Below are 113,877 nucleotides of genomic sequence, written 5' to 3'. Positions count from 1 at the left end.
GTCAGCGCATCCGCGCGGCTGCCCGCCGTCAGTTCGGCGGCGGCGCTGCCGTGATGCAGGCGGACATGGCCGAGCGACAGTCCCAGCGTTCCCTCGGCGGCATTGCGCATCGCTGCAGGCAGCGACTGGCCGGATACCGTTGATGCCTGTGCCGCGGCGGCCTCGAGCCCGTCATCCGGCCGGGCCGCGCTGGCTGCGGGGATGGCGGTCGCGCTGACGGTGGCGCTGACTGGCGGCGGGGCCAGCAAGTGTTGCACTGCCTGGTTGCCGAGCACCGCCAGCGGGGCCGGGCCGTGATGGCCTGCACCCTTGCCCGCACCTGCGCTACCGTCCGGCTGCCTGGTCCGGCTGGCGTCGGGATGCGGCGCGGCCTTGCGGCTGTCGCGTGTCTTCATGGCTACCGCCGTCAGGCACGCCTGTGTTCGGCGGCGTCCTGGTGCGCGCGAAAACGCGCTGCCGTGCCCGCGTCGCCATGCTTGGTCTGCCGCCGCGACAGCGCCCGCATCAGCTGCGCCATGCCCACCGCACTGCCTTCGCCGGCCGCCAGGAACGCGGCTTCCAGCGCAATGGCCTGGATGTCCCCGCCGGTCAGCTCGAACTGCTCGGCGATAAAGGCATAGTCAATATCGCCCGCCAGCGGCACCTCGGCCGGGAACATGCCGCGCCAGAGCTGCTCGCGCAACACTGCGTTGGGGCGGCCGAACTCCACCGTGTAGTGCATGCGCCGCGCAAAGGCAGGGTCGAGGTTCTTGGGCAGGTTGCTGGCCAGGATCACCACGCCGTCGTGCGTTTCCATGCGCTGCAGCAGGTAGGCCACCTCGATATTGGCGTAGCGGTCGTGCGCGTCCCTGACCTCGGCGCGCTTGCCGAGCAGGGCGTCGGCCTCGTCGAACAGCAGGATCGCGTCGGCATCCTGCGCCGCGCTGAAGATGCGCTCCAGGTTTTTCTCGGTCTCGCCGATGTACTTCGACACCACGCTGGCCAGGTCGACGCGGAACAGGTCCAGCCCGGCGTGGTTGGCCAGCACCGAGGCGGCCATGGTCTTGCCGGTGCCGGAGGCGCCGGCGAACAGCAGCATCAGTCCCGCGCTGCGGCCGGTGCGGCCCTGCATGTTCCAGTCGCGGAACACCTGCTCGCGGCAGGCGATGGCGGCGCCGATTTCATGCAGCAGCTGCAGCGTGGTGGCGGGCAGCACCAGTTGCGGCCAGCGGTGCGGGCGCGTGGCCAGCTCGGCCACCTGTGCCAGCCCCTGCGCGGCGAGCTGGCGCGCGGCGCGGTCGAGGGCCTCGTGGCCGCTGGCGATGGCCGGGTCGGCCGCCCACAATGCCTGCGCGGCGCGCACCGCCTGCCGGATGCGGGTGCCGGACAGCGAGAAGCGGGCGGCGAGCGTGTCGGCCAGGCTCGCGGCCGGCTGTCCCGCATCGGCCAGCCGGGCGTCGCGGATGGCATCGGCCCATTCCCGTGCGCGCTCGGCGCCGGTGGCGGCCGGCAGCGTGAAGGTGGTCAGCGGCAGGCGCGACAGCGCGGGCAGGGGGCGCCAGTTCGGCGGCACCAGCCACAGCACGTCGAGGCCGCCGTCGAGCGTGCGCCGCAGCGCGGCGGCCAGGCGTTCGTCCGCGGCGGCGTCGCGGCTGGTGCCGGCGGCATCATGCAGCACCAGCGCGGCGTGCGCGAGCCGGGCGGCCAGCAGCGGCGATGTGCCGGCCAGCAGGGCGTGCGGCGCCAGGTGCAGCGCGTGGCGGCCGCGGCGGGCCAGCAGGCGGCGCGCCCAGCCGGCCTGGCGTTCGGGGTCGTCGCTGCGGCAGGCGATCAACTCGCTGCAGGCGGTTGGCGCGCCGACGGCGTCGGCTACGGCTTCCAGCCAGGGTTCGTCCGCGTCTGCCGTCTCCTGCGCGGCGGGCGGGATGCCGAGCAGGAATTGCGCGACCGGCGGCGCCAGCGCCAGGCTTTGCCCGAGCGTGCTGCGTTGTTCGTCACTGTCGGCCAGCACCAGGATGCCGGCCGCGGCCAGCGCGCGGACGCGGCCGCGCAGCGCGGCGGCGTCATGCGGGACCACGTCGGCGCCGAGCAGCCGGCACACCATGTCGACGGTGGCGACCTTGCGCGCGATGTCGTTGTTCAGGTAGGCGTAGAGCGTTTCGTAGCGCAGGTCGAGTTCAGGCGCGAGCACCACGAACAGCAACTCCAGATCGTCCGGCGCCAGCGCCAGCCGCTCGCCCAGCAGCGCCAGCGGCGAGCCCGCGTTGAAATGCTCGCGCCACTGCGCGGCCTGGCGCGTCAGCGCGCCGGCGGGATCGGCATCGGGTTGGCCGAGCTGCCCGGCCTGCTGGCGCAGCAGCGCATCGACCTGGCGGTCGGAGATGTAGAGGCCGCGCAGTTCGTCGAGCGACAGTTCGTAGCGTGCGCGCAGGCGCAGGATCTCGCGCTCGACCAGGCAGTCCAGCCACAGCCGTTCGTTGCCGAAGGGATGCGCCTGCGGCCATGGCGCCGGCATCGGTGCTTGCCGGCCACCGGCGATGAGCGGGTCGAGATCGCGGCGCATGCGTTCACTCCGTGCAGTGCAGGCTCAGCTCGCGCCGGCCCGGCCAGGCCACGCGCAGCCGCGCCATGCCGTTCAGGCTCAGCAGCACGTGCAGCGGCGGGCGCCGCAGCGAGAGGGTCCAGGCGGTCCCGGTTGCGGCGCCGGCACCGCCGCGGTGGGCCTCGCCGCGTGTATCGAGCACGTTGGCGAACAGGTACGGCAAGGTGCAACAGGCCGCGCCCGGAATGCGGAAGGCGATGCGCCGCAGCGCGGCCTGCGCCAGCGTGGCGAAGATGTCCCGCCAGGCCGGCGGCAGCGCCGCCAGCACCGGGCTGGCACCCAGCAGCGCAAGATCCTGGCGCAGCAACCGTGTCAGGCGCAGCCGCATGGCGAGCGGCAGCGGCGCGGACTCGGCCAGGCCAGCCGGTGGCGTCGTGGCATGCAGGCGGCAGGCGCTGCCGGGTTCGATCCATACCTCGGTGCGGATCGCGCCGGCTGGCACCCGCAGCCGCGCGACGCCGGTGAAGGCACAGCGGCGCAACGAGGCGGCGAGTGCCAGGGCCGGCGCTTCGGCGTCCGTGGCGGCCAGCCAGTCGTGCAGCGCTGGCAGTGAAAAGGCTGGCGCCACCTGCAGGAAGGTGCGCCAGAACGGGTCGCGCCACGCCCGTTCGCCACGATGGCCGGCGGCGATCGCCAGCGCCAGCAGCGCGGCAACGTCGCGCGCGCTGCCGGCCCCGGCCGGCGGCGCGGGCAGTGCGCTGGCCCAGCCGCCGTCGAACAGGTCATGCAGGGCAGGCAGCAGCCACGCGAGGCCGCCGAATGGCGCGTCAAGCGGTTCCGCAGCGGCATCGGGTGTGGATGGCGCGCGCTCTTGCTGCACCTGCCTGGCCTGTGCCGCCAGCGATGCCATTGCCGCACGCACAGGCTGCGGCGTGGTGGCGAGCAGCACCAGCCAGTCGGGATCCGTGGCGCAGGCAGGTTTGCCATCGATGACGCCGTGCGCGGCAAGACGCGCCAGCACGGTGGCAGGCATGTCCTCAGGCATCGACAGCAACGCCGCCAGCCAGCACAGCGCGCCGATGCCAGCCGGCTGCGCCGCGCCGCCATGCGCGAGCAGCCACAGTGCCAGCAGCGCGGGCGCGACGCGGCCGGGCGACGCCTGCCGCCATGCGCTGGCGGCAGGCTCCAACGGGCCCACGTCGGTGGCCTCGCTCTCCTGTTCGTGCCAGCGGGACAGGATGCGCACCGCCTCGCGCTCGCCCAGCGCCGCCAGCAGCATGGGCCAGCTTGCCCTGTCCAGCAGCGCCAGCGTGGCGCGTCCCGTGGCGGCGTCTTCCGTCAGCAGGGTGCGGATGGCCGCGCCCGCCGGCAGCATGCGCAGGCCGGCGAAGCGGTGGAAGAGCCAGCTGTCCCAGCCGTCGCCGCGCAGCAGCCGTTCGATAAAGCGCGCATGGTAAGCCGCGCGCGAGGGCATCCTGATGGCGTCGCCGGCTGGATCCGCCAGCGCGCGCGCAAAGGCCAGCGCCAGCTGGCGCGACCAGTGCCGCACGATCTGCCCGGCGGGGCACGCGGTATCGATCTCGCAGGCGATCTCCAGCCGCGGCAGCAGCACCACGGCGTCGTCATCCAGCCCGAGTGCGTCGAGCTGATCCGCCAGCGCCTGCGCCAGCTGCGGCGCCAGCGCGTCGAGCTGGTGGCCGAGCGCGGCCGGCGCGGGGTGCGCGGCAGGCACCGCATATGCGTTGTGCCACTGGCGGATGCGCAGGTGGGCCATGGCTAAGCCTGCGCAGTGACGGCCGCTGCAGGCGGATGCGCATCGACGGCCAGCAGTTCTTCCAGCACCTGCGCGGCGCCGCCGATGCGCAGCAGCTGCTCGCGCAACGTGGCGGCGCGCGCCTCGGCCTCGGCCAGCAGGCGCTGGCCCGCGCTGTATTCGCCGCGCAGCGTGGCCAGGCGCGCCTGCAGCAGGCTGCGTTCGATGGGCGCGGCGGATGCCGCGGGCGCATTGGCGGTGGGGTGGTCCATGGCGGCTCCTTTCAGGTGCGGGGCCCGTAGGCGACGAAGTGGAAGGCGTTGTCGACGAAGCTGCCTTCCGACGGCGGCGTGACGTCGCGGGCGATCAGCGTGAAGCCGCCGGGGCCGACGTTGCGCACGGTGCAGACCTGGTCGTCGTTGGCCGAGTCGACCAGGCTGGCGACGATGACCGGCGTCGCGGTGAAGGCCGGCGCGAAGCTCACGGTGTACTGGCCTGTGCCGGTGCGCGTCGCGCTCCACCCTGTGCCGGCGGAGCCGCCACCCGCGCTGGCCTGCCCGGCTACAATGCGCATCTCGGCCAGGCCGCCTACCGCGAAGTAGTCGCCGTTGTCGCCGAGCCGGATCGCGCCGCGCACTTCCAGCGTGCTGGCGGGCGCAGCGGTGCCCAGGCCCATGCGCCCGGCCGGGGTCACGGTCAGCTTGTCGCCGTTGCTCCACAGCCGCGCATTGCCGCCGCTGGCGTACCAGACCCAGCGCTCGCCGTTGCCGGGGTTGCCGATAAAGGCGCCGGTCTCGCGGTTCTCGAACGAAAACCCGGCGCCGCCGCCGCCGCTGTGGATCTCGCTGCCGAGCACGTGCAGCGTGCGCGACGGCGTCAGCGTGCCGATGCCGACGCTGCCGCCGAACAATGCCAGGTCGGACGAGTTGCCACGGGCCTGGCCGATCCAGCTGGAGAATTGCGCGGCCGCCTCGTTACCGTTGCCGACCTGCTGGAACTGCACCCGGGGCGGATCGTCGAAGTCGCTCAGCACCAGCAGCGGCGCCAGTTGCGGGCCGTACTGGAACCAGGCCTGGCCGGCATCGGGGGCGGTGCTGCTGCCCATCTGCAGCCACTTGCCGTTGCCCACCGCATTGCCCTGCGGCGACGGCACGCCCTGGATGTCGAGCCGTGCGCCCGGCGTCAGCGTGCCGATGCCGACGTTGCCGCTGGCCGCCTCGATAAACAGGTTGCTCAGCGTCGGATCCGACTGGGTCACGTTCAGGCCGTTCTTTGCCGGGCCCATGTTGATCTGCCACGCCAGCGCGCCGCCGGTGCCTTCCAGCCCGACCAGGCCGCCATTGGCCGCGAGCGCGCGTATTGTCAGCGGCAAGGCCAGCGCCTTGTCGGTGCTGCCGATGCCGACACGGCCGTCGTGCTGGATCGCCACGCCGGCGGTATAGCTGAATCCGATCGCGCAGGGATCGGTGCCGGTCGGGGTGGCGGCGCCGAGGGTGAGCCGGGTCGGGCCGGCGCTGCCTTGCGGCTGGCCCAGCAGCACCCGCAGGTCGACCCCGTCGACGGCACTGGGCGCGGCGCGCTGGAGCGCGGTGACGGTGCCCTGTGCCAGGTAGTCGGTGCCGCCGGCATCGACCCACTCGGCGCGCGTGCCGTAGTAGCGCAGGTGGCCGCGCGCGCGCGTGTCGGCGTCGAGCCAGACCGGTTCGCGGAAGTGCGGCGTGTCGGGGTCGCTGGCGCAGAACACCAGGTCGGCGGCGGCGGGCTGGTCGGCCTCGCACAGTTGCTCGACCGGCGTGGCGCCCGCGCGCGGGATCCAGCGGCCGCGCAGCCGCAGCAGGCCGCCGGTGCCGTGCAGCGCCTCGCCGATCCAGCCGGAATGCCGGCGGAACAGGCGCGACTGGGTGGCGCTGGCGGGCGTCGGTTTCTGTAGCGTGCCGCCTTGCCACAGCACGCGCCCGACCGGGATCAGCCACAGGCTGGGATCGTCGTCGCCGGGAAAGCGCTGCGCCGGCACCGAACCATCCGGGGCGAGCGGCTGCAGCGGCAGCAGCGCACCCGGCGCCTCGCGCGCGTCGCCGTAGCTGTCGTCGCCCAGCGCCACGCCGCCCTGGCGGGTTTCGATGGTCTTGCGCTCGCCGACCTCGACCAGGAAGGACTCCACCACGCGGGCATAGGCATCGGTGGCGCCGCATACCTCGAAGCCGGGGCGCACGCCCTGGCCGGCGGCCTCGTCATAGCGGATCCATACGTTGACCAGCCCGGCCGGCTGCCCCGCGAACAGGCCGGCGTCGAGCGGGAAGGGCTCGGCCACCACGATGGCGCGGCCATAGCCGTCGGTGGCCAGCCCCGGCGTCAGGTAAGCCTCGACCGCGCCCTGCGGCGAATCCTGGTAGACCAGCTCGATGCCGGAGGCGATGCCCCAGCTGTGGCTGCCCAGGTGGTGGCGCGCCAGCTGTGTGCTGAAGTAGCGCAGCAGCGCCTGCAGGTCCTCGGCGCCGAGATACTGGCCCTCGAAGAAGCGCGGACGCTCGGCAAATTCGGTGGTCATGGCGCACTCCTCCTAGCCGGGTTTGCGGCCGCCGCGCTTGGTGGCAGGCGCGGGCTTGGGCGCAGGTCTGGCCGCTGCCTTGAGCCGTTCGATCTCGGCGGCCTGCGCCTTGACGCTGTCGCGCAACGCGTCCATGTCGGCGCGCAGGATGGCCATGGCATCGGGGGCGGCCGTCTCCGACGCTGCCCCGGCAAAGGCCGTGGCGCGCAGCGACAGGCCCAGCGCGGCGTCGAGCAGCGGTGCGATCGCGGCCGCGACGCTCGGACGCATCAGTTGGTTGGCGATCACGAACTGGGGCAGGTTGGCCGTCTCCGCGGGGGACAGCCGGTCCCGGCCATTGCCGGGGCTGCCGGGCCCCATCATGCTCTCGGCCAGCGTGCTGAACTCCAGCGTCTTGCCGGTGCGCGCCAGCGCGGCGCGCAGCAGCCCGGTGGCGCCGGCGATGCGTTCGGGTTCGGCCACGGCCGGGTTCAGCAGGTCGTTGGCGCGCTGGTAGGCCGCATCGGCCAGCTTGATGTCGGCGCTGCCGCTGCCGTTGCCATTGCCGTTGCCATTCCCGGCCGCGTTGTCAGGCGCCATGTTCGGGGCTATATCGGGCACCACCTCCGCGCGCATCGCGAAGAGCCCGGGCTGCGCGCCCGCCGCGCTGTCCTGCAGGCGGTTGTCGGGCAGGATGCCGCCGATATCGAAGCAGCACAGGTTCTCCAGCAACTGCCGCAACTGCTTCCCGAATGGCAGGATGCCGAGCCAGTACTGCAGCGACGGGAAGGTGGTGGCGAACTTGCGGTGCACGGTCCAGTTGCACACGCGCAGCACGCGGCAGGACTGGGCCCCGCAGCCGCCGGCGACATGCAGCGACGCCAGCGGCACGCGCACCTCGCGCGTCGGCGCCGGGCACGGCGGCAGCAGCGCCGAGCAGAAGCAGGCGAGCATGGCGTCCAGCCACACGATCATCAGCAGCACCACCGCCAGGTAGATGGCGCCCGCATTGGCGAGCGTGCCCGCGGCGGGGTAGGAGATGGCATTGAACTGTGCCATCAGGTCGCAGTTGTAGCTGCCGTGGCTGCCGAAATAGCGCCGCAGCTGCATGCGCGCCGCGCCGAGCCACTGGTACCACGCCAGCGCTTCGGCAGCGGTGGCGGGGACCTTGAGCGCGCCGGGCAGCTTGGGCATCTGCGTGACCAGCAGCTCGACGCAGCAGCGGAAGCGCTGCATCAGTTCGGAGTCCGGGTTGAAGGCCTGGTTGTTGCCAGCCGCGCCCCCGACGGTGCTGTCGCTGGTCCCGACCGGGTCCGGGGCCTTGTCGGGCGGCTTGCGGTAGACCTCGAAGGCAAAGCCCTCGCAGATCACGGTGGGCTCGCACTGCACCGGCGCGCCGCGCGGCCTGGCCAGCGTGGCGCCGTTGCAGCCGCACTTCATGCCGCCGCAGGCACCGCCACAGCCGCACTTGCCGCCATTGCCGCCGCAGGCACAGCTGTTGGCGGTGCAGTCCGGCGCCGGGCGCAGCGGCTTGACCCCGCGCGCCGGCGCCTCGGCGTAGCGGATCGCCAGGATCCACTCCTCCTCGCCGGCATCGCACTGCTGCGGCGGCGGATGCTTCATCGGCTCGCACTGCTGCCAGCGGTGCTCCGCGTCCTTGCAGCGGCGGATCAGCTCGCACACATCGACGCTGACCGCCTCGCACACCACGATGTCGTCGCCGCAGGGGGTGAGCGCATAGCCGCAGCCGACCGCGACGCCGTCGCCGCACGGGTTGCAGGTGACTTCCAGCCCGTTGACCACGCCCCAGCCGTGCAGCTGCCGGTTGTGCAGCCGGTGCTTGCCGCGGATATAGCCGTCGAGCCGGTTGAGGTCGTCGGCGGTCAGCACCTGGCCGGCGAAGAAGCGCGGCCGGCACAGGCATTCCAGCATGCCGCAAGTGCCGCAGACGCAGGGTTCGGGCGGGCAGGCGGTGGGGCTCTGCCCCTGCCGTTTGCGATAGAGGTCGTTCACGGTGTTCATGGCCTGGTGCTCCCTATCGTTGCTCTATGGTGAACCAGCTTTCGAAGGTGCCGCCCTCGATGCCGTCGCCGCTGACGCGCTCGTCCTGAGGCTGCAGCCACTCCGGCACTGCGCCGGGCTGCGGCGGATTGGGCGGCGACGGCGGGACCAGCTTGGGGATGTGGTCGGCGTCGAGCGCGCGCAGCTGCTTGGTGTCATGGTGCAGCCCGCGGATAAAGTCTCCGTTGACCAGCAGCCGCAGCTTGACCGGCTTGCCCTGCATGGCCCCAAACAGCTTTGGCAGGACCTGCTGGCCGATGCGCACCGCGGTGGCCATGCCGTTGGCGTCGACGCCGGGGTCGAACTGGGTCTGCGCATCGCAGTCGCGTTCCAGCCGGCCGGGTTCCAGGTCTTCGCGCGACAGTGGCAGGTCGCACCAGCATTGCAGTGGCAGTTCGACCAGGCGGCCCTCGTGCTGCACCTGCAGGTGAATCGAGTCGGCATGCAGGTCCCCGGCCATCACCGGCGTGTCGAACGCCACCACCAGTCCCCTGGCGATGGCGTCGAAGGGGATTCGCTCGGCATGCTTCCAGTTGATGTCGCAGATGTGGGGCAGGGCCCAGTCCAGGCCGTCGCCGGGCTTGCCTGGCTCGCCCTGATCGCCGGGGTCGCCCTTGTCGCCCTTGTCGCCCTTGTCGCCCTTATCCCCCTTTTCGCCTTTCTCACCCTGTTGTCCGGGCAGGCCAGGGTCGCCCTGCTCGCCCTTGGCGCTGGTGCCGCCGCAGCAGTGCTCCAGCATGCAGCGCACCGCCAGCGCCAGGTCGGCCACGCTGGGCACGTCCGCGCGCCACGTCAGCATGTCGAGGCGGGCGATATTGGCCGCCGTGTCGGCGAGCGGGTCGCTGGGCGGCACGGTCGGGTCTTCGAGCTTGCGCGACGGGCGGTATCGGGCGATCGTGGCCAGCGTCACGCAGTCCGGCGCGGGGCAGGCCGGGCAGGGATGCGGATCCAGGAAGTCCTCGCAATGGGTAGCTTCGATGGCGGCGATCGCGGCGCCGTCGTCATACACTGCCCACAGCCGCTCGCCGGCGAGCGCCAGCGCGTCGCCGCCCGGGCCGATTTCCAGTGCGTTGGACAGCAGCGCCGGCTGGCCCTGCTGCATGCGGCGCAGGTCTACCGCGACGATGCGGCTGTTGCCGGTGGCGGGCTGCATCAGCACATAGCCGAAGCGGCCGGCCGCTTCGGCGACCAGCGCCACGGGAGGCGCGGGCAGCGGATCCTGGTGCAGCAGCGTGCCGTCCGGCTTGGACAATGCGATGCGCTGGCCGGCCTGGTCGGTCCAGGCGAGCAGGTCGAGGGCATCGGTCTTGACCGTGGCCAGCGCACTGACGCTGGTGCCGGACAGGCCAAGCGCGGCCGGCGTCAGTGCTGCCGCGGCCAGGTCGACCGATTGCATCGCGCCATTGGCCTGCGCCAGGTACAGCGTCTTGCCGTCGCTGCCAAGCGCCCAGGCGGTGGCGGCAAAGCCGCTCAGCGTGGCGTCGAGCACGGCCGTCAGCGTGCCCGGCGCGAGATCGACCGTGAATAGCAGGCTGTCGCCGCCGCCGACCACGAGCGCGGCCACGCGGTTGGGACCGATCGCCGTTACCCAGGCCTGCGTGGCACCAGCCGTGCCCGGCAGGTCGAGCGTTGCGTCTTCGGCACCGGCGAAATCGCCGGCGGATGTGGTATCCAGCAGCGCCAGCCGTGCCGGGTCCGCCGCGGTGGCGCCGGCGACCAGCGCCACCAGCAGCGTGCCGTCGCCGCTCACGGCGATGCCGGACACGGCGGTGGTGAAATTGTGGGTGGCGATATACGCCTGGTTCGACAGCCACAACTGCTGCACCGTGCCACCGCCGCCCGACAAGTCCGCCGCAAGATAGGCGCGCTGGCTCGCCTCATGCAGCGCCACCGCGCGCGCGCCGGCCAGCGTGACGCTGGCCTGCCACGTCAGCCTGGGCGGCTGCGGCTGCGCGGGCGGTACCGCCGGCAGCTCCGGGTCAACCAGCACGTCAAACTCGTAGCTTTCCAGGATGCGATTCGGCGCGCAGCGGGAGTCGTCGCAGCCGCATTCGTCGTACAGCACAGGCACTTCCTCGGTGGGGCATTCGCGGTAGCGGATGCATAGCAGCAACAGGTGGTCCGCGTTGTCGGGCTGCTCGATCAGCGCACGGACCGCCGGGAAGCAGGTGATGTCCAGCGTTTCCTCGTCGATCACCAGGATCTCGTTGCCGCAGCAGTCGAGCGCCGCGCCGGGCCTGACCACCACGTAGCGGTCGCGGCAGGCAGGGTTCGGGTGTGCTGCCACTTCCAGTCCGCAGATCACGCCGGTGCCGTGCAACCGTGCATGGTGGCGGCGGAATTTCTCCACCACGTAGGCCTGTTCCACGTCGAAGTCCGGCACGTCCATCAGCTTGCCGAAGAAGTAGTGGTTGCGCAGCGGGGTCTGCACCTCGCAGCCGGGGCAGGGTGCGTCGCAGCAGCCAGTCGGGGTATGCATTGCGTTGCCCATAATTCAGACCTCTCGTCGTTTGGCAGCTGTCGTTGATCCGCTCTGGTGGCCAGCTACAGCCATTACTGCATGGTGGTGTCCATCCCCACGCGCCGCGTGCCCACACGCAAGGCGCGCGCGCCGCCGTCGCGGTCGGCGCCGCCCAGCACGGTGCCGCGTCCCAGCCGCATCGCATCCAGCGCGGCCGGCGCGGCGCGGTAGCCGATCACGGCATCCAGCCCCAGCATGGCCTGCACGCCGATGCGGAAGCGCGGCTCCACCGGCACCAGCGTGGCTTGCACGTGGGCCGGCACCTCGGCCTTGAGCAGTTGTGCCAGCGCGCGTGCCAGCGCCGGATCGCGCACGCACGCCGCGGGCACAAACACCGACAGCTTGTGCGCATAGACATGGAAGGGATCGCGCCACGGGTCCTGCGCGGTCTTGAGCTGGGTGACGCCGAGACGCGCGCTTTCGTCCGGGCTGGCGGCGCCGTGCCGGCCGGCATGGACGGCACCGACGCACGGCTCGCAGTCATCGCCGCCTTCGCTGCCGGCACGGCCCGGCAGCGGGCAGCCTGGCATCGCCGCCGGCGGCGCGCCCGCGCCCAGCCGGCTGCGGTTGACGATGCGCTCGCCCCACAGGCGCGCGTTGTCGGACAGCCGGCCGAATCCCAGGAACAGCCAGCGCCGCAGGATGTAGTGCTCCAGCAGCAGCCGCGGTGGGCGCCAGCGGAAGCGTTCGGGAATGTCGCTGGCGCACGGTACGCAGGGCGCCGCGCCGGCGCTGTATCCGCACCAGCGCTGCAGGCCGAGAAAGAGGTAGAGCGTGTGCGTCAGCCCGCGCGGCGTGCCGCGCCAGGCAAATGCCCGCGCCGCATGCTTGATGAACGCGCGCTGCCGGGTCAGCGGCAGCGCCGACAGGCCACTGCCCAGGCCGAGCCAGCCGGCCAGGAAGCCGAGGAAATCCTGGCGCCCGCCGGCAGGCGCCGAATTCGGGTCGAACAAGCGCGCCTGTGTGTCGATCTGCCGTTCGATGTCGCGGAACTGGCGGTCGAACAGCGCCAGCCAGCGGTCCGTGAATTCGGCGCTGACCGGCTCGGCGCCGAAGATCGCCGGCAGGTAGCGGCGCCAGCTGATGCGCGGGAAATCGATCGCCACGCAGGCCAGCGACGGCGTCGCCGCGCCGTTGCCGTCCAGCCGCAAACGCAGCCACAGGAAGCGGCCGGGGCGGGCCCGCAGCATGTAGTCGATGCCGTCGAAGGCGGTGGCGCCTTCAGGCTCGGGATGCAGCGCCAGCGCGGGCTGCCAGTCGCCGCTCTCGAACAGGTCTGACGCTTGCAGCGCGGTTTCGGCGGTGAGCACGTCGATGGCAAGCCGGGTATGCGCGGGCAGCGTGGCGCCAAGGACGATGCGGTCCCACATGCACTCCGAGATGCCGCTGTCGAGCGCCTGCGAGTGCCACGTGCCGGTGGAGGGCCAGGCATCGGGTGGATCGTCGGGCGGCGCGTCCAGCAGCGTGCCGGACGGGTCGAACACGCACGGCGCGGCGCATGGCGGGCTGCATAGCGCGGACAGGTCGACCGAGCCGTCGGCATGCACCGTCAGCGGCAGCGGCGCGAAGGCGCCGGCGAGGTCGGCCGGGCGCAGCGGCGGATCGAGACGCCTGCGCGTGGCGGGATCGTAGAACACCACCGCCTCGGCGCCATCCGTGGCGACCAGCAGGCTGCCGTCGCAGGTGGCGGCCAGCGCGGCGACGGCGCCGAAGCCGTCATGGCGCTCCAGTACGCAGCCGGACGCGGCAAAGCGCAGCAGCAGGCCGTGCATGCGGTCGCCGACCCAGATATCGCCGTTGGGCGCCACCGCCAGCGCCGCGGGCTGCCAGTCGTCGAGCCGGCTGCCGGCATCGCACGGTGGCGTGGCCAGCGGTGCGCGCCACACGCCGCGTGCCGCGCCGGTGGCTGCGTTGAGCACGACCACGCGGCGCGTGGCAGGATCGGCCAGGTAGAGACGCCCGCAGCTCGCGGCCAGAGTGGCCGGGCCCGAGGGCAGCCGAGGATCCTGCGGGCGCAGGCAGAAGGCGTCGGTGAACACGCAGGCGCATGGGTCGAAGCGCAGCAGGCGCCGGCCCGTGGCATCGAACAGCAACAGCGCCTGCTGGCAAGGCCCGAGCGTGGCCAGCGCCATATGCCGTGGCAGCACCAGCCCGCCAAAGCTGCCGCTGGCTTCCGGCAGCGTGCGGCCGGAACCCGGCAGCGGCAGCAGCGTCAGCGCGCCGCATTGACCCAGCGGGCCGATGGTGGCGGCCGGCACGGCCGGCGGCTTGCCGGGCAGCGCCTGCCAGCCGAGTTGTCCGTTGAGCACCAGCGTCAGGGGATCGTGCGGCGGGCGCGGTACCGGTGGCAGGTAGGGCGCGTGCGAGGCTGGCCCCGCCGGTGCCGTGGCGGCGGGCAAGGTGCAGGGCTGGGTCATGCATCCACCTCGCTGGCCTCGTAGCGGACGCTGAGCGCCAGGGAGTCGTCGGCCAGCCGCAACAGCGCGCCGCCGCCGACCGGGACATTGGTGCAGGCCGGGTAGTCGGTGTCGTCGAGCCGGAACAGCAGGTCGTCCACGCTGATCACGCCGGCCAGCAGCAGCCGCTGCACCACGCGCGAGTAGTTGATGTCGCCGCCGAACGGCCAGCCGCTGCCGTCGGCATCCGGCTTGCTGTCTTCGCCGCCGACCAGCGGATGGAAGTAGCGCCGCAGCGCCAGCAGCGCGGCCTGCTTGACCGCGGCCAGGTCGGCAGCGCCGGCCACGGTGAGCGTGGCGGAGAGCCGGAGCAGCCGGTAGGCCGGTGCCAGCACATAGAGTTCGGTGGTGGCCAGGCGGCGCTGGTCCAGCTGCGCGCAGACCTCGCGCAGCAGGCCTTCGGTGGGCTGCGGCGCGGGGTCGTCCAGCGGCTGCTGCGGGTTGCTGGCCTCGGGCACGACCACCACGCTGACCACGCCGGGCACTTCCACATTGGGGAAGGCCGGATGGAACAGCGGCAGCGCCCGCGCGCGCGCTACGCCGCCGACCTGCCGCGCATGCAGCTCGAAGTCGTCGCGGGTGACGGCGCGCTCGTGGCTCTTCAGCGTGGCCGCGGCACGTTCGCGCGCGGCCTCCAGCGTCTCTTCATCGGCACCGCCGAAGGCCGGGAACAGGTTGCCCACGCCCTCGGTGTCGATGCCCGGCAGGCTGCCGCGCAGCGTGGCGATCAACCCGGCACCGACATTGCCGTGCGCGCCGCCGCCCACGCGGTAGCGCCGCGCGACGATATTGGCGGGGCGGTTCGGATTGGCCACCGGGATGCGGCCGCCGATGCCGTGGAAGCGGATCTCGCCGGTGGTGCGGTTGAGCACGTAGTGCGCGTCGTCCGGCCCGGAAGCCAGGAAGTCCGCCACCTCCTGCCACGGCTGCAAGCCGTCGCCTTCATCGACTTCAAGCGCCAGGCTGCCGGCCAGCACCGGGTGCTGGGCGAGCTGGAACACCTGGTCGGGCATGCCGGTGCTGCGCCCGGCGATCTCGGCATCGACCGATTGCGCGGCGATCGCCGGGACCGTGTTGGTGCGCACCGCCAGCAGCCGCGGCGGGCGCTGGTAGGCGCCGCCGGCCAGCCGCGCGCGCAGCCAGTAGCGCGGCGCGGCCACCTTGCCCAGCACCGCGCGCTGCGGGCCGTTGCGGGGCGCGGCGCCGAGCAGCACATGGCCGCTGCGGGTGAAGGCGGCGGTGTCGTCGCGCAGCGTGTCGAGCGGGTACCAGTCCTTGCCGTTCCAGTATTCCCACGCGAGCGTCGCCGGCGGCGCGGTGGCCAGCGGGCTGTCGACATAGAAGGGCGCGCGCGCATCGCGCCGGGCGATCCACACCGCCAGGTCGATCGGCACGCTGGGGAAGTCCAGCGGGGAGTCGAATCCCAGCATCAGCGCATTGCCTGTCCGTACCGCCGGCCCGAAGGCGAGGAAGCCGGCCTGGACCTCCGCGTTGGCGGCGCTGACGTCGGTGGTCTGCAGGCCGAGGTCGACCTGCACCGCATCGAGCCGGGCGCTGAGCGCGACCAGTGCCTTCTCGGTCTCGAACACCACGGGCCGGTCTTCGCCCGGCACCTCGGCAGCGACCTGCGTGTGCAGCGGCACGATCAGCGTCGGCTCGGCGTAGGTCGCCTGCACCGGGAAGCTCAGCTCGGCGCGCGCCGGCCGCGCCGGCAGCAGCTCGATGCCGAGCAGCTCCAGGAACTTCAGGTAGTTCAGCTTGGGCACGCGTCCCAGCCGCGCCAGCAGCAGGTCGCTCATCCAGGCCATCAGCTGCACCACCGCCATGCCGGGCTCGTTGTCGTTGACGTCGTCCCACTCCGACGTGTAGCGCGGGATGCGCGCCCGCGCCTCGGCCACCAGGTCGGCGTAGCGCCTGTCGTCGATCACCGGGTATTCGTTCCTGAGCGGCATGATCCTGGCCCTAGACGTAGGATTCGTTGATGTAGAACGGGTACACCAGGTTGGCCAGCGCGTTGTTGGCGCGGATGCGGTAGTCGACGCGGATCAGCAGCAGGCTGGGCTGCGCGGGGTCGAAGTCGGCCGTCACGGCCAGCACGTCGATGCGCGCCTCCCACAGCGCCAGCGCCTCGCGCACCGCGTCGACCGCCTCGGTGCGCGTGGTGGGGTCGTTGGGCGCGAACAGCAGGTCGTGGATGGCGCAGCCGAACGCCGGCATCATCAGGCGCTCGCCCAGCCGCGTGCCCAGAATCAGGTAGATCGATTCTTCGATGCGCTGCCCGGCGCGCGCCAGCGCCAGCTTGCCGCGCGGCGTGACCGAGAGCGGGAAGGCAAAGCCGGTGCCGAGGAAGTCCTGTGCCATCTCAGCCTCCCAGCGCGTCGGCGACGAGCTGCAGCGCCTTGGTCAGCTCGTCGAGCGTGGTGACCACGTTCTGCAGGCTCTCGATGTCCTCGGCCGCGCCGATGGTCGGCGTCTTGATAGGATCGACCCCGGCAATGCCCATGAAGGGCTCGGCCAGCGACAGCAGCACCAGCACCGGGTCGATTGCCGACATCATGTGCTGGGCCGAGGCATTGGCGTTGGCCTGCGCGCATTCCAGCGCGGCCATCAGCTCGCTGTTGCCCTCGGCCTGCGCCGACGAGATCTGCAGCGCCAGACCGCCCATCAGCGCCAGGACGCTCTTGAGCTGGCCGATGATGCACCTGAGCAGCTTGATGATGAGCAGCAGCACGTCGCGCACGAACGGGATCATCACCACGGGCGTTGGCACCGCCAGGCAGGGCAGCACCGCCTCGGCCGCCTGCAGGAACTCCGGCACCACCTTGATCAGCGTGGGCGGGTCGGGCGGGCCCAGCGCCTTGACCACGTCGATCAGCGGCTTGATCAGCTTGAGCACCTTGACCAGGCATTCGATGCTCGCCATCACCGGCGCCAGTTGCAGCACCAGCGAGAAGTTGAGCGAGCAGTCGTCCGGAATGCCCTTGGTGATATCGACGATTCCCTTGAGCGTGCCGCCGGTGGGCAGCTGGATCTGCGCGCTGCCGGGCTTGGGCAGCGGGATGCAGACCGGCTTCTGCAGCGCCTTCTGCAGGGATTCGGGCAGCGGTACCTCGATCGGGACGTCCATGCTTGCCTCGCGGTGTGGTCTGCGTCGGTAGGGCCAGCCGGCAGGGCCAGTCTTCAGATCGGCCCGCCGGCGGGCCGCACCAGCCGGTCGTTGATGGTGATGCTGCCGACCGCGTTGATCGCCAGCGCGCCGCGCGTGTTGATGCTGATATGCGTGTTGGTCATCACCACGGTATTGCCGTGCGCGTCCTCGATGATCAGCGCGCCCTTGTTGCCGGCCACCGGCGTGGAGTCGACCATGCGCAGCGCATGCCCGTTGCGCGAGCGGATCATGCGCTGGCGCTCGTCGGAGGACGGCGGCCGCTGCCGCGGGTTCCACAGGAAGCCGATCACATAGGGGTGGTCCCACATGCCCTGGTCGAAGGCGAGGATCACCTCGTCGTCCACCTCAGGCATGAAGAACGCGCCGCGGTCGCCGCCGGCCATCGGCGCGGCCACCGGCACCCAGCGCTGCTCCGGTCCGGACAGCCACGGGTAGTTGACCTGGATGCGGCCCAGGCGCTCCGGGTCGCGTACCGCGATCACCTTGCCGATGACGATGCCTGCACTGCGTTCGCTGCGGTTCATGGTGTGCCTCCTCCGGGGGCGAGTTGCAACCCGGTGTCCGGGTCTTCCCGGCGCGCGGTGAAGCGGGTGACATAGCCGCTGGTGTTGATCGTGTGCGTGGTCTCGGTGACGAAGAACTCGCCCGAGAGCCGCGCGCCGATGCCCTGGATGCTGACGTGCGAGCCGGCGCGCAGCCGCGGCAGGCCGACCACGCTGGCCTGCACCTTCACCAGTTCCTGCGCGTGGCCGGTGAGGATGTCGAGCGCGAGCCGCCGGGCCTCGTTGCGGGTCGATACCGGGCGCGTGACCACGCGTTCCTCGCGCGGGTCGCACTGCCTGACGATCTCCAGCAGGCGCGGGTTGCGCCGCAGGAAGCGCGGGTCTTCCAGGTCGGCGGTTTCCTCGATGGCGCGCTGGCCGGCGCGGTCCCAGCCGCGCACAGTCACCTTCTTGACCTGGTTGGCGGTGGTCAGGGTGGCCTTCAGGTCCACCAGGCCGGCACCCCAGTCGAGCCGGTAGGGCCTGGGCCCGCCCTTGGTGGACGGGCCAAAGTAGAGCCTGTCGCTGCCGTCGGCAGGGTCCTGCTCGATCGTTACCACGTAGCCGCGCAGCCGCGCGCGCCGCCACAGGAAATCGATGTCGTATTCATTCTTCTGGCCGACGAAGACCAGCGGCGGTTCGTTGTCGGGGTCGGTGCGGATCGGCATCGGGATGCGGCGCGCGTCCTGGCCGCTGTTGCGCCAGTCGGGGTCCGTCAGGCCGTCGAAGCTGCGGGCGATGGCGCTGTCGGTGGTGTCGTGCCAGTTGCCGTCATAGCGCTTGCGCCGCAGCCGGTGCAGCCGGTTCAGGCCGCGCACCGCCAGCGTGTGCGGGCCGCCGGTGGAGAAGGTCGGCTCCATGGTGGTAAAGTTGCCGGTCAGCATCTCCACCAGTTCGCTGGCGTAGCCCATCCTGATGCGGACCACCTTGGAGCAGGGCTCGAACAGCGTCTCCAGCTCATGCAGCGTGGCATCGGCCGCGCTCTTGCTGTCTTCCGAGCCGATGTACTTGTAGCGGCGCCGCGCCGGATCCCAGTTGCCGACGGTCAGCTCGAAGCCGTCGATCTGGTCGATGTTGTCGCGGTAGGTGATGTCGACGATGTCGCGCAGCACGCTGTTCTCCGGCCGCACGCCGTCGATGGTCAGCTCGAAGCGCGGCACGCGCAGGCCACCCATTTCGCTGCGGGCGGATTCGCCGGCAAGGGTCAGGTATTCGCTCGCGCCCATGGCATCGCCCCTAGCGGATCGACGGCACCGTCAGCCGCAATCCCGCCGCCAGCCGGCGCGGATCCTCGATGCCGTTCTCGTCGGCAATGGCGCGCCACTCGCCGGCGCGCTCGTAGTAGTCGCCCGCGACCGCGCTGAGGGTGTCGCCACGGCGCAGCACGTGGGCGTGGCTGCGGTCGGGCGAGCTCGGGTTCTGCCTGCCGAGCTGCTGCTCGATCGGGCGCCACTCGCGCAACACCAGGTTGACCGTGGCGCGCAGCGGGATGCCTTCGGGGCTGAACAACGTGAAGCGGCTGCGCACGCTCTCGGCCACGCCGGTGAAGCTGGTGCGCCGCTGGCTGCCGCCCCAGGCCTTGCCGACCTCGTTGCCGGGAAACTGGTCGTTCCAGATGAAGGTGACCACCGGCGGCGCATGCAGCGCGGGGATTATCTTGACCAGCTGGTAGTACTTGTCGGCTTCTTTCGTCACCGACTGCGCGCCGATGCCCATGCCCTTGTCGGTGCTGTCGCAGAACAGCTCCAGCGTCAGCTTCTCGGCATTGCCGCGCACGAACTGCTGCAATGGCGCATCCAGCCCGGGAATGCCGATCTCCGCCATCTGCACCTGCTTGTCGAACTGCAGCTCGGTGGGGTTGAACTGCACCGGGTAGCTGATGGTGTCGGAAGGCTTGGGCCCCACCCGCACCTTGAACTTGCCCTTGGCCGGTATCGTCATGGCGTTGCTCCGTCAGGTCCGCCGGAGCCGGTCTCGCCTTCCATCCAGTCGAGGTATCCATTGCCGGTCGAAGTCTCGCTGGACACCTGGCGCTGATGCGCCAGCATCTGCTGTACCGCGGGCAGGATCGCCGCGACGATGCTGCGCACGGTCTGCTCGGACAACCCGCCGGCACCGTCGACGATGCGCACGCGGCTGACCACGCTTTCGATGATGACGTCGCTCAAAACAGGCTCCCGATGGCTCCGGCGGCCTCGCCGATGGCGCCGGCCAGCGCGGCCGCGCCGCCCAGCTGGTAGAGGCCTTCGTGGGTGATGGTGACGGCTTCGACCGCCACCGCGCTCTGCTGGGCATTGAGTTGCGGCCCGCTGTACCTGGTCGGCAGGCCGCGGCGGAAGCCCCATACCGTGTGCGGCTTGTGGCGCGCGTCGCACAGCGTGATCAGGCCGTCCTTGCGCTTGCCGGCGCCCGCCGTGAAGGCGTAGAACCAGTCGAACAGCTCGGTGCTCCTGGTCACGCCGTGGCGCAGCACGATCTCGGTGTTGCGGATGCGCTTGGGGAACTTGAGCACGGTGCCGTTGAGACCGCCCTCCATGTAGTCGTCGGTTTCCATCGTCATCTCCAGTCCGCTGCATTCGCTGAAGCCGGCCACCGGCGCGGGCATCAGCGGCGACAGGGCGATCCGTGTCACCGCCGAACCGGTGGAAGCGGTCGAGTCATACAGCGTGACCAGGAAGTTGAAGCCGAGCAGCGGGTCGCGGCGGGTGGCGAGGCTCATGCGAACTCCTTGCGTTCGAACAGCGAAAACACCGGCAGGTTGTCCTGCCTGCCCACGCGCAGCACGATGAACTCGGCCGGCGCCACCGGCGCGATGCCGACCAGCGCGATCAGCTGGCCGTGCTCGCGCGCGTCGGCGTTGGTGGTGTCTTCGGTGGGGTCCTCCTGGCAGCGCACGAAGAACGATTCCGCCGCGGTGGCGCCGGCAAAGGCGCCGCGCTGCCAGAACAGCGTCAGGATGGCGATCAGCGTGGTGGCCACGGCGGCGCGCGTGGGCGCGTCGTTGGGCTCGAACACGGCCCAGCGCAGCGCGATGTCGCAGGCCCGCCTGAGCGCGATCAGCATGCGCACGGTGCTGACATAGCGCCATTCCGGTTCGTCGCTGACGGTGCGCGCGCCCAGCAGCATCGGCGCGCGGCCGAATTCGGCGCGCAGCACGTTGACGCCGGCATCGTTGAGTTCGCCATGCTGGGCATCGTTGACGGCGCTGCGCACGTCGACCACGCGCTGCACCGGCACATTGGCCGGCGCGCGCATCACGCCGAGCGCCAGGTCGGTACTGGCGATGGCACCGGCAACGTGGCCGCAGGCAGGCACGATCCTGACGCCGGCGACGCTGCCGGCAACGGGTGGCGCGGCGCCGTCGTTCTCGGCCACCGCCAGCCACGGCGCGTACAGCGCGGCGGCGCGGGCGGGCTGCTGCTCGACCAGCATGCGGCGCCATTCGGCCAGCGCGCGGATGCCGCGGGCGCGGCTGGTGGCGCGCTCGAACGGCGCGGACAGCACGGCAAAGCGGTCGCCACGCGCATCGCAGTCGGCGATCAGCGCGGTCTGCACGCGCAGGATGTCGGCCTCGGCAAAGACCGGCGGCAGCTCGGCGACGGCGCGCGGCTGGTGCACGCGGCGCGGCGGCGCGGGCGGCGGGCAGGCGAGGCAGGGATTGGCGGCATCAGGCGGCAGCGGCTCGTAGTCGGGGTCCGGCTGCGGCCGGATCAGGATGTCGGGCGCGGCCACCAGCGAGATTTCGTCGATCTCCGCCAGCGCCTGCAGGCCGCGCGCCTTGCGTAGTCGGGCGAAGTCGCTGTCGCGCGGCGAGTACGGCTCTCCGAGGAAGTCGCTGGCGGTCAGCGCGGCCAGGCCGTCGGCGCCGGACGCAAGCGGCAGCCGCTCGCCGGACGCTGCCGCCAGGGGCAACGGCGGCAGCGCGGGGGCAAGGCCAGCGATCTCGACCAGTCCGGGCGGCACGGGCAGGGCGCCGGGATTCACCGGCGGCAGGCGCAGCCGTTCGGCCCCGCTGCCATATGCCGGCGCCAGCACGGTGCCGAAGTAGCGCGGGTGCCGCGGCGACGGGTGCAGGTCGGGGTATTGCGCGGCAAAGGCGTCGCGCCGCCAGACGTCGAGCGTGTAGGCGACACGCTCCACCATGAGCGGCTGGGCAGGGTCCAGCGCGCTCCAGGCGAGCTGGTCGGCGCCGCGCTGGCGCGGATCGGGATGGACCCAGTAGAGCTTGCCCGCCGCCGCGTCGACATGCACCAGCACGCGATGCGCGCTCGCCGCCGGCTGCGCCAGCCGCACCAGCTCACCGGGTGCAAAGCCGGCCACGGCGGCCAGCCGTGCACTGGTGCTGTCGGCCGACAAGGCGCGCTGCGTCAGCGGCCGCTCGCGGCGCCACGCTATGCTGAGTTCGTTGCCCCAGCTGCCGGGAGAGGTGGCCGACAGCCGCCAGCGCGGCACGCCCGCGGTGTCCGCCAGAAGCACGCCGGCGCTGCGTGCGCCGCCGCCCGGCGCGGCCTCGTTGCCGTCGTCGCCAAACTGCCGCGCGGCCACGCGCACGACCCAGCAGCGCAGGCCGTCGTTGTCGAAGAAGCCGCGCACCGCCCACGCCAGGTAGGCGCTGCCGAACGGGCGCCCGAAGTGCGCCTGGAACTGCCGCCACGATTCCACTGCCACCGGCGTATCGAGCGGGCCGCGCTCGGCCAGCCCGATAAACGCGGCGATGTCGGTGCGCAGCACCACCGGCCCGTCGCTGGCGGCGTCGGTCCGTTCGATGCTGACGGCGGGCATGCCGTGGCGCATGGCGGTCTCCGGTGCTGGGGTTGCGGTTCCGTTCAGGGCGCGGTGCTGATGATCTCGATGGTCAGGCCCTCGTGGTGCAGCTCCATGCTTTCCACGGCCACCTGGTTGCCGGTGGCGGTCAGGCTGGGCCCCTCGATCTTGTTGATCCACGCGTTGACGAAATTCCAGCTCAGCACGTCGCGGTGGGCCTCGTTCATCAGGATCACGCTGCCGTTGCGGCGCTCGTTGGCGCCGTCGGCGATATGGCGGTACCACTGCCACAGCGTGTCGTCCTGCACGTAGCCGCGCTTGAACATCAGCGGCGTGTACTTGCGCAGCCCCTGCAGCTTGCGCACGTTGTTGGTGGGGTCCTTGCCCTCGCGGTAGTCGATCGCGTCGCCGTCGGCGGTCAGGCCGCTGACCTCGCTGAACGAGGCCACGATCAGTCCGTCCAGCTCGACGCGGAAGTTGAAGACCGGGAAGGGATCGATGCGGATGTCGGTGGCAGCCATGGCCTTGCTCCTCGGCTTTCGCTCATTGTTCGCTTATTGCTCCGCGTCGGCCGTCCACAGGCCGATGCGGATGATCACGTACTCGGCCGGCTTGACCGGCGCCACCCCGATCACCACGATCAGGCGCCCGTTGTCGATGTCGTCGCGGGTCATGGTGGTGCGGTCGCACTTGACGAAGAAGCCTTGCTCGGGCGTGGTGCCTTCCAGCGCGCCGTTGCGCCACACCGTGGTCAGGAAGTTGGTGATGCTGCGCCGCACGCGCGCCCACAGCTCTTCGGCGTTGGGCTCGAACACCACCCACTGCATGCCGCGGTCGATCGAGTCTTCCAGGAAGATCAGCAGGCGGCGCACGTTCAGGTACTTGAACTCGCTCTCGGAGGTGATGCAGCGCGCGCCCCACACGCGCAGGCCGCGGTTGTTGGGCCGGAAGTCGCGCACCACGTTGATATTGGCCGGATACGGGTTGAGGATGTCCTGCTCGCCCTTGCTGAAGTAGCGCGTCAGCCCGCTGATGCCGCGCACGACTTCATTGGCCGGCGCCTTGTGCACCCCGCGCTCGTTGTCCACGCGGGCATAGATGCCGAGCATGTGTCCGGACGGGGGAATCGGCACCTGCCGCAGGTTGGCCAGGCTCTGCGGGAACGGGTCGGGAATGGTCAGCCACGGGTGGTAGACCGCGGCGTAGCGCGAGTCGTAGCGGCTGCGCAGGTCCTGCACGTCGGCCAGCGTGTCGTTGTCGGGCGGCGGGCCGTCGAGCACGGCGAAGCGGTAGCGCATCGCCTCGCACTGGTCGATCAGCGCCTGCTGCAGGGCCGCGGTGGTCTGGCCGGGAATCGCGACCAGCGAGATGTTCTGCGGGTTTTTCAGTGCCTGCAGGCCGGTGCGCAGGTCGGGCTCGTTGTTGTCGGTGCCGGCGTACATGGGATCACCCATCAGCGGCACGGCATCGCTGCCGCCGGACAGCGGCAGGCGCGCGGGGCGCACCAGGCCGGAAGGCAGCACGTCCAGCAAGGCCTCCGGCCCGAGCCGGATCGCGGTGCGGTTGGCGATCACCGGCTCCAGGTCCAGCACGCGAATATATTGCGACGCCCCTTCGGAGCGCCGGTCCCAGCGCCGCAGCGGGTTGCCGGCGTCGTCGGCGGGCGCTCCCGGCGTGAAGGTGGCGCCGATCACGCGCTCGAAATAGCGGCTGTGGCGCGGGTCCATCGACAGCTGGCGGAAGCTCTCCTGGTCCAGCAGGTTGTCGTTGCGCGTGGGTACGGCGGGGTCGGGGCGCTGGCGCAGTAGCACCGTCAGGCTCCACTCGCGCGAGCGCACACGGGCGTTGAGGCCGGCCATCAGCGCGTTGTTGACGGCGTTCATATGTGCTGCCTGCAGCCCGGGCGGGTCCAGCAGCACCAGCCGGCTGGCGCGGTCTACCGCGCGCGCCTTCAGCAGCGGGGCGCCGGCCACCGGCGCGCCGTCGGGTGCGAGCAGCTCCAGGATGGTGCCGGGCTCGATGCCGGTCAGCGTGGCCAGTTGCAGCGACGAGAACATGCCCGGCCCCGGCGGCGGGTTGGCGGCCAGCACATTGGCGTTGGCCGCGAGGCTGCTGGCCTCGTCCGCCGCGGCGACCATCAGCCGGTCGCCCCAGCCGCCGGCGTCCAGCGCCTGCACCGCGAACAGCCGGTTGCGCTCGGCCACCACCGCGCCCGCGGCGTGGCTGAAGTCGAGGCGGTCGTCCAGTTCGATCTCCAGCGGGCTGGCATTGGCCGCGGCGCCGTCGAGGCGGTGGAAGTAGGCAATGCCGTCCGCGGTGGTGAAGCGGACCACTTCCGGCAGCACCGCACCATAGGTGGTGCCGTCGCCAACCAGCAATTGATCGCTGCCGTCGGCGGGCGACAGCACCAGCGTGGCCGGCTGGCGCGTGGTGTCGACCACCACGTCCTGGCGCGCGACCTCGACGCCGCTGGCATGGCCCCCGCTCAGCGGGTGCGCCAGCTGGACCACGCCGGCGTCGGGCGAGACGCCGCGCTCGCCCAGCATGCGCGCGATGGTCACGTATTCCTCGTCCGGAGATGCACCGATGCGCAGCACGTCGCCGGCATCGAGGCCGAGGCGGTTGTCCAGCGCCAGCGTCGCGGCGCCGGCGCCGGCGGCCTGGGTGGTGTGGCGCAGCGCGAAGCTGGCGGTGGCGCCTGCGGCGGGCGCCGCGGGCAGCGGGGCCTGAAGCGCGACCGCGCCCACCGTGGTGTTGACGGCGCTGATGGTGCCGGTATCGGCGCCGATGGTGATCGACATGCCGGGCGCCAGGCCGTCGACATCGTCCAGCGGGATCACGTCGGGGCGCAGCAGGGACTGCGCCGTATTGGCATTGCCGCCGACCGTGACCGCGGTGCCGGCGGCAGGCGCTGCCGCCAGCGCGGTCGCCAGCACCACCGCGCGCAGGTCGGGCAGCACGGTCGCAACCAGCGCGGTATCGCCGGCATTGTCGAAGGTCATGCCGGTCTCGACGCCGTTGACGCTGTCGAGCGGCACCACGCGTTCGGTCGGATAGGCCACCACGCTGGCCGCTATCGCGCCCACCTGCACGGCATCGCCGGCGGCCAGCGCCGGGCCTGGCAGCGGCGCGGCCAGGCGCACCAGGCCGAGGGCCTGGTTGACCGCCGCCACCACCTGGTTGTTGGCGCCGAAGGTGAAGGTCATGCCGGCGCTCATGCCGGCCACGGTATCGAGCGGCACCACCACATTGGTCGGCAGGTCCACGACCGTGCGCGCGTCGTCGTCCAGCGTGACCAGCTGGCCGATGGTGCCGGCCGGGTAAGGCGCGTAGGCGGGCACGTCCAGCGGCAGCTGCGCCAGCGTGCCGACGCGCTGCACTTCTTCCTGCGCGCTGCCCACGCCGACCACCACCAGGTTGCCCGCGGTGCTGAAGCCGGGCCCGAACAGCAGCAGGCCGCCGGCGCTGGCCGCCACGTCCAGGTTGACGTTGGCGCCGGCCGGGATGTCGAGGCCGTCGACCTGCGCGCCGCGCGCATGCGGCAGCCGCAGCGGGGTTTCCAGCAGCACGCGGGCCTCGGTCGTACTTAGCCCGACCACCGCGGCGGCAAACACGTACTCGGCACCATCGACCTGCAGCAGCTGGTGCGTCAGCGGCAGCAGTGTGGTGATCAGTGCGGCGGTGCCGCTGAGCACCACTTCGGTGGCGCCGGCGCGGGTGTCGTCGCGCAGCGTGAAGGGGCTGAGCGTGGCGTTCACGGTGACGGCGATATCGCGCGTCGGCGCGCCGGCCGCGTGCGAGAAATACAGCGGCAGCGTCAGCGCGGTATGGGCCGGCGCCGCACCCAGCGCCTGCACCTGGCGGTAGTCGGCGCGGCTGCCGTCACCCACGCGCACCCAGTCGCCGACGCCGAAGTTGCCGGGATCGAGCACGTACAGGCGCGGCAGGTTGATGGCCGTGCCGGTGTCCTGCAGTGCCGGGCGCAGCAGTACGCTGCCGCCGATGGCCGCATTGGCCAGGTCGAGGTGGAACAGGTCGCGCCGCGCGCGCTCGGCCTGCTCCGGCAGCACGCGCGTGACCCAGGCGCGCTTGCCGCCGTTGAGGAAAAAGCCCTCGACCGCATGTGGCAGGTAGCTGTGCACGCGTGCGCCCGGCCCGGTGAACTCGTCCGCTGGCAGCATGCCGCCGAACAGCCGCTGGAACTCGCCGAAGCTGGTGACCAGCTGCGGCACGTTCAGCGGGCCGCGCTCGGTCACGCCGACCAGCCCGGTGGTGCTGGTGCTGACCCCCTCGATCGGCTTGTTGCTCGCCTGGGTTTCCTCGACGTAGACGCCGGGTGCGAGATATTCGGGCATATTGGTTCCCCTATGCGGTTGCGGGACGGAACAGGAGGGCGTAGTTCATTCGCGTCATTCGAAAGCCACCGGCAGGACCTGCTCGGCCAGCCCGTAGTCGGGCTCGATGGTCAGCAGCAGCGGTTGCGGCGGCGCGGGGTGCGTGGCGCGCAGCCGGAACAGGGCCAGCCGCGAGATGCGCGGCAGGCGGAAATAGCCGTCGGCGTCGGCGGCGGTGGCGTAGTGCTCGATGCGCTGGTATTCGGGCGGGTTGGCGCCGTCGTCGACCTGCACCAGCGACAACGCCGGCCACGGCGCGGCCGCCGCCAGGAAGGCGCACGGGTCGCCCGCCTGCGCCGCGCGCGACAGGTTGCGCGGGTCGTGCGTGGCGGGGATGCTGGCGGGCACTGCCTGCGCCTGGCGCCGGTGCAGGTGCCTGAGCGGGTAGTCGAGTTCAACCCAGGCCGGCTGGTCGGCGGACAGGCTGGTATCGACCGCATGGATGCCGATCACTTCCCGGCGTTCGGCATCGCCGGCGTCGATCACCAGCGGCATGCCGGGCGCCAGTGTGTCGCGGTTGTCCAGCCGCAGCCGGCGCGCGCCCGGCGCGGCGGGCTGGAGCAGGCGCTTGGCCTGCGGCAGGTCTTCGACCAGATCGCAGCGCGCCAGTGCGGCCACCGCATGGCTGCGGTAAAGCCCAGGCGACAGCGCTACCAGGTTGGCCGGTTCCATCACCGCGGCAGGCATCACGCCAGCGGGCGGATAGGTCGGCCATACGCCGTCGATCTCCACCGTCGCGCCGGGCAGGGGCAAGTTGGCCGCCGTGTCGCGCCGCACGACGCGGCCTTTGCAGGCGACCCCGGTCCGGTGCAGGAAGACATCGCCGTGGTCCAGCGCCGTGAAGTCGCCGGGGAAGGCGGGGAACGGGCCGAGCGTGCCGTCGAGGTCGAGTGGCAGGTAGCCGTGGGCTTCGATCCGCATTGGTATCGCGGCAGCGCCCGATGCCAGGGCCGGGAAGACGCTGGCCGGCCAGCCGGCGAGGCCCGCCAGGCCATCGCGCGTGATGCGCTGGGCCACGTGCAAGGCCAGGCGCCGGTCGGTCGTGCCGACCCGGCTGGCCTGCACCGGCCGCTGCGTGATCTCATCGATCAGCCGCGCCTGTACCAGTGCGCGCAATCTTGCGCCCGCCGGCTGCAGCGGGTCGGGGCAAAGGTGCCAGGTGGCGGCGCCGATGGTTTCCGGGCGGCAGTCCATCATGCCGGCTCCTGCACGCTGGCGATGCCGTGTTCGGACAGCACCGAGTCCACCGGCGTGACCCGCTCCGGATCGTGGCCCGAGGCGATCGGCACGATGCTCATCTCGAACGACACGCAAAGCTGGTAGGGCTTGTCGAGCGCGTCCCAGACGCGCGTGATCTCCTCCAGCGACAGCGGCTCCAGCCGCACGAAGAACTCCAGCCCGGAGCCGGCCAGCGTGCCGGCCAGGCGCGCGCCGCTCAGGCTGGCGTCGTCGTGGAAAAGCTGCAGGATCTTGCCCAGGATCAGGTGCTCGAGGTCGGTGGCGTCTTCGCGCTCATCCGCGACCTGGGGCGTGACCAGGAAATGCAGGCGCAGCGGCAGCGGGCGATGTTCGATGCGGTCGGCGGCGCTGCGCCGGGGCGGGCGGTTGAGCGTGAATTCCTCGCGCTGGACCAGGTAGAGCCACAGCGACAGGCCTTCGCGATCGCGCTCTTCCAGCTCTTGCGGCGTGTCCAGCGAGACGATCATGGTGCCGATCGCGTCCGGCATCGGGTCGGCCGGATCGAAGTACGGCGACAAGTCCGGGTCGTCGCGCAGCGCCTGCTCGATATGGCGGCGCAGGCTCTGGCAGGCATCGCGTATCGCTGTCTTCATCGCTCAGTTCCCGTTGCGCGGCGCGCTGTCGTTGCCGTTGCCGAAAGCGGCGGCGGCGCTGTAGAGGAAGTCTCCCGAGGGCAAGCGCCTCGCCTGCAGCATCCCGTCCCGCACAAGCGCCTCCAGCGCCCGCAGTACCACCGCAGGGTCGGCCTGCGCGCCGGCCGGCAGCCACCAGCGGGCAATGCCGTTGCAGGTATCGGCGGCCCGCGGATTGCGGCGCACATACCGGACCACCTGCAGCGCCACGGCGGCTGCACTGGGGTCAAGGCCTGAGACCGAGCTGTCGACCATATCGTGGCTGTCGCGGGTGGGGCGGGTTGGCCAACCCAATGTGCAACAAGCGGGCCAGGCCGGCCAGGCCTTGCAACCGGCGGCACGGCGGGGGAGGAGGGGGGGCGGGAGCGGGGGTGGGGCGCCGCGGACCCGGCGGACGCGGCGGCTTTCGTGGGAAAACAGCGGGTTGCGCCGAAGGCGGGGTGGGGTGCGAATGGCCCGGGCGCGGCGCGGGGCGCCCACCCCGCCCGCGTGTGGCGTCTAGCGTGCCAGCTGCAGCGTCAGGATGCCGGCCAGCACCAGCCCGGTCGCGATCAGCCGCCGGCGATCGAACGGTTCGCGCAGCAGGAAATGACCCAGTAGCGCGGCAAAGATCACGCTCGATTCACGCAGCGCCGCCAGCTTGGTCACCGGCGCCAGCGTCATCGCCCACAGCATCAGCGCGTACGAGCCCACGCGGTTGATGCCGCCGATCCAGGCGCGCTTCCATTCCGCGCGCAGCAGCGTCAGTAGTGCGCTGCCGCGCCGGTTCAGCGCGTAGGCGGGCATGAAGATGTGCGACATCGCCTGCAGCCAGACGATGTAGGTGAAGACTTCGCCGTAGCGCTTGACCGCCGTGCCGTCGATCACGGTCCCACCGGCCAGGCACGCGCCGGCCAGCAGCGCAAAGCCGAGCAGGTCCGGCGACTGCCGGCGCCAGCGCACCAGGCTGACCAGGCCGCAGCAAATCAGGGCGATGCCGGCATAGCCGCCGGGGCCGAGCCGCTCGGTGCCGGTCAGCAACAACAGGACCGCCACCATCATCGGCGCCGAGCCGCGCATCAGCGGATAGGCCTGGCTGAAGTCGCCACGGTTGTAGGCGGCCACCAGCGCCAGCTTGTAGACCACTTCCAGCGCCACCGTGGCCAGCAGGAAGGGCCAGGCCTGCGGCGCTGGCATGGGTACGAGGAACAGGAAGGGAATCGCCACCAGCAGGCAGAAGGTGTCGATCAGCGCCATCGACGACAGGCGGTCGCCGCCGATCTTGACGATGGCGTTCCAGGACGCGTGCATCAGCGCGGACAGCATCACGGCGGCAAAGGCGACGCCGTGGAAGTCGGTGGGGAGGGGCATCGGAAGTGTGTCTGGACCCGGGGTTTGCTCCCCTCTCCCGGCCCCTCTCCCGCGCGCGGGAGAGGGGCCGGGAGAGGGGAGCCTGCTGCTAGCGTTGGGAGGTAAAACCGATCATGCCGCCTGCGCCAGCGGTGCCTGCATGTCAATCCCCATTTCTCGCAGCACCTCGCCAACCGCCGTCACCACATTGCGCATTTCGTTGTCGTCGATCGCGCCAATGCAGCCAACCCGGAACGTCTCCACCTGCGTCAGCTTGCCCGGATACAGGATGTACCCGCGCTCGCGCACCTTGCCATAGAACGTCTTGAAGTCATAGCGCGCATCCGCCGGCGCATGGAAGGTGACGATGATCGGCGCCTGCACCGCCGCAGGCAGGAACGGCCGGAAGCCGAGCTCGCCCATGCCTCGGATCAACGCATCGCAATTCTTGCGATAGCGCGCCCCGCGCACTGGCTGCCCGCCTTCTTCCAGGAACTGGTCCAGCGCCGCGCGGAACGCCGCCACCACGTGCGTGGGCGGCGTGAAGCGCCACTGCGTGGTCTTCTGCATGTAGACGTACTGGTCGTACAGATCGAGCGCCAGCGAATGGCTGTTGCCCTGGCTGGCTTCCAGCACATCCTTGCGCACCAGCACGAACCCCATGCCCGGCACGCCCTCGATGCACTTGCCGGTGGCAGCCACCAGCGCATCGAACGGCATGGTGCGCGCGTCGATCTCGATCGCGCCGAACGAACTCATCGCATCGACGATCAGTCCCTTGCCAAGCCGCTGGCACAGCGCTGCAATCTCCGGCAGCGGGTTCAGCACGCCGGCGCCGGTCTCGCAATGCACCTGCGCCACGTGCGTGATCGACGGGTCGCGTGCGAGCGCCTGCTCGATCAGCGCGGCCGTGGCCGGCTGGTCTTCGGGGAGCGGCAGTTCCACGCCGGCGCGGCCCAGCACCTTGCAGATCTTCAGGATGCGCTGGCAGTACGCCCCGTTCTGCGGCACCAGTACCTTGCCGTCGCGGGGCACCACGTTGGCAATGGCGGCTTCCACGGAAAAGGTGCCGCTGCCCTGCATCGGCACGCACACATGGGTGCCTTCGCCGTGGACGATGCGCACGAGGTCATCGCACAGGCTGCGCGTGATGCTGTTGAAGCTGGCATCCCACGATCCCCAGTCGCGCAGCATGGCCTGCTTGGTCGCGAGCGAGGTGGTGAGTGGGCCGGGGGTCAGAAGGATCGGGTCGTTGCCGCGGATCATTGGGAACTCCTCGTTGTGAAGGAGATTGGGGAAGGAGAAATTGCGTATTGGAAGAGTTCAGTCGCTTGCCTGGCCCTGGCGCCATGCCTGGGTCTTGCGGTCGAGCACGCGTTGCAGCAGGTAATAGAGCAGGCAGGCCAGCGCGGAGGTCACCACCACCAGCGTGGCCATGGCCGCCGCCGGGCCGATGTCGCCGGACTCGTCCAGGTTGACGATCTCGACCGAGGCCAGCTTGGTGTCGGCGCCGTAGAGGAACACCACCGCCGACACCGTGGTCATGGCGTTGATGAACAGGTAGCGCGAGATCTCCAGGATGGCGGGCAGGCAGGCCGGCACAGTGACTTTGAAGAAGGTCTTGTAGAAGGGCACCTTCAGCGATGCGGACACGGCCTCGAACTCGCTGTCGAGCTGCTTGAGCGCGGTCACCGCGGTCAGGTGGCACGACGCGTAGTAGTGCACGATCGTCACCAGCACCAGGATGCCCAGCGTCTGGTACAGGCCATGCAGCGGGTTGGCCTGCGGCACGAAGAAGAAGATGTAGCCCAGCCCCAGCACCAGTCCCGGCACGCCCATCGGCAGCACCGCCATCAGCCGCACGAAGCCGCGCAGCCAGTCCAGCCCGCGCGTCTTCTCCAGCAGGTAGGCGGTGGCGAAGATAAACACCGGGCCGATCACCGCGGCCAGCGCGGCCATGCGCACGCTGTTCAGGTAGGAATCGACCACGCCGCCCTCGACCAGCCCGACGCGGTAGTGGTTCAGCGACAGCGAGAAGTTGTACGGCCACAGCTTGACGAAGGACGCATAGATCGCCATGCCCATCACCGCCACCATCAGCGCCGCCATCAGCCAGCAGAACGATGCCATGGCGAGGTCGAAGCGGCGGCTGCGGCGCGGAACGTAGGGCACCGAGCGGGCCGACATCAGCGCCATCTGGCGCTTCTGCACGCGCGCGTCGACGCAGTAGGTGACCGCCACCGGTACCAGCAGCATCAGCGACACCACCGCGCCCTGCGAGAAGTCCTGCATGCCGATCACCAGCTTGTAGATATCGGTGGCCAGCATATGGAAGTTGCCGCCGATCACCTTGGGGATGCCGAAGTCGGAGATCGCATAGGTGAACACCACCATCGCCGCGCTGACCAGGCCATAGCGCGCGCCCGGCACGGTGATGGTGAAGAACTTGCGCACGGTCGAGGTGCCCAGCGCGTCGGCCGCCTCGTACAGCCGCGCGTCGGTCAGCGACAGCGCCGTGACCAGGATCATCAGCGCATGCGGAAACGTGGCGAACACCAGCGAGGCGACGATCCCCAGCGGCCCGTAGATCTGCGTGCTGCCCATCCACGGCTTGAGCAACCCCTGGTTGCCGAACCAGAAGATAAAGGAAATGGCTGCCAGCAGCGACGGTGCCAGCAGCGGGATCAGCGCCAGGTTGCGCAGCAGCCCCTTGCAGGCAATGCGGCTGCGCGTCAGCGCGTAGGCAAAGGTAAAGGCCAGCGGCACGGTGATGCAGGTGGCCAGCGCCGAGACCCACAGGCTGTTCCACACCGAGCGCAGCAGCGCCGGCGATTCGAAGTAGGCGCGGAAATGTGCGATCCCCGCCAGCGAGCCGTCGCGGTTCTGCACGCTCTTGGCCAGGATCATCGCGATCGGAGCCAGCACGAAGCAGAGCAGGGCGACTGCGGCCAGTGCCAGCAGCAGGTGCGCGAGCCGGTCGCTCCAGTGCGCACGCACCGAGGTGGCAACGAACGCGGGTGGCGCCGGCAGGGAAGGCCTCGTGCCGGGACTGGAAATCCCGGCCGGCACGGCGCCCGGGGCGGTATCGGTAGCCGGCGCAGTGGCCGGCGCCGTCGAGAGGCTCAGGCGCATGCGTGGCGGAAGATACGAAGGCGGTCGGCGGGGATGGCCAGGCGCAGGCGGTCGCCGGTATTCGGGCGCAGTTCGTGCAGGTCATTCAGCGAGAGGTCGGCGCACAGCGTGCCCGACGCGGCATCGGGCAGTCGCAGCGTCAGGCGCGAGAACGCGCCCAGGAACTCGATCTTGTCTACGGTGGCCTCCAGCACATTGGGCCCGTGCTGCTCGACGCCGCGTACGCAGACGTCTTCCGGCCGGAAGAACACCTGCACCGCTTCCTCCGCGCCGCAGCCGGCCGGTGCGTGGCAGTGCATGCGCACGCCGCCAAGATGCAGCGCGCCGTCGCTGCCCACGCGCGCGCCCAGCATGTTGGTCTTGCCGACGAAGTCCGCCGCAAAGGGCGTGGCCGGTCGCTGGTAGACCTGCGCCGGCGTGCCGACCTGCTCGATCACGCCCTGGTTCATGACCACGATGCGGTCCGCCATCGACAGCGCCTCTTCCTGGTCGTGCGTGACCAGGATGGTGGTGATGTTCAGGCGCTGCTGCAGCGCGCGGATCTCGCTGCGCAGCCGCACGCGCACGCGTGCGTCGAGCGCGGACAGGGGTTCGTCCAGCAGCAGCAGGCCGGGCGAGGTGGCGAGCGCACGCGCGATCGCCACGCGCTGCTGCTGGCCGCCGGAGAGCTGCGCGGGGTACTGGCTGCCGCGGTCGGGCAGGCTCACCAGCGTCAGCAGTTCATCGACGCGCGCGCGGCGCTGGTCGCGCGGCATGCGCCGGTTGACCAGGCCGTAGGCGACGTTGTCCGCCACGGTCAGGTTGGGAAACAGCGCATACGACTGGAACACGATGCCGTAGTCGCGCTCCATCGGCGGCAGCGTGGAGATGTCGCGCCCGCCCTGGTGGATGGTGCCGGCGTTCTGCGATTCCAGTCCGGCGATGATGCGCAGCAGCGTGGTCTTGCCGCAGCCGGACGGGCCGAGGAAGCACAGCAGCTCGCCCTGGCGCACGTCCAGGTCGATGTGATGCAGCGCGACAAAAGGGCTGGCGCCGCTGCCGAAGCGCTTGTGGATGCCTTTCAGGCTGAGATAGGTCTCAGCCGTGGAGGTTGGGGAATGCATGGCGTGGGATCCTCGGCGATGTTGTCGTGGCAGTAGTCCGGCGCTCGCGCGCCGGGCCCAGGCGTTCCCGGATTACTGCTTTTCCGACTTGCCGGCGTACCGCTTCTGCCATTCGTTCAGCACGCGCTCGCGGTTCTTGGCGATGTAGCTGAAATCATTCTTGACCAGCATCTGCTCGTAGTTCGCAGGGATGGTCTCGACCTTCCGGGCCACACCCGGGTAGGTCACGATGGCCCAGTCCCTGGCGAACAGCTGCGCCGCTTCCTTGCTCGCCAGCCAGTCCAGGTAGCGCTGCGCGGCCTCCTGCTTCTTGGTCCCCTTGACGATGCCGGCGGCCTCGATGTCATAGCCCAGCCCTTCCTTCGGGAAGATCATCTCGATCGGCGCGCCCGAGGCCAGCGTCTTGTGCGCGCGCAGCTCGAACGAGATGCCGATCGGGAACTCGCCCGCGCCCGCCTGCTTGCACGGCTTGGAGCCGCTGTGCGTGTACTGGGCGATGTTCTCGTGCAGCGCGTCCATGTACTTCCATCCCTCCTGCTCGCCGAACAGCTGCAGCCATGCGGTCACGTCGAGGAAGCCGGTGCCGGACGACGCCGGGCTGGGCATCACGATGGCGCCCTTGTAGACCGGCTTGGCCAGGTCCTTCCAGCTTTCCGGGCGGGGCAGGTTGCGCTTCCTGGCTTCGATCGTGTTGAAGCAGACCGTCGCGCCCCACACATCGAGGCCCACCCACGACGGCGGCGTGGCCTGGTCGCTGTAATGGCGCGTCAGTTTTTCGAAGCCCTTGGGGGCGTAGGGCATCAGCATGCCTTCCTGCTTGAGCAGCTCCAGGCTGGATGCGGCCAGGCCGGCGATCACGTCCGCTTGCGGATTGGCCTTTTCAGCGAGTGCCTTGGCAGTGATGACGCCGGTGGAGTCGCGCACGTACTTCAGCTCGATGTCGGGCGCGACCTTGGCGAAGCCTTCGGCGTATGGCTTCAGCGTTTCGATTTCCCACGCGGTGTAGACGGTCAGGGTGGTTTTCTGCGCCAGCGCGGTGCTGGCGGCGCCCAGTGCGAGCAGGGCGGCGGCGGTGTGCAGGGCGGACTTGATGGACAGTTTCACGAGGCCTCCGTTTTCCGGCATTGTAGGTGGAGATATGTGTCATTTTGGTGAATATGTTGCAACGTGTGGCGCGGCGTTGCACAGCCATGTATCACCTTGAAACCCTTGTTCTACAACACTCGCAAGACATGTGCCCGGCTATTTCCAGCTTTTGCGTCACCCTGTTGGTGCCACCGATGTCTTGATTGTTGACAATATACAAACCGCTTGCTTTAATCGCAACAAGGATTTTCGATATTGCTGAATCCGTCACAAACGGGAGTTTTTCATGTCACGCCAAGTCCCGCTGGCGAGCGAAATCACCATCCTGCAGAGCCAGTCGCTGACCACGCTGGTCCAGCGCGAACTGGAGCTGCGGATCATGTCCGGCGAACTGCCGCCGGGAGCCAAGCTCAACGAGGTCGAAGTCGCGGGCCAGCTCAACGTTTCGCGCGGCCCGGTGCGTGAAGCGTTCCGCGCGCTGGAGCAGGCCGGCCTGCTGCGCACCGAAAAGAACCGCGGCGTGTTCGTGCGTGCCATCTCGGTGCGGGAAGCCGACGAGATCTATGAACTGCGCGCGGTGCTCGATGAATTCGTCGGCCGGCAACTGGCGGCCCGCATCACGGCGGAAGGCTTGCGCGAACTGCGCGCGCTGGTCGAGGCGCTGGGCGCCGCCAGCGCTGCCCGCGACCTGGACGAATACGCGCGCCTGAACTTTGCCTTCCACGACCGCATGGTCGAGCTGGCCGGCAACGGCAAGCTGCTCGACACCTACCGGCGCCTGGTCAAGGAGCTGACGCTGTTCCGGCGCGAGGCGCTGTCGGGCAGCAACGCGGCCATGCCCGATTCCACCCGCGAGCACCGCGCCATCGTCTCGGCCATCGCCGCGCGCGACGGCGAGCTGGCGGCGCGGCTGATGCGCGAGCACGTCGAGCGCGGACGCGCGCGCATGCATGCCGCTGTCGATCCCGATACCGCCGGTACCGCCGGCACCGGTGCGGCCGACTGACGACCACAACCATCGATTCCCAAACACTCGCACACCGGACCGCCACCATGCCCGATACCAACGTTCCCGCCCGCACCATTACCGTCAACCAGCGCTGCTACCGCTGGATGCAGCAGCCCGTCGTGGTGGTCTGCGTCGACGGCTGCGAGTTCGACTACCTTGAGGCCGCAGCCGCCAGCGGCAGCGCGCCTTACGTCAAGCAACTGCTCGCCAGCGGCTCGTCGTTCCGCGGCGCTTGCGTGGTGCCCACCTTCACCAACCCGAACAACCTTTCCATCGTCACCGGCGCGCCGCCCGCGGTGCACGGCATCTGCGGCAACTATTTCTTCGACCGCAGCGCCAATGACGGCCGCGGCGAGGAAGTGATGATGAACGACCCCAAGTACCTGCGCGCGGGCACCATCCTGGCCGCGTTTGCCGGCGCCGGCGCCAGCGTCGCGGTGGTGACCGCCAAGGACAAGCTGCGCCGCCTGCTCGGCCACGGCATGCGCGGCATCTGCTTTTCGTCCGAGAAGGCCGACCAGGCCACGGTGGCGGAGAACGGCATCGACGGCGTGCTGGAACTGGTCGGCATGCCGGTGCCCGATGTCTACAGCGCCGAGCTGTCCGAGTTTGTCTTTGCCGCCGGCGTGCGGCTGATGGAAACGCGCCGCCCCGACCTGATGTACCTGTCCACCACCGACTACATCCAGCACAAGTTCGCACCCGGCTCGGACGGCGCCAACGCCTTCTACGCGATGATGGACAAGTACCTCGCGCGCCTGGATGAACTCGGCTGCGTGGTGGCGCTGACGGCCGACCACGGCATGAACGCCAAGCACGACGATGCCACCAAGGCGCCCAACGTGATCTACCTGCAGGACCATCTGGATGCATGGCTTGGCCGCGGCGTTGACGAGGGCGGGGCGCGCGTGATCCTGCCGATCACGGATCCCTATGTGGTCCACCACGGCGCGCTCGGCTCGTACGCCACCGTCTACCTGCCCGAAGGCGCCGACCGCGACGCGCTCAAGGCCCGGCTGTCCGACCTGCCGGGCGTGGAAAGCGTGCTCGACAACACCGAAGCCTGCGCGCGCTTCGAGTTGCCGTCCGACCGCGTGGGCGACCTGGTGGTGACTAGCGACAAGCACGTGGTGCTGGGCACCAGCCGCAGCCGCCACGACCTGTCCGGGCTCGATGCGCCGCTGCGCTCGCACGGCGGCGTCTCGGAGCAGACCGTGCCGCTGGTGTTCAACCGTCCGACGGCCGGCATCCCGGGCAAGACCGTGATGCGCAATTTCGACATCTTCGACGTGGCGCTCAATCACCTGCACTGAGACCTGCACTGAGAGCTGCACCGCGGCCCGCAGCGGGCCGTTGCTCCCGTACTGACCGGAGAAATCCCATGAATGCCCCCCATTTCCCTGCAGGCACCGTCAGCCCGCACTTCCGCGCGGAGGCGCTGCGCATCGATGGCCAGAAGATCGTGCGCGAGCGCGTGATCGAGGTGCGCAACCCGTATGACGGCACGCTGGTGGGCACCGTGCCCAAGGCCACGCTCGACGACGTGCGCCGCGCCTTCGGCGTGGCGCAGGCGTACCGTTCCAAGCTGACCCGCTACGAGCGCGCCGCCATCCTGAACCGCGCCGCCGCGCTGCTGCGCGAGCGCACCGAGGAAGCGTCGGACCTGATCACGCTGGAGTCCGGCCTGTCCAAGAAGGACTCGCTGTACGAGATCGGCCGCGTGGCCGACGTGCTCGGCTTCGCCGCCACCGAGGCGCTGCGCGACGACGGCCAGCTGTTCTCCTGCGACCTGACCCCGCACGGCAAGAAGCGCCGCGTGCTGACCCAGCGCGAGCCGCTGCTCGGCGTGATCTGCGCCATCACGCCGTTCAACCACCCGATGAACCAGGTGGCGCACAAGGTGGCGCCGTCGATTGCGACCAACAACCGCATGGTGCTGAAGCCGTCGGAAAAGGTGCCGCTGTCGGCGTACTACCTTGCCGACCTGCTGTACGAGGCCGGGCTGCCGCCGCAGATGCTGCAGGTGGTCACCGGCGACCCGCGCGAGATCGCCGATGAGCTGATCACCCATCCGGCCGTCGACCTCGTCACCTTCACCGGCGGCGTGGCCATCGGCAAGTACATCGCCAGCAAGGCCGGCTACAAGCGCGTGGTGCTGGAGCTGGGCGGCAACGATCCGCTGATCGTGCTGGCCGACGCCGACCTCGAGCGCGCCTCCGACCTCGCGGTGCAGGGCTCGTACAAGAACTCGGGCCAGCGCTGCACCGCGGTCAAGCGCATGCTGGTGCACCAGGCGGTCGCGGCGCGCTTCACCGAAATGGTGGTGGAGAAGACCCGCGCGTGGACGTATGGCAACCCGATGGACCGTGGCGTCGACATGGGCACGGTGATCGACGAAGAGGCCGCCATGCTGTTCGAGGCGCGCGTCAACGAGGCGGTGGCGCAGGGCGCGCGGTTGCTGGCCGGCAACCAGCGCATCGGCGCCAGCTACGCGCCGACGGTGATCGACCGCGTCGACCCGGCGATGACGGTGGTGCGCGAGGAGACCTTCGGGCCGGTATCGCCCATCATCACCTTCCGCGATATCAATGATGCGATCCGGATTTCCAACGGCACGGCGTTCGGCCTGTCGTCGGGGGTCTGCACCAACGATATCGAGGCGTTCACGAAGATCGCCAACTCGCTGCATGTCGGCACGGTGAACCTGTGGGAAGTGCCGGGCTACCGCATCGAGCTAACGCCTTTCGGCGGCATCAAGGATTCGGGGCTGGGCTACAAGGAAGGCGTGCAGGAAGCGGCCAAGAGCTTTACCAATTTAAAGACGGTGACGTTGCCGTGGGCGTGAAGTATCAAGCGCGTTGATTCGACCGCGGACCTGCTCGCTCTCACGCAAGCGGGAGAGCGAGCAGGTCCGCGGTAGTTGGCTGCCACCATGCCAATCACACCCGCGCTAGAATCACCGCTCAGCTAAACACGCTCCCGGAGTCCCCGTGCTCGCCGAACAACGGCAGAAATACATCCTCGACCAGCTCTCCGCCACCGGCGCCCTGGCCATCAGCGAGCTGGTGGCCGAGCTCGACGTCTCGCGCGAGACCATCCGGCGCGACCTGAACACGCTCGCCGGCCGCGGCCTGCTGGTGCTGACCCACGGCGGCGCGCTGGCCTCGGACCGCACCGAGCCCGACACCCAGGCCCGCGCCGCGGTCAATGCCGAAGGCAAGCGCGCCATCGGCGTGCGCGCCGCGGAACTGGTGCGCGACGGTGCATCGCTGATCCTGGACTATGGCACCACCACCCATGCGGTGGCGCAGGCGCTGCACGGCCACCACAACCTGCTGGTCTACACCAACGACCTTGCCATCGCCCAGCTGCTGGGCCGGCGCAACGGCAACCGCGTGATCGTGCTTGGTGGCGAGCTGCAGGACAATGAAGACGCGACCCACGGCTGGGACACCATCGAGCAGCTGTCGCGCTACCACACCGACTTTGCCTTTATCGGCATCGGCGGCGTCACGCCCCGCGGCGAGATCTGCGACTTCTCGCGCGCCGCGGCCGAACTGCGCAGCCGCATGCTGATGGCTGCCGACACCCCATGCGTGGTAGCCGACTACACCAAGTTCGGCCGCAACACCGGCGTGACGATCAAGCACTTCGACCTGGCTGCCTGGCTGATCACGGACATGGCGCCCGAGCCGGAAATCGGGGCGGCGCTGAAGGAGCGCGGCGCCAAGCTGCTAATTGCCTAGCCGCGCGGCAAGTCGTTTTTCGATCGCATCTGTGCGCTGATCGAACGAAAAGCCCCGCTGTTCGCACCAAAATGTAGCCTTCACGTGGCAGTCACAGGTGTTTTGACTGCCACATGCCCCATGCTGGTGCTACAGTTTCGGGTTGCCAGACAGGCACGGCATGCCGTCAATGTCTGGACAATTGGAGGCCACCCACCTTCCCCCCGGCGCAACGCCAAACGGCTCCAGAGACCGGCACCAGCCGGCAGGGCCGTCAGACCAGACACAGCACCAGCACAGCAGAGACATCGTGAACGTTCCTTCCCTCGACGCATTCCTGGCGGGGGTCGCCCGCCGCGACCCCAATCAACCTGAATTCCTCCAGGCCGTGAAGGAAGTGATGATGACGCTCTGGCCGTTCGTCGAGCGCAATCCGCGCTACGCCGACCAGGCCCTGCTCGAGCGCCTGGTCGAGCCCGAGCGCGTGATCCAGTTCCGCGTGGCCTGGACCGATGACCGCAACCAGGTGCAGGTCAACCGCGCCTTCCGCGTCCAGCACAGCTCGGCGATCGGCCCGTACAAGGGCGGCATGCGCTTCCACCCGACCGTGAACCTGTCGGTGCTGAAGTTCCTGGGCTTCGAGCAGACCTTCAAGAACGCGCTCACCACGCTGCCCATGGGCGGCGGCAAGGGCGGCTCGGACTTCGATCCCAAGGGCAAGTCCGACGGCGAAGTGATGCGCTTCTGCCAGGCGCTGGTGACCGAGCTGTACCGCCACCTCGGCCCCGACACCGATATCCCGGCCGGCGACATCGGCGTGGGCGCGCGTGAAGTCGGCTTCATGGCCGGCATGATGAAGAAGCTGTCGAACCAGTCCGCCTGCGTCTTTACCGGCAAGGGCCTGGCCTACGGCGGCAGCCTGATGCGCCCGGAAGCGACCGGCTACGGCACCGTCTACTTCGCCCAGGAGATGCTGCACCGCCGCGGCCGCGAGTTCGACGGCCTGCGCGTGCTGATCTCCGGCTCGGGCAACGTGGCGCAATACGCTGCCGAGAAGGCGATCGAGCTGGGCGCCAAGGTGCTGACCCTGTCAGACTCCGGCGGTGTGCTGCACTACCCGCAAGGCATGACCACGGCGCAGCTGGCCGAAGTCATGGCCTTCAAGAACGAAGAGCGCGGCCGCCTGCTCGACTTTGCCGACCGCCACGGCATGCGCTTCGAAGCCGGCCGCACCCCGTGGCACGTGCCCGCCGACGTCGCGCTGCCGTGCGCAACGCAGAACGAGCTCGACGGCAACGATGCCGAAACCCTGCTCGGCAACGGCGTGATCTGCGTGGCCGAAGGCGCCAACATGCCGTCGACGCTGGAAGCGGTGGACCGCTTCGTCGACGCGAAGATCCTCTACGCGCCGGGCAAGGCCAGCAACGCCGGCGGCGTGGCGACCTCCGGCCTGGAGATGTCGCAGAACGCGATGCGCCTGTCGTGGCACCACGCCGAGGTCGACGAGAAGCTGCACGCGATCATGAAGGACATCCACCAGAACTGCATCCACCACGGGCAGAAGGCGGGTGGGTATATCAACTACGTGGAAGGGGCGAACATTGCCGGCTTCGTCAAGGTGGCGGATGCCATGCTGGCGCAAGGGGTGATCTGACGATCTGACCCGGACGCGGCCGGTGCAATGCCGGCCGTCGGCACGACGGAGGCCCACCGGAGCCAGGCTCTGGGATAGTGGGCCGTCCGATACCAGGGCCGGCCGCTAGCCCTTTTTCCCGGGCTGCTGGAACAGTGCGCCGGCCTCCTTGACGTTCTGCTCGGCGCGCTTGCCGATCACGGTCAGCGCCTCGGCCTGCGCCTTCTGCGCGGTCTCGGCCAGCTCGCGCATGTTTTCGAACGCCCGCTGCAGCGCCTGCTGCACCAGCTCGCCATGCTTGGCCATGGCCTCGGCCGGATTGCCCGTGGTGCCGTACTGCTGCGCCGCGGCCTGCAGTTGCTGCATGGTCTGCATGAAGATTTCCTGCTGCTTTTGCATCACGGCCTGCATGCCCTCGTAGGCCAGCTTGTTGGCCTCGGTCAGGGCCTCGATATCCTTGCGGCGCGCCTCGATCACGGCGTTCATGTCGAGGCCCGGCACGCGGAACTGTTCCATCAGCTTGGTGAAATCGGCAAAAGGATTGGGAGGCGTGGCCATGCTGGATCTCCTGGTGGGGGAAGTGTGAGCAGGGGTGGAGCGGGCCGCGGGACGGCCCTGCGCCGGATTTCACTCCACTATAGCCGGAATCCGCACACTTCTAGCCGTCAATCGAGGAAGACCCTAAAGTTTCGGTCCCCCATGCCGTTGCCATCCATAGCCCGCGCCTGCGCCGGCCCGTCGGGCCCGCCCGCGGACGACAAGAGCGGAGAACGCAGCGCCCACCGGGCGCCGGCACTTCGCCGTAACCAGTCCTAATCAGGTAGAAGACATGAAGAATCTAGGAATCGGGGTCCGCCTCGGCATCGGTTTTGGGGTGGTATTGCTGCTGTCGGCGCTCATGACGGTATTCGGCATGATGCGCCTGCAGCAGGTGGCAGAGCGCACCCACGCGATGATGCAGCAGCCGCTGACCAAGGAGCGGCTGGTCAGCGACTGGTACCGGCTCATGCACACCAGCGTGCGCCGCACCACCGCGGTGGCGCGCAGCGCCGACCCTTCGCTGGGCCAGTTCTTTGCCGCCGAGACCAAGGCGTCGATCGAAGGCATCGCGCAGCTGCGCGACAAGCTGCAGCCGATGCTCAGCTCCGAGCAGGAAAAGGCAGCGTTCCAGAAGATCCTGAGCGTGCGCGACCCGTATAACAACGGCCGCGACAAGATCACCAAACTCAAGCAGGAAGGCCTGACCGAAGAGGCCAACCAGGTGCTGGAGAAGGAATTCGTCCCCGCCGGCGACGCCTACCTGGCCGAGATCCAGAAGCTGCTCGACATCCAGCGCACCAGCATCGACGCCACCGCGCGCGAGATCAACGATATCTACGTCAACGCGCGCAACAGCCTGATCGGGCTGGGCGTGGTGGTGCTGGCGATCGGCATCGCATTCTCGGTGTGGCTGACCAGCGGCATCACGCGCCCGCTGCACCGCGCCGTGGCGGTGGCCCGCACCGTGGCTTCCGGCGACCTCACCAGCCGCATCGACGTCGACAGCCGCGACGAGACCGGCCAGTTGCTGCAGGCATTGGCCGACATGAACGCCAATATCCTGCGCATCGTGCGCCAGGTGCGCGCGGGCACCGAGTCGATCGTGTCGGGCACCAGCCAGATCGCGGCCGGCAACACCGACCTGTCGCAGCGCACCGAGGAGCAGGCTTCGTCGCTGCAGCAGACCGCGGCCAGCATGGAAGAACTGACCAGCATTGTGCGCCAGAACGCGGACAATGCGCGCCAGGCGAGCACGCTGGCGGTCAATGCCTCGGATATCGCCGAGAAGGGCGGCGCAGTCGCGGGCAAGGTGGCCGAGACCATGGAAGAGATCAACGGCGCGTCGAAGAAGGTGGTCGACATCATCGCCGTGATCGAAGGCATTGCCTTCCAGACCAATATCCTGGCGCTGAACGCGGCGGTGGAAGCGGCGCGTGCCGGGGAGCAGGGCCGCGGCTTTGCCGTGGTGGCGGGCGAAGTGCGCAGCCTGGCGCAGCGCAGCGCGACCGCGGCCAAGGAGATCAAGGCGCTGATCGGGGATTCGGTGGATCGCGTCGAGAAGGGCTCCATGCTGGTGACGCAGTCGGGCCAGACCATGGAAGAGATCGTCGCGGCGGTCAAGCGCGTGACCGACATCATGGGCGAGATCAGCGCGGCGTCGGCCGAGCAGAGTTCGGGGATCGAGCAGGTGAACCAGGCCGTGACGCAGATGGACACGGTGACGCAGCAGAACGCGGCGCTGGTGGAAGAGGCGGCTGCGGCGGCGGGTTCGCTGGAGGAGCAGGCGCAGCGGTTGAAGGAGGCGGTGGCGACGTTCAGGCTGGTGGCCTGACGGTGATCCGCTGGTTTTCCCCCCTCTCCCCCTGGGAGGGGGGCGGGGGAGAGGGGAGCACTCCCCCCCGGCGCTGGCCTTACCGCGCCTTCAAAAACTCCCCCACCTCCAGCAACACCAGCTCATTGTCATCCGCGCGATTCGGTTCGCGGCTGCTGCTGAAGGGCAGGTTGTTGTCGTTGCCGACCACGATATGCGTGGCATCGACCAACTCGACGTTCTCGATGGTAAAGAACGGGAACGCCAGCACGCCATCGGTCAGCGGCTTGCGCGCCAGCTTGCGCGGATCGGCAATGCGCAGCATGTCGATGTAGCCGACCTTGCGCACCGGTCCGCCGGCATTGGCGTCGGTCAGCTCGACCTTGTAGACCCGCTTGAACTTCGCCACATCGTCGAAGCAATCCGGCCGCTTCTGCCCCGCCGGGCAGGCCTTGTCCGGCGTGCCCTCGCCGTTGTCGCGCTCGATGATCAGGCCGTGGCTGGCGTCGATCATGTTGAAGTCACCGATGGCGTGGCTGGCGCCTTCCAGCACGTACTTCCAGTGGCGGCCGGTCCAGGCCTGCTGCTTCACGTCGAATTCCAGCACGCGCAGGTACGGCTTGCCGCCCTCGCTCTCATAGGCCCTGGCGTCCTCGTTCCACAGGGCGCCTTCCAGCAGCGCATACAGCTTGCTGCCGTCGGGCGACGATGCCATGCCCTCGAAGCCCTTCGAGCGCTTTACCTGGAACTTGATGCCGGCGTCCGGCGCGCCGGGCGTGGTCACCGCCGGATGGTCGGGCGAGCGCACCAGCTTGCCGTCGGCCATGGTTTCGAACACCGCCAGCACCTTGCCGCTCATGTCGGCCTTGATCAGGAACGGACCGAACTCGTCGCCGATCCAGATGGCGCCGCCCGCGAACTGGAAGCTCTCGGTGTCGAAGTCCGAGCCGGTCAGGTAGCGCTGCTTCGTGCCCTCGTGGACGATGCGGAATGGTACCTTCTTGTCCGGATCGTGCAGGAAGATCGTCTTCAGCCGCCGGAACTGGCCGGTGCCGAAATCCACCTTGTACTGGTTCAGGTACAGCATGAAGTCAGGCGAGTTGGCCTTGGCGCCCGCGCCGTTGTCGGTCAGCAGCCAGAAGCTGCCGTCGGCCATGCGCTTGATGCCGGAGTGCCCCTGGGCCGGCTGGCCGCGGAACGGCAGCGAGACGCCGGTCGGCCGGCCGCTGGACTTGCCTTCGATCGAGCCCGGCGCCTCGGTGCGCTGCGCGGTGGTGAACTTGCCGCTGACCTGCAAATCCGCCGGGGCGTCCTTGGGCGCCGCCAGCAGGGTTTGCGCGGGCAGCACCGCATGGCCGGCGAGCGTGGCGGGGAAGGCTTCGGGCGCATCGGCCCACGCCGGCAGGGCGCCCAGCAGCGCTGCGGCCACGGCGAGCCGGGCCAGCGGCAGGACAGGCAAAGGTCGGGACATGATCGGTTCCTTGGCGTTGAGAGGACAAAAGACGACATTGTCGGCGCCAAGTTTGACAACTCTGTGATCCGTCGGGCGCACCTGGGGCATCGGTGGCCTGACCCCAGCTTGTCCCGAAATGTCAATTCGGGCGCCGGGCTGGCACCGTTCGGGTGCAACGGGCGAAACCAGGCGCCACCGGACCGGCGCCGGCCTGATTTTCTGCCCGATTGCCGCGCAAAATGCGCTGGTTTTCAGACTACTGAAAGCAAACTGAGGCAAAATTCCATCTTTCGCCTAGTTTGTCGCCCTGGCCGTGACCCGGCAGGCAGAAGTCCCACCCACCGATAGAGGATCTGAGAGAAGCAATGAGTACCCAGCAACCCACCATCATCTACACGCTGACCGACGAAGCTCCGCTGCTGGCGACCAGTGCGTTCCTCCCGATTATCCAGACCTTCACCAAGCCGGCCGGCATCAACGTCACCACCAGCGACATCTCGGTGGCCGCCCGTATCCTGGGCGAGTTCCCCGAATTCCTGACCGAAGCACAGCGCGTGCCGGACAACCTGGCCGAGCTGGGCAAGCTGACGCAGCAGCCGGACACCAACATCATCAAGCTGCCCAACATCAGCGCCTCGGTGCACCAGCTGGTCAGCGCCATCCGCGAGCTGCAGGGCAAGGGCTACAAGGTGCCGGACTATCCGGAAGACCCGAAGACCGACGAAGAGAAGGCCATCCAGAAGCGCTATTCCAAGTGCCTGGGCTCGGCCGTGAACCCGGTCCTGCGCGAAGGCAACTCCGACCGCCGCGCCCCGGCCGCGGTCAAGAACTACGCGCGCAAGCACCCGCACAGCATGGGCGAGTGGAGCATGGCCTCGCGCACGCACGTGGCCCACATGAAGCACGGCGACTTCTACCATGGCGAAAAGTCGCTGACGCTGGACAAGGCCCGCGACGTCAAGATGGAGCTGATCACCAAGAGCGGCAAGACCATCGTGCTCAAGCCCAAGGTCTCGCTGCAGGACGGCGAGATCATCGACAGCATGTTCATGAGCAAGAAGGCCCTGTGCGCCTTCTATGAAGAGCAGTTCGAAGACGCCCGCGCCACCGGCGTGATGCTGTCGCTGCACGTCAAGGCGACCATGATGAAGGTGTCGCACCCGATCGTGTTCGGCCACGCCGTCAAGATCTTCTACAAGGAAGCCTTCGCCAAGCATGGCGCGCTGTTCGACGAACTGGGCGTGAACGTCAACAACGGCCTGGTCAACCTGTACGAGAAGATCGAGTCGCTGCCCAGCTCCAAGCGCGAAGAGATCATCCGCGACCTGCACGCCTGCCACGAGCATCGCCCGGAACTGGCGATGGTGGATTCGGCCAAGGGCATCTCGAACCTGCACGCGCCGAACGACGTGATCGTCGATGCCTCGATGCCGGCCATGATCCGCATCGGCGGCAAGATGTGGGGTGCCGACGGCCGTCCGAAGGACACCAAGGCCGTGATCCCGGAAAGCACCTTTGCCCGGATCTATCAGGAGATCATCAACTTCTGCAAGACCAACGGCAACTTCGACCCGACCACCATGGGCACGGTGCCGAACGTCGGCCTGATGGCGCAGAAGGCCGAGGAATACGGCTCGCACGACAAGACCTTCGAGATCACCGAAGACGGCGTTGCCAATATCGTCGACCTGGCCACCAATGAAGTGCTGCTGACGCAGAACGTCGAGCAGGGCGACATCTGGCGCATGTGCCAGGTCAAGGACGCGCCGATCCGCGACTGGGTCAAGCTGGCCGTCACGCGCGCGCGCAACTCGGGCATGCCGGCCGTGTTCTGGCTGGACCCGTACCGTCCGCACGAGGCCGAGCTGATCAAGAAGGTCGAGGCCTACCTGAAGGACTACGACACCAACGGCCTGGACATCCAGATCATGTCGCAGGTGCGCGCCATGCGCTACACGCTGGAGCGCGTGATCCGCGGCCTGGACACCATCTCGGTGACCGGCAACATCCTGCGCGACTACCTGACCGACCTGTTCCCGATCATGGAACTGGGCACCAGCGCCAAGATGCTGTCGATCGTTCCGCTGATGGCCGGCGGCGGCATGTATGAAACCGGCGCCGGCGGCTCGGCTCCGAAGCACGTCAAGCAGCTGGTGGAAGAGAACCACCTGCGCTGGGATTCGCTGGGCGAGTTCCTGGCGCTGGCGGTGTCGCTGGAAGACGTCGGCATCAAGACCGGCAATTCCCGCGCCAAGATCCTGGCCAAGACGCTGGATGCCGCCACCGGCAAGCTGCTCGACAACAACAAGAGCCCGTCGCCCAAGACTGGCCAGCTGGACAACCGCGGCAGCCAGTTCTACCTGGCGATGTACTGGGCCCAGGAACTGGCCGCCCAGTCGGACGACGCGGAACTGGCCGCCAAGTTCGCGCCGCTGGCCAAGACGCTGACCGACAACGAGCAGAACATCGTGGCCGAGCTGGCCGCGGTGCAAGGCAAGCCGGTCGACATCGGTGGCTACTACCAGCCGGACGCAGCCAAGCTCAGCGCAGCGATGCGCCCGAGCCAGACGCTGAACGCCGCGCTGGCGTCGGTCACGGCCTGATGGATGCCGGCCCGCATGACGGGCCGGAGCAGCGCCGCAACCCCGGGGACGAGGTCCCCGGGGTTTTTTCTTTTCCGGGCTAAGTGTCCTGTTGTACTTCCCAGCCTTGTTCCGTGCCCTTTTTCTGGTCGCGGTAAGTCCAGCGCGCGCCGCAGTCCTGGCACACAAAGGTGCTGATGGTGATCGCGGCTGACCCGGGCGGCTTGATACGTTGGGTATCGGTAATGCGCAGCGCGGCGTGCCCGGGGGCGCCGCGGCGGTGGCGTTCGATGGCCTGGCAGGCAGTGCAGAGTGTCATCCGTTCTTGTCCGTTCGATGCGGCACTGTAGCATGCACGGACAGCGCGGCCCGCAGCCAGCGCATGCGGCGCTTATTGCCGCAATTTCCTGCCGATCTGCCGAAGTGCATTGACCCTGGGTAGCGGCACCTGTATAAGGGTGGATGCAGGTCTTTCAAGCAGCAATCTCGAAGTCCAGGTGCTTGCCCACACGGCGCCACTTTCTCTCCAAGTTACTTCCTTGATCGTCATGCCTTGCCGGCGCTTTTGCCAGGCAGGAAATACTTTTTGAGGAATCCAGCATGGAAACCGGTACCGTTAAGTGGTTCAACGATTCGAAGGGTTTTGGCTTCATTACGCCTGAAGCAGGCGGCAACGACCTGTTCGCGCACTTCTCCGAAATCCAGGGCAGCGGTTTCAAGTCGCTGCAAGAAGGCCAGAAGGTTCGCTACGTCGCCGGCGTTGGCCAGAAGGGCCCGGCCGCGACCAAGATCGAGCCGATCTGAGTCTGAACGACTGCCATTGCACTGAGCGCCTCGGCGCCGGTTCAGTCAAGAAGCTCCGCCAGCGCGGAGCTTTTTTGTTTTGTGTGGCGCTATCTTGTACCGGCATGAAATAAAGCCACTCTTGACGTTGCAACAGGCGTAGAGTGAGGGGAACACCACCAACCGCCGGAGGCCGACATGGATGTTTATCCAGCTGCGACTTACAAGGGATACGACGTCTATCCCCTGGTGTACAAGCATGCCGTCGCGCGGGTGTGGCCGGAGCCCAGGCCCGACCGCTCCTTCGATGCCGCGGTGGTTATCTGCCTCGCCGGCGAATCGCCTGAAAGCGCGCAGGCACGCACGTTCCGCCTGGATGCCGCCCCCTGGGACAACGTGGGCGGCGCGCGCCGCGGTGCACTGCGCTATGCCGAGGACATCATCAACGGCACGGTGCCTGGGGTGTCGCTGGTCATGGCGCAATAAGAATACTCCTCCGCATCAACGCGGCACGATGCCGCCGGCGCCAGCGTGCGCGGCAGCATCCGTCAGCCAGCAGGGAATTCGTACATGGACATACGTTCGGGATCATCCGGTTTTCTGTGCACGTTGCCCGGCGAGGGCAAGGGCATCACCTACCACGTTGCGGTCTGCTTCATCGATGCGCAGCGGCCCACCGGTGTGCTTTTCACCAGCTTTGTCGGGGTCGGGCGGCGCGCATTCGCCGTGCTGGCCGAAGCCGATGCATTGCCGGACCAGCTTGGCGCCAGCGGCGAAGCGCTGTGCCGGCTGGCCATCGGCCAGGTGGTACGCGACCAGCTGCATGACAAGGCGCGGGAAGGCGACTATGTGCTGGACCTCGGCGCTGCGCCGTGGGACGGCGAACTGAGGCCGGTCGGCAGCGGCGTCCGGGCCGGACGGCCGCATGTGCGCGTAGTGGGCTGAGGCGACGCTCAGGGGCGCTCAGGCCGCTCGTGCCGGCACGCGGCAACACGGCGCGATTCCTGTCAGATCTTGAACACCGGGGCGCCGTGGCGCTCCAGCAGCGCTTCGATCAGCGCCATGTCGGCGATTTCGGGCGTGCGGTCTTCCACCGCGCGCGACGGGCCGCAATAGGTCGCGGTCACGTGGCGCCTGACCGTCAGTACGCCGGCGGCCGGCGGCGCGATCTGTACCTCCTGCCACGGTGAGTGCCGGTAGGTGCCTGCCTGCCAGCCTTCCGGCGTCAGGTGCAGGGCTTCCCATTCTTCGATGGTCGACATGGTCGGTTCTCCTATGCGATGAAATGACGTGTTGGGGTGGCATGCGCCGGTGCGGCACATGCCATGGCGGAAAACGCGGCCTACGACTTGTGTCGATAGTTGATGCGTCCCTTGGTCAGGTCGTACGGCGACATTTCCAGCGTGACGCGGTCGCCGGCCAGCACGCGGATGCGGTTCTTCTTCAGGCGGCCGGACGAATAGGCCCAGACCTCGAACCCGTTTTCCAGCACGACGCGGAAGCGATTGTCCGGCAGCACCTCGGATACCTTGCCGCCAAATTCCACCAGTTCTTCTTTTGCCAAAGAGGCTCCTTGCGAGAGCGGCGCCGGGATGGCGCACGCCGTTGTGACGGCCCGTAGGCCGGAAGATCGGTGGTTACCGCAGGCGCAGCCGCGCCGCGGCGCGTTCCCCGGCACGCCGCGCGGCCAGGCACGCACGGGCTTCGGTGCGGTGCGTGTCGTGGCGCATGGCCACGTTGGCGACGATGCGCTCGGCGCCGTTGCGGTATTCGGCAATCATGTAGGTCGCGAACCAGAGGCCGGGTTCCTGCTGGATCGGATAAACCGAAACGGTGTACGGGTCCTGGCTGAGTCGGTTGTCGAGGCGTTGGTTGTGGTGGTGGTTGTGTGGCTTCAATGTGTTGTCCGTTCAAGAGGCGCGGCCGCGCGCGGCGCGGTGCATCGGTCCGATGCAGGCGGCGCAGGATTGGCGACCGTTCGCCGTTGCTGTAGGCCAGCGTCGGGGCCCGCGCGCGGCGCAGGCAGGGAGTCTGGCGGGAGTGGACCATGCCTGCGCAACCGGTGCGCTGCGAGGGGCGCACCGGTTGCGGAGCGGGCGTGCCGCCGGTCGGATAGGGTGAGGGGCGTTGCCGCCCTGGGAATGCCGGGATCGGGCCCGGCCACCGCCGATGTACTTTTTGTGGGATGGTCCTGCGGCGGGCGCACTGGCGTCGGGCGTTGCCGATCCGTGCGAACGAAACCGAATGATACCACTTCTGGCGCGGGCCGTTCCCGCATGCCGGACAGCGCACGTGGCGCGCGCCCTGCCAGACGCTCAGGTTTCGCTGATCTGCGCGAACCGCTGCGACAGGAAATCGATCAGCTCGCGCACTGAGGGAAGCAGCCCCCGCCGCGACGGGAACACCGCGTGGATCACGCCGCCCTTGATCGACCAGCCGGGCAGCACCCGGACCAGGCGGCCCTCGCGCAGTTCGTCGCTGACCATCATCACCGGCAGTTGCACCAGCCCGGCGCCGGCCACCGCGGCGGTGCGCAGCATGATCATGTCGTCGGTGACCAGCCGGGGCTTGTGGTGCAGTTCGGCGCTGGCGCCGTCGGGGCCGTGCAGCGCCCACACATGCGTGGGGCGCGGCGGACCCAGGTCCAGCGTCGACAGCGGGTTCAGGTCGGCCGGCGTCAGCAGCGGGGGCCGGCCCTCCACCAGCCTGGGGCTGGCGAGGATGCACCAGGCACGCTCGGCCAGCACCCGCATGACCAGGTCGCTGTCGTCCAGCGGCGGCACGCGCACGCGGATAGCCAGGTCCACGCCTTCGGCGACCACGTCCACGCGGCGGTTGGTGGCCTCCAGGTGCACCGTGACCTTAGGGTTGGCGGCCATGAAATCCGCAATCATTTCGCCCACGCGGGTATGCAGCAGCGCCACCGGGCAAGTCATGCGCACCAGGCCGCTGGGTTCGGCGCGAGTGCGCTCGATCACACTCTCGGCGGCCTCCGCCTCGACCAGCATCGCCTTGCAATGCGCGTAGTAGGTCTGCCCCAGTTCGGTCACGGAAAAGCGGCGCGTGGAGCGCTGGATCAGGCGCACGCCCAGCCGCTCTTCCAGCATGGCCACGCGCCGGCTCAGCTTGGACTTGGGGATCCCTAGCTCGCGCCCCGCCGGAGCAAAGCCCTGGTGGTCGACTACCTGCGCAAAGTAATACAGGTCGTTGAGGTCCGGATGCAACGGCGGCTCCTGTCGTCCTGCCAGTAGGACGCTGAGGGCGGATTTTCAAGCCTACCGGGGCAATCTGCCAAGACCTATGCTCTTGCCACACGGTCGGTTCCACGGCGTCGGCGCCACGGCCACCGTATCCCAGTCCACTGTGCAAGGAGAAAGCGAGATGACCACCCCCGCCAATTTCAATGGCAAGCGCCCCGCAATCGATCCCGCCGATACGGCCATGCTGCTGATCGACCACCAGAGCGGCCTGTTCCAGACCGTGGGCGACATGCCGATGCCCGAGCTGCGCCTGCGCGCCGCCGCGCTGGCCAGGATGGCAACGCTGTGCAAGCTGCCCGTCATCACCACGGCCTCGGTGCCGCAAGGCCCCAACGGCCCGCTGATTCCCGAGATCCACGAGAACGCCCCGCATGCCCGGTATGTCGCGCGCAAGGGCGAGATCAACGCGTGGGACAACCCCGACTTCGTTGCCGCGGTGAAGGAAACCGGCAAGAAGACGCTGATCATCGCCGGCACCATCACCAGCGTTTGCATGGCGTTCCCGTCGATCAGCGCGGTCGCCGACGGCTACAGGGTGTTCGCCGTGGTCGATGCCTCCGGCACCTATTCCAAGATGGCGCAGGAAATCACGCTGGCGCGCATCGTCCAGGCCGGCGTGGTGCCGATGGATACCGCCGCGGTCGCCTCCGAGTTGCAGCAGAGCTGGAACCGCCCGGACGCGCAGCAATGGGCCGAGGTCTATACTAAGATCTTCCCCGCCTACCAGTTGCTGATCGAGAGCTACATGAAGGCGCAGGACGTCGAGAAGAAGCACGAGGTGCTGGACTCCCAACGCTGACATTCTTCGCACAGGCAAGGCTTTTACCCACGGAAGCGGCCGGTGAGAAATCCTCCGGCCGTGCCCGTTTTCACAGGAGCACGCCATGAGCAAGACCTACAAGCGCCTGGACAAGAGCCAGGCAGCTGTCCTGATGGTCGACCACCAGGCCGGCCTGCTGTCGCTGGTCCGGGATATCGAACCCGACAAATTCAAGAACAACGTGCTGGCATTGGCCGACCTGGCCAAGTATTTCAAGCTGCCGACCATCCTGACCACCAGCTTCGAAGACGGCCCCAACGGTCCGCTGGTGCCCGAGCTGAAGCAGATGTTCCCCGACGCGCCGTTCATCCCGCGGCCGGGCCAGATCAATGCCTGGGACAACGAAGACTTTGTCGCGGCGGTGCGCGCCACCGGCAAGAAGCAGCTGCTGATCGCGGGCGTGGTCACGGAGGTGTGCGTGGCATTCCCGGCGCTCTCGGCGATCGAGGAAGGCTTCGACGTCTTTGTCGTGACCGATGCCTCCGGCACCTTCAACGAAATCACGCGCGATTCCGCGTGGCGCCGCATGTCGGAGGCCGGCGCGCAGCTGATGACGTGGTTCGGCGTGGCCTGCGAGCTGCACCGCGACTGGCGCAACGATATCGAGGGACTGGGCACGCTGTTCTCGAACCATATCCCCGATTACCGCAACCTGATCACGGCATATACGACGGTGAAGGGCGGGAAATAATCCGCATTGCCTGCAGGACTGCCGGTTTGCTCCCCTCCCGCTTGCGGGAGAGGGCAGGGGAGAGGGGCAGGGGGAGAGGGCAGGCCGTGGGTATGCCCGTGGATGTGCCGACGGGCGAGATAACACTCAAGCCTGCTTCACCGCGCCCCCCACTGGCTCCCGCTCGACCTCGCCCTGCGCCGAGGCCGACCGGCGGTGGTCGATCAGCGACACCGCCAGCACCGCGATCACCGCCGGGATCGCGATCGCCATGAAGTTCTGCTGCAGCGGCAGCGACATCCCCACCAGCACGCCGATCACGATCGGCGCCAGGATCGCGCCGCTGCGGCCCACGCCCGAGGCCCAGCCGATGCCCGTGCCGCGCACCGCCATGGGGTAGAACTGGCCGGCATAGGCATAGGTGACGATCTGCGTGCCGATGGTCGAGGCACCGGCCAGTCCCACCACCACGAACAGCGCGGCGGTCGGCATCGGGTAGCCCAGCAGCGTGATCGAGATCGCTGCCAGCGCGTACATGCCGATCAGCACATGCTTGATCGGCAGGCGGTCGGCCAGCCAGCCGCCGCCCACGGCGCCGATCATCGCTCCGAAGTTCAGCACCAGCACGAAGGTCAGCGCGGAGCCCAGGCTGTAGCCGGCGGCGGCCATCAGCTTGGTCAGCCACGAGCTGAGCGCATACACCATGAACAGGCACATGAAGAACGCCACCCAGAACATGGCCGTGCTGAAGCCGCGGCCGTCCTGGAACAGGCGGCGGATCGGCGCGCTGCCTGACTTGTCGTCGGCGGGCAGCGTGAAGACGTCGCCGGCCTGCGGGCGGTGCGATGGCACCAGCCGTGCTACCACGCCCTGCAGCGTGGCGGTCTGCCTGGTGCGGATCAGGTAGGGCATCGACTCCGGCAGCGCGCGCAGCACCAGCGGAACCAGCAGCACCGGCAGCCCCGCGGCCAGGAACACCGACTGCCAGCCATAGCTTTCGATCAGCCCCTTGCCCAGCAGCGCGGCCAGCATGCCGCCGACCGAATAGCCGCTGAACATCAGCGTCACCAGCGTGCCGCGCAGCTTGCGCGGCGAGTACTCGGTCATCTGCGCCACCACGTTGGGCATCACGCCGCCGATACCCAGCCCCGCCAGGAAGCGCGTGACGCTGAACGCGACCGGATCGCTGGCAAGGCCCGCGGCCGCGGTGAACACGCTGAACAGCCCGATGCAGATGGCGATGGCGCGCCGGCGGCCGATACGGTCGGCAATGGTACCGAGGAAGATCGCGCCGAACATCATGCCGAACAGCGCGGAACTGACCATGAAGCCCGCGCTGGTCGCGGTGACGCCCATCTCCTTCATGATCGACGGCAGCGCGATGCCGGCGACGGCCAGGTCATAGCCGTCGAAGATGATGATGAGCGCGCACCAGAACAGGATTTGCGCATGGAAGCGGTTGAAGCGGGCCTCGTCGGCCAGCTGGTGGACATCGATCTGACGCATGGTTGTCTCCGGTAGGGTGGGATGGCGCGTGCTTACGCCACTGCTATGGCGCGCTCTGCGGCGGCCTTCAGTTCGCGCTCGCGCAGCACGAAGCGCTGGATCTTGCCCGTGGCGGTCTTGGGCAGCGTGTCGACGAATTCGATCGCACGCGGGTATTTGTACGCGGCCAGCCGCTCCTTGACGAAGGCCTTCAGCTCGCCGTCGCCCAGCTGCGCGCCGGCCTTCAGCACCACGAAGGCCTTGGTCTTGACCAGCCCTTCCTGGTCCGGCACGCCGATCACCGCGGCCTCCAGCACGGCGGGATGCTGCACCAGCGTGGCCTCGACCTCAAACGGCGAGACGTAGATGCCGCTGACCTTGAGCATGTCGTCGCTGCGGCCGGCGTAGCTGTAGCTGCCGTCCGCGTTGCGCACGTACTTGTCGCCGCTCTTGGTCCAGCCGCCGCGGAAGGTCTCGCGCGATTTCTCGCGGTCGGCCCAGTACATCATCGCGGCGCTGGGGCCCTGGATATAGAGATCGCCGATCTCGCCGTCGGCAACGGGCTGGCCGCATTCGTCGCGCAGCTCGATGGCGTAGCCCGTCACCGGCCAGCCCGTGGTGCCGTAGCGCACCTGACCGGGGCGGTTGGAAAGAAAGATATGCAGCATCTCGGTGGAGCCGATGCCGTCGATGATCTCGCAGCCGAAATGCGCGGTGAAGCGCTGGCCGATCTCGGCGGGCAACGCTTCGCCGGCCGACGAGCACAGCCGCAGCGCCACGTCGGCGCGCGCGGGCAGCGCGGGGTTGGCCAGCATGCCGGCGTAGCCGGTGGGCGCGCCGAAGAACACCGTGGGTTTGTGTTCCAGCCAGCGGCGGAAGGTGGCCTCGGGCGTGGGCCGCTCGGCCATCAGCACCACCGTTGCGCCAACGCTCAACGGAAAGCTCAGGCCATTGCCGAGGCCGTAGGCGAAATACAGCTTGGCCGCGGAGAAGCAGATGTCGTCCTCGCGCAGGCCCAGCACCGGGCCGGCATAGAGCGCGGCGGTCCAGTACGGGTTGCCGTGGCTGTGCACCACGCCCTTGGGCTGTCCGGTCGAGCCTGACGAATACAGCCAGAAGCCCGGATCGTCGCAACTGGTCGCGGCGGGCGCGGCGAGCGGGGTTTGCGCGGCGAGCACCGTGTCGAGCGGCACCATGCCCTCGGGCAACTGCCCTTGCGCGCGCGACACGAACACCTTGCCCACCTCATGCCCGGGCACCGCCAGCGCGTCCCGCAGCACCGGCAGCAGCGCCGCCGACACCAGTACCGCCTGCGCGCGGCTGTGCTGCAGCATGTAGACGTAGTCATCCGCGGTCAGCAGCGTGTTGACCGCCACCGGCACGACACCGGCGTACATCGCACCCAAAAAGCTCACGGGCCAGTCGGTGCAGTCGTGCATCAGCAGCAGCACGCGTTCCTCGCGGCGCACGCCGGCGCCGAGCAGCGCGGCGGCCAGGCGCCGCGCCTGCTGCGCCAGCTCGCCGTAGGTAAGCCGGCCATCGTCATCGATATAAGCGGTCTTGTCCGGGCGCCCGGCATTGCACGCCAGCAGGTGCGCGGCAAAGTTGAAGGACGCGCCCGGCGGCTGCACCGGGACGTCTGCGGTGGTGGCGGTCATGCTTGTCTCCCCGTTACTGGTGTACGGTGTGCTGCGCGCCGCCATGCGAGGACGGCGCGGTGAAGGAGGGTGAAGGCGTGTGGAACCGGCGCTCAGGCCAGCGTGCCAAGTACCTCGGTGCTGGCCTGGATCGCGCTGCGGCGATGGTAGAAATGCAGCGCGCGCAGGCCGCCCAGCTCCTCGCCGCCGCCGGCGCGGCCGGGGCCGCCATGCAGCGATTGCGGCATCACGTTGCCGTGGCCGGTGTGCAGCTGCGCGACGTCGGGAGAGATCACATGCACGCGGCCGTGGCTGTCGGCCAGTTCGACCGCGGCGGCGCCGAGCGCAGCGGCATCGCTGCCATAGAGCGAGGCCACCAGCGAACCCTGGCCGCGGCGCACCAGTGCGAGCGCATGCGGGGTATCGCGATAGGGCAGAAGCGTGGCGACCGGGCCAAATACTTCGGTGTCATGCACCGCCGCGGCCGCATCGGCATCGCTGGCGCCGAGCAGCGTCGGCCCGAGGCAGCAGGCCACGGCCGGATCGGCGTCGACCAGCGGCTGCCGCGTGCCGTCGTGCAGCACCTGCGCGTGCCGGCGCAATGCCGCCAGCGCCGCGGTGACCGCATCGAACTGCGCGCGGCTGACCAGCGCGCCCATGCGCACCGAGTCGTTGCGTGGATTGCCGACGATGACTTTCGAAAGCCGCGCGCCGATCGCTTCGGCGGCCTGCCCGTAGAGCGCCTCGGGCACGAACACGCGGCGGATCGCAGTGCACCTCTGCCCGGACTTGACCGTCATCTCGCGCACCACTTCTTTCACCAGCAGCTCGAACGCGGCGGTGTCCGGCCCCGCCTGCGGCAGCAGCACCGCGCTGTTGATGCTGTCCGCCTCGATATTCACGCGCACCGAGCGTTGCGCGATGGCCGGATGCGAGCGGATCACCGCCGCGGTATCGGCCGAGCCGGTGAACGACACCACGTCGAACGGCTGCAACTGGTCCAGCAATCCCGCCGAGCTGCCGCAGACGACCGACAGCGCGCCCGCCGGCAGCACGCCGGCCTCGACCACGTCGCGCACCATGCGCTGCGTCAGCCAGGCCGTGGCGGTGGCGGGCTTGGCGATGACCGGCACGCCGGCCAGCAGCGCGGGCGCAGCCTTCTCCCACAGTCCCCAGCCCGGGAAGTTGAAGGCATTGATAAACAGCGCCACGCCGCGCGTCGGCACCAGCACGTGCTGCGACTGGAACAGCGGATCCTTGCCCAGTCGCGCGGCCTCGCCGTCGGGCAGGAAGCGGCGGTCGCCGAGCGCATCGCCCAGCTTGGCATAGGTGCCCAGCGTAAAGATGCCGCCATCGATATCGACCGCGGAGTCGTTCTTCACGGTGCCGCTGTTCGCGGTGGCAATCTCGTAATAGGCATCGCGGTTGGCCTGCAGCACCTTGACGATGTCGGCCAGCAGCGCGGCGCGCTGTCGGTAGGTCAGCGCGCGCAGCGCGGCACCGCCCTGTTCGCGCGCGAAGGCAAAGCCGGCGGCGAGATCCAGGCCGGCCGCATCGACCCGCACCAGTTCATCGCCCAGCACGGGATCGAACAGCGGCGTGCCGGCACCGCTGCCGGCCTGCCACTTGCCGCCGAGGTAGTTGGAAAGCAGTTCGGTCATGGCGGTCCTTAGCGGGTGGAGTCGCGGGTGAAGTCGATCAGGCCTTCCGGCAGCAGGTAGAGCACCAGCGCGCGGCCGTTGCTGACAGTGGGGCGGTGCGCGCTGCCCGCCGGGCATACCAGCCAGCCGGCGGGGCGGCCGTCGAATTGCGCATTGCTGCCGTCCAGCGGCATGATCAGGTCGATCTCGCCATTGGGATGCGTATGGTGCGGACCGGCAATGTCCTGCATGTCGACCACATCGACTGAAAATCCGTGCAGGTCGTCGGCGGGCTTGAAGATGCGGCCGTAACGGATGCCGCCGCCTTCGCGGTCGCACAACCAGCCTTCGGCCACGCCGGCCTCGCAGCTCGCCTTCAGTTGTTGGTAGGTAGCGCTGCCGGCGCCGTGCTCGGCATTGAGCCACGCGTCCAGCGCGGTATCGAGCGGCCGGCCGGCAAGCTGCGCGGTAAGTTGCGCAATCTGCTCGCGGAAATGCTTTGGAGAGAGGGTGAGGGACATCCAGGGGGCTCCGTCTGATTCAGCCATTGCTATCGAAGGCTTCATGCATTATTGTGCATGTATGAAAAATAGGACCACCGAGAAATCATGTCAAGCACTATATTGCATGAATCTGGGTTAACCCGGGATGAACGCCTGCAAGATGATTCAGGCGCGGCGGCCGCCAACGGCGCCGAGAAAAACCCCTTCCTGGTGGCGCTGGGCGAGCGCGTGCGCGACCTGCGCGCGCGCCGCGGCCTGACGCGCAAGGCGGCGGCGCAGGCGGCCGGGGTGTCGGAGCGGCACCTGGCCAACCTGGAATATGGCAGCGGCAACGCGTCGATCCTGGTGCTGCAGCACATTGCCGACGCGCTGCAGTGCTCGCTGGCCGGGCTGCTGGGCGACGTCACCACGTCCTCGCCGGAATGGATCCTGCTGCGCGAGTTGCTGGAGCACCGCGACGAAGCCACGCTGCGGCGCGTGCGCATCGCCGTGGGCGAGATGCTCGGCACCGGCGGCGAGAATGCCGCGCAGGCGGCGCGCAGCCCGCGCGTGGCGCTGATCGGCCTGCGCGGCGCCGGCAAGACCACGCTGGGCGGCATGCTGGCCGAGGACCTGGATTTCCCGTTCGTCGAACTGAGCCGCGAAATCGAGAAGTTCGCCGGCTGCAGCATTGCCGAGATCCAGGGGCTGTACGGCATGAACGCCTACCGCCGCTACGAGCGCCGGGCGGTGGAAGAGGCCATCCAGATCTATCCCGAAGCCGTCATCGCCACGCCGGGCGGCCTGGTGTCCGACCCGGCCACCTTCAACCTGCTGCTGGCCCACTGCACCACGGTCTGGCTGCAGGCCGACGCGGAAGACCATATGGAGCGGGTGCGGGCGCAGGGCGACTTCCGCCCGATGGCCGCGAGCAGGGAGGCGATGGAAGACCTGCGCCACATCCTGGCCGGCCGCGCCGCGTTCTATTCCAAGGCGGAGTTCTCGCTGAATACCAGCGCGCAGCCGCTGGAGCCAACCTTCGCGGCGCTGCGCGAGCTGGTGCGCTCGGCGTTGCAGATGCCGGGCTGAGGGTTCGCCCGTCACCCGGGGTGTAATCCCCGCAATTTCCGACTGCGTGCCCCTCTCCCGCCTGCGGGGAGCAAGCCGGTCGGGTGCGTTTTCCGTCCCTCCTAAAAATCTGCACAATAGTGCTTGCATAAAATCTGAACGATGAACTATAGTTCGCCTCACCAGATTCCAGTTCATGCACTATGGTGCAGTTCCACCGAGGAGACACCGCCGTGACCACCGCCCCCCGCGTCGAGTACCAGACCACCCCCGCCCAGTACAAGCACCTGAAGCTGAAGTTCGAAGGCCCTGTCGCCACGCTGGCGGTGGATATCGACGAGAACGCCGGCCTGCGTCCGGGCTACAAGCTCAAGCTGAACAGCTACGACCTCGGCGTCGATATCGAGCTGAACGATGCGCTCAACCGCATCCGCTTCGAACACCCCGAAGTGCGCACCGTGGTCGTCACCAGCGGCAAGGACAAGGTGTTCTGCTCGGGCGCCAATATCTTCATGCTCGGCGTCAGCAGCCATGCGTGGAAGGTCAACTTCTGCAAGTTCACCAACGAGACCCGCAACGGCATCGAAGACTCGTCGCAATACAGCGGCCTGAAGTTCCTGGCCGCGGTCAACGGCGCCTGCGCCGGCGGCGGCTATGAACTGGCGCTCGCCTGCGACGAGATCCTGCTGGTGGACGACCGCTCGTCCGCGGTGAGCCTGCCGGAAGTGCCGCTGCTGGGCGTGCTGCCGGGCACCGGCGGCCTGACCCGCGTGACCGACAAGCGCCACGTGCGCCACGACCTCGCCGATATCTTCTGCACCACCACCGAAGGCGTGCGCGGCCAGCGCGCCAAGGACTGGCGGCTGGTCGACGATATCGCCAAGCCGGCGGTGTTCGCGCAGAAGGTGCAGGAGCGCGCGCTGGCGCTGGCAGCGCAGAGCGACCGCCCGGCCGATGCGCAGGGCGTCGCGCTCGCGCCGATCGAGCGGAGCATCGAAGCCGATGCGCTGCGCTACACGCATGTGACGGTCGAGATCGACCGCGCCGGCCGCACCGCCACCTTCACGGTGAAGGCGCCCACCGGTGCGCAGCCGCAGGATATTGAAGCGATTGTCGCCGCCGGCGCCAGCTGGTACCCGCTGCAACTGGCGCGCGAACTGGAAGACGCGATCCTGTCGATGCGCACCAATGAGCTGGACATCGGCACCTGGCTGATCAAGACCAGCGGCGATGCCGCCGCGGTGCTGGCCACCGACGCCACGCTGCTGGCGCACAAGGACCACTGGTTCGTGCGCGAGACCATCGGCCTGCTGCGCCGCACGCTGAGCCGCCTTGACGTGTCGTCGCGCAGCCTGTTCGCGCTGATCGAGCCGGGCTCCTGCTTTGCCGGCACCTTCCTGGAACTGGCGCTGGCCTGCGACCGCAGCTACCACCTGGCGCTGCCCGACGACGAGGCGCGCGCGCCGAAGATTACCGTGGCCGAAGTCAATTTCGGCCTGTACCCGATGGCCACCGGCCAGAGCCGACTGGGACGGCGCTTCTACGACGAACAGCCCGCGCTCGATGCCGTGCGCGCAAAGGCCGGCCAGCCGCTCGATGCCGACGCCGCCTGGGCGCTGGGACTGGTCACCGCCAACCCCGACGATATCGACTGGACCGACGAAGTCCGCATCGCGCTGGAAGAGCGCGTGGCGATGTCGCCCGACGCGCTCACCGGCATGGAGGCCAACCTGCGCTTCAACGGCCAGGAAAACATGTTCACCCGCATTTTCGGCCGCCTGACCGCGTGGCAGAACTGGATCTTCCAGCGCCCCAACGCCGTCGGCGACAAGGGGGCGCTCAAGGTCTACGGCAAGGGCGACAAGGCCGCCTTCGACTGGAACCGCGTCTGATCCCGCACCCACCGCGAACCCAACGACAACCGAATCGTCCTCCCCAGGAGACCACCATGTCCGGCATCAACTACAGCGACAAGATCCCCAACAACGTCAACCTGAGCGAAGACCGCACCCTGCAGCGCGCGCTCGAGCAGTGGCAGCCCAACTACCTGAGCTGGTGGAACGACATGGGCCCGGAAGGGTCGCACACCCATGACATCTACCTGCGCACCGCGATCAGCGTCGATCCGCAGGGCTGGGCCCACTTCGGCCACGTCAAGATGCCGGACTATCGCTGGGGCATCTTCCTGAACCCGGCCGAGGCCAACCGCAAGATCCACTTCGGCGATCACAAGGGCGAAGACGCGTGGCAGGACATTCCCGGGGAATATCGCGCCAACCTGCGCCGCATCATCGTGACGCAAGGCGATACCGAGCCGGCATCGGTGGAGCAGCAGCGGCGCCACCTGGGCCTGACCGCCCCCAGCATGTACGACCTGCGCAACCTGTTCCAGGTGAACGTGGAAGAGGGCCGCCACCTGTGGGCCATGGTCTACCTGCTGCACAAGTACTTCGGCCGCGACGGCCGCGAAGAAGGCGAAGCGCTACTGGAGCGCCGCAGCGGCCAGCAGGACAACCCGCGCATCCTGCAGGCGTTCAACGAACAGACGCCCGACTGGCTGTCGTTCTTCATGTTCACCTACTTCACCGACCGCGACGGCAAGTTCCAGCTGTGCGCGCTGGCCGAGAGCGCCTTCGACCCGCTGGCACGGACCACCAGGTTCATGCTGACCGAGGAAGCGCACCACATGTTCGTCGGCGAGAGCGGCGTGTCGCGCGTGATCCAGCGCACCTGCCAGGTGATGAACGAGCTGAAGACCGACGACCCGGCAAAGCTGCGCGCCGCCGGCGTGATCGACCTGCCGACCATCCAGCGCTACCTGAACTTCCACTACAGCGTCACCATCGACCTGTTCGGCGCCGATGAGTCGAGCAACGCCGCCACCTTCTACAGCACCGGCCTGAAGGGCCGCTACGAAGAAGGCAAGCGCATGGACGACCACGTGCTCAAGGGCCAGACCTACCGCATCCTGCAGGCGCAGAACGGCCAGCTGACCGAGAAGGAAGTGCCGATGCTGAACGCGCTCAACGAGGTGCTGCGCGACGACTACATCAAGGACAGCATGGCCGGCGTCGAGCGCTGGAACAAGGTGATCGAGAAGGCCGGCATCCCGTTCCGCCTGAAGGTGCCGCACAAGGCCTTCCACCGCAATATCGGCGCGCTCGCCGGTGTGAAGGTATCGCCCGACGGCCGCGTGGTCTCCGACGCCGAATGGCGCGATTTCCGCGACCAGTGGCTGCCCACCGAAGGCGACCGCGCTTTCGTCGCCAGCCTGATGGGCCGCGTGGTCGAGCCCGGCAAGTTCGCCAACTGGATCGCGCCGCCGGTCATGGGCATCAATCGCCAGCCGGTGGATTTCGAGTACGTGCGGTTTAACTGAGCCACGGCGTCATCAACCGCGTTCGGTTTGCTCCCCTCTCCCACTGCGCGGGAGAGGGGAGCGTCCGCGGCGGGCCTCGGCAAGCTCAAGCGCAGTGCCCGCGAAGCACTCTGATTCTGGAGACCGCCATGGACATGGCAGAAATTCAAGTCATCAAGCAGCACCTGATCGATCCCGAGATCTGCATCCGCTGCAACACCTGCGAAGCCACCTGCCCGGTGGGCGCGATCACCCATGACTCGCGCAACTACGTGGTCGACGCCGACAAGTGCAACCTGTGCATGGCCTGCATTGCCCCGTGTCCGACCGGCTCGATCGACAACTGGCGCGACATGCCGAAACTGCGCGCCTACAGCATCGAAGAACAGCTGACCTGGGACACGCTGCCCGCAGAGCTTTCGCCCGAGCAACTGGCCGACCTGGCCCCCGGCGCCGGAACGCAGACCGCCGCTCCGGAGATTCCCGCCACGTCGCCGCTCGCCGGCACCGGCGAAGATACCTTCAACAGCGCGCGCTACGGCGCCACCGTGCCCCCCTGGTCCGCCGCGCATGCCTACACCAACCTCTATGGCGCCAAGTCCGCGCACAAGACCATCACCGCCACGGTGACCGGCAACGTGCGCGTGACCGAAGTCGGCCGTGAATACGACACGCACCACATCGTGCTGGATTTCGGCGCGACGCCGTTCCCGGTGCTCGAAGGGCAGTCGATCGGCATCGTGCCCCCGGGCACCGACGCCGGCGGCCGCCCGCACCACGCGCGCCAGTACTCCATCGCCAGCGCGCGCAACGGCGAGCGGCCGGGCTACAACAACCTGTCGCTGACAATCAAGCGCGTGCTGCAGGACCACGACGGCAACCCCGTGCGCGGCGTCGGCTCGAACTACATGTGCGACCTGAAGGTGGGCGACAAGGTGGAAGTGATCGGGCCGTTCGGCGCCAGCTTCCTGATGCCCAACCATCCGCGCTCGAACATCGTGATGATCTGCACGGGCACCGGCAGCGCGCCGATGCGGGCGATGACCGAATGGCGCCGGCGGCTGCGCAAGGCCGGCAAGTTCGATGGCGGCAAGCTGATGCTGTTCTTCGGCGCGCGCAGCAAGGAAGAGCTGCCGTACTTCGGGCCGCTGCAGAACCTGCCGAAGGATTTCATCGACATCAACCTGGCGTTTTCGCGCACGCCGGGGCAGCCCAAGCGCTATGTGCAGGACCTGATGCGCGAACGCGCGGCCGACCTCGTGGCGCTACTGGCTTCAGCGGATACGTACTTCTATGTCTGCGGGCTGAAGAGCATGGAGGAGGGCGTGGTGCTGGCCTTGCGCGATGTGGCGCAGCAGGCGGGCCTGCATTGGGAAGCGCTGGCTGAAGGGCTGAAGCGAGAAGGGCGGTTGCATCTGGAGACGTACTGAAGGCGAGGCGTCGCAGATAGCGCCATCGCCGCTCGCACAGGCTCCCCTCGCCCGCTTGCGGGGGAGCAAACCGGCGGCCTTCGCCGGGATGTCAGGCATGCTTGAACCGCTTGCGCAATTCGTTGGACGCATCGGCCAACCCGCCCTCCGCCACCTCCACCACCTCATGCAGGTACTTCTCGCTCGCCTCCAGCAACGCCCCATACATCCCACTACACATCCCCCGCGCCGTCCGCCCCGGCCAGTCCTGCGGCAGCAGCGCCTCCGGCAGGTTCGGGTCGCGCAGCAGCACGCGCCGGTATTCATGGACCAGCAGCGTCCGGACAAAGAAGGCATCCACCGGCGGCAAGTCTGCCGCTTCGTCCGCCAGCGGTGAAAACCGCCGCAGCAGCGCCTGCCACGCGTGCGCCACATCGCCCAGCTTGAAGGTCTGGTGCATCAGCGCCTGCAGCGGGCGCAGCGAGAACGCCTCCAGGCTGCTCGCCTCCATCACTGCCACATACTCCTGCGCGCGCGCCGCCTGGACGATCTCGCGCAGCGAGGCCAGGTCCGCGTTGGGGTGCGCCAGCACGCCCGGCGCGATGGCGCCGAAGCCTTCCCACAGCAATTCGCGCTTCAGCTTCTGCCGGATGGTGGCGCGTACGTCACCGCGCACCAGCACCATGGTCCAGCGGCCGTCCCAGGCAGGCGCCTCGCCGGCATAAATGCGCTTGCCGGCGTGCAGCATGCGCTGCAGGCCGGCCTCCGACAGCCCGTAGTAGCTGCGCCGCCCGATCCGGGTCGCGGCCAGCCAGTCGTCCGCCGCAAGGCGGAAAGTGGCCGTGCGCACCAGCCTGTCATTGATGCCGAACGGCGCCGCGAGGCGGATCAGGCTGCCCAGCCAGATCGCCTGTGGCCGCGGCGCCACCACGTCGCCGAACAGCGTCGACAGCATGGCATTGGCCCCGAGCTTCAGGCCGCGTGCCAGCCGGGCAATGCGCGGGGAGGGCAGTTCCGGAGCCGGGGAAAGCGCCATGATGGTTCTCGAAAGTGATACACATTCGTCGATTGCTTGAATCAAATTGTATCACTACCATCCATTGCAACTGACGAGCTTGATGCAAATCAAGCGCCCGTCAAGCTTCAGACAAGGCCCTTACAAAAGCGGAGCAGGCATGTACGCACAGCTGGTGGAGACAGGAGCAACAAGGCTCCGCGCGATGGAAGAGATGGACCCGCAGGAGCGCGCGTTCCAGTCCCGCGTGGATGACGGCATCAAGATCGAGGCCAAGGACTGGATGCCCGAGGCCTATCGCAAGACCCTGGTCCGCCAGATCTCCCAGCACGCGCACTCGGAAATCGTCGGCCAGCTGCCGGAGGGCAACTGGGTGACCCGTGCCCCCACGCTGGAGCGCAAGGCGGTGTTGCTGGCCAAGATCCAGGATGAAGCCGGTCACGGCCTGTACCTGTACAGCGCCGCCGAGACGCTGGGCGTGTCGCGCGACCAGATGCTGGGCGACCTGCATTCGGGCAAGGCCAAGTATTCCAGCATCTTCAACTACCCCACGCTGTCCTGGGCCGACATCGGCATGATCGGCTGGCTGGTCGACGGCTCGGCCATCATCAACCAGGTGCCGCTGTGCCGCTGCTCGTATGGCCCGTATGCGCGCGCCATGGTGCGCGTGTGCAAGGAAGAGTCGTTCCACCAGCGCCAGGGCTACGACATCCTGCTGAAGCTGTGCAACGGCACGCCCGAGCAGAAGCGGATGGCGCAGGATGCGCTCAACCGCTGGTGGTGGCCCGCGCTGATGATGTTCGGCCCGTCCGACGGCGATTCGCCCAACAGCGCGCAATCGATGCAATGGCGCATCAAGCTGTTCTCCAACGACGAACTGCGCCAGAAGATGGTCGACCAGACCGTGCCGCAGGCCGAATACCTGGGCCTGACCATCCCTGACCCGAAGCTGAAGTGGAACGAAGAACGCGGCCACTATGACTTCGGCGAGATCGACTGGTCCGAGTTCTACAACGTGATCCAGGGCAACGGCCCGTGCAACCGCGAGCGCCTGCGCACCCGCGTCAAGGCCTGGGACGACGGCGCATGGTTCCGCAACGCGCTGGTGGCCCACGCGGACAAGCAGGCCGGCAAGCAGGCGCAGCAAGCCGCCGCCTGATTTCCGCCTGATCGCACGCGGCGCAGCGCGCCGCTCCCCACATCGAATCGCTTTACACAGGAGGTTGCCATGAAAGAGTGGCCGCTTTGGGAGATCTTTATCCGCAGCCAGCACGGCCTGGCCCACAAGCACGTGGGCAGCCTGCACGCGCCGGACGGCGAAATGGCGATCAACAACGCCCGCGACGTCTACACGCGCCGCAACGAGGGCGTCAGCGTCTGGGTGGTCAAGGCCAGCGACGTGATGGCCAGCAGCCCCGGCGACAAGGGCCCGCTGTTCGAGCCCGCCAACAGCAAGGTCTACCGCCACCCCACGTTCTTCCCGATGCCGGAAGCGGTCAAGCACATCTGAGGCGGCCCGGACCATGACGAACCACAAGCTCGAATATTTGCTGCGCCTCGGCGATTCCACGCTGGTGCTCGGCCAGCGCCTGTCGGAATGGTGCGGCCGCGGCCCGGCGCTGGAAGAGGACATCGCGCTGACCAACGTCGCGCTCGACCTGATCGGCCAGACCCGCCTGTGGCTGGGCTATGCCGCCGAAGTGGAGGGCGCCGGCCGCAGCGCCGACCAGCTGGCCTTCCTGCGCGACGCGCACCAGTTCCGCAACCTGCTGCTGGCGGAACAGCCCAACGGCAGCTATGCCGATACGCTGGCGCGCCAGTTCCTGTTCGATACGTGGCACTACTTCCAGCTCGAAGCGCTGCAGCGATCAACCGATGCGCGCATTGCCGAAATCGCCGCCAAGTCGCTCAAGGAAGTGACCTACCACGTGCGCCGCAGCGCCGACCTCGTGGTGCGCCTGGGCGATGGCAGCGAAGAAAGCCACCGCCGCATGCAGGATGCGTTCGACGACCTGTGGATGTTCACCGGCGAACTGTTCGAAGCCGATGCGGCCGAGGCCGCTCTGGCGCGCGCAGGCGTGATCCCCGATCCCGCCACGCTGGCCGAGCCCTGGCAGCGTCATGTCGGCGAGGTGCTGGAGGAAGCCACGCTGCGCGTGCCTGCGAGCCAGTGGGCGCAGAGCGGCGGCCGCCACGGCCGCCATACCGAACACCTCGGCTACCTGCTGGCCGAGATGCAGTTCCTGCAGCGCGCCTATCCCGGCGCGCAGTGGTGAGCATCATGACCGCGCAAGCGCTGGCGCGTCCCGCCGTGGAGCAGGTCTGGACCTGGCTCGACGCGGTGCCGGACCCTGAGATTCCAGTGATTTCCGTGGTGGATCTCGGCATCGTGCGCGACGTGGCGTGGGAAGGCGATGCCTGCGTCGTCACCATCACGCCGACGTATTCAGGCTGCCCGGCCATGACCGTGATCCGCGAAGGCATCGAAAGCGCGCTCGCCGCGCAGGGCGTGGACAAGGTGCGTGTGCGGACGCAACTGGCGCCGGCGTGGACCACCGACTGGATGACCCCGCGTGGCAAGGCCAGCCTCACCGGCTATGGCATCGCGCCGCCGGCGCAGCAGGTGATCGATATCAGCGGCATCAGCCGGAAAGCGGCGCCGGCCCTGGTGGTGGCCTGCCCGCACTGCGGCTCGCGCCATACGCGGCTGGTCAGCCAGTTTGGCTCGACCGCGTGCAAGGCGCTGTACCGCTGCGGCGACTGCAAAGAGCCGTTCGACTACTTCAAGGCTCACTGAGAAGGAAAGGTGGGGAGATGAGCAAATTCCATGAACTGACGGTGGCCTCGGTCACGCGCGAAACCCGTGACGCGGTGGCCGTGACCTTCGCCGTGCCGGACGAACTGGCCGACGCCTACCGCTACGTGCAGGGCCAGCACCTGACGCTGCGCACCGGTATCGACGGCGAGGACGTGCGCCGCTCGTACTCGATCTGCTCGGCGGCGCAGGATGCGCAGCTGCGCGTGGCGATCAAGCGTGTCGACGGCGGGCTGTTCTCCAACTGGGCCAACGAGCAGTTGCAGCCGGGCATGAAGCTGGAAGTGATGCCGCCGTCCGGCCATTTCCACGTGCCGCTGTCCGCCACGCACGCGAAGCACTACGTCGCCTTTGCCGCCGGCAGCGGCATCACGCCGATGCTGTCGATCATCAAGACCACGCTGCAGGCGGAGCCGGACAGCCGCTTCACGCTGTTCTACGGCAACCGCGCCTCGTCGTCGGTGCTGTTCAAGGAAGAGCTGGAAGACCTGAAGGACACCTACCTGCAGCGCTTCAACCTGGTGTTCGTGCTCAGCCGCGAGCAGCTCGACATCGACCTGTTCAACGGCCGCATCGACGGCGGCAAGGTCAACGCGCTGCTCAAGCACTGGGTCAGGCCGCAGGACATCGACGTCGCCTTTATCTGCGGCCCGCAGTCGATGATGGAAGAAGTCTCGCAGGCGCTGCTCGACAACGGCGTCGACAAGGCCCGCATCAAGCGCGAGCTGTTCGCCACCAGCATCCCCGCGGCGCGGCCCGCCGCGCATGCGCACAAGCAGGTCGGCCAGCAGCAGTGCGAGGTGACGGTGATCCAGGACGGCCGCACCCGTTCCTTCACGCTGGAAAAGAACAAGGAAACCGTGCTAGACGCCGCGCTGGCGCAGGGCATCGAGCTGCCGTACTCCTGCAAGGGCGGCGTCTGCTCGACCTGCCGCTGCAAGCGCATCGAAGGCGAGGTCGACATGGACGTCAACTTCGCGCTGGAAGACTACGAAGTCGCGCGCGGCTTCATCCTGAGCTGCCAGAGCTACGCCGTCAGCGACAAGCTGGTGATCGATTTCGACCAGGAAACCTGAAGCGTTTTCCTGCCATTCCCAATACCCAGATTCAATCTCGCCCCCGGAGCAAGCCGTGTCCCACCCGTTTTTCGAACGCCACCAGGCGCTGCTGGAACAAGCCACCCAAGCCATTGCCACGCGCGGCTACTGGAGCCCGTTCGCTGAAATGCCGAGCCCCAAGGTCTATGGCGAGACCGCCAATGCCGATGGCAAGGCCGCCTTTGAGGCCCGCCTGAACCAGCCGTTCGCGTTGTCGCAGTCCGGCACCGTCGGCCAGGCCGGCAAGGAAGTCTCGCCGTATGGCCCGGAACTGGGCATCACTTATCCTCGGCCTGATCTCGATCAGCTCTTTGCCGGCGTGGCCAGGGGCATGCCCGCATGGCGCAAGGCCGGACCGGAGGCATGGGTGGGCGTATCGCTGGAAATCCTGCAGCGCCTGAACCGCCGCAGTTTCGAGATTGCCTACGCGGTCATGCACACCACCGGCCAGGCCTTCATGATGGCCTTCCAGGCCGGCGGCCCGCACGCGCAGGACCGCGGCCTGGAAGCCGTGGCCTACGCCTGGGACGAACTGCGCCGCATCCCGAAGCTCGCCACGTGGGAGAAGCCGCAGGGCAAGAACGAGCCGCTGCGCATGGAAAAGCGCTACACCGTGGTGCCGCGCGGCGTGGGCCTGGTGATCGGCTGCTGCACCTTCCCGACCTGGAACGGCTATCCCGGCCTGTTCGCCAGCCTGGCGACCGGCAATGCGGTGGTGGTCAAGCCGCACCCGGGCGCGGTCCTGCCGCTGGCGATCACCGTCGAGGTGGCGCGTGAAGTGCTGGAAGAAGCCGGCTTCGACCCGAACATCGTCACGCTGGTGGCCAACGACCCGAGCGAGCGCATGGCGTCGAAGCTGGCGTTGCGCCCGGAAGTGCGCCTGATCGACTTCACCGGCAGCACCGCCAACGGCGACTGGCTGGAGCGCAACGCGCACCAGGCGCAGGTGTACACCGAGAAGGCAGGCGTCAACCAGATCGTGATCGACTCCACCGCCGACTTCAAGGGCATGGTGCGCAATATCGCTTTCTCGCTGTCGCTGTACTCGGGCCAGATGTGCACGGCGCCGCAGAACATCTATGTGCCGAAGGACGGCATCGACACGCCGGAAGGGCGCATCAGCTTCGACCAGGTTGCCTCGGCGATCGGCGAGGCCGTTGGCAAGCTGACCAGCGATCCGGCCAGGGCGGTCGAACTGATCGGTGCGATCCAGAACGACGGCGTGGCGGAACGGATCGAAGCGTCGCGCGCGCTGGGCGAGATCGTTGCCGACAGCCGTGTGCTCGAACATCCCGAGTTTCCGGGCGCGCGCATCCGCACGCCGCTGGTGCTGAAGGTCGATGCCAGCGACGAGGCGAAGATCATGCAGGAACTGTTCGGCCCCATCTCCTTCGTCGTGGCGACCGACAACACGGCGCACAGCATTGAACTGGCGCACCGCGGCGCGAAGACACACGGCGCGCTGACGCTGTCCGCATACACCACCGACGCGGGCGTGACCGAAACCATCCGCGATGCCGCGGAAGACGCTGGCGTGGCGCTGTCGCTTAACCTGACCGGCGGCGTGTTCGTCAACCAGTCGGCCGCGTTCAGCGATTTCCACGCTACCGGCGCCAACCCCGCGGCCAATGCATCGCTGTCGGATGCGGCCTTCGTCGCAAACCGCTTCCGCGTGGTCCAGAGCCGCTCGCATATCTGATCGCAAGGCCTGCAGTACCCCGGCGCCGGCCCCCCTTCGTACGCGGCGCCATCATAACGAGATGGAGTAGACAATGGTGCAACGCAACCCCAACCCCAATGAGCTGGAGCCGATCGAGCGCGCCAGCCGCGACGAACTGCAGGCGCTGCAGCTGCAACGGCTCAAATGGAGCGTGCGCCATGCCTATGACAACGTGCCGCATTACCGCAAGGCGTTCCAGGCGGCCGGGGTGCACCCGGACGATTTGAAGTCGCTGTCCGACCTGTCGAAGTTCCCGTTCCTGACCAAGCAGGACCTGCGCGACAACTATCCGTTCGGCATGTTCGCGGTGCCGCGCGAGCAGGTGGCGCGCGTGCATGCGTCGAGCGGCACCACCGGCAAGCCGACCGTGGTCGGCTATACCGCGAAGGACATCGACACGTGGGCAAGCGTGGTGGCGCGCTCGATTCGCGCCGCGGGGGGCCGCGCCGGCGACCTGGTCCATGTCAGCTATGGTTACGGGCTGTTCACCGGCGGGCTGGGCGCGCACTACGGCGCGGAGAAGGCGGGCTGCACGGTGATCCCGATGTCGGGCGGACAGACCGAGAAACAGGTACAGCTGATCCGCGAGTTCGAGCCCAACATCATCATGGTGACGCCGTCGTACATGCTGAACCTGATCGAGGAGATGGAGCGCCAGGGCATGGATCCTTCGGAAAGCTCGCTGAAGGTCGGCATCTTCGGCGCCGAGCCCTGGACCGACGCGATGCGCGCGGAGATCGAGGCGCGTGCCGGCATCGACGCGGTGGACATCTACGGCCTGTCCGAGGTGATGGGGCCGGGCGTGGCTTGCGAATGCATCGAGAGCAAGGACGGCCCGGTGATCTGGGAAGACCATTTCTATGCCGAGATCATCGACCCGGTGACCGGCGAGGTGTTGCCGGATGGCTCCGAGGGCGAGCTGGTGTTCACCTCCCTGACCAAGGAAGCACTGCCGGTGATCCGCTACCGCACGCGCGACCTGACGCGCCTGCTGCCGCCGACGTCGCGCTCGATGCGCCGCATCGGCAAGATCACGGGGCGCTCGGATGACATGCTGATCATCCGCGGCGTCAACGTGTTCCCGTCGCAGATCGAGGAACTGATCCTGAAGGCGCCGGCGCTGGCGCCGCAGTACCAGCTGGTGGTGACGCGCGACGGGCACCTCGACAAGCTGGAGGTGCGGGTCGAGGCGCGGCCCGAGCGCTCCGCGTCGCTGTCGGCGGATGACCGGGCGGCGCTGGAGCGGGATCTGAAGGACCAGATCAAGACCTATGTCGGCGTGACCACGCGGGTGCAGGTGGTGGCGGCTGCAGGGATCGAGCGCACCACGGTCGGCAAGGCAAGGCGCGTGGTGGACATGCGGCCGAAGGTTACACACGAGCAGCCGGTTGGCGCGATCTGAGGCGCTGCTTTTCACCCACACCGCTGGCATAGGCTCCTCTCTCCCGCAAGCGGGAGAGGGGAGCAAACCGTCGGTAGATCGACGCCCCCAACCAAGAACCAAACTGATGGCAGCCACCAGAGCCGCCACACCACCCCCCCTGCGCCAAAGGAGACACCATGGACGCGCGACAACTGGAAACCATCCAGAACCACCCCGACTTTATCCGCCTGATCCACGGCCGCACGCGCCTGGGCTGGTCGCTGACGCTGGTCATGCTGGCGGTCTACTTCGGCTTCATCCTGCTGCTGGCCTTTTCGCCCGCCACGCTCGGCACGCCGGTCGCCGGGGGCGTCATGACGGTGGGCATCCCCGTAGGCGTTGCAGTGATCGTTGCCGCCGTGCTGCTGACCGCCATCTACGTCCACCGCGCCAACCGCGACCTGGATCCGCTCAACGAACGCGTGCGCAAGGAGTGCGAAGCATGAAGCCGGTACACCTTTCCCTCGGCGCCGCCCTGTGCGGTCTGGCAGCCAGCGCCGCCACTGCAGCCCCCGCGATCCAGGGCGAGGCCGCGCAGCGGCCGCTGAACTGGAGCGCCATCGTCATGTTCATGCTGTTCGTGCTGTTCACGCTCGGCATCACCCGCTGGGCCGCGCGGCGCACGCGTTCGGCGTCGGACTTCTATGCGGCCGGCGGCGGCCTCACCGGCTTCCAGAACGGCCTGGCGATCGCCGGCGACATGGTGTCGGCCGCGTCCTTCCTTGGCATCTCGGCCATGATGTTCGACAAGGGCTACGACGGCCTGATCTACGCGCTCGGCGTGGTGGCGGGCTGGCCGATCATCCTGTTCATCGTCGCCGAACGGCTGCGCAACCTGGGCCGCTACACCTTTGCCGACGTGGTCTCGTACCGGCTGGCGCAGAAGCCGGTGCGCATCACCGCAGCGTGCGGCACGCTGACCGTGGTCATCATGTACCTGGTCGCGCAGATGGTCGGCGCCGGCAAGCTGATCGAGCTGCTGTTCGGCACCAGCTATGAATCGGCGGTGGTCATCGTCGGCGCGCTGATGGTGCTGTACGTGATGTTCGGCGGCATGCTCGCCACCACCTGGGTGCAGATCATCAAGGCGCTGCTGCTGCTCGGCGGCGTGACCTTCATGGCGGTGATGGTACTGGCCTATTTCGGCTTCAGCCCCGAAGCCATGTTCGCCAGCGCGGCCAGGGTGCATGACAAGGGCACGGCGATCTTGTCGCCGGGCGGGCTGGTGTCCAACCCGATCGATGCGATCTCGCTCGGCGTCGGCATGATGTTCGGCACCGCGGGTCTGCCGCACATCCTGATGCGCTTCTTCACCGTGGCGGATGCGAAGGAAGCGCGCAAGTCCGTGCTCTACGCCACGGGCTTCATCGGCTACTTCTACGTGCTGATCCTGGTGGTGGGCTTCGGCGCGATCGTGATGGTGGGCGCGGACCCGGCCTATCGGGACGCGGCCGGCAAGCTGATCGGCGGCAGCAACATGGTGGCCGTGCACCTGTCGCACGTGATCGGCGGCGACCTGTTCCTCGGCTTCATCTCGGCGGTGGCGTTCGCGACCATCCTGGCGGTGGTGGCCGGGCTGGCGCTGTCGGGCGCGTCGGCGGTGTCGCACGATCTCTACGCCAACGTGTTCCGCCGCGGGCAGGCCAGCGAGAAAGACGAGATCCGCGTGTCGAAGCTCGCCACGCTGGTGATCGGCCTGCTGGCGATGGTGCTGGGCGTGATGTTCGAGAAGCAGAACATCGCCTTCCTGTCCGGGCTGGTGCTGGCGATCGCCGCGTCGGTCAATTTCCCGGTGCTGTTCCTGTCGATGTTCTGGAAGGGGCTGACCACGTGCGGTGCGGTGGCCGGCAGCCTGGCGGGGCTGGTGTCGGCGGTGCTGCTGCTGGTGCTGGGCCCGACCGTATGGGTGGGGATCCTCAAGCACCAGCAGGCGATCTTCCCATATGCCAACCCGGCGCTGTTCTCGATGACGCTGGCCTTTGCCGCCGCCTGGCTGGTGTCGGTGCTGGACCGCTCGGCGCGGGGGAGCGCCGAACGCCAGCGCTACGGCGCGCAGTTCGTGCGCGCCATGACCGGCATCGGCGCGGCCGGTGCCAGCCAGCACTGAAAACCAGGCCAGCACCGGGCTGGTCAGTCGGTGTCCTGCTGCGCCTTGTGGCGGGACGCCATCTTCTCCTGCTGTCCCGGCGGCACGTTGTCGTAATGGCTGAACTGGATGGTGTAGCTGCCGTGGCCGCCGGTCATGCTGTTCAGCCGTGACTGGTAGTCGTTCAGCTCCGACAGCGGCACCTGCCCGGCAACGATCACGCTGTTGGCGGCGCCGGTGCGGGTGCCATGCACCTGGCCGCGCTTGGCGGACAGGTCGCCGATGACATCGCCCATCGCGGTGCCCGGCACCGTGACCTCGATCTCGACGATCGGCTCCAGCACGCTGGGGCGCGCCTTCATCACCGCGTCGATAAACGCCTTGCGTCCGGCCGTGGCGAACGCCACTTCCTTGGAATCGACCGGGTGGCTCTTGCCGTCGTACACGGTCACGCGCACGTCCTGCATCGCAAAACCGGCCAGTGGACCGCTTTCCAGCACCTGGCGGATGCCTTTCTCCACTGCGGGGATGAACTGGCCGGGAATCGCGCCGCCCTTGACCGCATCGATGAACTCGAAGCCTTCGCCGCGCGGCAGCGGCTCCACGCGCAGCATCACTTCGCCGAACTGGCCGGCACCGCCGGTCTGCTTCTTGTGGCGGTGGTGGCCCTCCGCCTTGCCGGCAATGGTCTCGCGATACGCGATCTTCGGCGGCCGCGTGGCGACTTCCAGCTTGTACTGCTCGGTCAAACGCTCCAGCGCGCAGCGCAAATGGAACTCGCCCAGTCCGAACACCACGGTCTCGTTGGTGCCGGCCGGATGCTCGATGCGCAGGCAGGGATCTTCGGCGCTGAGCTTGTGCAGCACCTCGGCCAGCCGCTGCTCGTTGCCGCGCCGCGCCGGCTCGATCGCCAGGCCGTAGATCGGCGTGGGAAACTCCAGCGGCGTCAGGTGGATGTCGCCATCCTCGGTGGCGTCGTGCAGCACCGCGTCGAAGCCGAGTTCATCCACCTTGGCCACCGCGCAGATATTGCCCGGGCCGGCGCGCTGCACTTCCTGCGTCTCCTTGCCCTGCAGCAACAGCAGGTGCGCCACCTTGAACGGCTGGCGGCCCTCGCCGATATAGAGCTGGCTGTCGCGCGTGACCGTGCCCTGGTGGATGCGGAACACCGCCAGCTTGCCGACATAGGGATCGACTACCACCTTGAACACATGCGCCAGCACGTGCTTGTCCGGCACCGGCTCGGCGCGCACCGCCTTGCGTTTCTCGGTACCGTCCTCGGCAGTGCCGGTCGAGCGGTAGAACAGCGGCGGGTTGCCTTCGGTGGGATTGGGCAGCAGCCGCACGAAGACATCGAGCAGTTCCGCGATACCGGCGCCGGTGGCGGCCGAGGTAAAGCAGATCGGCACCAGGTGGCCTTCGCGCAGCGCACGCTCGAACGGCGCGTGCAGTTGCTCCGGCGTGATGGCCTCGCCTTGCTCCAGGTACACCTCCATCAGCTCGGGATCGATCTCGATCACCTGGTCGATCAGCGCTTCATGCGCCGACGCCACCGATAAAAAATCCGACTCTCCGGCCGGATTGAAGAAGCAGTCCACCACCTTGCCGCCGTTTCCGGCCGGCAGGTTGATGGGCAGGCACTCCTTGCCGAACGCCTCCTGGATCTCGGCCAGCAGCCCCGGCAGGTCGACCTTCTCGCCGTCGATGCCGTTGATAACGATCATCCGGCACAGTTGCCGCGCCTGCGCCCAGGCCATGGCGCGGCGCGTGGTCATTTCGATCCCGGTCTGCGCGTTGATGACGATGGCCGCCGTCTCGACCGCCGCCAGCGCACTGATCGCCAGGCCGGAGAAATCCGGGTAGCCCGGCGTGTCGAGCAGGTAGATGCGGGTGTCGCGGAAGTCGACGTGGGTGATGGCGGAACTGAGCGAGCGCTTGTACTTGCGCTCCAGCGGATCGCTGTCGCTGACGGTCGAGCCGCGCTCCACGCTGCCCGGGGTGTGCAGCGCACCCCCCTTGTGCAGCAGTGCTTCGACCAGCGAGGTCTTGCCGCTCCCCGCATGCCCGAGCAGGGCAACGGTGCGGATGGCATCGGGACTGTCGTGCATAGTGGCTCTCTCGTCCGGCAATGGCTGTCAGGGCATTATTGGCGAAATTCGCCGGAAACGACATATGCCAGTGTCGGCATCGGGACAAAGCCTGATAGGCGCAAGGGTGTGAAGTGGTGCATGCGGCGCTTGGGCCCGGCCGGCAACCCGCGCCTCGCGCATGGCTGCAGCGCAGCAATCCAGGATTCAATAAGATTGCTGCGCCGCAACAGATCAGGCACTGGCGTGGTCGGTCGAGACCGCCACGGCATGCCATGCCGCCAGTTCGCTTTCCACCTTGCGGTTCTTTTCCGCGATGCGGGCCACCGTATCGGAGCCCAGCGGCAGCCGCACCGGCGGGTTGTCGCTGTCGGCAAGGGCGAGCAGCGCCACAGCCAGCTTGGCGGGATCGCCGGGCTGCTGGTGGTTGGCCGACGCCATGTGGCCGCGCATCGCGCCGACGGTTTCGGCGTATTCGGCGATCTCGGTGCCGACGCGGACCAGCGAGCTGGCATCGAGGAAGTCGGTGCGGAAGAAGCCCGGCTCGACCACGGTGGCGCGCACGCCCAGCGGCGCCAGCTCGGCGTCGAGCGCTTCGGTCAGCCCTTCCACCGCGAACTTGGTGGCGCCGTAGACGCCCCAGCCGGGATAGGCCGCATAGCCACCGATCGACGAGATATTGACGACATGCCCACTGCGCTGGCGGCGCATCTGCGGCAGCACCGCGCGCGTCACGTTGAGCACGCCGAAGACGTTGGTGGCGAACTGCTGCTCGACTTCGCGCGCCGACGCTTCCTCCACCGCGCCCAGCAGGCCGTAGCCGGCATTGTTGACCAGCACGTCGATGCGGCCGAAGCGGGCCACGGCGGCCTCGGCCGCGGCGATGGCCTGCGCTTCGCTAGTGACGTCGAGCGCCACCGGCAGCAGGTTGTCATGCGCGCCCACGGCGCCGGTGATCGTTTCGGGGCGGCGCGCGGTGGCGACGACACGGTCGCCGCGGGCCAGCGCGGCGCGGGTCAGTTCCAGGCCGAAGCCGCGCGAGGCGCCGGTGATGAACCAGACCTTGCCGGCGGCGTTGGTGACGTTGGTGGCGTTGGTGGCGGTGTTGGCAGCGATGGTGGTGTTGGCGGACATGGTGAATCTCCTTTGCTCGGTTTGACTTCGGTGTCTGATGGCGGGGGCCACGGAGACAAATTTAGGCGCGCTCGGTCAGCAACACTAGGCGGTGTAATTCCGTTTCAAAGACAACCAGAAGTTGTCAATAAATGCGAGCGATGTCGATTGAGCAATTCTCAACCGTATGGCAGACTCGCCGGCATGGACAAACTGCCTCCCCTGAACGCCCTGCGCGCCTTTGAAGCGGCGGCCCGGCACCTGAGCATCACCACCGCTGCGGAAGAGCTGCACGTGACGCCGGGCGCCGTCAGCCGCCAGATCCGCTCGCTGGAAGAAGGCCTGGGCGTGCAGCTGCTGCATCGCGGCCACCGGCAGATTTCGCTGACCCGCACCGGCGAGGACTACTACCGCGCCGTGACCCGGGCCATGGACGACCTGCGCGAGGCCACGCGGCGGCTCGGCAAGCGGGCCAGGCGCAAGCAGCTCAAGGTGCGCGCCTACACTACTTTCGCCATGCGCTGGCTGATCCCGCGGCTGTCGAGCTTCCATGCGGCCAATCCCGGCATCGAGGTGCTGCTGACCGCCTCGCTGGACCCGGTCGATTTCCGCAAGGAAGACATCGATGGCGCGATCCGCCTAGGCGACGGCAAGTGGAGCGGCGTGAATACCTACCGGCTGGTGTCCAACATCCTGGTGCCGGTCTGCAGCCCCAGCGTTGCGGCCGGCAACCCGAAGGTGAAAAAGCCTGCCGACCTGCAGCACCAGACGCTGCTGCATTCGATTGCGCGTCCGGACGACTGGGCGCACTGGCTGAAGGCGGCGCGCGCCGACGCGCAGGTCGACGCGCGCAGTGGCATGACGTTCCAGAGTTCCGCCATGGCTTATGCGGCGGCAGTGGAAGGGCAGGGTTTCGCCATTGCCCAGCGCTTCCTGGTCGCGGGAGACCTGGAGGCCGGGCGGCTGGTCGCGCCGTTCCGCCAGAGCGTCGACATGGGCGACTTCACCTACTACCTGCTGACGCCGGCGGACCGCAAGGAAAGCGCCAGCATGGCGGTGTTCCGCGAGTGGCTGCTGGCGCAGTGCGAGACGCAAAGCTAGCGCGGCGCTCGCCGGTCACCAGCCGGCGAAGCAGGCAAATCCCTCCACTGGCTCGCGCGCAGTACGCAGCCGGTTGGCCGGCTCGGCGGGATCGGCGTGTCCGAGCGACATGCCGCACACCAGGATTTCATGGTCGGGAATGGCAAGCTGCGCGCGGATGACCCGGTGGTAGCGCGCGAACGCCTGCTGCGCGCAGGTTTCCAGGCCGTGCCCCAGCGCCGCTAACATCACCGCATGCAGGAACATGCCGAGGTCCAGCCACGCCGCCTGTCCCTGCCCGCGCTCGATGGTGAAGAACAACCCCACCGGCGCGCCGAAGAACGCGTAGTTGCGGGCATACTGCCGCGCCATGCCGGCGGCGTCGCCGCGCGGGATGCCAAGCAGGCCGTACAGCGCCTTGCCCAGTGTGCGGCGGCGCGCCAGGTAGGGCTCGCGCCACGCCGGCGGGTAGTAGACGTATTCCTCGCGATGGCCGCCGCCATCGCTGTCGTGCAGCGCCAGCAGGGCATCGCTGAGCCGGTCGCGCACGGCACCGGCGCAGGCGTAGACCCGCCATGGCTGGGTGTTCGACGCGCTCGGGCTGCGCGCCGCGTCGGCCAGGATTGCCGCCACGGTCTCGCGCGGTACCGGCGTATCGAGAAAGCCGCGCACGCTGCGGCGGGCGTGGAGCGCGGCGATGATGTCGGCGCGGTTCATGATGCCGTTGCCGTGAGCGGTGCCTCGATGGTATCGGCACAATGGACCGCGCCGCGCGCCTGCAAGGCGGCGATCTGTGCCGCGCTAAAGCCAAGCCCGGCGAGCACCGTTTGCGTATGTTGTCCGCACGCCGGCGCCGGCCGCGCGGGCAGCGCGTTTTCCTGGACGCTATTGATCGGGAAGCCTGGCATGCGGATCTCGCCCAGCGTCTCGTGCGGGATGCGCTGCACCATGCGGTTGGCCGCCACCTGCGGGTGCGCCATCAGGTCTTCATAGGTGGCCACGCGCGCGCACAGGATGTCGGCGTCCTGCAGCACGGCCAGCCACGCGTCGGTCGGCCGCGTCACCAACACGCTGGTCAGCGCCTCGACCATTGCCGCCCGGTTGGCGACGCGCAGCGGCGAGGTGGCGAAGCGCGGGTCGTCGGCGAGCGCCGGCAGGCCCAGCACGTCGCACAGCCGGCGCCAGCGCTCGGGCATGTAAGCGGCGATCATGATCCAGCCGTCGGCGGTGCGGAAGGCCTGGTTGGGCGCCGAATAGGGCGCGGCACTGCCCGCCCGTTCCGGCAGCCGCCCGTCGGCGCAATAGCTGGTGAGCGACGATTGCTGCAGCGCCAGCGCGGCGTTGAGCAGGCTGACGTCGAGATGCCCGCCCTGGCCGTCGCGTGCCCGCTGCGCCAGCTTGCCCAGGATACCGACGCAGGCGACGTAGCCGGTCATCACGTCGACCACCGGCGCCTGCACCTTGCACGGCTCGCCGTCGGGCAGGCCGATCAGGCTCATCAGCCCCGAATCGGCCTGGATGATGCCGTCGACGCCGGCACGGCCGGCATACGGGCCGTACTGGCCATAGGCGGAGATCGAGCAGTAGACCAGCGCCGGGTTCAGCGCCGATAGCTCGGCATGGCCCAGCCCGAGGCGATCCATCACGCCCGGGCGCATGCTTTCCACCACGATGTCGGCTTCTGCCGCCATCCGGCGCGCCACGGCGAGACCTTCGGGGGATTTCAGGTCCAGCGCCACGCCGAGCTTGTTGCGGTTGAAGCCGTGGAACAGCGCGCTGTCGTCGCCCAGCCAGCCGGGGCCGAGCCCGCGTCCCAGTTCGCCGCCGGGCGGCTCGACCTTGATGACCCTGGCGCCCATGTCGGCCAGCAGCATGGTGCAGGTCGGCCCGGCGCCGATCTGCGTGAAGTCGATGACGGTCAGGCCGTCTAGTGCATCGCGCAGCATGTCATGTCTCCGGAAGGATGCGGGATCGTTTGAACGTGCCCTGCGCGGTGGCGACCAGCACGCCGGCATCGGTGGCCAGTTCGGCCGTGGCAAAGTACAGGCTCTTGCCGGCGCGGCTCACCGTGGCGGTGGCGCGCAGCCGGCCCGCGCTGGCCTTGCTGAGGTAGCTGATGGCCAGCATTACCGTCACCGCGTGGCCGAGGGCGCCGTCGGGGCCCGTCGGCAGGCCGGCGTAGCCGCAGGCGGCGTCGAGCAGCGTGGCGATCACGCCGCCCTGCACGCTGCCCTGCCGGTTCAGGTGGCGCGGCTCGATGTCGAGCTCGAAGGCGCAGCGGCCGTCGCCGACGCTGGCCAGGCGGATGCCAAGGTAGTCCAGCAGCGGGTTGTCGGTGGGCGGCACCATGGGGTGTTCAATCGGCGCGTTCACAGCGCCACCTTGATGTTGTTGTCCTGGATCACGCGCTGCCAGCGCGACATTTCCTTGCCGATATGCGCCTTCAGCTCGGCCGGCGTGGAGGCCTGCGGCTCGAAGCCCTGCTTTTCCAGTTGCCCGGCAACGTCGGGCGACTTCAGCGCGGCCACCAGCGCGGCATTGACCTTGTCGACCACGGTCTTCGGCGTGCGTGCCGGCGCCAGCAGGCTGTACCACAGCTCCGCGTCGTAGCCGACGATGCCGGCCTCGGCAAAGGTCGGCAGGTCTGGCATCAGCGCGCTGCGCTTCTTGCCGGCGATGCCGAGCGCACGCAGCTTGCCGGCGCGCACGAACTGGATCGACGAGGCAAAGGTGGCGAACGAGATCTGCACCTGGCCGCCCATCAGGTCGCTGATCGACGGGCCGGTGCCGCGGTAGGGCACGTGCAGCAGCTCGGTCTTGTTCAGCTTGGCGAAGACCTCGCCCGCCAGGTGCTGCGGCGTGCCGGGCCCCGGGCTGCTGTAGCTGAGCTTGCCCGGGTTGGCGCGGGTGTACTGGATGAACTCCTGCAGCGTGCGGAACGGCTGGTCGGGATTGGCGACCAGCATGATCGGCACCGACGCGATGCGCCCGACCGGCTCGAAGTCGCGCTCGACCTGGAACGGGACCTTCATGCCGAGGAACGGGTTCATCGTGATCTGGCTCGACGCGATCACCAGCGTGTAGCCGTCCGGCGCGGCGTGCGCGACGTAGTCGGCGCCCAGGTTGCCGCCGGCGCCGGGTTTGTTCTCGATCACGATGGTCTGGCCCAGCAGCTGGCTCATCTTGGGTGCGATGGCGCGTGCCAGGATGTCATTGCCGCCGCCCGGGGCGAACGGCACCACCAGCGTGATCGGCTTCTGCGTGGGGTAGGGTGCCTGTGCCGCTGTGCTCAGCGCCGTGACTGTCAGCACGCCGGCCATTGCCGCGCGCATGATTCGGGAAATACCTGCCATGGTTGTGTCTCCTGCGTGGTTCTTGTCGGTCCGCTCAGCGTCCCGTGTAGTGGGGCTGCCGCTTTTCGGCGAAGGCCTGGCGGCCTTCGGCGCGGTCGGCGGTATCGCGCAGCACGCCCCAGTAGAGTTCGGTGAGTTGCTGCGCGTCGGTCTCGCTGAGGTGGCTGGTCTGGCGCGACAGCTTCTTGACCGCCTGCACGGCCAGCGGCGCGTTGGCGGCGATGCGCGCGGCCAGCGCCAGCGCACGGTCGGGCAGGGCATCGGGCGCCATCGTCTCGGTGACCAGGCCGATGCGCGCGGCGTGCGCGGCATCGATGCGTTCGCCGGTCAGCACCATCTGCATCGCATGCGCCGCGGGCACCGCCTTGAGCAGCCGGTGCAGGCCGGACACCGCCGGGATCGAGCCGACCGCGACTTCGGGCAGGCCGAAGGTCGCCTGCGTCGACGCGATCCGCAAGTCGCACTGCAGCGCGAGCTCCAGCCCCGCGCCGAGGCAGTGCCCGTTGACCGCCGCGACCAGCGGCTTGCCGAGGCCGAGGTCGGTCAGATCCATCAGCCGGATATAGAGCCCAAGGTCAGCAGCATGCTCCGGCGCGCGGAACAGCGCCTCGGGGTAGGTGGCGGCGGAGGTGCGCGTGCCCTTGAGGTCCGCGCCGGCGCAGAAGGCGCGCGTGCCGGCGCCGGTCAGCACCGCGACGCGCAGGTCGTCGCGGTCGCGCACCTCGGCCAGGTGCGCGCGCAGTTCGCGCAGCGTGGTTACGTCGAGCGCATTGAGCGCGTCGGGCCGGTCGATGGTCAGCACCGCGACCGCGCCTTCGATGTGGCGTTGGATGGTCATGATGGCTTCCTTACACGCTGGGCGACGACAGGCTGCGCCCGCCGCAGACGTAGAGCGTCTGGCCGGTTACGTACGACGATTGCGGATCGAGGAAGAAGCTGACCGCATTGGCGATATCGTCGGCGGTGCCGATGCGCTGCACCGGCACCGACTTCTGCAGCCGCGCCTGTACCTCCGGCGCAAAGCCACGGAACAGCGGCGTATCGACGATGCCGGGCGCGACCGCGTTGACGGTGATGCCCTTGCCGGCGAACTCGATCGCCAGCGAGCGCGTCAGGCTGACCACGCCGCCCTTGGCCGCCGAGTAGTTGGCCTGCCCGAAGCCGCCCAGCCAGGCCCGCGACGAGATATTGACCACGCGCCCGTAGCCGCGCTCGACCATGCCGGGCAGCGCCGCGCGGCAGCACAGGAACTGCGAGCGCAGGTTGGTATCGATGACCAGGTCCCAGTCGTCGTCGGTCATCTTCAGGAAGCGCATGTCGCGCACTGCCCCCGCGTTGTTGACCAGGTAGTCGACGCGGCCGGCGCGGGCCGCGACTTGCGCAAAGGCGTCGTTGACCGCGGTGGAATCGGTCAGGTCGGCGGTGGCGCCGAAGGCATTGAGCCCTGCGGCGGCCAGCGTGCCGACGGCCTCGTCCAGCGCACCGCCATCGCGGTCCAGCAGCGCCACGGTCAGCCCCTGCCGCGCCAGTTGCGTGGCGATGCCCAGGCCGATGCCGCGCGCGGCGCCCGTGACCACGGCCACATGGGTGGGATCGAATCGTTGCGTACCCATGTCAGACTCCCAGCAGGTGGACGGAAGACGCGGCGTGGTCGACACCCGCGATGCCGCCGCCGGTGCATTGCGTCAGGCCGACGCGCGCGTTCTCGACCTGGCGCTCGCCGGCGCGCCCTTGCAGGTGCCACAGGATCTCCACCATCTGCGCCACGCCGGTGGCGCCGAGCGGGTGGCCCTTGGCCAGCAGGCCGCCGCTGGGGTTGACCGGCACGCGGCCGCCCAGCCGGGTTGCGCCGGACTTCAGCAGCGGCACCGCTTCGCCTGGCTCGGCCAGGCCCAGCGCTTCGTAGTAAAGCAGTTCGGCGATGGTGAATGCGTCGTGCAGCTCGACCACGTCGACATCCTGCGGCCCCAGCCCCGCCTGCTCGTACGCCTGGCGCGCGGCACGCGCGGTGATCTCGGCATCTAGGATGTCGTCATCGGCCTCTTCGCGCAGGCCAGAGACCACCACCGACGACAGCACCTTGACCGGACGCGCCTGCGCCGGACGGCGCGTGCTCAGCACCACCGCGGCGGCGCCGTCGACCTGCGACGGGCAGCACTGCAGCAGCGTCAGCGGGTCGGCGATCATGCGCGAGCCGAGCACTTCTTCCAGCGTGGTGGCCTTGCGTTGCTGCGCATACGGGTTGAGCGAGCCGTTGTAGCGGTTCTTGACCGCCACTTCCGCCAGGTCGGCGGGCGATGCGTCGCGCTCGTGCAGGAAGCGCGTCCCGCGCATCGCATACACCGCGGGCAGCACCATGCCGGCCTTGGCATAGAGGTCCGTCTTGTGGTCGTTGCGCTGCAGCGGGATGGTGCCGCCACCCAGCGCGGTCAGTTGCTCGATGCCGAACACCAGCACGGTGTCATATTGCCCGGCCAGCAGCGCGTGCCGCGCCAGGTGCACGCCGGTGGCGCCGCTGGCGCAGGCGTTCTCGACGTTGTAGACCGGGATGCCCTTCAGCCCCAGGTCGCGCACGATCAGCTGGCCCAGGATCATGCCGCCCATCACGTTGGCGCAATACACCGCCTGGATGCGGCCGAGCGGCACGTCGGCGTCGGCCAGCGCCTTGAGGATGGCCTGTTGCGCCAGTTCCGGCGCCAGCACGCCGGGGTGGCGGCCAAACGGCGTCATCGCGCCGCCGTGGATGTAGATGTCCTGCATGTTGCTTTCCCTTTCCTTCTGCATTCTTTCGATCGGTCAGGCCGTGACGGCCTCGAAGACATAGCCGAACTCGGCGTCCGGGCGCGCTTCATAGCGGTCGCCGATCGCCGGGCGCGCCTTGCCCTGCAGGCGCCCGAAGATGCGCACCGGGCCGACGAAATCGACATAGCCCAGCGCGTACGGCGGCTGGCCGCTCTTGGGCGCGGGATGGATCACGGTGAAGCTGTAGACCACGCCGGAGCCGCGGATGGCGACGGGGTCATGCTCGGCGGCGAGCGGCGAATTGGCCGGCACTGCCGGGAAGATCCATTCGCCGGTGGCGCGGTGGCGCGAGGCGATCAGGTGGGGAAGGGGGTCCGCACTCCAGAGCGGATAGGCTTGGTCTGACACGGCAGTCTCCTGTGTTGGTGGGCCTTGGCGTAATGGTTGTCGCTGGCGGCGCGTGCGACAAACGACATTTCCGGCGCGTTCGCTTGAGAAAAAATCAAACGAAGGGCCGGCGCAGGGCGTCAGGAGAAGGGTGTTGGAAGGAAGTGTGGGTGGGGCTGCTTCGCGCCGGAAGGCTCAGGGCACCAGGCCCACCAGCCGCGACAGCGATTGCTCCGCGCCGCGCCCCGCTTCCACTACGAAATCGATGAAGCGCCGTACCCGCACCGGCATCTGGCTGCGGTGCGGGTAGTACATGTACAGCCCGACATTGCTGCTGCTGAATTCCGTCAGGATCGCCTTGAGCCGGCCGCTGACGAGGTCGGCGTGGATCATGTAGGCGGACAGCTGGCCGATGCCAATACCGGCGCGCACCGCCTCGACCTCGGTTTCCACGTCGTTGAAGCTGGCGACGGCGGGCACCTCCTGGTAGACCAGCGCGCCGTCGACCTGCAGCTCCCACGGCACCATGCGCCCGGTGGCCGGGCGGCGGAAGCCGGTGCACTGGTGCTGCAGCAGTTCGTCCAGCGTGGCCGGCTCGCCGTGCCGTGCGAGGTAATCGGGAGCGGCGCAGATGACCAGCGGCAGGTCGCACAGCCGGCGCGCCACCAGGTTCTGGCCGGGACTGGTGCCGGCGCGGAAGCCGATATCGATGCGGGACTCGACCAGGTCGGTGAAGAGGTCGCTCAGCACCACGTCGAAGGTGATGCCCGGATGCAGCCCGCGGAAGGCGCGCACCAGCGGCACCAGAACGCGGCTGCCGACCGACGGCGGCGCGGTCAGCCGGATCAGCCCGTCGTCGTCGCTCTTGCTGCTGCGCACCTGGTCCAGCGCCTCATCCAGCTGGCGCATGCCCGGCGCGGCCAGCTCGAACAGCCGCGCGCCTTCGGTGGTGAGGCTGAGCTTGCGCGTGGTCCGGTGCAGCAGGCGCACGCCGAGGTCGTCTTCCAGCGTGCGCACCGCCTTGCTGACGGCCTGCGGGGTCACGCCGGCTTCTACCGCGGCGCGCTGGAAACTGCCGGCGCGTACCACGCCGATGAAGAGGGTGAGGACGCGGGCTTTGTCCATGATTGGCAACTGGCGGTTGGGAATGTGCCGATGATAGTGCGTAACCGGCCTTGCTGGCTCGAAAAGGCGGGCTTTCGTACAAGTGACGGGACCGGGCGGCGTTGCGTAGCATTGAGGGCACACGCGCGCCGCGGGGGAGCAGGGCGCGCTGCATTTCGGCAAGCGGCTGATCGGGCGGAACCGGGCGTATCAATCACCGCCAGATGCCAGCCGCCAGGAACAGAATCCCGGCGGCCAGCAAAATGCCCACCCCCCTTACATCCTCCCCTTCCAGGGCACCAACCACTTCGCCATCTTCCTCATCAGCAGATCAAACACATAAGCAATCAACCCGATCAGCACGATCCCCATGATCACAACGTCGGTACGCAGGAAGTTGGACGCGTTCAGCACCATCTGCCCGAGCCCGGCGGTGGCGGCCACCATCTCGGCCGCCACCAGCGTGGTCCACCCGAAGCCGATCGCAATCCGCATGCCTGTCAGGATGTCCGGCAGCGCGGCGGGCAGCACCACGTGCCGCACCACCTGCCACGGCGTGGCGCCCATGGAGTAGGCGGCATTGATCTGCTCGATGGTCACCGACCGCACCCCCGCCTGCGCCGACATCGCCAGCGGCGCGAAGCACGCCAGGAAGATCAGCAGCACCTTCGAGGTCTCGTCGATGCCGAACCAGATCACGATCAGCGGCAGGTACGCCAGCGGCGGCAGCGGGCGGTAGAACTCGATGGGCGGATCGAAGATGCCGCGCGCGATGCGCGACACGCCCATCAGCACGCCGATCGGCACCGCCGTGACCACCGCCAGCCCGAACGCGCCAAATACGCGCACCATGCTCGCGGTGAAATGCTCGGTCAGCGGCTGGCCGCCTTGCAGGTTGCCCTGCCAGGCATCGATGAAGGCGGTGACGATCGATTCCGGCGTGGGCAGGAACAACGGCGGCAGCCAGCGCAGGTGGCTGGCGACCCACCACAGGACGAGCAGGCTCGCCACGGTTACGGTGGAGATGCGCGAGCTGGAGCCTTCGCCGGGCAGGCGGTAGCCCGACACGGCTTTCATCGGCTTGCTGGAAGGCACGGCCGCAGGTGCTGCGCGCGGCGCGGGTTCGATGCGTTGGGCGGAAGCGGGCATCTTGAATTCCTCAGGCGGTGGCATGGATCAGGTCAACGATCTCTTCGCGGTAGCGGATAAATTCCGGGTCGGACTTGACCTGGCGGGCATCGCCGCACTCGATGAAGCGGCGCGCGAAGGGCAGTTCATAGGTATGCGCGATGCGGCCCGGCGACGGCGTCATCACGATCAGCCGCGTCGCCAGGAACAGCGCCTCTTCCACGCTGTGGGTGATGAAGAACACGATCTTCTGCTCCTTCGCCCACAGCCTGAGGATCAGCGCCTGGATCGATTCGCGCGTCAGGGCGTCGAGCGCGCCCAGCGGCTCGTCCATCAGCATCACGGCCGGGTCGCAGGCCAGCGCGCGCGCGATCCCCACGCGCTGCTGCATGCCGCCGGAGAGCTGGTAGACCGGCTTGGCGGCCGCCGCATCCAGTCCCACCGCGGCCAGTTTTTCGCGGGCGATGCGCAGGCGTTCGGCGCGCGGCACGCCGCGCAGGCGCAGGCCCAGCGCCACGTTGTCGGCCACGCTCAGCCACGGCATCAGCGCATGCTTCTGGAACACCACGCCGCGCTCGGCACCGGGTCCGCGCACGGCCTTGCCGTTCAGCCGGATCTCGCCTTCCGACGGCTCCATGAAGCCGGCGATGCACGACAGCAGCGTGGTCTTGCCGCAGCCCGAGGCGCCCAGCGCGACGACGAAATCGCCGCGCTCCATGGTGAGATTGACCTGCGACAGGGCCAGCGTGCGGGCGCCGCCGGCGGCGCCGTAGTTCACGCTGAGGTTATCGATTTCAAGTTTGTTCATGACGATTTCCGCTGCTGTTGCCGTTCCACACACCGCGCGCGTTACCGCAGCGCTCGTTTGGCCCATTCCGCATTGACGCCCTTGCTGTAGTCCGGCAGCACTGTCTGGATGGTCCCTTGCTCCTTCAGGAACTGCGCCGCCGACTGCAGCGCACGCGCCGCGCCGCCACCGAGCCAACGCTCCGAGACCTGCTCTTCCAGCGTCGGGAAGGCATACAGCGCCATGCTGGCCGGCACCGTCTCGGCCTTGGCGCCCGAGACCTTGGCCACCGCCTTGACCATCGGCGAATCGGCGGTCCATGACGCCTTGTTCTTGCGGTAGTTGTCGTCCGCGGCGGCCAGCATGCGCACCAGCTTGACCATGAACTCCGGGTTTTCCCGCGCGAACTTCTTGTTGGCGATCATCCCGTCGAAGGTCGCCTTGCCGGTATCGGCGGCGATCTGCCCGGAGGTCGTCAGCACCGTTCCCGACTGCTTGAGCTTGGCCAGCACCGGATCCCAGATAAAGGTCGCGTCGATGTCGCCGCGCTCCCACGCAGCCGCGACCTCGGGCGGGCGCATGTTGACGATGCGCACGTCCTTGGGATTGACCCTGGCGCGCTCCAGCGCGACCAGCGTGTGGTAGTGCGTGGTCGACACGAACGGCACGCCCACGCGCTTGCCCTTCAGGTCGCCGATGCTGGCGATCTTGCTGCCGTTGCGCGCGACCATGGCCTCGGCCGCGTTGATGTCATCCAGGATCCAGAACAGCTCCACGTCCAGCCCTTGCGACAGCGCCGAGGCGATTGGGGAAGTGCCCGCCTCGCCGATGGCGATCTGGCCCGACGCCATCGCGCGGATCACGTCGCCGCCGCCGCCGAACTGGCGGAACGACACCTTGTAACCGGTCTGCTTCTCCAGTTCCTTCATGTCTTGCGCATAACGCCAGGGCACCACCATGTCCTGGTAAGCAATCACTACATCCTTGCTTTGCGCGTGGGCGGCTGGCACCAGTGCTGCTGCCAGGGCGAAATACGTCGCAAGTCGCTTGATCCACCGCATGGTTCTGCTCCTCGAAAGGAAAGGGGTTGAAGGTCTCGGCTTTATAGGTGAGCGCCGATCCGGCGCTATAGGACCAGTTGGCCGGATTCGCTGGGGCCAGCCTCGCCGCGGCGCCGGAAATGGCGACAGGCCGGGCGGAGCGGTGGCCCGGGCCAGCGTCAATCATGGAAATCCTTAGCGGCCCGGAAGTGCGCCGGCGCGCATCCAAACTCATCGGTTCCGACGACGAGCTTTGTGGCGTGACGGGTCAACAATGAATGTCCGGTCGAGGCAGCGACCCACCATCCGAGGAGACAGACATGAGCAAGCACCCCTTCGACCTGGCAGGAAAAGTGGCCCTGGTGACCGGCGGCAACGGCGGCATCGGGCTGGGCATCGCCGAGGGCCTGGCCGCGGCCGGCGCGGACATCGCGATCTGGGGCACCAACGCGGACAAGAACGCCGCCGCCGCCGTCCGGCTGGCGCAGCATGGCCGACGCGTGCACACCGAGGTGTGCGACGTGGGCGACGAGCAGGCGGTCGATGCCGCCATGCAGCGCACGGTAGCGGCGCTGGGGCGGATCGATGGCTGCTTTGCCAACGCCGGCATCGGCGGCAACAAGGGGCCGTTCGATGCGATGACGGCCGAGGTATGGCGCAAGACCATGCGCGTCAACCTGGATGGCGCCTTCTTCACGCTGCGCGCCGCGGTGCGGCAGATGCTGGTGCAGGGCGAGGGCGGCGTGCTGTGCAGCACCGCGTCGGTCGCGGCCATCGAAGGCGCGCCGCGCACCGAGCACTACGCCGCCACCAAGGGCGGCGTGATCTCGATGATGCGCGGCCTGGCCGTCGAATATGCACGCAAGGGCATCCGCGCGCATTCGATCCTGCCCGGCTGGATCAAGACCGAGATGACTGGCGCCGCGCAGGCCAACGATGCCTTCCAGGAGATGGTGCACAAGCGCGTGCCGATGCGCCGCTGGGGCGAGGGCAGCGATTTCGCGGGCATTGCGGTCTACCTGATGAGCCCGGCGTCGGCCTACCACACCGGCGACACCTTCGTCATCGACGGCGGCTACACGCTGTTCTGAGGCCTGCTCTGAGCGCTGTACTAAGGCGCGCGGCCAACCGGCCAGACACGGCCGCCGCCGACCACGTAGACGCGTTCGTCCGGCTGCGGCCGCACCGTGGCGTGGCCGGTGAAGGCGCCGAAGGCGGGCAGGATGGCGCCGCACGGGCCGAACAGGAAGCACGGCAGGCGCAGGCTGTCGGCGCCGGCACCGCGCAGCCGGCACGCCGGGTGCAGGTGGCCGGCCAGCACGTAGCCCAGCGGCGATGCCCCGGGCATGTGGCACAGCGCGAACGGGCCCGCCGCGGCCGGCTCCGTCACTACGCGGATCTGCAGCGAAGCGGGCGGGTCTCCCGCGCGCGCATCATGGTTGCCTCGCACCAGCGTGCAGCGCACCGGCGGAGGCAGGCTGCGGCGCCAGCCGTCCAGCGCCGCCAGCACCGCCGGCGTGCGCGCGGCGCGGGCGTGCAGGAAGTCGCCGAGGAAGACCAGCTCCTCGATGGGCAACTGCCGCGTCAGCTGCGTCAGCAGGCCGAGGTTGTCGCCGGTGGTGCCGTGCGGCACGGGTTGTCCGAGCGCGCGGAATGCCGCGGCCTTGCCGAAGTGCACGTCGGCCACCATCAGCATGCCCGCCGCCGGCCACCACGCCGCGTGCTCGGGCAGCAGCCACAGCGTTTCTCCCGCCACCTGAATGGGGCAGGCGCCGTTGGCCTGCAGGGTGCCGGCATCCGGTGTCATAGCAGCGGCAAGGGTCTGGAGGGCTTGCGCGCGCGACGGGGCTTGCGCGGCGTGCGGCCGGACGGACCGGCGTGGTCGGCCATGCCGAAGCGCGCCGCTTCTGCCACGGCGTCGGCCTGCATGCCGGCGGCTTCGCCGGGCTCGGCGCCAGCGGCCAGTTCCAGCTCGGCGAGCATGCGCGCGATGCGGTCGGCCAGCTTCTCGGTGCTGAGCTTCTCGCGCAGGAATTCCACCACCAGCGGGAACGACAGCGGCGTGGGGCGCTTCAGGGCGTGCAGGTCTAGCCTGAGCGTTGCCAGCCGTTCGAGGGTTTCAGCGAGCCGGTGTGCGTCCAGTTCCTGCATCAGCACTTCGCGCTCGGCCTGGCCAAGCAGCAGGTTGCCGGGATCGTGCTTGCGGAAGACCTCGTAGAACAGGCTCGACGACGCCTGCAGCTGCCGCGCGCTCTTGGGCGCGCCCGGATAGCCCTGGAAGATCAGCCCGGCGACGCGCGCGATCTCGCGAAAGCGCCGCAGCGACAGCTCGCCCGCATTGAGGCTGCCGAGCACGTCGGCGGCCAGGTCGCGCCGGCGCTCCTCGGCCAGCACCTGCGGCAGCCAGTGGCCCCAGTCCATCGGCGCTGAGGCGAGCAATTCGAGCCCGTAGTCGTTGACCGCGACCGAGAACGTCGCCGGCACCTTCTGCCCGAGCCGCCATGCCAGCAGGCTGCCCAGCCCGAGGTGCACCGAGCGGCCGGCGAAGGGGTAGAGGAACAGGTGCCAGGCCTCGCGCGAGTGCAGCGACTCGGCCAGCAGCGTCTGGCGCGTGGGCAGCGCCGACCACTGCGCCTGCAGGTCTACCAGCGGCTGGATCAGCGGCAGCTCGGGCGTGGTGCGCGGATCGAGCCGCCCCGCGGCGGCGGCTTCGAGCGTGTCGATCACCGCTTCGGCCAGCTCGGTCGACATCGGCATCTTGCCGCCGTTCCAGCGCGGCACCACCGGGCGCCTGCCGGTGGCGCGGCGCACGTAGGCGGTCATCTCCTGCACGCGCACCAGCTCCAGCAGGCGGCCGCCGAACAGGAAGCAGTCGCCTGGCGCCAGCCGGGCGATAAAGCCTTCCTCCACCGATCCCAGCGAGGCGCCGCCGCTGCCGGCGCGGCTCCAGTAGCGCACCTGCATGGTGGCGTCGCTGACGATGGTGCCCACGCTCATGCGGTGGCGCCGCGCCAGCCCGAGGTCGGGCACGCGCCAGACGCCTTCATCGTCGGGCACCGCGCGGCGGAAATCGGGATAGGCGGACAGCGTGGCGCCGCCCTGGCGCACGAAGTCCAGGCACCACTGCCATTCGGCATCGGTCAGGCCGCGGTAGGCCCAGGCGCCGCGCACCTCGGCCAGCAGCGCCTCGGGCCGGAAGCCGCCGCCCAGCGCCACCGTCACCAGGTGCTGCACCAGCACGTCGAGCGGCTTGTCGGGCGACTCGCGCGCCTCGATCCGGCCCGCCTGCACCGCATGCCGCGCGGCCACGGCTTCCACCAGTTCCAGGCTGTGCGTGGGCACCACCGTCACGCGCGACGCGCGGCCCGGCGCGTGGCCGGAGCGCCCGGCGCGCTGCAGCAGCCGCGCCACGCCCTTGGGCGAGCCGACCTGCAGCACGCGCTCCACCGGCAGGAAGTCGACGCCGAGGTCCAGGCTCGATGTGCAGACCACCGCGCGCAGCTCGCCGTTCTTAAGGCTCAGTTCCACCCACTCGCGCACCGCGCGGTCGAGCGAGCCATGGTGCAGCGCGATCTGTCCTGCCCAGTCGGGGCGCGCATCGAGCAGCGCCTGGTACCACAGCTCGGCCTGCGAGCGGGTGTTGAGGAAGACCAGCGTGGTGCCGCTGTGCCCGAGCTCCTCGACCACGTGCGGCAGCATCGACAGGCCCAGGTGGCCGGCAAACGGGAAGCGGCTGGCATTGCCGGGCAGCAGCGTGTCGATGACGAGGGGCTTGGGGGTGTGGCCGTGCACCAGCACGCGCAGGTCTTCCGGCACGCCGCACAGCAGCACGTCGGCGGCATGCGGCAGGTTGCCGAGCGTGGCCGACAGCCCCCACACCATCAGCGCCGGCTGCCATTGCCGCAGCCGCGCAAGCGCCAGCTGCGCCTGCACGCCGCGCTTGTTGCCGATCAGTTCGTGCCATTCGTCGACCACCACCATGCGCACGCGCCGCAGGGTTTCGTGCGCGTCGGCGCGGGTCAGCATCAGCGTCAGGCTTTCGGGCGTGGTCACCAGCGCGGTCGGCAGGCGGCGTTGCTGCGCGGCACGCTCGGCGCTGCCGGTGTCGCCGGTGCGCAGCGCCACGGTCCAGTCGAGATCGAGTTCCGCCAGCGGCGCCTGCAGCGCGCGCGTGGTGTCGGCGGCGAGCGCGCGCATCGGTGTCAGCCACAGCACCGTCAGCGGCGGCGCGGGCTTGTCGTGCGACAGCGCGGCGCGCGGCGTGCCGAATGCCATCAGCGCGCCCAGCCATGCCGCATAGGTCTTGCCGGTGCCGGTGGTGGCGTGCAGCAGGCCGCTCTGGCCGCGCGCGATCGCGGTCCAGACTTCGCGCTGGAACGCGAACGGCTGCCAGCCGCGCGCATCGAACAGTGCCTGCAGGCCCTGCGCGACGGTCAGCGGCTCGGTGGCGTCCTCCGCCGGCTTGCGCGCGGCACGCGGCGGGGTCATGCCGCATCCTCCCGCGGCGTGGCAGCGCCAGGCAGCATGGCTTCCAGCGTGGCCAGCGTGTCGGCTTCCTCGATGGGCTTGTCGGTGCGCCAGCGCAGCATGCGCGGGAAGCGCACTGCGATGCCGCTCTTGTGGCGGCCGCTGCGGGCAATGCCTTCGAAGCCGAGTTCGAACACCTGCGTCGGCTCGACGCTGCGCACGGGGCCGAATTTCTCGACCGTGGTGCGGCGGATGATGGCGTCGACCGCGCGCATCTCCTGGTCGGTCAGCCCGGAATAGGCCTTGGCGAACGGCACCAGCGCGCGGCCCGGCGTTCCCGGCGGCGCGTTCCACACCGCGAAGGTGAAGTCGGTGTAGAGGCTGGCGCGGCGGCCGTGCCCGCGCTGCGCGTAGATCAGCACCGCATCGACCGAATAGGGATCGATCTTCCATTTCCACCAGACCCCCACGTCCTTGGTGCGGCCGGCGCCATAGGCCGCATCGGCCGCCTTCAGCATGAAGCCTTCCACGCCCAGGTCGCGCGAGGCATCGCGCAGCCGCGCGTAGTGCTCCCAGCTGCCGGCGTCGACCAGCGGGCTCAGTTCCAGCGCGGGGTGGATGTGGCGGGCCACCACCTGCTCCAGCCGCGCGCGGCGTTCCGCCTGCGGCCGCGCGCGCCAGTCCTCGCCCTGCCATTCGAGCAGGTCGTACGCCATCAGGATCGCCGGCGCATCGCGCAGCAGCTTCGCGCCCAGCGTCTTGCGGCCGATGCGCTGCTGCAGCAGCGCGAACGGCTGCACGCGGCCGTCCTGCCAGATCACGATCTCGCCGTCGAGCACGGTGCCGTCGGGCAGCGCCGCCGCGGCGTCGATGATCTCCGGGAAGCGCTCGGTGATCAGGTCCTCGCCGCGCGACCACAGCCAGGTCTGCCCGTCGCGGCACACCAATTGCGCGCGGATGCCGTCCCATTTCCACTCGACCAGCCAGCCGCCAGGCGCGCCGAGCACGTCGCCGAACTGCTCGACGGGCGCCTGCAGCGGATGCGCGAGGAAGAACGGGTAGGGCTGGCCGCCGGCGCGCAACTGGCGGTCGTCATCGCTCTCCGGCGCCAGCAGGGCGAGGAAGCGCGCGGCATCGGGGCGCGCCGACAGGTCGGTGTAGCCGACCATGCGCTCGGCCACGCGCTTGGGCTCGATGCCCGCCACCTCGCCCAGCGCGCGCGTGACCAGCAGGCGCGACACGCCGACCCGGAAGGCGCCGGTGATCAGCTTGAACAGCACCAGCCGGCCTTGCGCGTCCAGCGGCCGCCACAGCGCATCGAGCCGCGGTATCAGGTCTTCCGGCGGCAGGCCGCGCAGCGGCAGCAGGCGCTGTTCGACCCATTCGGCCAGGCCGGCGTGGTCGGCATCCATGGGTTCGGGCAGCAGCAGGGCGATGGTTTCGGCAAGGTCGCCGACGGCCTGGTAGCTCTCCTCGAACAGCCAGTCGGGCAGGCGGGCGGCCTCGCGCGCGAGTTCGCGCAGCACCGACACCGGTACGATCTGCCGCGGCTTGCCGCCGGCCAGGAAGTACACCGCCCACGCCGCGTCCTGCGGCGGGGCGGCGCGCAGGTAGTCGACCAATGCTGCGAGCCGGGCCTTGGTGGAGGTGGTGCCGTCGAGCGCGGCGTAGAGGTCGGCGAAGGCCTTCATGGGGCGGCTTCTTCGTTGCTGGCTTCGCTCACGGCTTCGGCCTGCGCCTCCACGCGCACCGCTTCATCGTCGTCGCCGTACTCGGTCTCGAACGCCTGCGCCTGCCAGCCGCGTTCATTCAGGTAGCGCACCATCACCGGCACATTGCCGTGGGTCACGATGATGCGGCCCGCGCCGGTGGCGCTGATCGCCTGCAGCAGCCCCGGCCAGTCGGCGTGGTCGGACAGCGCAAAGCCGCGATCGACGCCGCGGCGCCGGCGCGTGCCGCGCAGCTGCATCCAGCCGCTGCCAAAGGCATCGGACGCATCGCCGAAGCGCCGCAGCCAGGGCGAGCGCTGCGCCGACGGCGGCGCCACCACCAGCGCCTGCCGCAGCAGCGGGCTGCGCGGCGGCAGTTCGGACGCCAGCGCCATCGGCGGCAGCGCCACGCCGGCGTCGGCATAGGCCGCGTTGAGCGTGGTCAGCGCGCCGTGCACGATCACCGGCCCGGGCAGGCCATCGACGCCGGCATGGTGCAGCAGCCCATGCAGGATGCGCTGCGCCTTGCCGAAGCTGTAGGCGTAGACGATGCTGGCGCGGCCAGCCTGCGCATCGGTGTACCACCAGCGGAAGATCTCCGCCATCAGCGTTGCCTGCGACGGCCAGCGGTAGATCGGCAGGCCGAAGGTGCTTTCGGTGATGAAGGTATCGCACGGCACCGGCTCGAACGGATCGCAGGTGCCGTCGGCCTCCAGCTTGTAGTCGCCGGAGGCCACCCAGACCTGGCCGCCATATTCCAGCCGCACTTGCGCCGAGCCGAGCACGTGCCCGGCCGGATGCAGGCTCAGCGTGACGCCGTGGTGGGTGATGCGTTCGCCGTAGGGCAGGGTGTTCAGGTGGATGCCGGGCAGGCGCGCCAGCAGCACGCCGCGGCCTGGTTCTGAGCACAGGTAGTGCGCATGGCCGAAGCGGGCGTGGTCGGAGTGGGCATGGGTGATGACGGCGCGCTCGACCGGGCGCCACGGATCGATATAGAAATCGCCGGGCGGGCAATACAACCCTTCGGGCCGGGCGACGACCAGGTCGCCGGGGCGCGCGGGTTCGGACGGAAACGGCCGGGGCTGGTCCAAGCGTGCCTCCTGATGCACTGCGGCCGCCATGCGGCTGCGATGCTCCCGGGGCGGGAGACTTGAGCATCATACTGCGGCGGCAAGCGGGATGAGGAGGCGGCGGGATCCGGTTTGGGTGTCGGTGGTGGTCCGACAAGGCGTGCAAGATTGATCGCCAACTGATGCGGTGGCGGCGGGGAGTTGGCACCCTATGGGAGCTTCACCTCTGGGCAGTTCATGTTTGATGAATAGACTGCCGTCGCGTCGTCTGTATCGAAATAGATCCCATCATAATGATCGCCCCTGAAATAAAGCGAATAAATTATGCGGCGCTTGAATTGACCTCTCAATCTAAAATCTGGCCATGCGCAATGTGGGCCGTTCCTTGATATGGTGTCGAGGGAATTCAGTAGTCCATCGGTATTTCCCTTGTAATTTACGACGACGTCCCATCCGAGGTAGCGAAATGGCGTATTGCTTTCTGATTCGTAATCATGTTTGTCAATGAAATTTCCGCTATCCTTGTCAAGGACCCGGGTAACTCGTTCTTGTACATAACATTCTCCGCAAGCATAAGACATGTGGCGGGTTTCTATAATTATGTTCGGCTCAGATAAGGGGAAGGGATAGATTGATATCGCGCATGCACTGCCCGCGATACAGGCCATTGCGCAAAAAAACCGAAGCATTTTTCTTTTTGGGATTTTCATTGTGTCAACCATTTTTCGTCTATTGCGCCTTTTTGTTTTGTTAGTTTTATTAGTCGGCCGCCCTTGAAAATCGCTCGGCTGCCGTGCCTGTAGTCCTGTCTTGGTTTGTCGTCAGCGTCAATTCCGGGGACGGCGTTCGTCGTGTGGCCGATTACGGACGACTTGATCTTTCCCGCCTCTTTCAGTCGTCTCGAGAAATCTGCTGCAATATTGTCTTCGTCTGTTGGATTGGCGGCCGTCTGGCATCCCTGGAACTCGATTTTCGCCTCGTTGGTGAAATTTGAAAATTGAATTTTCGAAAGATCGGGGCGCGAAAGAGATGCATTGTGGACAGCGTAGCGGTACCAGCGAAAATTGTTAAAACCTCCATTATTTTCCTCGCGCACGGATACCATATAGAGGTGATCCGGCCCGCCATGCGTAAATACGTCCAGTGATCGAATGCTGTTGACCTTTTGCTTGTTTATCGTCGCAATGAATTCCTGTGCGGAATCGATTCGCACATCAATGATTTCCAGTGTATTGTTATCGGATTGCTTGTAATCCTTTGTCACTTCGCGCTTGGCTCTTTCGAATGTATGGTTGTCACTTGTTGCATAGGCCCCGCCCCACAACAAAAGACGTACCTTGCGGGCTAGCGCGATAGTATGAACGGAGCCCTTTTTGGTATTGGTTTTGGCAGTATGGGTCATACGTTACATCCGTGGCTCGGCATCGTCACCAGTATAAATCGTCAGCGTTTCAGCCTTTGCTGTCATGATGCGTTGGCAGAAACCGTCTTCGTCGGTGTGGCCGCTGTAGCTGGTCCCGTCCGACACATCAATGACATAAGCGACGCCAGCCAAGGGTTTCTGTGTAATTTCATCTACCAGGCGCACTTGTTCGTCATAATCGGCCGAGGCAGGCTGAGCCGGTTTTGACGAGGCCAGTGGCGAGGCCTCTGGCCGAAGTAATGCCTGCCGACCACTCCGGTTTACTTCGATGACGAAATCGCTGCGTGAGTGAGTGACGATCGGGTTGATAGCGCATTTGCAGTGGACACGCGCTCCTGTTACTAATACCTGCTTGCCATCAATATCGAAGGCCGGGTAGCAGTCGTTCATGACCGGCCCGCCAGCCTTGCAGGCGGGGCATGTTGCGTGATCGCCTTCTACACCTACGATGGCGTCACGGTGGAATACACTGCGGCCTGTCGCGATAAGCACGCCGTTCGTACTGGTCTTGTCTCCGTTTCGGAGCGCGCAGCGATTATCGACCATAACTGCCCCTTGTATGCGAACAGGGTAATAAGCGGGAGTTCATCGTTGCTCCTTGAGTCGGTTTTTTTGCTGAGTAACTAATGAATCAGGATTGGCAACGGAACTCAATCGGAAAAATCAGAATTTGCAGCGACATCTAAAAAGGCCGCAGACTCGGCAGCACGCTATGGCGCCTTCTGTCGTACTGCTAGATTGTGTGTTGCGCGTGGCAATGGGTCGTGCGCGATGCAACGCACGCTACGAGTTATCCCTGCGAGGGGTATGCCAGTCCGGCTCGTGTGGGAAGTTTGTACCGTACGATTAGTGCTTGCTTCAGCGCCTTAGAAATACGATCACAAGGACATCGCATCGCCGGTGCTAGTGAACGCGAGAATGTGATGCCTGCTGCGCTGGTTGCGTATGCCTCGCGCGAGTGGGGGTCTCGGAGTGAGATGCCCAACCGGGAAGCGGGCCGGAGACTCTTCGGCGGTATGAATGAGGGACCAGGCACGTCCAAGCGGCTCAAGAACATGGTCTTGACCTGATCCCTGCAAGAAAGGAATGAGTTAGCAGCGGTCCCTTTGGATGGAAGCAACCGACATCATCGGTGCTGTGGCCGCTTCAAAACACATCATCCTTCCAGTGATACCAGTGATACAGCGCCCGCTGCCCCATCCGGCGGAACGGCGCGAACATCCGCGACTCCGCCATCTCGAGCACGTTCGGGAACGGCAGCGGCGAGCGGAAGATCGGCAGCTGCGGCAGCGACGACTCCTTGCCGGCGATCAGCGCCGCCAGCCGCTTGCCCGCCTGCGCGGAGTACATCACGCCATTGCCGCCATACCCCATCGCGTAGTAGATCGATTGCGACGGGTCCGGCTGCGTGATACGCGGCATCATGTCGTGGCTGACATCGACCCAGCCCCACCACGAGTAGTCGATCTGGATGCCGCGCAGCGCCGGGAACTTGCGGTACATGTCGGCGATCAGCTTCTGCTTGTACTGGTCCTGCGGCGCGTCGTTGCCGGTGATGGCGCTGCGGCTGCCGATCTGCAGGCGGCCGTCGGGCATCAGCCGGTAGTAGTGGCGCAGGATGCGCGTGTCGGTGATGACCTGCGTGGTGCGGAAGTTACACGCGGCAATTTCGTCGGGGGTCAGCGGGCGCGTGACGATCGAGTTTGACAGGATCGGAAACAGCCGGTTCTTGAGCTGGCGGTGCAGCGACTGCGAGGTGTAGCCGCCAGTGGCCACGCCCACGGCGCGGGCGCGCACGATGCCGCCGGGAGTGCGCAGGTAGTGGACGCCGTTGCGCGTTTCCCAGCCGGTCACGGGGCTGGACGGATGCACCTTGGCGCCCAGCTCGCGCGCGCGGCGCAGGTAGCCGAAAGCCAGCTTGCCGGCGTGGATGCCGATGCCCTCGGGCTCGTGCATGGCGCCCGCGGCTTCCTTGTCGTCGACGTATTCGCGCCGCACGGTGCTGGCATCGAGGATGCGCGCGTCGTAGTTGAAGACTTCCCGCAGGATTTTTGCTTCCTTTTCCAGCCCGGGCATCACCTTGTCGCGGTGCGCGATATACAGGTGGCCGCCCGGCTGCGGATCGCAGTCGATGTCCTTGATCAGCCCCTTGAAGGTCTCCATGCCGTCGCAGACCTCTTCATGCAGGCGCAGCGCGGTGTCCAGCCCATAGCGCTGGATCCACTGCGAACGCTTGAGGCGCCCCGACGCGCATTGCGCCTGGCCGCCGTTGCGCGTGCTGCAGCCCCAGCTGACGCGGTTGGCTTCGAGCACGGTGGCCTTGATGCCGTACTGCTGCGCCAGGAAGATCGCGCAGGTCAGGCCGGTGAAGCCCGAGCCGATGATGGCCACGTCGACGTCGATGTCATGGGTGATCGGGCCGTCGTCGGCGGGCGGCGTGCCGGCGGTGCCGATCCAGTAGGTGGGCGCGTACTCGCGGCCCTGTCCGGGGGTGGGGGTATGCAGCGGGTCGTAGGCGGGGTCGTACGGACGCGACGGCGCGGTCGTGTGCTCGCCGCCCAGGGAACTGCGGGGGACTACGGCTTCCATGGCGCGTCTCCTGCGTTCAGGCTTGCGCTGCCACTACGGGCGCAACCACGGGCGGGCGGTCCTTGCGGTAGGCGTTCTTCACGGCGATCTTGCCGTCGCGGAAGGTGAAGACGTCGACCATGCGCGCCTCGATGCGGGCGCCGTCGGCGCGGGTGCCTTTGAAGGTGGATTCGCTGACGCCGCGGTCGCCCACGACGAAATGCTCGCCATCGACCCATTGCGCGTCGGGGAAGGTCTGCCAGGCGAGCTGGAAGCCTTCGCGCACGGCGTCGCGGCCGATAAAGCTGCGGCCGAGCAGTTCGCTGCCGGCCACGCCGTGGAAGGCGCAGTCATCGGCCATGAAGCCCATCAGGGCGTCGAGGTCATGGCGGTTCCAGGCGTCATTGAAGGCTTGCAGCAGTTCGATGCCGGCGGCGGTGTTGCGATCGGACATGTCTTGGTCTCCTGAGTGTTGTCCACCGGTCCGCGCAAGAAGGCGCTGCGGTAACCGGCCATGACTCGAGGATAGGGAAGCCGGCCGCGGCGCTGTAGCGCCAGTTCGGGACAATCGCTTGGGCCAGCCGGAGCGGGTCCGTTTCAGGCCGCCGGGCGGGCGCGGGACGTGACGGTGGCGTCCGCTACGGCTGCGCCGGCGCCGCCGGGGGTGGCCTGCAGTTCACGCGCGACACCCGCCAGCACGCGGATGCCGGGCTCGATGCGGTCCAGCGAGATCGAGGAGTAGCCCAGCCGGAACACGTTGCGAGGCGCCGGCTCCTCCATGAAGAAGACGCTGCCGGGCTCGATCAGCACGCCCTGCAGCTCGGCCAGCCGCGCGAGCGCGTTGGCGTCGAGCCAGGGCGGCCCTTCGATCCAGCAGGACGCGCCGCCGGCGATCGGCACCGGACGGAAATCGGGCATATGCGTGGCCAGCGCCGCCAGCACCGCCTCGGCGCGCTCGCGGTGCGCCGCCGACAGGCGCCGCAGGTGCGCGTCATAGTGGCCCAGCGACAGGAACAGCGAGAACGCGCGCTGGATATACGCCGAAGGGTGCCGCAGCATCAGCCGCCGCGCCGCGCGCAGCTCGGCGATCAGCGGCGCCGGCCCGACCACATAGCCGATGCGCAGCCCCGGCGCCAGGCTCTTGGACAGGCTGCCGACGTAGATCACGCGATTGCTGCGGTCCAGGCTCTTGAGCGTGGGCGTGGGGTCGCCCTCGAAGCGGCTCTCGCTTTCGTAGTCGTCCTCGATCAGCACGAAGTCCGCTTCCTCGGCCTGGCGCAGCAGCGCCTGCCGGCGCGCCAGCGGCATGGTCACGGTGGTGGGGCACTGGTGGCTGGGCGTGACATAGACGTAGTCGCACGCGCGCTGCGCGTCGGACAGCACCAGTCCGTCGCCATCGACCGCCAGCGGTACCAGGTGCGAGGTATGCGAGCCGAAGATATTGCGCGCATCCGGATAGCCGGGATCTTCGATGCCGACCGGCGTATCGGGGCTGACCAGCAGGTCGGCCAGCAGGTACAGCGCCTGCTGCGCGCCCACGGTGACCACGATCTCGTCGGCGCCGGCCCAGACGCCGCGGCGCGGCAGCACGCGGGTGCGGATCTGCTGCACCAGCGACTCGTCGTCGCGCAGGATCATGTCCTGGGCCCAGTCGTGGATGTCGAGCACGCTGAGCGCCTTCAGGCAGCATTCGCGCCAGTCGGCAGTGGGGAACAGCGTGGGGTCGTACTGGCCGTAGATGAACGGGTACGGGTAGTCGCGCCAGTTGGCGCGCTTGACGATATTGCGCTGCTGCGTGGGGCGGAACACGAAGCGCCGCTCCCAGTCCGGTTCGCCGCCGCGCGCCGGCACCGGCTCGCCGCGCAGCGAGGCTACGCCGCTGACGCGCGTGCCAAGGATCCCGGGATTGACGAAATAGCCGCTGCGTTCGCGCGCCACCAGGTAGCCTTCATCGACCAGCTGCTGGTACGCCAGCACCACGGTGTTGCGCGCCACGCGCAGCTGCGCGGACAGCTCGCGGCTGCTCGGCAGCGGTTCGCCCTGCGGCAGCTGCTCGTCGAGGATCGCCGACACCAGCATCTGGCGGATCTTGCCCTGCAGGCTCAGTCCGGACAGGGCGTGCTGCTGGAACAGCTGGAACCACATGGTGGCGGGAGACTTGAGGCTCATGGTGCGGGGGCAATAACAACGACACTGCAAACGACACAGCGCGCCAGCTTACTGCACTGGCGCGCCGCGTGGCACATCAATACTTGTGAAGATCGGGCCTTGGCATCTCGGCCAGCGGGACTACCGGCTCCGCGCCACGGCGAAACAGTTGCCGCGCACCGTAGGCAATCAGCAGGATCAGCAGGCTGATGACCCCCAGCGCAAGCGGCGTGCGCTGGTCGGGGATAAAGGCCATGGCGATCACGATGCCCAGCATGCCCAGGATCGCGACATAGGTGAGATACGGGAAGCACCACATGCGCACGCGCAGCAGGCCCGGCGCCTCGCGTTCCAGCCGCGAGCGCAGGCGCAGCTGCGAGATCGCGATCAGGATGTAGACGAAGATGGCGACGGTGCCGTACGAGTTGACCAGGAAGGCGAACACCGTATCGGGCGAGACATAGGACATCACCACCGCGCCGTAGCCGAACAGCGTGGCCACCAGGATGGCGCGCACCGGCACGCCGTTGCGGCTGACGCGGGCCAGCGACTGCGGCGCATCGCCGCGGCGGGTCAGCGCGAACAGCATGCGCGACGAAGCGTACAGGCCGGAGTTGAGCGCCGACAGCACCGCGGTCAGCACGATCGCGTTCATGATCTGCGCGGCGGCGGGAACGCCCATCACGTTCAGCGCGCTGACGTACGGCGTGGCGATGCTGTTGGAGTTCCACGGCACCAGGCATACCACTAGCAGGATCGAGCCGACATAGAACACCAGCACGCGCGTGATCACCGAGCTGGTGGCCTTGGCCACCGCCTTCTGCGGCTCGGCGGTCTCGGCGGCGGCGATGGTGACGATCTCGGCGCCGAAGTAGAAGCCGGTGGCCGCGACCGCGCCGGTCAGCACCGGCACGATGCCGTTCGGCATGAAGCCGCCGTTGGCGGTCAGGTTGGCCACCTGCATGCCGTGGGCGCCGGGAGCGAGACCCAGCACGTACACGCCTGCGACGAACAGGAACACGATGATTGCCGCGACCTTGATCGAGGCGAACCAGAATTCGAACTCGCCGAACGACTTGACCGACACCAGGTTGGTCAGCGTCAGCATCACCAGCAGCACCAGGCTGATGATCCAGTTGGGCACGTCCGGCAGCCAGTAGCGCACCAGGTCGGCGCCGGCGACGGCTTCGAGCGCCACCACGATGACCCAGAAGTACCAGTACATCCAGCCGGTCAGGAAGCCGGCGAGGTTGCCCACCCTGGGGCGGTCGCGCCAGGCTTCGCGCGCATACTCGTAGAAGCCGCCTGTGCCGGGCAGCGCGCACGCCATCTCGCCCAGCATGCGCATGACCAGCACGACCAGCAGGCCGGTGATCAGGAAGGAAAGGACCGCGCCGGGGCCGGCCGACTTGATGACGACGCCGCTGCCGACAAAAAGGCCGGCGCCGATCACGCCGCCAAGCGCGATCATGGTCATGTGGCGTTGCTTGAGGCCGTGGGATAGTCCGTTGCCGGACTCGGGTTGTTGGATCATGGTGTGTCTCCTGTGCTGCGCGTGCTGCCGGTGCTACTTGCAGCCAGACCAGCGTTTTTGGCAGGCGCCACGGCTTCTCTTCTGTATAGGTGGCGGCGCGGGAAACGCCAGCCGGGGCCGTGGTCGGTTCAGTGTTTGCAATCCCGGGTACGGGATGCTTATCCGTCCATGTCGACTAGTCTCCGGTGTCTACTTAAAAATCCGGAACCAGTTGTTCCGAAAACTTATTGTTTCACCGAAATGTAGGCCCTCCTCGGCGGAAGGTCAACCAGAAGTTTCGATAATTGATATGATTTGACTCTGAAAATGAAACTTACCTATGATGGAGCCAGGCATGAACGATATGCGCTTCGCCAAAAGTGACGCCAAGCCCGACGGAGACACGCCGGCACTGCGTTTGTTCGGCCTGCTCGAAGTCATCGCGGAGAAGGACCAGTCCTTCAACCTGCAGGCGCTGGTGGAAGAAACCGGCCTGCCCAAGCCAACGCTGCACCGCATGCTGCAGCAGCTCGAGGCGGCGGGGCTGATCCAGCGCAACGGCGACGGGCGGCAATACGGCACCGGCCTGCGGCTGCGCCGGCTGGCGGAGAACCTGTTGCTCAACAGCACCTCGCACGGCGCGCGCCACATGGTGCTGCGGCGGCTGGTGGAAGAGGTGGGCGAGAGCTGCAACCTGACCGCGTTCTCGGGCGGCGAAGTGCTGTACCTGGACCGCGTGGAAACCGCGGCGCCGCTGCGCTTCTACCTGCATCCGGGCTCGCGCGTGCCGGCGCACTGCTCCGCCACCGGCAAGCTGTTCCTGGCGCAGCTGGCGCCGGCGCAGCGGCAGCGGCTGCTGGCCCATGCGGAGCTGGAGCGGTACACGCAGAACACGCTGACCGACCACGCGCAGCTGGAAGCGGAACTGGAGCGCGTGAAGCGCGACGGCTACGCGCTGGATGACGAGGAGTTCCTGCCCGGGCTGGTCTGCATCGGCGTGCTGGTCCCGGCCGTGGACGGCGGCAAGTCCAACCTCGGGCTGGCGCTGCAGGCCCCGGTCATGCGCGTGGCGCGCGACAAGGTGGTGCAGCTGTTGCCGGCGCTGCAGCGCGCGGCCAGCGCGCTGGCGGCAATCGAGGCCGAAAGCGCCAGCAGCTGGCATGGCGGCGCGGATAGCGCCGAAGAGGACGAATAGCGCGCACGGCGTCACGCGGGGTTGCCCCGCTGGTCGCGGTGCCGATGTGATAGCAGGCATGGCGACCAACGAGGAGCATGAGGTGACGCAAGAGCAGTATGGCAAGCCGGACCGGATGATTCCGGTGCGCGCGGTGTTCGGCATCGATTCCGGCCTGATGGTGCCGGCCTTCAGCCTGCGCGACGACCACGTACCGGAGATCGACCCGGCCTACCGCTTCCACCCGGAGGTGACGCTGGCGATCCTGTCCGGCTTCATGCGCGACCGGCGCGTGATGGTGCAGGGGCTGCATGGCAGCGGCAAGTCCACCCATATCGAGCAGGTGGCGGCGCGGCTCAACTGGCCGTGCGTGCGCGTCAACCTGGACGGGCATATCAGCCGGCTCGACCTGGTCGGCAAGGACGCCATCGTCGTGCGCGACGGGCGCCAGGTGACCGAGTTCCAGGAAGGCATCGTGCCGTGGGCGCTGCAGCGGCCGGTGGCGCTGATCTTCGATGAATACGACGCGGGCCGTCCCGACGTGATGTTCGTGATCCAGCGCATCCTGGAACGCGATGGCAAATTCACGCTGCTCGACCAGAACCGCGTGATCCGGCCGCATCCGTCGTTCCGGCTGTTCGCCACCTCCAATACCGTGGGGCTCGGCAACGTCAACGGGCTCTATCACGGCACCCAGCTGCTCAACCACGCGCAGATCGACCGCTGGAACGTGGTCGCCACGCTGGACTACCTGCCGCACGAGGAAGAGGCGGGCATCGTGCTCGCGCGCGTGCCCGAGCTGGACAACGATGCCGGCCGCGCGCTGGTCGACGCCATGGTGGCCATGGCGGGGCTGACGCGGCGCGGGTTTGCGGCGGGTGACCTGTCGGCGCTGATGTCGCCGCGCACCGTGATCAGCTGGGCCGAGAACTGCCAGATCTTCCGCGATCCGGGCCTGGCGTTCCGGCTGACCTTCCTGAACAAGTGCGACGAGGCCGAGCGGCCGGTGGTGGCGGAGTATTATCAGCGCTGCTTCGGGCAACTGCCCGGTGACCCCGCCGCGGTTGCGGCAGCGTCGGAGTCCGCGCGATGACCACGGCGTCGGCAGCGCAGCAGCTGCGCCGGCGCCAGCGGCAGGACGAACTCTCCGGTGCCGCCGTGCGCGCGCTGACCGGCGACGCGGCGCTGCATTTCCGCGACGGCCAGCTCTGGCGCGCGATGCGGCCGGTGCCGCAGCATGCGCCGCACCTGCGCACCGATCCGGGCACTGACACGGCTGCCTGCCTGCGCGGCGCCGCCGACGGCGCGGCACTGCGGCAGGCGCATTCCGATGCCGCGCTGCACCGCAGCCTCTGCCCCGCCGATCCGGTCGAGCGCCTGCTCTTCGAGCTGCTCGAGCAGCTGCGCTGCGAGACCCACCTGCCGCGCGGCATGGCCGGCGTGGCAGCCAACCTGCGGCACGGCTTCATGGCGTGGTCGCGCGCGTTCCATCGCTCGGGGTTGACCGAGGGCCATCTCGGCATCCTGCTCTACACGGTGGCGCAGGTGGCGTGGTCGCGCCTGAGCGGCGAGCCGGTGCTGGAAGAGACCGAAGACCTGATCGAGGCCACGCGCGCCGCCATCGTTCCCGTGCTGGGCACGGCGCTGGCCGGCCTGCGCGCGCAGCGCCGCGACCAGTCCGCGTTTGCCGTGCATGCGCTGGCGCTGGCGCGTGCCGTCGGGGACATGGTCCGCAGCGAAGCGCCGCGTGCCGGCGAGGACGACGACAACGCCGTTTCATCGGCACGCGCGGGCTTTGCGCTGTGGCTCGATTTCGACGAACCGCCCGCTGAAGCCTTCGCGCTTGCCGACAGCGGCCACAGCCGCGTGCTGGCCGACGCAGCCGATGGCTACCGTATCTTCACCACGCGCTACGACCGCGAAGTGCGCGCCGCCACGCTGGTGCGGCGCGCCTTGCTCGATGAGTACCGCACGCGTCTGGACGCACGCATCGCCCGCGCGGGCGTCAACGTGGCGCGGCTCGCGCGCAAGCTGCGCGCCGCGCTGGCGCAGCCGCGCGTTGATGGCTGGTCCTTCGGCGAGGAAAGCGGCCGCATCGACGGACGCCGGCTGGCGCAACTTGTCAGCTCGCCCGCCGAACGGCGCCTGTTCCGCCGCGAAGCGCACAAGGCGCACGCCGATTGCGTGGTGGGCTTCCTGGTGGATTGCTCGGGATCGATGAAGGCGCGGGCGGAGCCGCTGACTTTGCTGCTCGACCTGCTGGCGCGTGCCCTCGACCAGGCCGGCGTGGCCACGGAGGTGCTGGGCTTCACCACCAACGCCTGGAACGGCGGGCGCGCCCGCGCCGACTGGCTCGCGCGCGGCCGGCCGGCGCACCCCGGCCGGCTCAACGAAACCTGTCACATGGTGTTCAAGGATGCCGCGCGCAGCTGGCGCCGTGCGCGCACCGACATGACTGCCTTGCTCAAGGCCGACCTGTTCCGCGAAGGCATGGACGGCGAGGCGGTGGAGTGGGCCTGCGCCCGGCTCCACGCCACCGGCAAGGCGCGCCGCATCCTGCTGGTGGTGTCCGACGGTAGCCCGATGGACACCGCCACAGGGCTGGCCAACGATGCGTGTTATCTCGACAACCACCTCAAGGCCGTCGTGGCGCGGCATGAGGCGTTGCGTGATGTGGAGGTGCTGGGGCTGGGGGTTGGGCTGGATCTCAGCCCGTATTACCGGCACACGCTGGCGCTGGACCTGACGCAGCCGGTGGACATGGCGATGCTGGACGAGGTGGCGGGGTTGATCGCCGCGCGGCGGCGCTGAATTCAGGCGCGGACTGCCTCCCTGGGCTGCCACGACACCGCGATATCGCCCTCGATGAACGTCTGGCAAGCCAGCCGGAAGCCCCCTGCGAGTTCTTCTTCCGTCAGCAGTTTCTTTTCCTTCGGCTTGACCGCGTCGGTATGCTCGCGGCCTTTGTCGATGCGGCACTTGCAGGTGCCGCACAGGCCGCCGCCGCACTTGAACGGGATGCCGCCCCGCTCGCGCAGCGACACACGCAGCAGGTTGCTGTTCACCGGCGCGCTGACCGTCTTGCCGTGGTTGGTGAGGAAGGTGATCTGGATCATGGCGATGAATGCGTAGCGTGCGTGTGGGAGGCTTCAGGACTGGCCGCCCACGGCGACCGGCGTGGGCACGAGGGCGATGTCCATGCTGCCGAAGCTGGCCAGCTCGCGCAGCGCGGCGCGGGCGGCCTCCAGCGTGGCGTACTTGTCGAGGAACTTGGTCGATATCAGGTTGACGATGCCGGGTGGGGTTTCCTCCTGCACTCGTACCTTGCTTTCGGCTGTATCGGCCGCCAGCTCGGCGATGACGAAGCGTGCAGTGCGCTTGCCATAGAACACGTAGTCGTATGCCTCGACGGCGGTCATGCCGTCGGTGGGCTCGGTGCGGAACTGGCCGGGGCGGCTGGTGAGCAGCACGAACATGTCAGGCTCCCGCGCTTGCCGTGGCGAGGGCGGCGGGGGCCGGCAGGTCGTCCTGGGCCAGCTCGATGTCATGCTCGATCCAGAGCTGGCACGCCAGCCGGTAACCCTGCTCGAGCCGTTCGCCGAGCTGCTTCTTTTCCTTCCAGTTGGGCGGCGGCAGGTGCTCGGCCCCGGCGAGCACGCGGCAGGCGCACTTGGAGCATTTGCCCATGCCGCACTCGTAGCGCAGGTTGGGGTAGGGGAACTGCCGGATGCCGGCGCGGACAACCAGGTTGGTCTGGGGCTTGACCTCGTCGACAAAGGTCTCGCCGAGCTTGTGGAAGGTGACTTTGGGCATCGTCAGGTCTGGGAAAAGTCAGGGAAAACAGCGGTAGCGATGCTTGCGGGCGCCTACGACCACAACACCATCGCCGCCACGGTGGAGCAGCCCAGCCCGATCAGCACCGGGATCAGCAGCGCGCGCACCGCTTCCAGCACCGGCACCCGGGCGAAGCCTGCCACCGCGATCAGCGACGACCACGCCACCAGCGTGCCGCCGCCGGTCCAGACCGCGCCCATCTGGCCCACGGCCGCCAGCGTGGCCGGGTCGAAGCCGACCACCGGCCCCAGCGCGCCGGCCAGCGTGCCGGTCAGCGGCAGGCCCGCGAAACCTGAGCCGTCGATGCCGGTGATCATGCCGACCAGCAGCACGCCGAAGGCGACCAGCACGTGGTTGTCCGGGATCATGTGCTGGTAGGCCTGGATCAGCTCGAACAGCAGGCTCGGCGCCTTGCCCGGCGGCAGGCCGAGGATCTGCGCGGCGGTCTCGCCGGCGCCGACGAAGAAGAAGCCGGCGATCGGCAGCACCGAGCCCATCGCCTTGAAGGCGAAGACGAAGCCGTCGGTGATGTGCTCCGGGCAGACGTCGAGCATGCGGCGCGGGCCTTCGGCCGCCAGCGTCGCCAGCATCATCAGTACCGCCGCGACGCCGCCGACCAGCGCGGCCGCGTCGCCGCCCTTCAGATCCTGCACGCCGGTGCCGAGCTTGGGCAGCACCATCACGGCGACCACCGCGAGGAAGGCAACCGGCGTCACGATGGCAAAGCATTTCGACCACTTCACCCGGCGCCTTGCCACCATCGACAGGCTTGCCTCGATATTGCTGTCGGTGGCAAGCGGTTCGGTGTGGGCGGTGCCCCTGGCGATCTCGGCCTTGTCGAAGGTGATGCCGCCGTCGATCGCTTCGGCGGTGCCGCCCGCCTGCGCCTGCCAGCGGTCGAGCAGGGTGCCGCAAGCCGGCACGATGTGCTTGCGCATCGACAGGTACGCCAGGCACAGCGCGATGCAGCCGGTGATGATCGACAGGGCCAGCGCGCGGTCGGCCACCACCGCGGCGCTGACCGCCGCACCGGCGGCCTTGGCGCTGATGCCCGGCGCGACGCCGATCACATAGTCCGACGACAACGCCATGCCCTGACCGGCAATGGCGATCGCCATCGCGCCCGCCAGCGGCGGCAGCCCCGCCGCGATCGCGGCGGGCAGCAGGATGGCCGAGACCAGCGGCACGGCCGGCGTCGGCCAGAAGAACAGCGAGATGACGTAGGTGATGCCCGCCAGGATAAAGAACGCCGAATGCCCGTTCTTCATCACCACGCGGAAGGGCTCGACCATGCGGATGTCGGAGCGCAGCGTCTTGAGCGCATTGAGCAGCGCCGTCATGAATGCAATCACCAGGAAGATATTGAACAGCTCCTTGGCGGCAACCAGGCTCGCGGAAAACACCCCGCCCAGTGCCGACACCGGGCTGCCGGTCAGCGCAAAGACGACCAGGGCGGTGCCGACGATCGACGGGACAACAACATTGGCGCGCAGGATCATCGTCAGCACGATGACTGCTACCCCTGACAGATAGATCCAGTGCGCGGCACCGATCACGACTTGTTGTGACATGAAGACTCCCTGGGGGCGGAGGGTTTGTGGGGCGGATGCACTGGGCTGCGCTGCACCCGTTTCGGTATACTATATTCCATAGTGTCTTCGCGCCAAGCGATTTCGCATCCGGACTTACGCTTACGCGAGAATGGTGCGGATCGCTCTAAGGCGCACATTTATTGGGAATTCGCCCGCTTTCAAGGTCCTCCCATTGGTGCATCCCATCGGCGGGCCGGTTGCCCGGCGCATCCTCAATATGTAGACTGTATACCGTTATGTATCGATTTCGGCGGGACAATCGAGCCAGATGAGCAGGACGCATGCCCGTTCCCGGGCAATCCGCCCACTCAGCCTGGCCGTCCGGCTATTCCCGCCACTACCGTTTCCGCCATGCCCGATCCGTTGCTCGCGATGCTGCCCGCCGGCCTGTCCGTCCCGGCCTACCTGTCGATGGGACTGCTCATCCTGGCGGGGGCCTGCCTGCAGGGTGTGGGCGGGATCGGCTTTGCCATGCTGTCGGCGCCGCTGGGCGCGATCTTCTTCCCTGACCTCGTGCCGGGGCCGCTGCTGGCGATGGGCTGCTGCCTGTCGCTGATGGGCGCCCTGCGCGAGCGCGAGGCCATCGTCTGGAACATCGCCGGCCTTGCACTGGCCGGCCGTGCGCTGGGCGGCGCCGCGGCGGTGCTGACCATCGCGTGGCTGGCCCCGGGTCCGCTGGCGCTGCTGTTCTCGCTGTCGATCCTCGCCGCCGTGGCGCTGAGCCTGCTCGGCTGGCGCCTGCTGCCTAGCACCCGCAACGTGGTCGTGGCGGGCACCTTGTCTGGCTTCATGGGGACGATCACCTCGGCCGGCGCGCCGCCGTTCGCGCTCGTCATGCAGCACATGGCGCCCGCGCCGTTGCGCGCGACCATGGGCTGCATCCTGTCCGGCGGGGCGGTGCTGTCGCTCGCCATGCTGGCGCTGGCCGGGCGCTTCGGCCTGCCGCAACTGGTGCTGGCGCTGGTGCTGGCGCCGTTCCTGCTGGCCGGTTTCGCGCTGTCCAACCGGCTGCGCGGGCGGGTGTCTCCCACTGCGGTGCGCCGCCTGCTGCTGGGCCTGTGCGCGGCCGGCGCGCTGGGCGTGCTCGGCCGCGCGGCATTTGCCTGATGCCGCCGGGCCCGCGGCGCTTCCGAATTTTTCCAGCTCAACCTAACCAGCGGAGTTTCCATGCAGCACATCACAGACGCGATGATCGATGCCCACGTCACCCCGGAAGATGCCCGGCAGGTCATGGAGGCGGCGTTTTCCAGCTTCGGGCGCGGCGACGCCGCGATGCAGGAGCGCATCCGCACCGAGGCCGGCGGCGTCAAGCTGTCCACGCTGGGGGCGGTGATTCCGCAGCAGGGCGTGGCCGGGGCCAAGGTCTACACCACCATCAACGGCCAGTTTTCCTTTGTCATCCTGATCTTCTCGACCGAAGACGGCCGGCCGCTGGCTTCGTTCGACGCCGGCGCCATCACGCGCCTGCGCACCGCGGCGTGCACCACGCTGGCGGCGCAGCGGCTGGCCCGTCCCGGCGCGCGCACGCTGGCCTTGTTCGGCGCCGGCACGCAGGGCGCCCAGCACGCGCGCCAGCTCGGCGCCACGCTGGGGCTGGAACGCATCCTGGTGTCCGATCCGCATGCGGACGCCGGCATGCCCGAGCGCCTGTCGGCGCTGTGCGGCATCCCGGTGGCGCTGGCCGAGCCCGATGCGGCGGTGGCCGAGGCCGACATCATTGTCACGGCCTCGCGCGCGACCACGCCGCTGTTCGCCGGCACGTCGATCCGGCCGGGCGCCTTCGTGGCCGCCATCGGCTCCAGCCTGCCGCATACGCGCGAACTGGACGACGCCGCGCTGCGCCGCGCCGCCGCGGTCGTGGTGGAGTGGCGGCCGCAATCGACCCGCGAGGCCGGCGATATCGTGCTGGCCGATCCGCAAGCGCTGCCGGCGGACAAGATCGTGGAACTGGCGGACGTCGTGCTCGGCAAGGCGTCGCCAAGGCAGCGCGACGACGACATCGTGATCTACAAGTCGGTCGGCGTGGGGCTGGAAGACGTGGCGCTGGCTGGTTTCGCCTGGTCGCGCATCGCGGGCGGGGCAGAGCGCCGCGCCGCCTGAGCGCCGTCGCTCGCTCCAGCGCCGGGTAAACACCGACGTGATTAGTCAACAGAGCCCTTGTCGTCTCCGATTGACTGTATATAGTATACAAACATGCCGAGGCCGATCCGCCATGCGAGCCGGCCCCGGCATCCAACCCACCGAATCGCCCCGTATCGCCAACCAGGAGCCCCCGTCATGGCCGAACTGATGAACCGCGAAGATTTCCGTGCCGCCCTCGAAGAAGCCATCAAAGGCAAGAGCGCCAACAAGGCGCCGTTCAGCGTAGCCTGGGCCAGCGGCAAGCTGACCCGCGCCCATCTCGCGCGCTGGGCCGAGAACCACTACCACTACGTCGGCCCGTTCGCGGACTACCTGGGCTACATCTACGCCCGCACGCCGGACCGCTATACCGAAGCCAAGGATTTCCTGCTCGCGAACATGTACGAGGAAGAGATCGGCGGCGACCGCCACACCGACCTGCTGATCCGCTTTGCCGAAGCCTGCGGCACCACGCGCGAGCGCGTGACCGACCCGGACAACATGTCGCCCACCACGCGCGGCCTGCAGAGCTGGTGCTATGCGGTGGCCATGCGCGAAGACCCGATCGTGGCGGTGGCCGGCCTGGTGGTGGGGCTGGAATCGCAGGTGCCGTCGATCTACCGCAAGCAGACCCCGACGCTGCGCGACAAGTACCAGTTCACCGACGAAGAGGTCGAGTTCTTCGACC

Annotated in this window: 100 protein-coding genes (2 of these 100 cut by a window edge); 33 read left to right on the top strand and 67 right to left on the bottom strand. The window is 68.4% G+C overall.

All coding sequences use genetic code 11. The annotated features are described in order from the left end of the window. The 27 genes from E0W60_RS03430 to E0W60_RS03300 form a co-directional block, all read right to left on the bottom strand. On the bottom strand, nt 1-395 hold the beginning of the coding sequence (locus E0W60_RS03430; RefSeq protein ID WP_135703034.1) for a DUF4157 domain-containing protein. 3,190 nt of this gene lie to the left of the window's left edge; 395 of the gene's 3,585 nt are visible here — the first part of the coding sequence; the start codon lies at nt 393-395; its stop codon lies off the left edge, out of view. A gap of 11 nt (nt 396-406) precedes the next feature. After that, entirely contained in the window at nt 407-2,542 is a 2,136-nt protein-coding gene (locus tag E0W60_RS03425) for an ATP-binding protein (RefSeq protein ID WP_135703033.1), read from the bottom strand. 4 nt (nt 2,543-2,546) lie between these two features. Continuing rightward, nucleotides 2,547-4,295: a hypothetical protein gene (locus tag E0W60_RS03420; protein ID WP_135703032.1), complete on the bottom strand. Its 1,749-nt coding sequence runs from the start codon at nt 4,293-4,295 to the stop codon at nt 2,547-2,549. Nucleotides 4,296-4,297: 2 nt separating this feature from the next. Next, nucleotides 4,298-4,546 carry a hypothetical protein gene (locus tag E0W60_RS03415; protein WP_135703031.1) on the bottom strand — a complete coding sequence of 83 codons (249 nt, stop codon included), beginning with the start codon at nt 4,544-4,546 and terminating at the stop codon, nt 4,298-4,300. Nucleotides 4,547-4,557: 11 nt separating this feature from the next. Next, nucleotides 4,558-6,822 carry a hypothetical protein gene (locus E0W60_RS03410; protein ID WP_135703030.1) on the bottom strand — a complete coding sequence of 755 codons (2,265 nt, stop codon included), beginning with the start codon at nt 6,820-6,822 and terminating at the stop codon, nt 4,558-4,560. Between the two features lie 12 nt (nt 6,823-6,834). Then, nucleotides 6,835-8,823, bottom strand: coding sequence for a hypothetical protein (locus E0W60_RS03405; protein WP_135703029.1), 1,989 nt, complete (start codon nt 8,821-8,823; stop codon nt 6,835-6,837). A 13-nt stretch (nt 8,824-8,836) separates the two neighbouring features. After that, on the bottom strand, nt 8,837-11,341 hold the full coding sequence (locus E0W60_RS37310) for a YncE family protein (RefSeq protein ID WP_135703028.1): 2,505 nt from the start codon (nt 11,339-11,341) through the stop codon (nt 8,837-8,839). A gap of 74 nt (nt 11,342-11,415) precedes the next feature. Further along, on the bottom strand, nt 11,416-13,800 hold the full coding sequence (locus E0W60_RS03395; protein WP_135703027.1) for a hypothetical protein: 2,385 nt from the start codon (nt 13,798-13,800) through the stop codon (nt 11,416-11,418). Further along, nucleotides 13,797-15,791 (bottom strand): putative baseplate assembly protein, encoded by a 1,995-nt coding sequence (locus tag E0W60_RS03390; RefSeq protein WP_135703026.1) that lies wholly within the window; start codon nt 15,789-15,791, stop codon nt 13,797-13,799. Before E0W60_RS03390 ends, E0W60_RS03395 begins: the two co-directional genes overlap by 4 nt. Nucleotides 15,792-15,801: 10 nt before the next feature. Beyond that, the gene (locus tag E0W60_RS03385) at nt 15,802-16,200 is read right to left on the bottom strand and encodes a GPW/gp25 family protein (protein WP_133095690.1); all 399 of its coding nucleotides are present in this window, start codon (nt 16,198-16,200) and stop codon (nt 15,802-15,804) included. A 1-nt stretch (nt 16,201) separates the two neighbouring features. Then, nucleotides 16,202-16,966 carry a hypothetical protein gene (locus tag E0W60_RS03380; protein WP_135703025.1) on the bottom strand — a complete coding sequence of 255 codons (765 nt, stop codon included), beginning with the start codon at nt 16,964-16,966 and terminating at the stop codon, nt 16,202-16,204. 53 nt (nt 16,967-17,019) lie between these two features. After that, on the bottom strand, nt 17,020-17,532 hold the full coding sequence (locus E0W60_RS03375) for a phage baseplate assembly protein V (protein ID WP_135703024.1): 513 nt from the start codon (nt 17,530-17,532) through the stop codon (nt 17,020-17,022). Then, on the bottom strand, nt 17,529-18,776 hold the full coding sequence (locus E0W60_RS03370) for a phage late control D family protein (protein WP_135703023.1): 1,248 nt from the start codon (nt 18,774-18,776) through the stop codon (nt 17,529-17,531). The genes E0W60_RS03375 and E0W60_RS03370 overlap by 4 nt, the downstream gene beginning before the upstream one ends. A 10-nt stretch (nt 18,777-18,786) precedes the next feature. Next, nucleotides 18,787-19,491 (bottom strand): LysM peptidoglycan-binding domain-containing protein, encoded by a 705-nt coding sequence (locus tag E0W60_RS03365; protein ID WP_135703022.1) that lies wholly within the window; start codon nt 19,489-19,491, stop codon nt 18,787-18,789. Then, entirely contained in the window at nt 19,488-19,718 is a 231-nt protein-coding gene (locus tag E0W60_RS03360; protein WP_133095685.1) for a hypothetical protein, read from the bottom strand. Before E0W60_RS03360 ends, E0W60_RS03365 begins: the two co-directional genes overlap by 4 nt. Then, a complete protein-coding gene (locus E0W60_RS03355) occupies nt 19,715-20,269 on the bottom strand; it encodes a phage tail protein (RefSeq protein ID WP_133095684.1) in 555 nt (184 codons plus the stop codon). Before E0W60_RS03355 ends, E0W60_RS03360 begins: the two co-directional genes overlap by 4 nt. Then, nucleotides 20,266-22,344 (bottom strand): phage tail sheath C-terminal domain-containing protein, encoded by a 2,079-nt coding sequence (locus E0W60_RS03350; protein WP_135703021.1) that lies wholly within the window; start codon nt 22,342-22,344, stop codon nt 20,266-20,268. Before E0W60_RS03350 ends, E0W60_RS03355 begins: the two co-directional genes overlap by 4 nt. A gap of 32 nt (nt 22,345-22,376) precedes the next feature. Then, nucleotides 22,377-22,835 carry a phage tail protein gene (locus E0W60_RS03345; protein ID WP_133095682.1) on the bottom strand — a complete coding sequence of 153 codons (459 nt, stop codon included), beginning with the start codon at nt 22,833-22,835 and terminating at the stop codon, nt 22,377-22,379. Between the two features lie 33 nt (nt 22,836-22,868). After that, the gene (locus E0W60_RS03340; RefSeq protein ID WP_135703020.1) at nt 22,869-26,669 is read right to left on the bottom strand and encodes a phage tail sheath C-terminal domain-containing protein; all 3,801 of its coding nucleotides are present in this window, start codon (nt 26,667-26,669) and stop codon (nt 22,869-22,871) included. A 54-nt stretch (nt 26,670-26,723) separates the two neighbouring features. Continuing rightward, nucleotides 26,724-27,905, bottom strand: coding sequence for a hypothetical protein (locus E0W60_RS03335; RefSeq protein ID WP_135703019.1), 1,182 nt, complete (start codon nt 27,903-27,905; stop codon nt 26,724-26,726). Beyond that, nucleotides 27,902-28,540: a DUF4255 domain-containing protein gene (locus E0W60_RS03330; RefSeq protein WP_133095679.1), complete on the bottom strand. Its 639-nt coding sequence runs from the start codon at nt 28,538-28,540 to the stop codon at nt 27,902-27,904. Before E0W60_RS03330 ends, E0W60_RS03335 begins: the two co-directional genes overlap by 4 nt. 3 nt (nt 28,541-28,543) lie before the next feature. Then, nucleotides 28,544-28,789: a hypothetical protein gene (locus E0W60_RS03325; protein ID WP_135703018.1), complete on the bottom strand. Its 246-nt coding sequence runs from the start codon at nt 28,787-28,789 to the stop codon at nt 28,544-28,546. Between the two features lie 288 nt (nt 28,790-29,077). Then, a complete protein-coding gene (locus E0W60_RS03320; RefSeq protein WP_135703017.1) occupies nt 29,078-29,929 on the bottom strand; it encodes an EamA family transporter in 852 nt (283 codons plus the stop codon). 111 nt (nt 29,930-30,040) lie between these two features. Continuing rightward, a complete protein-coding gene (locus tag E0W60_RS03315; protein ID WP_135703016.1) occupies nt 30,041-31,174 on the bottom strand; it encodes a 2-aminoethylphosphonate--pyruvate transaminase in 1,134 nt (377 codons plus the stop codon). A gap of 57 nt (nt 31,175-31,231) precedes the next feature. Further along, nucleotides 31,232-33,040, bottom strand: coding sequence for a putative 2-aminoethylphosphonate ABC transporter permease subunit (locus tag E0W60_RS03310; protein WP_135703015.1), 1,809 nt, complete (start codon nt 33,038-33,040; stop codon nt 31,232-31,234). Beyond that, a complete protein-coding gene (locus E0W60_RS03305) occupies nt 33,031-34,143 on the bottom strand; it encodes a putative 2-aminoethylphosphonate ABC transporter ATP-binding protein (protein WP_135703014.1) in 1,113 nt (370 codons plus the stop codon). The genes E0W60_RS03310 and E0W60_RS03305 overlap by 10 nt, the downstream gene beginning before the upstream one ends. 72 nt (nt 34,144-34,215) lie before the next feature. Continuing rightward, entirely contained in the window at nt 34,216-35,268 is a 1,053-nt protein-coding gene (locus tag E0W60_RS03300) for a putative 2-aminoethylphosphonate ABC transporter substrate-binding protein (protein ID WP_431189865.1), read from the bottom strand. 247 nt (nt 35,269-35,515) lie between these two features. Here E0W60_RS03300 and E0W60_RS03295 point away from each other — a divergent pair, with 247 nt between their 5' ends. The 5 genes from E0W60_RS03295 (at nt 35,516) to gdhA (ending at nt 41,617) form a co-directional block, all read left to right on the top strand. Next, complete coding sequence (locus E0W60_RS03295; protein WP_135703012.1) at nt 35,516-36,235, top strand: phosphonate utilization associated transcriptional regulator; 720 nt, start codon at nt 35,516-35,518, stop codon at nt 36,233-36,235. A gap of 47 nt (nt 36,236-36,282) precedes the next feature. Continuing rightward, on the top strand, nt 36,283-37,551 hold the full coding sequence (gene phnA / locus E0W60_RS03290) for a phosphonoacetate hydrolase (protein ID WP_135703011.1): 1,269 nt from the start codon (nt 36,283-36,285) through the stop codon (nt 37,549-37,551). A gap of 68 nt (nt 37,552-37,619) precedes the next feature. After that, nucleotides 37,620-39,083: a phosphonoacetaldehyde dehydrogenase gene (gene phnY / locus E0W60_RS03285; protein WP_135703010.1), complete on the top strand. Its 1,464-nt coding sequence runs from the start codon at nt 37,620-37,622 to the stop codon at nt 39,081-39,083. A gap of 145 nt (nt 39,084-39,228) precedes the next feature. Next, nucleotides 39,229-39,984: a DeoR/GlpR family DNA-binding transcription regulator gene (locus E0W60_RS03280; RefSeq protein ID WP_133094256.1), complete on the top strand. Its 756-nt coding sequence runs from the start codon at nt 39,229-39,231 to the stop codon at nt 39,982-39,984. 289 nt (nt 39,985-40,273) lie between these two features. Then, entirely contained in the window at nt 40,274-41,617 is a 1,344-nt protein-coding gene (gdhA, locus tag E0W60_RS03275; RefSeq protein ID WP_135703009.1) for an NADP-specific glutamate dehydrogenase, read from the top strand. Nucleotides 41,618-41,722: 105 nt separating this feature from the next. Here the strand turns inward: gdhA and E0W60_RS03270 are convergent, their stop codons facing one another. Further along, entirely contained in the window at nt 41,723-42,154 is a 432-nt protein-coding gene (locus E0W60_RS03270; protein ID WP_133094258.1) for a phasin family protein, read from the bottom strand. Between the two features lie 271 nt (nt 42,155-42,425). On the opposite strand from E0W60_RS03270, the gene E0W60_RS03265 reads away from it, so the two are divergent. After that, nucleotides 42,426-43,967, top strand: coding sequence for a methyl-accepting chemotaxis protein (locus tag E0W60_RS03265; protein WP_133094259.1), 1,542 nt, complete (start codon nt 42,426-42,428; stop codon nt 43,965-43,967). A 79-nt stretch (nt 43,968-44,046) separates the two neighbouring features. Here the strand turns inward: E0W60_RS03265 and E0W60_RS03260 are convergent, their stop codons facing one another. Then, a complete protein-coding gene (locus E0W60_RS03260; protein ID WP_135703008.1) occupies nt 44,047-45,417 on the bottom strand; it encodes an esterase-like activity of phytase family protein in 1,371 nt (456 codons plus the stop codon). 347 nt (nt 45,418-45,764) lie between these two features. Here E0W60_RS03260 and E0W60_RS03255 point away from each other — a divergent pair, with 347 nt between their 5' ends. Then, nucleotides 45,765-48,002, top strand: a complete 2,238-nt coding sequence (locus E0W60_RS03255) for an NADP-dependent isocitrate dehydrogenase (protein WP_135703007.1) — start codon at nt 45,765-45,767, stop codon at nt 48,000-48,002. 79 nt (nt 48,003-48,081) lie between these two features. Here the strand turns inward: E0W60_RS03255 and E0W60_RS03250 are convergent, their stop codons facing one another. Next, on the bottom strand, nt 48,082-48,300 hold the full coding sequence (locus tag E0W60_RS03250; RefSeq protein ID WP_135703006.1) for a hypothetical protein: 219 nt from the start codon (nt 48,298-48,300) through the stop codon (nt 48,082-48,084). 281 nt (nt 48,301-48,581) lie between these two features. On the opposite strand from E0W60_RS03250, the gene E0W60_RS03245 reads away from it, so the two are divergent. The 3 genes from E0W60_RS03245 to E0W60_RS03235 all read left to right on the top strand — a co-directional run bounded on the left by E0W60_RS03245 (nt 48,582) and on the right by E0W60_RS03235 (nt 49,709). Next, on the top strand, nt 48,582-48,785 hold the full coding sequence (locus tag E0W60_RS03245) for a cold-shock protein (RefSeq protein ID WP_135703005.1): 204 nt from the start codon (nt 48,582-48,584) through the stop codon (nt 48,783-48,785). Between the two features lie 177 nt (nt 48,786-48,962). Next, nucleotides 48,963-49,250 carry a hypothetical protein gene (locus E0W60_RS03240; protein WP_133094263.1) on the top strand — a complete coding sequence of 96 codons (288 nt, stop codon included), beginning with the start codon at nt 48,963-48,965 and terminating at the stop codon, nt 49,248-49,250. Between the two features lie 84 nt (nt 49,251-49,334). Beyond that, nucleotides 49,335-49,709: a hypothetical protein gene (locus E0W60_RS03235; RefSeq protein ID WP_135703004.1), complete on the top strand. Its 375-nt coding sequence runs from the start codon at nt 49,335-49,337 to the stop codon at nt 49,707-49,709. Nucleotides 49,710-49,771: 62 nt separating this feature from the next. On the opposite strand, the gene E0W60_RS03230 is transcribed toward E0W60_RS03235, so the two are convergent. From E0W60_RS03230 to E0W60_RS03215, 4 genes are all read right to left on the bottom strand, one after another. Next, a complete protein-coding gene (locus tag E0W60_RS03230; protein ID WP_135703003.1) occupies nt 49,772-50,026 on the bottom strand; it encodes a translation initiation factor 1 in 255 nt (84 codons plus the stop codon). An 80-nt stretch (nt 50,027-50,106) separates the two neighbouring features. Further along, the gene (infA, locus tag E0W60_RS03225) at nt 50,107-50,328 is read right to left on the bottom strand and encodes a translation initiation factor IF-1 (protein ID WP_133094266.1); all 222 of its coding nucleotides are present in this window, start codon (nt 50,326-50,328) and stop codon (nt 50,107-50,109) included. Nucleotides 50,329-50,401: 73 nt separating this feature from the next. Next, nucleotides 50,402-50,662: an isochorismatase gene (locus E0W60_RS03220; protein WP_135703002.1), complete on the bottom strand. Its 261-nt coding sequence runs from the start codon at nt 50,660-50,662 to the stop codon at nt 50,402-50,404. 417 nt (nt 50,663-51,079) lie between these two features. After that, nucleotides 51,080-51,988, bottom strand: coding sequence for a LysR family transcriptional regulator (locus E0W60_RS03215; RefSeq protein ID WP_135703001.1), 909 nt, complete (start codon nt 51,986-51,988; stop codon nt 51,080-51,082). Between the two features lie 157 nt (nt 51,989-52,145). Between E0W60_RS03215 and E0W60_RS03210 the strand changes: the two genes are divergently transcribed. Together E0W60_RS03210 and ycaC are read left to right on the top strand one after the other, a co-directional pair. After that, nucleotides 52,146-52,823, top strand: a complete 678-nt coding sequence (locus tag E0W60_RS03210; protein WP_135703000.1) for an isochorismatase family protein — start codon at nt 52,146-52,148, stop codon at nt 52,821-52,823. 85 nt (nt 52,824-52,908) lie between these two features. Beyond that, nucleotides 52,909-53,535: an isochorismate family cysteine hydrolase YcaC gene (gene ycaC / locus E0W60_RS03205; RefSeq protein ID WP_135702999.1), complete on the top strand. Its 627-nt coding sequence runs from the start codon at nt 52,909-52,911 to the stop codon at nt 53,533-53,535. A 126-nt stretch (nt 53,536-53,661) separates the two neighbouring features. Here ycaC and E0W60_RS03200 read toward each other — a convergent pair whose 3' ends face one another. The 4 genes from E0W60_RS03200 to E0W60_RS03185 form a co-directional block, all read right to left on the bottom strand. Next, entirely contained in the window at nt 53,662-55,020 is a 1,359-nt protein-coding gene (locus E0W60_RS03200) for an MFS transporter (protein ID WP_135702998.1), read from the bottom strand. Between the two features lie 32 nt (nt 55,021-55,052). Beyond that, a complete protein-coding gene (locus tag E0W60_RS03195) occupies nt 55,053-56,657 on the bottom strand; it encodes a benzoate-CoA ligase family protein (RefSeq protein ID WP_135702997.1) in 1,605 nt (534 codons plus the stop codon). Nucleotides 56,658-56,749: 92 nt separating this feature from the next. Further along, complete coding sequence (locus E0W60_RS03190; protein WP_135702996.1) at nt 56,750-58,297, bottom strand: 3,4-dehydroadipyl-CoA semialdehyde dehydrogenase; 1,548 nt, start codon at nt 58,295-58,297, stop codon at nt 56,750-56,752. A gap of 8 nt (nt 58,298-58,305) precedes the next feature. Further along, the gene (locus E0W60_RS03185) at nt 58,306-58,797 is read right to left on the bottom strand and encodes a DUF4863 family protein (protein ID WP_135702995.1); all 492 of its coding nucleotides are present in this window, start codon (nt 58,795-58,797) and stop codon (nt 58,306-58,308) included. Between the two features lie 87 nt (nt 58,798-58,884). Here E0W60_RS03185 and E0W60_RS03180 point away from each other — a divergent pair, with 87 nt between their 5' ends. The 4 genes from E0W60_RS03180 (at nt 58,885) to boxA (ending at nt 64,614) form a co-directional block, all read left to right on the top strand. Next, nucleotides 58,885-59,847, top strand: coding sequence for a helix-turn-helix transcriptional regulator (locus E0W60_RS03180; RefSeq protein WP_135702994.1), 963 nt, complete (start codon nt 58,885-58,887; stop codon nt 59,845-59,847). Between the two features lie 212 nt (nt 59,848-60,059). Then, nucleotides 60,060-61,718 (top strand): 2,3-epoxybenzoyl-CoA dihydrolase, encoded by a 1,659-nt coding sequence (boxC, locus tag E0W60_RS03175; protein WP_135702993.1) that lies wholly within the window; start codon nt 60,060-60,062, stop codon nt 61,716-61,718. A 56-nt stretch (nt 61,719-61,774) separates the two neighbouring features. Further along, entirely contained in the window at nt 61,775-63,205 is a 1,431-nt protein-coding gene (gene boxB / locus E0W60_RS03170) for a benzoyl-CoA 2,3-epoxidase subunit BoxB (RefSeq protein WP_135702992.1), read from the top strand. Nucleotides 63,206-63,333: 128 nt separating this feature from the next. Next, a complete protein-coding gene (boxA, locus tag E0W60_RS03165; protein ID WP_135702991.1) occupies nt 63,334-64,614 on the top strand; it encodes a benzoyl-CoA 2,3-epoxidase subunit BoxA in 1,281 nt (426 codons plus the stop codon). Nucleotides 64,615-64,705: 91 nt separating this feature from the next. Here the strand turns inward: boxA and paaX are convergent, their stop codons facing one another. Then, the gene (paaX, locus tag E0W60_RS03160; protein WP_133094278.1) at nt 64,706-65,629 is read right to left on the bottom strand and encodes a phenylacetic acid degradation operon negative regulatory protein PaaX; all 924 of its coding nucleotides are present in this window, start codon (nt 65,627-65,629) and stop codon (nt 64,706-64,708) included. 139 nt (nt 65,630-65,768) lie between these two features. Here paaX and paaA point away from each other — a divergent pair, with 139 nt between their 5' ends. The 9 genes from paaA (at nt 65,769) to E0W60_RS03115 (ending at nt 74,770) form a co-directional block, all read left to right on the top strand. After that, nucleotides 65,769-66,767 (top strand): 1,2-phenylacetyl-CoA epoxidase subunit PaaA, encoded by a 999-nt coding sequence (gene paaA / locus E0W60_RS03155; protein WP_135702990.1) that lies wholly within the window; start codon nt 65,769-65,771, stop codon nt 66,765-66,767. A 69-nt stretch (nt 66,768-66,836) separates the two neighbouring features. Further along, nucleotides 66,837-67,118, top strand: a complete 282-nt coding sequence (paaB, locus tag E0W60_RS03150; RefSeq protein WP_029044895.1) for a 1,2-phenylacetyl-CoA epoxidase subunit PaaB — start codon at nt 66,837-66,839, stop codon at nt 67,116-67,118. 13 nt (nt 67,119-67,131) lie between these two features. Then, nucleotides 67,132-67,884 carry a 1,2-phenylacetyl-CoA epoxidase subunit PaaC gene (gene paaC, locus E0W60_RS03145; protein WP_135702989.1) on the top strand — a complete coding sequence of 251 codons (753 nt, stop codon included), beginning with the start codon at nt 67,132-67,134 and terminating at the stop codon, nt 67,882-67,884. A gap of 5 nt (nt 67,885-67,889) precedes the next feature. Then, a complete protein-coding gene (gene paaD / locus E0W60_RS03140) occupies nt 67,890-68,405 on the top strand; it encodes a 1,2-phenylacetyl-CoA epoxidase subunit PaaD (protein WP_133094281.1) in 516 nt (171 codons plus the stop codon). 17 nt (nt 68,406-68,422) lie between these two features. After that, nucleotides 68,423-69,499 (top strand): 1,2-phenylacetyl-CoA epoxidase subunit PaaE, encoded by a 1,077-nt coding sequence (paaE, locus tag E0W60_RS03135; protein WP_135702988.1) that lies wholly within the window; start codon nt 68,423-68,425, stop codon nt 69,497-69,499. Between the two features lie 55 nt (nt 69,500-69,554). Next, nucleotides 69,555-71,219 carry a phenylacetic acid degradation protein PaaN gene (gene paaN, locus E0W60_RS03130; RefSeq protein ID WP_135702987.1) on the top strand — a complete coding sequence of 555 codons (1,665 nt, stop codon included), beginning with the start codon at nt 69,555-69,557 and terminating at the stop codon, nt 71,217-71,219. A gap of 73 nt (nt 71,220-71,292) precedes the next feature. Then, nucleotides 71,293-72,642 carry a phenylacetate--CoA ligase PaaK gene (paaK, locus tag E0W60_RS03125; protein ID WP_135702986.1) on the top strand — a complete coding sequence of 450 codons (1,350 nt, stop codon included), beginning with the start codon at nt 71,293-71,295 and terminating at the stop codon, nt 72,640-72,642. Nucleotides 72,643-72,800: 158 nt separating this feature from the next. After that, on the top strand, nt 72,801-73,109 hold the full coding sequence (locus tag E0W60_RS03120; RefSeq protein WP_135702985.1) for a DUF485 domain-containing protein: 309 nt from the start codon (nt 72,801-72,803) through the stop codon (nt 73,107-73,109). Then, nucleotides 73,106-74,770: a cation acetate symporter gene (locus E0W60_RS03115; protein ID WP_135702984.1), complete on the top strand. Its 1,665-nt coding sequence runs from the start codon at nt 73,106-73,108 to the stop codon at nt 74,768-74,770. The genes E0W60_RS03120 and E0W60_RS03115 overlap by 4 nt, the downstream gene beginning before the upstream one ends. A 23-nt stretch (nt 74,771-74,793) precedes the next feature. Here the strand turns inward: E0W60_RS03115 and fusA are convergent, their stop codons facing one another. After that, nucleotides 74,794-76,857 carry an elongation factor G gene (gene fusA, locus E0W60_RS03110; RefSeq protein ID WP_133094287.1) on the bottom strand — a complete coding sequence of 688 codons (2,064 nt, stop codon included), beginning with the start codon at nt 76,855-76,857 and terminating at the stop codon, nt 74,794-74,796. Between the two features lie 213 nt (nt 76,858-77,070). Further along, nucleotides 77,071-77,970, bottom strand: a complete 900-nt coding sequence (locus E0W60_RS03105) for an oxidoreductase (protein WP_135702983.1) — start codon at nt 77,968-77,970, stop codon at nt 77,071-77,073. A 183-nt stretch (nt 77,971-78,153) separates the two neighbouring features. Between E0W60_RS03105 and gcvA the strand changes: the two genes are divergently transcribed. Further along, entirely contained in the window at nt 78,154-79,050 is an 897-nt protein-coding gene (gene gcvA, locus E0W60_RS03100; protein WP_135702982.1) for a transcriptional regulator GcvA, read from the top strand. Nucleotides 79,051-79,065: 15 nt separating this feature from the next. Here the strand turns inward: gcvA and E0W60_RS03095 are convergent, their stop codons facing one another. The 12 genes from E0W60_RS03095 to tauA all read right to left on the bottom strand — a co-directional run bounded on the left by E0W60_RS03095 (nt 79,066) and on the right by tauA (nt 89,591). Then, nucleotides 79,066-79,746, bottom strand: a complete 681-nt coding sequence (locus E0W60_RS03095) for a nitroreductase (protein WP_133094290.1) — start codon at nt 79,744-79,746, stop codon at nt 79,066-79,068. Then, a complete protein-coding gene (locus E0W60_RS03090) occupies nt 79,743-80,975 on the bottom strand; it encodes a CaiB/BaiF CoA transferase family protein (RefSeq protein WP_135702981.1) in 1,233 nt (410 codons plus the stop codon). Before E0W60_RS03090 ends, E0W60_RS03095 begins: the two co-directional genes overlap by 4 nt. A gap of 1 nt (nt 80,976) precedes the next feature. Then, nucleotides 80,977-81,378, bottom strand: a complete 402-nt coding sequence (locus tag E0W60_RS03085; protein WP_133094717.1) for a PaaI family thioesterase — start codon at nt 81,376-81,378, stop codon at nt 80,977-80,979. Nucleotides 81,379-81,398: 20 nt separating this feature from the next. Continuing rightward, complete coding sequence (locus E0W60_RS03080) at nt 81,399-82,382, bottom strand: tripartite tricarboxylate transporter substrate binding protein (protein ID WP_135702980.1); 984 nt, start codon at nt 82,380-82,382, stop codon at nt 81,399-81,401. 34 nt (nt 82,383-82,416) lie between these two features. Then, on the bottom strand, nt 82,417-83,220 hold the full coding sequence (locus tag E0W60_RS03075) for an enoyl-CoA hydratase/isomerase family protein (RefSeq protein WP_135702979.1): 804 nt from the start codon (nt 83,218-83,220) through the stop codon (nt 82,417-82,419). Between the two features lie 10 nt (nt 83,221-83,230). Further along, nucleotides 83,231-83,995: an SDR family oxidoreductase gene (locus tag E0W60_RS03070; protein WP_135702978.1), complete on the bottom strand. Its 765-nt coding sequence runs from the start codon at nt 83,993-83,995 to the stop codon at nt 83,231-83,233. 1 nt (nt 83,996) lies between these two features. Continuing rightward, nucleotides 83,997-85,142: a thiolase family protein gene (locus E0W60_RS03065; RefSeq protein WP_135702977.1), complete on the bottom strand. Its 1,146-nt coding sequence runs from the start codon at nt 85,140-85,142 to the stop codon at nt 83,997-83,999. 36 nt (nt 85,143-85,178) lie between these two features. Beyond that, complete coding sequence (locus tag E0W60_RS03060; RefSeq protein WP_135702976.1) at nt 85,179-85,532, bottom strand: Zn-ribbon domain-containing OB-fold protein; 354 nt, start codon at nt 85,530-85,532, stop codon at nt 85,179-85,181. A gap of 174 nt (nt 85,533-85,706) precedes the next feature. Further along, on the bottom strand, nt 85,707-86,636 hold the full coding sequence (locus tag E0W60_RS03055; RefSeq protein ID WP_135702975.1) for a LysR family transcriptional regulator: 930 nt from the start codon (nt 86,634-86,636) through the stop codon (nt 85,707-85,709). 255 nt (nt 86,637-86,891) lie between these two features. Further along, nucleotides 86,892-87,764 carry an ABC transporter permease subunit gene (locus E0W60_RS03050; protein WP_133094297.1) on the bottom strand — a complete coding sequence of 291 codons (873 nt, stop codon included), beginning with the start codon at nt 87,762-87,764 and terminating at the stop codon, nt 86,892-86,894. Nucleotides 87,765-87,774: 10 nt separating this feature from the next. Then, complete coding sequence (locus E0W60_RS03045; protein WP_133094298.1) at nt 87,775-88,551, bottom strand: taurine ABC transporter ATP-binding protein; 777 nt, start codon at nt 88,549-88,551, stop codon at nt 87,775-87,777. Between the two features lie 41 nt (nt 88,552-88,592). Beyond that, nucleotides 88,593-89,591 carry a taurine ABC transporter substrate-binding protein gene (gene tauA, locus E0W60_RS03040; RefSeq protein ID WP_135702974.1) on the bottom strand — a complete coding sequence of 333 codons (999 nt, stop codon included), beginning with the start codon at nt 89,589-89,591 and terminating at the stop codon, nt 88,593-88,595. A gap of 299 nt (nt 89,592-89,890) precedes the next feature. On the opposite strand from tauA, the gene E0W60_RS03035 reads away from it, so the two are divergent. Beyond that, nucleotides 89,891-90,661 carry an SDR family NAD(P)-dependent oxidoreductase gene (locus E0W60_RS03035; RefSeq protein ID WP_135702973.1) on the top strand — a complete coding sequence of 257 codons (771 nt, stop codon included), beginning with the start codon at nt 89,891-89,893 and terminating at the stop codon, nt 90,659-90,661. A gap of 20 nt (nt 90,662-90,681) precedes the next feature. Here E0W60_RS03035 and pdeM read toward each other — a convergent pair whose 3' ends face one another. The 10 genes from pdeM to E0W60_RS02985 all read right to left on the bottom strand — a co-directional run bounded on the left by pdeM (nt 90,682) and on the right by E0W60_RS02985 (nt 104,489). Next, a complete protein-coding gene (gene pdeM / locus E0W60_RS03030; protein ID WP_135702972.1) occupies nt 90,682-91,377 on the bottom strand; it encodes a ligase-associated DNA damage response endonuclease PdeM in 696 nt (231 codons plus the stop codon). Continuing rightward, the gene (locus tag E0W60_RS03025) at nt 91,374-94,058 is read right to left on the bottom strand and encodes a ligase-associated DNA damage response DEXH box helicase (protein WP_205751620.1); all 2,685 of its coding nucleotides are present in this window, start codon (nt 94,056-94,058) and stop codon (nt 91,374-91,376) included. The genes pdeM and E0W60_RS03025 overlap by 4 nt, the downstream gene beginning before the upstream one ends. After that, a complete protein-coding gene (locus tag E0W60_RS03020) occupies nt 94,055-95,728 on the bottom strand; it encodes an ATP-dependent DNA ligase (RefSeq protein WP_135702971.1) in 1,674 nt (557 codons plus the stop codon). Before E0W60_RS03020 ends, E0W60_RS03025 begins: the two co-directional genes overlap by 4 nt. Then, nucleotides 95,725-96,867: a ligase-associated DNA damage response exonuclease gene (locus E0W60_RS03015; protein ID WP_431189864.1), complete on the bottom strand. Its 1,143-nt coding sequence runs from the start codon at nt 96,865-96,867 to the stop codon at nt 95,725-95,727. Before E0W60_RS03015 ends, E0W60_RS03020 begins: the two co-directional genes overlap by 4 nt. Before the next feature lie 655 nt (nt 96,868-97,522). After that, nucleotides 97,523-98,218, bottom strand: coding sequence for a hypothetical protein (locus E0W60_RS03010; RefSeq protein ID WP_135702970.1), 696 nt, complete (start codon nt 98,216-98,218; stop codon nt 97,523-97,525). A gap of 3 nt (nt 98,219-98,221) precedes the next feature. After that, nucleotides 98,222-98,785 (bottom strand): PAAR domain-containing protein, encoded by a 564-nt coding sequence (locus E0W60_RS03005; RefSeq protein WP_135702969.1) that lies wholly within the window; start codon nt 98,783-98,785, stop codon nt 98,222-98,224. Nucleotides 98,786-99,385: 600 nt separating this feature from the next. Then, complete coding sequence (locus E0W60_RS03000; protein WP_133094305.1) at nt 99,386-100,828, bottom strand: NAD(P)/FAD-dependent oxidoreductase; 1,443 nt, start codon at nt 100,826-100,828, stop codon at nt 99,386-99,388. 16 nt (nt 100,829-100,844) lie between these two features. After that, the gene (locus E0W60_RS02995) at nt 100,845-101,261 is read right to left on the bottom strand and encodes a nuclear transport factor 2 family protein (protein WP_135702968.1); all 417 of its coding nucleotides are present in this window, start codon (nt 101,259-101,261) and stop codon (nt 100,845-100,847) included. A 143-nt stretch (nt 101,262-101,404) separates the two neighbouring features. Further along, a complete protein-coding gene (locus E0W60_RS02990; protein ID WP_135702967.1) occupies nt 101,405-102,976 on the bottom strand; it encodes a PLP-dependent aminotransferase family protein in 1,572 nt (523 codons plus the stop codon). Nucleotides 102,977-103,052: 76 nt separating this feature from the next. Beyond that, complete coding sequence (locus E0W60_RS02985) at nt 103,053-104,489, bottom strand: amino acid permease (protein ID WP_135702966.1); 1,437 nt, start codon at nt 104,487-104,489, stop codon at nt 103,053-103,055. A gap of 334 nt (nt 104,490-104,823) precedes the next feature. On the opposite strand from E0W60_RS02985, the gene E0W60_RS02980 reads away from it, so the two are divergent. Genes E0W60_RS02980 through E0W60_RS02970 form a run of 3 tightly spaced genes read left to right on the top strand, consistent with a single transcriptional unit; the run spans nt 104,824 to nt 108,453 of the window. Beyond that, on the top strand, nt 104,824-105,663 hold the full coding sequence (locus tag E0W60_RS02980; RefSeq protein ID WP_135702965.1) for an IclR family transcriptional regulator: 840 nt from the start codon (nt 104,824-104,826) through the stop codon (nt 105,661-105,663). Nucleotides 105,664-105,721: 58 nt separating this feature from the next. Continuing rightward, nucleotides 105,722-106,735: an AAA family ATPase gene (locus tag E0W60_RS02975; protein ID WP_135702964.1), complete on the top strand. Its 1,014-nt coding sequence runs from the start codon at nt 105,722-105,724 to the stop codon at nt 106,733-106,735. Beyond that, complete coding sequence (locus E0W60_RS02970; RefSeq protein WP_135702963.1) at nt 106,732-108,453, top strand: cobaltochelatase CobT-related protein; 1,722 nt, start codon at nt 106,732-106,734, stop codon at nt 108,451-108,453. The genes E0W60_RS02975 and E0W60_RS02970 overlap by 4 nt, the downstream gene beginning before the upstream one ends. A 2-nt stretch (nt 108,454-108,455) precedes the next feature. On the opposite strand, the gene E0W60_RS02965 is transcribed toward E0W60_RS02970, so the two are convergent. Genes E0W60_RS02965 through E0W60_RS02950 form a run of 4 tightly spaced genes read right to left on the bottom strand, consistent with a single transcriptional unit; the run spans nt 108,456 to nt 111,047 of the window. Then, entirely contained in the window at nt 108,456-108,758 is a 303-nt protein-coding gene (locus E0W60_RS02965; RefSeq protein ID WP_133094312.1) for a 2Fe-2S iron-sulfur cluster-binding protein, read from the bottom strand. 33 nt (nt 108,759-108,791) lie between these two features. After that, complete coding sequence (locus E0W60_RS02960; protein ID WP_135702962.1) at nt 108,792-109,118, bottom strand: ferredoxin; 327 nt, start codon at nt 109,116-109,118, stop codon at nt 108,792-108,794. A 1-nt stretch (nt 109,119) separates the two neighbouring features. Then, the gene (locus E0W60_RS02955) at nt 109,120-109,455 is read right to left on the bottom strand and encodes a 2Fe-2S iron-sulfur cluster-binding protein (RefSeq protein WP_135702961.1); all 336 of its coding nucleotides are present in this window, start codon (nt 109,453-109,455) and stop codon (nt 109,120-109,122) included. Between the two features lie 53 nt (nt 109,456-109,508). Continuing rightward, nucleotides 109,509-111,047: a hypothetical protein gene (locus E0W60_RS02950; RefSeq protein ID WP_133094315.1), complete on the bottom strand. Its 1,539-nt coding sequence runs from the start codon at nt 111,045-111,047 to the stop codon at nt 109,509-109,511. Nucleotides 111,048-111,419: 372 nt separating this feature from the next. On the opposite strand from E0W60_RS02950, the gene E0W60_RS02945 reads away from it, so the two are divergent. The 3 genes from E0W60_RS02945 to E0W60_RS02935 form a co-directional block, all read left to right on the top strand. Then, nucleotides 111,420-112,175, top strand: coding sequence for a sulfite exporter TauE/SafE family protein (locus E0W60_RS02945; protein ID WP_371703797.1), 756 nt, complete (start codon nt 111,420-111,422; stop codon nt 112,173-112,175). Between the two features lie 60 nt (nt 112,176-112,235). After that, the gene (locus E0W60_RS02940) at nt 112,236-113,168 is read left to right on the top strand and encodes an ornithine cyclodeaminase family protein (protein WP_133094316.1); all 933 of its coding nucleotides are present in this window, start codon (nt 112,236-112,238) and stop codon (nt 113,166-113,168) included. A 177-nt stretch (nt 113,169-113,345) separates the two neighbouring features. Continuing rightward, nucleotides 113,346-113,877: the 5' portion of a TenA family transcriptional regulator gene (locus tag E0W60_RS02935; RefSeq protein WP_133094317.1), read on the top strand. It continues 200 nt past the right edge of the window; 532 of the gene's 732 nt are visible here — the first part of the coding sequence; it begins with the start codon at nt 113,346-113,348; the stop codon falls past the right edge of the window.

The sequence above is a fragment of the Cupriavidus oxalaticus genome (assembly GCF_004768545.1).
GTDB lineage: Bacteria > Pseudomonadota > Gammaproteobacteria > Burkholderiales > Burkholderiaceae > Cupriavidus > Cupriavidus oxalaticus_A.
This window is presented reverse-complemented; position numbering and strand designations above follow the sequence as displayed.

Bases quoted from the DNA above. Each gene is read 5' to 3' on its own strand.
- E0W60_RS03425 (WP_135703033.1), bottom strand. From the start codon at position 2,542: ATGCGCCGCGATCTCGACCCGCTCATCGCCGGTGGCCGGCAAGCACCG.
- E0W60_RS03420 (WP_135703032.1), bottom strand. From the start codon at position 4,295: ATGGCCCACCTGCGCATCCGCCAGTGGCACAACGCATATGCGGTGCCT.
- E0W60_RS03415 (WP_135703031.1), bottom strand. From the start codon at position 4,546: ATGGACCACCCCACCGCCAATGCGCCCGCGGCATCCGCCGCGCCCATC.
- E0W60_RS03410 (WP_135703030.1), bottom strand. From the start codon at position 6,822: ATGACCACCGAATTTGCCGAGCGTCCGCGCTTCTTCGAGGGCCAGTAT.
- E0W60_RS03405 (WP_135703029.1), bottom strand. From the start codon at position 8,823: ATGAACACCGTGAACGACCTCTATCGCAAACGGCAGGGGCAGAGCCCC.
- E0W60_RS37310 (WP_135703028.1), bottom strand. From the start codon at position 11,341: ATGCATACCCCGACTGGCTGCTGCGACGCACCCTGCCCCGGCTGCGAG.
- E0W60_RS03395 (WP_135703027.1), bottom strand. From the start codon at position 13,800: ATGACCCAGCCCTGCACCTTGCCCGCCGCCACGGCACCGGCGGGGCCA.
- E0W60_RS03390 (WP_135703026.1), bottom strand. From the start codon at position 15,791: ATGCCGCTCAGGAACGAATACCCGGTGATCGACGACAGGCGCTACGCC.
- E0W60_RS03385 (WP_133095690.1), bottom strand. From the start codon at position 16,200: ATGGCACAGGACTTCCTCGGCACCGGCTTTGCCTTCCCGCTCTCGGTC.
- E0W60_RS03380 (WP_135703025.1), bottom strand. From the start codon at position 16,966: ATGGACGTCCCGATCGAGGTACCGCTGCCCGAATCCCTGCAGAAGGCG.
- E0W60_RS03375 (WP_135703024.1), bottom strand. From the start codon at position 17,532: ATGAACCGCAGCGAACGCAGTGCAGGCATCGTCATCGGCAAGGTGATC.
- E0W60_RS03370 (WP_135703023.1), bottom strand. From the start codon at position 18,776: ATGGGCGCGAGCGAATACCTGACCCTTGCCGGCGAATCCGCCCGCAGC.
- E0W60_RS03365 (WP_135703022.1), bottom strand. From the start codon at position 19,491: ATGACGATACCGGCCAAGGGCAAGTTCAAGGTGCGGGTGGGGCCCAAG.
- E0W60_RS03355 (WP_133095684.1), bottom strand. From the start codon at position 20,269: ATGAGCCTCGCCACCCGCCGCGACCCGCTGCTCGGCTTCAACTTCCTG.
- E0W60_RS03350 (WP_135703021.1), bottom strand. From the start codon at position 22,344: ATGCGCCACGGCATGCCCGCCGTCAGCATCGAACGGACCGACGCCGCC.
- E0W60_RS03345 (WP_133095682.1), bottom strand. From the start codon at position 22,835: ATGGCTGCCACCGACATCCGCATCGATCCCTTCCCGGTCTTCAACTTC.
- E0W60_RS03340 (WP_135703020.1), bottom strand. From the start codon at position 26,669: ATGCCCGAATATCTCGCACCCGGCGTCTACGTCGAGGAAACCCAGGCG.
- E0W60_RS03335 (WP_135703019.1), bottom strand. From the start codon at position 27,905: ATGATGGACTGCCGCCCGGAAACCATCGGCGCCGCCACCTGGCACCTT.
- E0W60_RS03330 (WP_133095679.1), bottom strand. From the start codon at position 28,540: ATGAAGACAGCGATACGCGATGCCTGCCAGAGCCTGCGCCGCCATATC.
- E0W60_RS03320 (WP_135703017.1), bottom strand. From the start codon at position 29,929: ATGCCCCTCCCCACCGACTTCCACGGCGTCGCCTTTGCCGCCGTGATG.
- E0W60_RS03315 (WP_135703016.1), bottom strand. From the start codon at position 31,174: ATGATCCGCGGCAACGACCCGATCCTTCTGACCCCCGGCCCACTCACC.
- E0W60_RS03310 (WP_135703015.1), bottom strand. From the start codon at position 33,040: ATGCGCCTGAGCCTCTCGACGGCGCCGGCCACTGCGCCGGCTACCGAT.
- E0W60_RS03305 (WP_135703014.1), bottom strand. From the start codon at position 34,143: ATGCATTCCCCAACCTCCACGGCTGAGACCTATCTCAGCCTGAAAGGC.
- E0W60_RS03300 (WP_431189865.1), bottom strand. From the start codon at position 35,268: ATGCCGGAAAACGGAGGCCTCGTGAAACTGTCCATCAAGTCCGCCCTG.
- E0W60_RS03295 (WP_135703012.1), top strand. From the start codon at position 35,516: ATGTCACGCCAAGTCCCGCTGGCGAGCGAAATCACCATCCTGCAGAGC.
- phnA (WP_135703011.1), top strand. From the start codon at position 36,283: ATGCCCGATACCAACGTTCCCGCCCGCACCATTACCGTCAACCAGCGC.
- phnY (WP_135703010.1), top strand. From the start codon at position 37,620: ATGAATGCCCCCCATTTCCCTGCAGGCACCGTCAGCCCGCACTTCCGC.
- E0W60_RS03270 (WP_133094258.1), bottom strand. From the start codon at position 42,154: ATGGCCACGCCTCCCAATCCTTTTGCCGATTTCACCAAGCTGATGGAA.
- E0W60_RS03265 (WP_133094259.1), top strand. From the start codon at position 42,426: ATGAAGAATCTAGGAATCGGGGTCCGCCTCGGCATCGGTTTTGGGGTG.
- E0W60_RS03260 (WP_135703008.1), bottom strand. From the start codon at position 45,417: ATGTCCCGACCTTTGCCTGTCCTGCCGCTGGCCCGGCTCGCCGTGGCC.
- E0W60_RS03255 (WP_135703007.1), top strand. From the start codon at position 45,765: ATGAGTACCCAGCAACCCACCATCATCTACACGCTGACCGACGAAGCT.
- E0W60_RS03250 (WP_135703006.1), bottom strand. From the start codon at position 48,300: ATGACACTCTGCACTGCCTGCCAGGCCATCGAACGCCACCGCCGCGGC.
- E0W60_RS03245 (WP_135703005.1), top strand. From the start codon at position 48,582: ATGGAAACCGGTACCGTTAAGTGGTTCAACGATTCGAAGGGTTTTGGC.
- E0W60_RS03240 (WP_133094263.1), top strand. From the start codon at position 48,963: ATGGATGTTTATCCAGCTGCGACTTACAAGGGATACGACGTCTATCCC.
- E0W60_RS03235 (WP_135703004.1), top strand. From the start codon at position 49,335: ATGGACATACGTTCGGGATCATCCGGTTTTCTGTGCACGTTGCCCGGC.
- E0W60_RS03230 (WP_135703003.1), bottom strand. From the start codon at position 50,026: ATGTCGACCATCGAAGAATGGGAAGCCCTGCACCTGACGCCGGAAGGC.
- E0W60_RS03210 (WP_135703000.1), top strand. From the start codon at position 52,146: ATGACCACCCCCGCCAATTTCAATGGCAAGCGCCCCGCAATCGATCCC.
- ycaC (WP_135702999.1), top strand. From the start codon at position 52,909: ATGAGCAAGACCTACAAGCGCCTGGACAAGAGCCAGGCAGCTGTCCTG.
- E0W60_RS03200 (WP_135702998.1), bottom strand. From the start codon at position 55,020: ATGCGTCAGATCGATGTCCACCAGCTGGCCGACGAGGCCCGCTTCAAC.
- E0W60_RS03195 (WP_135702997.1), bottom strand. From the start codon at position 56,657: ATGACCGCCACCACCGCAGACGTCCCGGTGCAGCCGCCGGGCGCGTCC.
- E0W60_RS03190 (WP_135702996.1), bottom strand. From the start codon at position 58,297: ATGACCGAACTGCTTTCCAACTACCTCGGCGGCAAGTGGCAGGCCGGC.
- E0W60_RS03185 (WP_135702995.1), bottom strand. From the start codon at position 58,797: ATGTCCCTCACCCTCTCTCCAAAGCATTTCCGCGAGCAGATTGCGCAA.
- E0W60_RS03180 (WP_135702994.1), top strand. From the start codon at position 58,885: ATGTCAAGCACTATATTGCATGAATCTGGGTTAACCCGGGATGAACGC.
- boxB (WP_135702992.1), top strand. From the start codon at position 61,775: ATGTCCGGCATCAACTACAGCGACAAGATCCCCAACAACGTCAACCTG.
- boxA (WP_135702991.1), top strand. From the start codon at position 63,334: ATGGACATGGCAGAAATTCAAGTCATCAAGCAGCACCTGATCGATCCC.
- paaX (WP_133094278.1), bottom strand. From the start codon at position 65,629: ATGGCGCTTTCCCCGGCTCCGGAACTGCCCTCCCCGCGCATTGCCCGG.
- paaA (WP_135702990.1), top strand. From the start codon at position 65,769: ATGTACGCACAGCTGGTGGAGACAGGAGCAACAAGGCTCCGCGCGATG.
- paaB (WP_029044895.1), top strand. From the start codon at position 66,837: ATGAAAGAGTGGCCGCTTTGGGAGATCTTTATCCGCAGCCAGCACGGC.
- paaC (WP_135702989.1), top strand. From the start codon at position 67,132: ATGACGAACCACAAGCTCGAATATTTGCTGCGCCTCGGCGATTCCACG.
- paaD (WP_133094281.1), top strand. From the start codon at position 67,890: ATGACCGCGCAAGCGCTGGCGCGTCCCGCCGTGGAGCAGGTCTGGACC.
- paaE (WP_135702988.1), top strand. From the start codon at position 68,423: ATGAGCAAATTCCATGAACTGACGGTGGCCTCGGTCACGCGCGAAACC.
- paaK (WP_135702986.1), top strand. From the start codon at position 71,293: ATGGTGCAACGCAACCCCAACCCCAATGAGCTGGAGCCGATCGAGCGC.
- E0W60_RS03120 (WP_135702985.1), top strand. From the start codon at position 72,801: ATGGACGCGCGACAACTGGAAACCATCCAGAACCACCCCGACTTTATC.
- E0W60_RS03115 (WP_135702984.1), top strand. From the start codon at position 73,106: ATGAAGCCGGTACACCTTTCCCTCGGCGCCGCCCTGTGCGGTCTGGCA.
- fusA (WP_133094287.1), bottom strand. From the start codon at position 76,857: ATGCACGACAGTCCCGATGCCATCCGCACCGTTGCCCTGCTCGGGCAT.
- E0W60_RS03105 (WP_135702983.1), bottom strand. From the start codon at position 77,970: ATGTCCGCCAACACCACCATCGCTGCCAACACCGCCACCAACGCCACC.
- gcvA (WP_135702982.1), top strand. From the start codon at position 78,154: ATGGACAAACTGCCTCCCCTGAACGCCCTGCGCGCCTTTGAAGCGGCG.
- E0W60_RS03095 (WP_133094290.1), bottom strand. From the start codon at position 79,746: ATGAACCGCGCCGACATCATCGCCGCGCTCCACGCCCGCCGCAGCGTG.
- E0W60_RS03090 (WP_135702981.1), bottom strand. From the start codon at position 80,975: ATGCTGCGCGATGCACTAGACGGCCTGACCGTCATCGACTTCACGCAG.
- E0W60_RS03085 (WP_133094717.1), bottom strand. From the start codon at position 81,378: ATGGTGCCGCCCACCGACAACCCGCTGCTGGACTACCTTGGCATCCGC.
- E0W60_RS03080 (WP_135702980.1), bottom strand. From the start codon at position 82,382: ATGGCAGGTATTTCCCGAATCATGCGCGCGGCAATGGCCGGCGTGCTG.
- E0W60_RS03075 (WP_135702979.1), bottom strand. From the start codon at position 83,220: ATGACCATCCAACGCCACATCGAAGGCGCGGTCGCGGTGCTGACCATC.
- E0W60_RS03070 (WP_135702978.1), bottom strand. From the start codon at position 83,995: ATGGGTACGCAACGATTCGATCCCACCCATGTGGCCGTGGTCACGGGC.
- E0W60_RS03065 (WP_135702977.1), bottom strand. From the start codon at position 85,142: ATGCAGGACATCTACATCCACGGCGGCGCGATGACGCCGTTTGGCCGC.
- E0W60_RS03055 (WP_135702975.1), bottom strand. From the start codon at position 86,636: ATGGACAAAGCCCGCGTCCTCACCCTCTTCATCGGCGTGGTACGCGCC.
- E0W60_RS03050 (WP_133094297.1), bottom strand. From the start codon at position 87,764: ATGCCCGCTTCCGCCCAACGCATCGAACCCGCGCCGCGCGCAGCACCT.
- E0W60_RS03045 (WP_133094298.1), bottom strand. From the start codon at position 88,551: ATGAACAAACTTGAAATCGATAACCTCAGCGTGAACTACGGCGCCGCC.
- tauA (WP_135702974.1), bottom strand. From the start codon at position 89,591: ATGCGGTGGATCAAGCGACTTGCGACGTATTTCGCCCTGGCAGCAGCA.
- E0W60_RS03035 (WP_135702973.1), top strand. From the start codon at position 89,891: ATGAGCAAGCACCCCTTCGACCTGGCAGGAAAAGTGGCCCTGGTGACC.
- pdeM (WP_135702972.1), bottom strand. From the start codon at position 91,377: ATGACACCGGATGCCGGCACCCTGCAGGCCAACGGCGCCTGCCCCATT.
- E0W60_RS03025 (WP_205751620.1), bottom strand. From the start codon at position 94,058: ATGACCCCGCCGCGTGCCGCGCGCAAGCCGGCGGAGGACGCCACCGAG.
- E0W60_RS03020 (WP_135702971.1), bottom strand. From the start codon at position 95,728: ATGAAGGCCTTCGCCGACCTCTACGCCGCGCTCGACGGCACCACCTCC.
- E0W60_RS03015 (WP_431189864.1), bottom strand. From the start codon at position 96,867: ATGGCGGCCGCAGTGCATCAGGAGGCACGCTTGGACCAGCCCCGGCCG.
- E0W60_RS03010 (WP_135702970.1), bottom strand. From the start codon at position 98,218: ATGACCCATACTGCCAAAACCAATACCAAAAAGGGCTCCGTTCATACT.
- E0W60_RS03005 (WP_135702969.1), bottom strand. From the start codon at position 98,785: ATGGTCGATAATCGCTGCGCGCTCCGAAACGGAGACAAGACCAGTACG.
- E0W60_RS03000 (WP_133094305.1), bottom strand. From the start codon at position 100,828: ATGGAAGCCGTAGTCCCCCGCAGTTCCCTGGGCGGCGAGCACACGACC.
- E0W60_RS02995 (WP_135702968.1), bottom strand. From the start codon at position 101,261: ATGTCCGATCGCAACACCGCCGCCGGCATCGAACTGCTGCAAGCCTTC.
- E0W60_RS02990 (WP_135702967.1), bottom strand. From the start codon at position 102,976: ATGAGCCTCAAGTCTCCCGCCACCATGTGGTTCCAGCTGTTCCAGCAG.
- E0W60_RS02985 (WP_135702966.1), bottom strand. From the start codon at position 104,489: ATGATCCAACAACCCGAGTCCGGCAACGGACTATCCCACGGCCTCAAG.
- E0W60_RS02980 (WP_135702965.1), top strand. From the start codon at position 104,824: ATGAACGATATGCGCTTCGCCAAAAGTGACGCCAAGCCCGACGGAGAC.
- E0W60_RS02975 (WP_135702964.1), top strand. From the start codon at position 105,722: ATGGCGACCAACGAGGAGCATGAGGTGACGCAAGAGCAGTATGGCAAG.
- E0W60_RS02970 (WP_135702963.1), top strand. From the start codon at position 106,732: ATGACCACGGCGTCGGCAGCGCAGCAGCTGCGCCGGCGCCAGCGGCAG.
- E0W60_RS02965 (WP_133094312.1), bottom strand. From the start codon at position 108,758: ATGATCCAGATCACCTTCCTCACCAACCACGGCAAGACGGTCAGCGCG.
- E0W60_RS02960 (WP_135702962.1), bottom strand. From the start codon at position 109,118: ATGTTCGTGCTGCTCACCAGCCGCCCCGGCCAGTTCCGCACCGAGCCC.
- E0W60_RS02955 (WP_135702961.1), bottom strand. From the start codon at position 109,455: ATGCCCAAAGTCACCTTCCACAAGCTCGGCGAGACCTTTGTCGACGAG.
- E0W60_RS02950 (WP_133094315.1), bottom strand. From the start codon at position 111,047: ATGTCACAACAAGTCGTGATCGGTGCCGCGCACTGGATCTATCTGTCA.
- E0W60_RS02945 (WP_371703797.1), top strand. From the start codon at position 111,420: ATGCCCGATCCGTTGCTCGCGATGCTGCCCGCCGGCCTGTCCGTCCCG.
- E0W60_RS02940 (WP_133094316.1), top strand. From the start codon at position 112,236: ATGCAGCACATCACAGACGCGATGATCGATGCCCACGTCACCCCGGAA.